Consider the following 93,686-nt stretch of genomic DNA (forward strand, 5'->3'; position numbering starts at 1 on the left):
TGGGCGCAGCGGCGGCGGCCACTGCCGCGCCGCAGGCGTGGGGCGAGTCGACGGCGGGCCATCAGGGCGCTGCGCCGGCTTATCAGCCAGAAGCCAGCTATCCGCCGCAGCAGGCCTATCAGCCTGAACCCGCCCCGTTCCAGCAGGCTGCTTATCAGCCGCCAGCGGGGCAACCCGCGCCGCAGGCGTATCAGCCAGAGCCGGCGCAGTATCAACAGCCGGTTTACGATCCGCATGCCGGACAACAGCCTGCGCCGCAGGGGTATCAACCCGAGCATGCGCCGCACCAGCAGCCGGTTTACGATCCATATGCCGGACAACAGCCTGCGCCGCAGGGGTATCAACCAGAGCCTGCACAGTATCAGCAGCCGGTTTACGATCCATATGCCGGGCAACAGCCTGCGCCGCAGGGATATCAACCCGAGCCTGCACAGTATCAGCAGCCGGTTTACGATCCATATGCCGGACAACAGCCTCCGCCGCAGGGGCATCAATCCGAGCCTGCACAGTATCAGCAGCCGGTTTACGATCCGCATGCCGGTCAGCCCGCGCCGCAGGGGTATCAACCCGAGCCTGCACAGTATCAGCAGCCGGTTTACGATCCGTATGCCGGCCAGACCGCGCCGCAGGGGTATCAACCCGAGACTGCGCCTTATCAGCAGCCGAGTTACGATCCGCATGCCGGCCAGCCCGCGCCGCAGGCGTATCAGCCTGAGCCCGCGCCGGTACCTGCCGCGCAGCCAGAGCCTGAGGCCGTGCAGGAAGAAGTGAAACGTCCGCCGCTCTATTACTTCGAGGAAGTGGAAGAGAAGCGGGCGCGCGAACGCGAGCTGCTGGCTTCCTGGTATCAGCCTATTCCGGAGCCGGAAAGCCCGATCGCCACCAAACCGCTGACGCCGCCAGCCGCCCCGGCCAAACCGCCCGTGGAGTCAACCGTGGTTTCTGCGGTGGCGGCCGGGGTGCATCAGGCAACGGCTGCCAGCGGCGGCTCAGCGGCCGCGACGACGGCGACCGCCGCGTCCGCAGCGACGGCGCCATTGTTCAGCCCGGCCTCCAGCGGACCGCGGGTACAGGTGAAAGAGGGCATTGGTCCAAAACTACCGCGGCCTAATCGCGTTCGCGTACCGACGCGTCGGGAACTGGCCTCCTACGGCATCAAGCTACCGTCGCAGCGGGAAGCAGAACAGCGCGCGCGGCAGGCAGAGCGAGACCCCCATTATGATGATGGGCTACTCTCGGATGAGGAAGCGGATGCTATGGAGCAGGATGAACTGGCTCGCCAGTTCGCCGCCACTCAACAGCAGCGCTATGGCCATCGCTGGGAAGACGATAACGCGACTGATGACGATGATGCCGACGCCGCGGCGGAAGCGGAGCTGGCGCGCCAGTTTGCCGCCACCCAGCAGCAGCGCTACGCCTCCGAGCAGCCGCCGGGCGCCAATCCGTTCTCGCCGGCGGATTACGAATTCTCGCCGATGAAAACCCTGGTCAATGAGGGGCCGAGCGAGCCGCTGTTTACGCCGACACCGGAAGTACAGCCGCAGCAGCCAGCCCAGCACTATCAACAACCGGCCGCCGCTCCGCAGCAGGGTTATCAACCTGCGCAGCACCAGCCGGTACACCATCAGCCAGTACCGCCGCAGCCTTACCAGCCTGCGCCGCAGTCCGTGCCGCAGCACCAGCCGGTTACCCCGCCGGGGCATCAGCCTGCCGCGCCTGCGCCGCAGGAGAGCCTGATCCACCCGCTGCTGATGCGCAATGGCGATAGTCGACCGCTGCAAAAGCCGACGACGCCGCTGCCGTCGCTGGATCTGCTTACGCCGCCGCCCAGTGAAGTCGAGCCGGTGGATACCTTTGCTCTCGAGCAGATGGCTCGACTGGTGGAAGCGCGACTCGCCGATTTCCGCATTAAAGCGGATGTGGTGAACTACTCGCCGGGGCCGGTGATCACCCGCTTCGAACTGAATCTGGCGCCTGGCGTCAAAGCGGCGCGAATCTCTAACCTGTCACGGGATCTGGCGCGTTCACTGTCCACGGTCGCCGTGCGCGTGGTGGAGGTGATCCCGGGTAAACCGTATGTCGGGCTTGAGCTGCCGAATAAAAAGCGCCAGACCGTCTACCTGCGTGAAGTGCTCGACAACAGCAAGTTCCGTGATAACCCGTCGCCGCTGACCGTGGTGCTGGGTAAAGACATCGCCGGCGATCCGGTGGTGGCCGATCTGGCGAAAATGCCGCACCTGCTGGTGGCCGGTACCACCGGTTCCGGTAAGTCGGTCGGCGTCAACGCCATGATCCTCAGCATGCTCTACAAGGCGCAGCCGGAAGATGTGCGTTTCATCATGATCGACCCGAAAATGCTGGAGCTGTCGGTCTACGAAGGTATTCCGCACCTGCTGACGGAAGTGGTTACCGACATGAAAGACGCCGCCAATGCGCTGCGCTGGAGCGTCAACGAGATGGAGCGTCGCTACAAGCTGATGTCGGCGCTGGGCGTGCGTAACCTGGCGGGCTATAACGAGAAGATTGCAGAAGCGGCGCGCATGGGTCGTCCGATCCCGGATCCGTACTGGAAGCCTGGCGACAGTATGGACGCCGTGCACCCGGTACTGGAAAAGCTGCCGTACATTGTGGTGCTGGTGGACGAATTCGCCGACCTGATGATGACCGTCGGTAAGAAGGTGGAAGAGCTGATCGCTCGCCTGGCGCAGAAAGCGCGTGCGGCGGGGATCCACCTGGTGCTGGCGACGCAGCGTCCGTCGGTGGATGTCATTACCGGTCTGATTAAGGCCAACATTCCGACGCGCATCGCTTTTACCGTGTCGAGCAAAATTGACTCGCGTACCATTCTGGATCAGGGCGGTGCGGAATCGCTGCTCGGGATGGGGGACATGCTCTACTCCGGGCCGAACTCCACCACGCCGGTGCGCGTCCATGGGGCGTTTGTTCGCGACCAGGAAGTCCACGCCGTGGTTCAGGACTGGAAAGCCCGCGGTCGTCCGCAGTACGTAGACGGCATTACCTCCGACAGCGAAAGCGAAGGCGGCGGCGGTGGCTTCGACGGTGGTGAAGAGCTGGATCCGCTGTTCGATCAGGCGGTCAGCTTTGTGACCGAGAAGCGTAAAGCGTCGATTTCCGGGGTGCAGCGCCAGTTCCGCATCGGCTATAACCGTGCCGCGCGTATTATCGAACAGATGGAAGCGCAGGGCATTGTCAGCGAGCAGGGCCATAACGGTAACCGCGAAGTACTGGCGCCGCCGCCCTTTGAATGAGTGCAAAGTTGGGTAAATAAGCGCAAAATCAGCCAATTCTTCTGTCCCGCCGCCGTCGGCGGTCATACATTAGGGGCAGAAGAGGCTCCCGCGTCGGGAGTGACGCACATTAAGGAAGAACAATGAAAAAACTCGCAATCACCTGTGCATTACTGTCTGGTATGGTCGTCAGCCAGGTCTGGGCAGATGCGGCCAGTGACTTAAAAAGCCGTCTTGATAAAGTGAGCAGCTTCCATGCCAGCTTCACGCAAAAAGTCACCGACGGCAGCGGCAACGCCGTGCAGGACGGACAGGGCGACCTGTGGGTAAAACGCCCGAATCTGTTTAACTGGCATATGACCCAGCCGGATGAGAGCGTCCTCGTTTCGGATGGTAAAACCCTGTGGTTCTATAACCCGTTCGTCGAGCAGGCCACGGCGACCTGGCTGAAAGACGCCACCAGCAACACGCCGTTTATGCTGATTGCCCGCAACCAGTCCAGCGACTGGCAGCAGTACAATATCAAACAAAACGGCGATGATTTTGTGCTGACGCCGAAAAGCGGCAGCGGCAACCTGAAGCAGTTCACGATCAACGTCGGTCGGGACGGCACCATCCATCAGTTCAGCGCCGTCGAGCAGGATGATCAGCGCAGCAGCTATCAGCTGAAATCGCAGCAGAACGGCGCCGTCGACGCATCTAAGTTCACCTTTACGCCGCCGAAAGGGGTGACGGTGGACGATCAACGTAAGTAGAGGCGAAAGTGAGCAATCTGTCGCTCGATTTTTCCGACAACGCGTTTCAACCTCTGGCCGCTCGCATGCGGCCAGAAAATTTAGCGCAGTATATTGGCCAGCAGCACCTGCTGGCGCCGGGCAAACCCCTGCCGCGGGCGATCGAAGCCGGGCACCTGCATTCGATGATCCTCTGGGGGCCGCCGGGCACCGGCAAGACTACCCTGGCGGAAGTGATCGCCCGCTATGCCAGCGCCGATGTCGAACGGATCTCGGCGGTGACCTCCGGGGTGAAAGAGATCCGCGAGGCCATTGAGCGCGCGCGGCAGAATCGCAACGCCGGCCGACGAACGATTCTGTTTGTTGACGAAGTGCATCGCTTCAATAAAAGCCAGCAGGATGCCTTTCTGCCGCATATTGAAGATGGCACCATCACCTTTATTGGCGCGACCACCGAAAATCCCTCCTTTGAGCTTAACTCGGCGCTACTCTCCCGCGCCCGCGTCTACTTACTGAAATCGCTCACCACCGACGATATCGAGCAGGTGCTTGACCAGGCGATGCACGATAAAACCCGCGGCTACGGCGGCCAGGATATCGTTTTGCCGGATGAGACCCGCAGGGCCATCGCCGAACTGGTGAACGGCGATGCGCGGCGGGCGCTGAATACCCTGGAAATGATGGCCGATATGGCCGAGAGCGATGATGCGGGCAAGCGGGTGCTGAAGGCGGAACTGCTGACCGAGATCGCCGGCGAGCGCAGCGCGCGCTTTGATAATAAAGGCGACCGTTTCTACGATTTGATTTCCGCCCTGCATAAGTCAGTGCGCGGGAGCGCGCCGGACGCGGCGCTCTACTGGTACGCGCGGATCATCACCGCCGGGGGCGATCCGCTGTACGTTGCCCGCCGTTGTCTGGCGATTGCCTCGGAAGACGTCGGCAACGCCGACCCGCGGGCGATGCAGGTGGCCATTTCGGCGTGGGACTGCTTTACTCGCGTCGGGCCGGCGGAAGGCGAACGGGCGATTGCCCAGGCCATTGTCTATCTGGCCTGCGCGCCGAAGAGCAATGCGGTCTACACCGCCTTTAAAGCGGCGCTGGCCGACGCGCGAGACCGTCCGGACTATGACGTTCCGGTGCATCTGCGCAATGCCCCGACGAAGCTGATGAAAGAGATGGGCTACGGGCAGGAGTATCGTTACGCTCATGACGAACCTAACGCCTACGCCGCCGGTGAGCAGTACTTCCCGCAGGAAATGGCGCAAACGCGCTATTATCGCCCGACAAACCGGGGGCTTGAGGGCAAAATTGGCGAAAAGCTCGCCTGGCTCGCTGAACAGGATCAAAATAGCCCGATAAAACGCTACCGCTAATTGAGGCGTTGCGGTAAGGTTATTACACTATTTCCGTGGTCGTAGTCTGCGGCCACTATTCTTTTTTTAATTCGATAAGCACAGGATAAGCATGCTCGATCCCAATCTGCTGCGTACCGAGCCAGACGCAGTCGCAGAAAAACTGGCACGCCGGGGCTTTAAGCTGGATGTAGATAAACTTCGCGCGCTTGAAGAGCGTCGTAAAGTTCTGCAGGTGCAAACGGAAAACCTGCAGGCGGAGCGCAACTCCCGATCGAAATCCATTGGCCAGGCGAAAGCGCGCGGGGAAGACATCGAGCCATTACGCCTGGAAGTGAACAAACTCGGCGAACAGCTGGATGCCGCAAAATCCGAGCTGGAAGCGCTGCTGGCGGAAATCCGCGATATCGCGCTGGCGATCCCGAATATTCCTCACGATGACGTGCCGGTTGGCCGTGACGAAAACGACAACGTTGAAGTCAGCCGCTGGGGCACGCCGCGCCAGTTCGATTTCGACGTGCGCGATCACGTGACGCTGGGTGAAATGCACGGGGGGCTGGATTTTGCCGCCGCCGTTAAGCTCACCGGTTCGCGCTTCGTGGTGATGAAAGGCCAGCTGGCCCGTCTGCACCGCGCCCTGGCGCAGTTCATGCTGGATCTGCACACTGAACAGCATGGCTATAGCGAAAACTATGTCCCGTACCTGGTTAACCAGGACACCCTGTATGGCACCGGTCAGCTGCCGAAATTTGCCGGCGACCTGTTCCATACCCGTCCGCTGGAAGAAGAAGCTGACAGCAGCAACTACGCGCTGATCCCGACGGCGGAAGTGCCGCTGACCAACCTGGTGCGTGATGAAATTATCGATGAAGACGATCTGCCGATAAAAATGACCGCCCATACGCCGTGCTTCCGTTCCGAAGCAGGTTCTTATGGTCGCGACACCCGCGGTCTGATCCGTATGCACCAGTTCGATAAAGTTGAAATGGTGCAGATTGTCCGTCCGGAAGACTCGATGGCGGCGCTGGAAGAAATGACTGGCCACGCCGAGAAAGTGCTGCAGCTGCTGGGCCTGCCTTACCGTAAGGTCGCGCTGTGCACCGGCGATATGGGCTTCAGCGCCTGCAAAACCTATGACCTCGAAGTGTGGGTCCCGGCGCAGAACACCTACCGTGAGATCTCTTCCTGCTCCAACGTCTGGGATTTCCAGGCGCGTCGTATGCAGGCTCGCTGCCGCAGCAAGTCCGACAAGAAGACCCGTCTCGTTCATACCCTGAATGGTTCTGGCCTGGCGGTCGGTCGTACCCTGGTGGCGCTGATGGAAAACTATCAGCAGGCTGATGGCCGTATCGAGATCCCGGAAATCCTGCGCCCGTATATGCGCGGCCTCGAATATATCGGTTAATTTTTACCTTCTCCCTTAAAAGCGCCTGCGGGCGCTTTTTTTACATCCTTATTGATACCGGGCAATAATCCCATCCGCGAATGCAGTGATACTCCCTTTGGATTAAACCAGCATAAAAAACCAATAATATTTCAAAGCCTTATATATATGACTATATAGCGCTTGTCAGTTTATTGTGAGCAACCAAAGCGAGTATCCATGAAAATTAAAGCCCCCGATGCTTTACTGGCTGCTGAGGTAAGCCGCCGTGGTCTGATGAAAACCACGGCAATAGGCGGCCTGGCGCTGGCCAGCAACGCACTAACGTTACCCTTTTCCCGTATGGCCCACGCCGCCGACACGCCTGCCCCGGCCAGTGAGAAGGTGGTCTGGAGCGCCTGCACCGTCAACTGCGGTAGCCGCTGCCCGCTGCGCATGCACGTGGTGGATGGCGCGATTCAATACGTCGAAACCGATAATACCGGTGACGATAACTATGACGGCCTGCATCAGGTGCGCGCCTGCCTGCGCGGGCGGTCTATGCGCCGCCGGGTTTATAACCCCGATCGGCTGAAATATCCGATGAAGCGCGTAGGCAAACGCGGTGAGGGTAAATTCGAGCAAATCAGCTGGGAAGAGGCGTTCGATATCATCGCCAGCACGACGCAGCGCCTGATTAAAGACTACGGCAACGAGTCCATCTATCTGAACTACGGCACCGGCACGCTGGGAGGCACGCTGACCCGCTCCTGGCCGCCGGGGAAAACCCTGATTGCCCGTCTGATGAACTGCTGCGGTGGGTATCTCAATCATTACGGCGACTATTCATCCGCGCAGATTGCCGCAGGGTTGAATTACACCTACGGCGGCTGGGCGGATGGCAACAGCCCGTCGGATATTGAAAACAGCCAGTTAGTGGTGCTGTTCGGCAACAACCCAGGCGAAACGCGGATGAGCGGCGGCGGGGTGACCTACTATCTTGAGCAGGCGCGCCAGAAATCCAATGCCCGGATGATCATTATCGATCCGCGCTATACCGACACCGGCGCCGGACGCGAAGATGAATGGATCCCGATTCGCCCCGGTACCGATGCGGCGCTGGTATCGGGTCTGGCGTGGGTGATGATCACCGAGAATCTGGTCGATCAGCCGTTCCTCGATAAATACTGTGTGGGATACGACGAGAAAACTCTGCCTGCCGATGCCCCGGCCAATGGCCACTATAAAGCCTGGATACTTGGCCAGGGCGCCGACGGTATCGCGAAAACGCCGGAGTGGGCCTCGACCATAACCGGTATTCCGCGCGAACGCATTGTTAAACTGGCGCGCGAAATTGCCAGCGCCAAACCGGCCTATATCAGCCAGGGCTGGGGGCCGCAGCGTCACGCCAACGGCGAAATCGCCACCCGGGCTATCGCGATGCTCGCCATTCTGACCGGTAACGTCGGGATCAACGGCGGTAACAGCGGCGCGCGCGAGGGCTCCTACAGCCTGCCGTTTGAGCGCATGCCGACGCTGGAGAATCCGGTTCAGACCAGCATCTCAATGTTTATGTGGACCGATGCGATTGAGCGCGGCCCGGAAATGACCGCCCTGCGCGATGGGGTGCGTGGCAAAGATAAGCTCGATGTGCCGATCAAAATGATCTGGAACTATGCGGGCAACTGCCTGATCAACCAGCACTCAGAGATTAACCGCACCCACGAGATCCTGCAGGACGACAAGAAGTGCGAGATGATTGTGGTCATCGACTGCCATATGACCTCGTCAGCGAAATACGCCGATATTCTGCTGCCGGACTGCACCGCCTCTGAGCAGATGGATTTCGCGCTGGATGCTTCCTGCGGCAACATGTCCTACGTCATCTTTGCCGACCAGGCCATCAAGCCGCGTTTCGAATGCAAAACTATCTATGAGATGACCAGCGAGCTGGCGAAGCGCCTCGGCGTCGAGGAAAAATTTACCGAAGGCCGTACCCAGGAAGGCTGGATGCGCTATCTGTATGAGCAGTCGCGCACAGCGATTCCCGACCTGCCGGATTTCGACACCTTCCGTCAGCAGGGCATCTATAAGCAGCGCGATCCGCAAGGGCACCATGTGGCTTATAAAGCCTTCCGTGAGGATCCGCAGGCTAATCCGCTGACCACGCCTTCGGGCAAGATTGAAATCTATTCGCAGGCGCTGGCGAAAATCGCCGCCACCTGGGAGCTGCCGGAAGGCGATGTCATCGATCCGCTGCCGATCTACACCCCGGGCTTCGAAAACTACAACGATCCGCTGACGGCGAAATACCCGCTACAGCTGACCGGCTTCCACTATAAATCGCGCGTCCATTCAACCTACGGCAACGTCGATGTACTGAAGGCTGCCTGTCGGCAGGAGATGTGGATTAACCCGATCGATGCCCGCCAGCGCGGCATTGCCAACGGCGATCGCATTCGCATCTTCAACGACCGTGGGGAAGTGCATATCGAAGCGAAGGTGACCCCGCGCATGATGCCGGGCGTGGTCGCGCTGGGGGAAGGGGCCTGGTATAACCCGAACGCCTCGCGCGTGGATCAGGCGGGCAGCATTAACGTGCTGACCACCCAGCGCCCCTCGCCGCTGGCGAAGGGGAACCCGTCGCATACCAACCTCGTCCAGGTTGAGAAGCTGTAAGGAGTAACCGATGACAACTCAGTATGGATTTTTTATTGATTCCGCCCGTTGCACCGGTTGCAAGACCTGCGAACTGGCCTGTAAGGACTACAAAAATCTGACCCCGGAGGTCAGCTTCCGCCGCATTTATGAATATGCCGGCGGCGACTGGCAGGAGGATAACGGCGTCTGGAATCAGAACGTTTTCGCCTATTACCTCTCCATCGCCTGTAACCACTGCGAAGATCCGGCCTGCACCAAGGTCTGTCCGAGCGGAGCGATGCACAAGCGCGAAGACGGTTTTGTGGTGGTCAACGAAGAGGTGTGCATTGGCTGCCGTTACTGCCATATGGCCTGTCCTTACGGCGCGCCGCAATATAATGCCGACAAAGGTCATATGACCAAGTGTGACGGCTGCCACGAGCGCGTCGCCGACGGGAAAAAGCCGATCTGCGTCGAGTCCTGCCCGCTGCGGGCGCTGGATTTCGGGCCGATTGCCGAACTGCGCGCTAAGCACGGCCAGCTGGCGGCGGTGGCGCCGTTGCCTTCAGCGCACTTTACCCGGCCGAGCATCGTGATCAAACCTAACGCCAATGCCCGGCCGTGTGGCGATACCACCGGTTACCTGGCAAACCCGAAGGAGGTGTAAGATGGGAAACGGATGGCATGAATGGCCGCTGATGATCTTTACGGTCTTCGGCCAGTGCGTCGCGGGCGGCTTCATCGTCCTGGCGCTGGCGCTCATGACGGGCAAGCTCTCCCGTGAGCAGGAGCAGCGCGTGGTGGGTAGCATGTTCGGCCTGTGGGTATTGATGGGGATCGGGTTTATCGCCTCGACAATGCACCTCGGTTCGCCGCTACGGGCCTTTAACTCGCTCAATCGCGTAGGGGCCTCATCGCTGAGTAATGAGATAGCCAGCGGGGCGATCTTCTTCGCCGTCGGCGGGATTGGCTGGCTGCTGGCCGTGTGTAAAAAGCTGCCTGCCGGACTGCGTAGCCTGTGGCTGGTAGCGACCATGGCGCTTGGGGTGATCTTCGTCTGGATGATGGTGCGGGTCTATAACACCATCGACACGGTGCCGACCTGGTATACCGTCTGGACGCCGCTGAGCTTCTTCCTGACGCTGTTTATCGGCGGTCCGCTGCTGGGCTACCTGCTGCTGCGCGTCGCAGGCGTCGACGGTTGGGCGCTGCGCCTGCTGCCGGTGGTCACTTTACTGGCGCTGCTGGTGAGTATCGTGGTGGTCCTGATGCAGGGGAGTGAACTCGCCACTATCCGCAGCTCAATTCAGCAGGCCTCCGCCCTGGTGCCGGATTATGGGCTGCTTATGGCCTGGCGCGTGGTGCTGCTGGCGCTGGCCCTGGCCTGCTGGTGCGTGCCGCAGATCCGCGGCCGCAAGCCGGCGGTCTCGCTGCTCGGCCTGGCGTTTGTTCTGGTGCTGGCGGGAGAGATGATTGGCCGCGGCGTATTCTATGGTCTGCATATGACCGTCGGGATGGCTATCGCCAGTTAATCAGCGTCATCATGCCGGCGCAGGCGTGCCGGCATGATGAAAACGTGCTGTCGATAGATGAAATTTTTCGACTGAAATTAACAGCAAGATTTATTAATAAATTAAGAAAAACAACAGCGTATTATCTGTTGCCTCATCTTTATCCCTTCTGTGGATAAAAAACTTCTATCGTGCCCGGCAAAACCGCGTCAGGCCTGATTTCAGGTGGATTGACAATGTTTTTAGCGGTGGCATGATGCGCTCGCGATCTGAACATTCCTCACGGTTTTTACCCATGACCATCTACACCCGGCCAGTGCAAATGCTGCTCTGTGGCCTGCTTTTACTGACCCTGGCGATAGCGGTGCTGAATACGCTCGTCCCGCTCTGGCTCGCCCATGAAAATATGCCAACCTGGCAGGTCGGCATGGTGGGGTCATCCTATTTTACCGGCAACCTGGCCGGTACGTTGCTTGCCGGCTGGGTGATCAAGCGCCTGGGGTTTAACCGCAGCTATTATCTCGCGTCGTTAATATTCGCCGTCGGCTGCGTAGGGCTGGGGATCACCGTGGGCTTCTGGACGTGGCTGAGCTGGCGTTTTATCGCCGGCGTAGGCTGCGCGATGATTTGGGTGGTGGTGGAAAGCGCGCTGGTCTGCAGCGGCACTTCACGCAGCCGCGGTCGTCTGCTGGCGGCGTACATGATGGTCTATTACGTCGGTACCGTACTGGGCCAGCTGATGGTCAGTAAACTCCCCACCGATTTAATGAGCGTCCTGCCGTGGGTGACGGGTCTGGCGCTGGCGGCGATCCTGCCGCTGCTGTTTACCCGCATCATGGGGCAGGCCGAAGAGCCGCATGAAACGGTACGTATCTGGCCGATGCTGAAGCTGCGCCAGGCGCGCCACGGGGTCAATGGCTGCATTATCTCAGGAATTGTCCTCGGCTCGCTGTATGGTCTGATGCCGCTGTGGCTGAACCATCAGGGCGTCAGCGACGCCGGCATTGGCTTCTGGATGGCGGTGATGGTTAGCGCCGGGATCCTCGGCCAGTGGCCGGTAGGGCGCCTGGCAGACCGCTACGGTCGCCTGCTGGTGCTGCGGGTGCAGGTTTTTGTGGTGATTCTGGGATGTATGGCGATGCTCAGCCAGGCGGCGATGGCGCCGGCGCTGTTTGTGTTGGGCGCTTCGGGCTTTACCCTCTATCCGGTGGCGATGGCCTGGGCCTGTGAAAAAGTGGAGCACCATCAGCTGGTGGCAATGAACCAGGCGCTGTTGATGAGCTATACCATCGGCAGCCTGCTGGGCCCGACGCTGACGGCGATGCTGATGCAGAACTTCTCGGATAACCTGCTGTTTATTATGATCGCCAGCGTGGCGTTTATCTATCTGCTGACCCTGCTGCGCAAAGCCGGGCATCATCCAACGCCGGTGGCGCACGCCTGACGCTGTAGCGCGCAGCGCATGCTGCGCGTCATCCGTTTTAATAGCCTGTGCTTACTGCAGTAGAGCCGTCTTGCATAAGAATGCAACGGCTGGACGGTAACAGCTTCCCACGCCGTTGCAGGCCGGCATAAGCGCATCACCGGCCCGGTGGGATTAGTACATCACTTTGTGCCCATATTGCTCAAGGATGCCTTTGACTCGCTCCATGGTCTCTTTCTTCGGCGGATGGACGCCGTCCAGCTTGTACTCTTCGCCCATCGCTACCCATTTGTGTTTGCCCAGCTCATGGTAGGGCAGCAGCTCGATTTTTTCGACATTGCCCATATCGCGGGTAAATTCGCCCAGGCGGTGCGCGGAATCATCATCGTCTGACCAGCCCGGAACCACCACGTAGCGGATCCAGACATTGATATTCTTCTTCGCCAGATACTGGGCGAATTCCAGCGTACGATGGTTAGAGACGCCGACCAGGTTCTGGTGAATCTCATCGTTCATCTGCTTGAGATCCAGCATCACCAGGTCTGTTACCTCCAGCAGTTCGTCGATAACGGGATCGTAGCGACGAACAAAGCCATTGGTATCGAGACAGGTATGAATACCTTCCTTCTTACAGGCGCGGAACCAGTCGCGAACAAACTCCGCCTGCAGGATCGCTTCGCCGCCCGATGCGGTGACGCCGCCGCCGGAAGCATTCATAAAGTGACGATAGGTCACTACCTCTTTCATTAACTCTTCAACGGTGATTTCTTTGCCGCCGTGGGTATCCCAGGTGTCACGGTTATGGCAGTACAGGCAGCGCATCAGGCAGCCCTGGAAAAAGGTAATAAAGCGGATGCCCGGGCCATCAACGGTGCCACAGGATTCAAAGGAGTGAATGCGACCAATAACTGACATTGCGGTGTTTTCTCCAGATGTGGCCCATCCGGGGCCGTGTTGGTGCACAGCTCAGCGGCTGTGTCGAGTCTGTTTTGACAGATACCCAAAGTATAGATAACTGGCAAAGCAGGCTAGGGCGGGGATTGCTTGTTAAAAAGGCCCCACTGATGTGGGGCCTTTATTGTACGCTTTTTCAGTCAGACAGGGAATTACATGGTCTGAGTGAAGGTACGGGTAATAACGTCCTGCTGCTGTTCTTTGGTCAGGGAGTTAAAACGTACAGCGTAGCCAGATACGCGGATGGTCAGCTGCGGATATTTTTCCGGGTTTTCCATCGCGTCGAGCAGCATTTCGCGGTTCATCACGTTCACGTTCAGGTGCTGACCACCTTCGATGGACGCTTCGTGGTGGAAGTAACCATCCATCAGACCCGCCAGGTTGGTCTTACGAACTTCGTCATCTTTACCCAGCGCGTTCGGTACGATAGAGAAGGTGTAAGAGATACCATCTTTCGCGTAAGCAAACGGCAGTTTCGCTACGGAGGTCAGAGAGGCAACAGCACCTTTCTGGTCACGGCCGTGCATCGGGTTAGCACCTGGTCCGAACGGCGCGCCAGCGCGACGACCGTCTGGGGTGTTACCGGTTTTCTTACCATATACCACGTTAGAGGTGATGGTCAGAACAGACTGAGTCGGGATCGCGTTGCGGTAGGTGTGCAGTTTCTGAATTTTCTTCATGAAACGTTCAACCAGGTCAACGGCCATGTCATCGACGCGAGCATCGTTGTTACCAAACTGCGGGTATTCGCCTTCGATTTCGAAGTCGACAGCCAGACCGTCTTCGTCACGAATCGGTTTAACTTTCGCATATTTGATTGCAGACAGGGAGTCAGCAGCAACGGACAGACCCGCGATACCACACGCCATGGTGCGGATAACGTCACGGTCGTGCAGCGCCATCAGAGAGGCTTCGTAGCTGTACTTGTCGTGCATGTAGTGGATGATGTTCAGCGCAGTGACGTACTGTTTAGCCAGCCAGTCCATGAAGTGATCCATGCGTTCCATCACTTCGTCGAAGTTCAGAACGTCGCCTTTGATCGGTTCAGATTTCGGACCCACCTGCATTTTCAGTTTTTCATCCACGCCGCCGTTGATAGCGTACAGCATGGTTTTTGCGAGGTTGGCGCGAGCACCGAAGAACTGCATTTGCTTACCAACAACCATCGGGCTTACGCAGCATGCGATAGCGTAGTCGTCGTTGTTGAAGTCCGGACGCATCAGGTCATCGTTCTCATACTGCAGAGAAGAGGTATCGATGGACACTTTAGCAGCGAATTTCTTGAAGCTCAGCGGCAGTTTTTCAGACCACAGGATAGTGATGTTCGGCTCCGGAGACGGCCCCATGGTGTACAGGGTGTTCAGGAAGCGGAAGCTGTTTTTGGTCACCAGAGTACGGCCGTCAACGCCCATACCGCCGATGGATTCTGTTGCCCAAATCGGGTCACCGGAGAACAGTTCATCGTATTCCGGGGTACGCAGGAAGCGAACCATACGCAGTTTCATGACCAGGTGGTCAACCATTTCCTGCGCGTCTTGCTCGGTGATTTTACCCGCCTGCAGGTCACGTTCGATGTAGATATCCAGGAAGCTGGAGGTACGACCGAAGGACATTGCCGCGCCGTTCTGAGATTTAACGGCAGCCAGGTAACCGAAGTAGGTCCACTGGATAGCTTCCTGAGCGGTGGTCGCCGGACCGGAGATGTCGTAGCCATATTTAGCCGCCATCTCTTTGATCTGGCCCAGCGCGCGGTGCTGTTCAGCGATTTCTTCACGCAGACGGATGGTCGCTTCCAGATCTTCGCCGCTTTCCAGTTTCGCTTGCAGAGAGTTGAACTGGGCGAATTTGTCTTTCATCAGGAAGTCGATACCGTACAGCGCAACGCGACGGTAGTCACCGATGATACGACCACGGCCGTAAGCATCCGGCAGACCGGTCAGCACGCCGGATTTACGGCAGCGCAGGATGTCCGGAGTATAGACGTCGAAAACGCCTTGGTTGTGAGTTTTACGGTACTCAGTGAAGATTTTTTTCAGCATCGGGTCCAGCTCGCGATTGTACGCTTTGCAGGAACCTTCAACCATTTTAATACCACCGAACGGGATGATCGCACGTTTCAGCGGCGCTTCGGTCTGCAGACCAACGATTTTTTCCAGACCTTTCTCGATATAGCCTGCGTCGTGAGAGGTGATGGTGGAAGCCAGGGCAGTGTCAAAATCAACAGGCGCGTGAGTACGGTTTTCCTGTTTTACACCTTCCATTACGCTGTCCCACAGCTTGGTGGTCGCTTCAGTCGCGCCAGCCAGGAAGGATTCGTCGCCTTCATATGGGGTGTAGTTTTTCTGAATAAAGTCACGGACGTTGACTTCATTCTGCCAGTCACCTTTCGCAAAACCTTCCCAGGCTGTGGCTAACTTTTCATTAAGCTCGGACATGTAACACCTACCTTCTTAAGTGGATTTTTTATTTACTGCCTGAAACAACCCTTAGTGATGGTCGTTGCCACGCAGGTAAATGACCCAGTATGTCAACCCGACCAGCAGACCCCCGCCGATAATGTTCCCGATAGTTACCGGAATCAGGTTATCAGTGATGAAGTTCATAACGGTCAAGTGAGAGAAACTTTCCGGAGTCGAACCGATTGCGGTCCAGAATTCCGGGCTTGCAAAGTTGCGGATTACGATACCCATCGGGATCATAAACATGTTGGCGATGCTGTGCTCAAAGCCGCTGGCAACGAACATCGCTACCGGCAGGACCATGATCATCGCTTTATCCATCAGGCTACGACCGGAATAGCTCATCCATACGGCGAGACAAACCATCAGGTTAGCGAGGATACCCAGGCTCACGGCCTCCACAAAAGTATGGTGCATTTTGTGGTCAGCGGTCTGCAGGACATTGAGCCCCCAACCGCCGTTGGCAGTCATATATTCGCCTGATAACCACATCAGCAGCACAAACAGCAGTGCTCCCACCAGGTTACCAAAATAGACGTTGAGCCAGTTTTTTGCCAGTTGCCCCCAGGTAATTCGACCGCTGGCTTTCGCCACCACGATCAATACCGTAGAGGTAAAGAGGTCAGCGCCGCAGATAATGCACAGAATCAGACCCAGGGAAAAACAGACCCCACCGATAAGCTTGGCAATCCCATAAGGCATCGCGGCAGTGCCGGTGGTCGCGGTGATATAGAATACGAAAGCGATGGAGATGAAAACGCCAGCGGTGATCGCCAGATAAAAGGTCTTCATCGGATGCTTCGTTGCTTTATAGACACCTGCTTCTTCGGCGACTTTCGCCATCGCGGCAGGGAGCAAAAGATCAAAAGGGTTGTCAGCTTTCACACTAACTCTCTCTTTATATAAGTTGGCGGTGAGATACTAACAAAGCATTATAGAAGGGAAATTGATATAGATCATATCTCACCGGAACTATATGCCTTTTTAGTGTGTGGTTTTTGTGTTTTTGGTGGTTAAATGATTGAATATTATGAAGAAAATAAATTTTAAAATTTATAAGTTATGTTGAATTTTTTCGTTTTCACGCCATTTTTTGAGTTAATTAATATGGAGTATTTTATTTAAAATTAACGAATGGTAAATCTTATAAGCGCATTATTTACTATTAATTAACTTTGCAACTACAAACTATAGTGGCCGCCTCGTCAGGTGAAATCAACGGAGCCGCATTGGGCTCCGTTGCTGGTCACCACGATGGCGCGCTTAGGGCTTATTTTGCCCAGAACGCCGCCTTCGCTCGCTGCAGTTTTTCATAAGCCTTCAGTAGCGACTGATGGGCCGGGAAGGCCTGCAGATCGCTGTCGACAGCCTGAAGGCCATAGAACGGCGCTTCCCCGCTCAGCGCCGCGCTGGCGGCTTCGACCGCTTCGGCGCCGTACATACGGATAAAGGCGTTCAGGTATTGCAGCGGCTGACGCTCCTCTTCCTGGCTCAGCAGCAGCAGGGTCTGCAGGCAGCGATAGTAGTTAGCGCGTTCCGCGCTGAAGACCGAAGCGTTGAACTCCATGGTCCACTCGGTCCAGATCAGCGCCTGCTCCAGATCGCCGCCGGCCAGGGCCAGCATGGCTTTCAGCTCGCCGACGCGCAGGGTATACCAGCCGTTGTCTTTGCCGGTGGCGAGGCCCAGCAGTTCGCGAACGCGGGTGAAATCATCCAGGCCTTCATCGTCCATCTGCTCGATCAGCGCCAGGTAATCTTCTTTTTCCCACTCGCTGCCCGGCAGGGACAGAATGGTGTCGCGCAGATGAGCGCCCATGCTGTTGTTCGCCAGCCACAGATCTTCCGCCGGGTAAATATCCGACATCCCCGGGACGATGATACGGCAGGCGTAAACGCCCAGGTGCTCGTAGTCGGCGATATACACTTCTTTATCTTCGGCCTTGAAGATGGCCATCAGGGTGGCGAACTCTTCTTCTGTGGTGCCGGAGAAGCTCCAGTCAACGAACGGATAGTCGGCATCCTGCTTGAACATATCCCAGGAAATCAGGCCGCTGGAGTCGATAAAGTGGGTTTCGAGGTTAGCATGCTCGGCGACTTCTTCGTCGTCGAAGGTCGGCGGCGTGAAGACGTCGAGATCTTTCAGGCTGCGGCCCTGCAGCAGTTCGGTGACCGTACGCTCCAGCGCCACGCCGAAGTCCGGATGGGCGCCGAAAGAGGCGAAGCAGGTGCCGTTTGCCGGGTTAAACAGCACGACGCAGATAACCGGATACTTGCCGCCCAGCGAGCCATCATAGGCAAAGATCGGGAAACCTTCGGCTTCCAGTTTGGCGATCGACTCCACGACGCCTGGATAGCGCGCCATGACCTCCGCCGGGATCTCCGGCAGGCTGATGCTTTCGGCGATGATGCGGTTTTTGATATGGCGCTCAAAGACTTCAGACAGGCCCTGCACGCGAGCTTCATTGCGGGTGTTGCCGGCGGACATGCCGTTGGAGACATACAGGTTGCCGACGATATTCATAGGAATATAGACCGTTTCGCCGTCGGACTGGCGGGTAAAGGGCAGGCCGCACACGCCGCGCTCATCGTTACCGGATTGCAGATCCACCAGCATGCTGGCCGTCAGCTGATCGTCCGGATCGTAGAACGTGAGCAGGCGGGCATCCAGCAGACCTTCCGGGACGTCGTCGTTTTCGGTCAGCGGGAACCACTTTTCGTTCGGGTAGTGAACGAACGGGCCGTTAGCGATAGTGTCGCCTAACCAGAAGTCAGCGAAAAAATAGTTGGTGGACAGGCGCTCGAAATATTCGCCCAGCGCGGAGGCGAGGGCTGCCTTTTTGGTGGCGCCTTTACCATTGGTAAAGCACAGCGCGCATTCCTTATCGCGAATGTGAACGGACCACACGTGCGGCACCGGGTTCAGCCACGAGGCCTCTTCGATATCAAATCCGAGGTCGAGCAATTTTTGCTGGAAGCGAGCGATGGAATCTTCCAGGGCGGCATCTTTGCCGGGAATAAACGTTTGGGTCATGGCGATCACTTTTGTCGTACGGAAAGCGCGCAATGATACGGCTTTTATCTGACAGGTGCTATCTCCATCATCTGGCTATGCTTAGAGACATCTTTTAATGCTCAGGGAGATGATAATGAAAGCCTTTGACTGGCAGAGGATGGCGCTCGATAAAGTGCCGGTGGAATTTCTCGGCGAGGTGGCGTTGCGCAGCCTCTACACCTTCGTTCTGGTCTTTATTTTCCTCAAAATTACCGGACGGCGCGGCGTGCGGCAGATGTCGCTGTTTGAAGTGCTGATTATTCTGACCCTCGGCTCGGCGGCGGGGGACGTGGCGTTTTATGACGATGTCCCGCTGTTGCCGGTGCTGGTGGTCTTCGTCACGCTGGCGCTGCTTTATCGCGGCATCATGTGGCTGATGGGGCATAGTGAAAAGCTGGAGGATCTGCTGGAGGGCAAGCCTATCGTGGTGGTGGAGGAGGGGCAACTGGCATGGGAGAAACTGCATGCGGAAAATATGACCGAATTCGAATTTTTTATGGAGCTACGGGTCAACAGCGTCGAGCAGCTCGGCCAGGTGCGGCTGGCGATCCTTGAAACCAATGGCCAGATCAGCGTGTTTTATTATCCCGATGACGAAGTGAGGGCCGGGTTGTCGATTCTCCCGACGCACTGCACCACGCGCTATACCACTATTCCTCAGGAGGGGATCTACGCCTGCGTACGCTGCAGCATTGTGATGGCGATGCAGGCGGGAGAAAAGCGAATATGTTCCCGCTGCGCAAATGCAGAATGGTCGAAGGCCAGCCGGGCGAAACGACTCACCTGACAGCAAATATGTCGGTTTTATTACGTCAAGCCGATAGATTCTGTTGTGTGACGGCTGCCGCGTTTTGCCGTCGGCGAGTTTTAGCCATTGCGGACCGTGTCACTGAATGATAAAACCGATAGCCACAGGAATAACTTATGCCCGCGGCGGTTCGCGGGCAAAACAACATAGCAACGTGGTGAGGGGAAATGGCTCAGGTCTATAACTTCAGTTCGGGCCCGGCAATGCTGCCGGCGGAAGTACTCAAACTGGCTCAGCAGGAACTGTGCGACTGGCACGGTCTGGGTACGTCGGTCATGGAAATCAGTCACCGTGGTAAGGAGTTCATCCAGGTGGCAGAAGAGGCAGAACAGGACTTCCGTTCTCTGCTGAATATCCCTTCCAACTATAAAGTGTTGTTCTGTCATGGCGGCGGCCGCGGCCAGTTCGCCGGGATCCCGCTGAACATCCTCGGCGATAAAAACGTCGCTGACTATGTGGACGCTGGCTACTGGGCCGCCAGCGCGGTCAAAGAGGCGAAGAAATACTGCACGCCTAACGTCATCGACGCGAAAATCACCGTCGACGGCAAGCGCGCGGTCAAGCCAATGAGCGAGTGGCAGCTGACGCCGGGCGCGGCGTATCTGCACTACTGCCCGAACGAAACCATTGACGGTATCGCGATTGACGATACGCCGAACTTCGGCGACGACGTCATCGTGACCGCCGATTTCTCCTCCACCATTTTGTCCCGCGAAATTGACGTCAACCGCTTCGGCGTGATCTATGCCGGCGCGCAGAAAAATATCGGCCCGGCAGGGTTGACGCTGGTCATCGTGCGTGAAGATCTGCTGGGTAAAGCCAGCGTGGCCTGCCCGTCAATCCTCGACTACACCGTGTTAAGCGAGAATGACTCGATGTTTAACACGCCGCCGACGTTCGCCTGGTATCTGGCCGGTCTGGTGTTTAAGTGGCTGAAACAGCAGGGCGGCGTTGCCGCGATGGACAAGATCAACCAGCAGAAAGCCGAACTGCTGTATGGCGTGATCGATAACAGCGGCTTCTATCGTAACGATGTGGCGCAAGCCAACCGCTCCCGTATGAACGTGCCGTTCCAGCTGGCGGACAGCGCGCTGGATAAACTGTTCCTTGAAGAGTCGTTTGCCGCCGGGCTGCATGCGCTTAAGGGCCACCGGGTGGTGGGCGGCATGCGTGCCTCCATCTACAACGCGATGCCGTTGGACGGCGTGAAGGCGTTAACCGATTTTATGCTGGACTTCGAACGCCGCCACGGTTAATCGCCCGTTCCTTTCTTCCTCCCCGCGGCCTGTCTGCGGGGTTTTTATTCTGTTTGTTTGAGAGTGAAGTTTGATGGATTCCCTGACGTTACAACCCATCGCACGCGTAGAGGGCACCGTGAACCTGCCAGGTTCGAAAAGCGTCTCCAACCGCGCGCTGCTGCTGGCCGCCCTGGCCCGCGGCACGACGGTGCTGACCAACCTGCTGGACAGCGACGATGTGCGCCATATGCTGAATGCCCTGAGTGCGCTGGGGGTTCAATACACCCTGTCTGCTGACCGTACCCGCTGTGCAGTGACCGGCAACGGCGGCCCGCTGCATGCCGCAGCGGCGCTGGAGCTATTCCTCGGCAACGCCGGTACCGCGATGCGCCCGCTGGCGGCAGCCCTGTGCCTTGGCAGCAACGATATCGTGCTGACCGGCGAGCCGCGAATGAAAGAGCGCCCGATCGGCCATCTGGTGGATGCCCTGCGTCAGGGCGGCGCTCAGATCGACTATCTGGAGCAGGAAAATTATCCGCCGCTGCGCCTGCGCGGGGGGTTCCAGGGGGGCAATGTTGAAGTTGACGGCAGCGTCTCCAGCCAGTTCCTGACCGCGCTGCTGATGACCGCGCCGCTGGCGCCGCAGGATACTGTGATCGCCATTAAGGGCGATCTGGTGTCAAAACCCTATATCGACATTACGCTGCACCTGATGAAAACCTTCGGGGTTGAGGTGGACAACCAGTCTTATCAGCGCTTTGTGGTGCGCGGCAAGCAACAGTATCAGTCGCCGGGGGATTACCTGGTGGAAGGGGATGCTTCATCGGCCTCGTATTTCCTTGCCGCTGGCGCCATTAAGGGCGGCACGGTGAAAGTCACCGGTGTCGGCCGCGGCAGCGTACAGGGCGATATTCGTTTCGCCGACGTACTGGAAAAAATGGGCGCCACCGTCACCTGGGGCGACGATTTCATCGCCTGTACCCGTGGCGAGCTCAAGGCTATCGATATGGATATGAACCATATCCCGGACGCCGCGATGACCATCGCCACCGCCGCGCTGTTCGCGCAAGGGACCACCACGCTGCGCAATATCTACAACTGGCGGGTCAAGGAGACGGACCGTCTGTTCGCCATGGCGACCGAGTTGCGTAAAGTGGGCGCCGAGGTGGAAGAGGGTGAAGATTATATTCGCATCACCCCGCCGGCGACGCTGAAGTATGCTGAAATCGGCACCTATAACGACCACCGGATGGCGATGTGCTTCTCGCTGGTGGCGCTGTCTGATACACCGGTGACCATCCTTGATCCGAAGTGTACGGCGAAAACCTTCCCCGACTATTTTGAGCAACTGGCGCGGATCAGTACGCCGGCCTGAATGACGCGAATTTAAGGTAACAACGCCGACCCTCAGGTCGGCGTTTTTTTATCTCTGCTTGTCGGACAGGAAACTAAATGCTAGCCTTGCTTGCTTGTAATTATAGGATTTATAAGCATTTATTATGCTAATCAATGGATGATTGATATGAGAAATACAAAAGTAATGCTGGCTTTGGCCGTTTCCGCCACGTTGTTGGCAGGTTGTAAAAATATGCAGGGGATGGACACCAACGCCCTCGTCAATTCAGGAATGACGGCTTACAAAGCGGCGACGCTTTCTGACTCTGAAGTCAAAACGCTTTCCGACGATGCCTGTAAGCAAATGGATAGTGAAAATAAACTGGCTAGTGCATCAAGTAAGTACACCAAACGTCTGAACAAAATTGCCAAAGCGTTAGGAAATAATATCAACGGCACGCCGGTAACCTATAAGGTTTACATGACATCCGACGTCAACGCCTGGGCAATGGCCAACGGCTGCGTCCGCGTCTATAGCGGCCTGATGGACATGATGACCGATAATGAAGTTGAAGCGGTTCTGGGCCATGAGCTGGGTCACGTTGCGCTCGGACACTCGCGCAAAGCGATGCAAACCGCGTATGCGACTATTGCCGCACGCGATGCAATTTCAGCGACCAGCGAAGCGGCTGCAAGCTTGTCTAAATCTCAGTTGGGCGATATCGCTGAGGGAATGATCAACTCTGCGTTCTCCCGCTCGCAGGAGTCGGATGCTGATGATTTCTCTTACGATCTGCTGAAAAAACGCAACATCAGCACTCAGGGGCTGGTGGGCAGCTTCGACAAACTGGCCAGCCTTGACGCCGGCCACAGTAAATCTCTGTTCGATTCACACCCGCCTTCAGCTGAACGCGCGCAGCATATCCGCGACCGTATCGCTGCAGATAAAAAGTAAAACTGCCTCATCTTCCGGGCTGATGCTCAATCAGCCCGCTATAATTGCTCAATTCTTCCGCATGAGATTTCCAGTTATCTGTAATTTAAAAGCAAGACTCACTTTCCGCCGAAGAGATGCGTATAATGCGCGGCGTTTAGATATTTATGCGCCTTGCTGAAGGAGAAAAAGATGACGGCAACAGTTCCGGTAATCACCATTGATGGGCCTGGCGGTGCGGGTAAAGGTACGTTATGCAAGGCAATGGCGGAAGCGCTGGGCTGGCATCTGTTAGATTCAGGCGCGATCTACCGCGTTCTGGCGCTGGCGGCGCTGCATCATCATGTTGACGTGGAGTCCGAAGAGGCGCTGGTGCCCCTGGCTGCCCATCTCGACGTGCGCTTTATTTCTACTGACGGCAACCTCGAAGTGGTGCTGGAAGGGGAAGATGTTAGCGGCGAAATTCGCACCCAGGAGGTCGCGAACGCCGCCTCGAAAGTGGCGGCTTTCCCTCGCGTTCGCGAAGCGCTGCTGCGCCGCCAGCGCGCCTTTCGTGAACTGCCGGGGCTGATTGCCGACGGGCGCGATATGGGCACGGTGGTTTTCCCGGACGCGCCGGTGAAAATTTTCCTCGATGCCTCGGCCGATGAGCGGGCGCATCGCCGCATGCGGCAGTTGCAGGAAAAGGGCTTTGATGTTAACTTTGAACGTCTTTTGTCCGAGATAAAAGAGCGTGACGATCGCGATAGAAATCGCGCCGTGGCGCCGCTTGTCCCGGCTGCCGATGCATTAGTTCTCGATTCAACCGAACTAAACATTGAGCAAGTGATTGAAAAAGCGCTACAATATGCGCGCGAAAAATTGGCCGTTGCGTAAGCCTTAACCGGTCACGCGCCGAAGCCTCCGAATTATAGCAGTACCCCGCGGCAATGGATGGTCAGCGGGTATGTGAAACAACCCCATCCGGCACGGAGCCAGGTGGACGTTAATATTAACCTGAAGATTAAACATGACTGAATCTTTTGCTCAACTGTTTGAAGAATCCTTAAAAGAAATCGAAACCCGCCCGGGTTCCATCGTTCGTGGTGTTGTTGTTGCTATCGACAAAGACGTAGTACTGGTTGACGCCGGTCTGAAATCTGAGTCCGCCATCCCGGCTGAGCAGTTCAAAAACGCCCAGGGCGAGCTGGAAATCCAGGTTGGTGACGAAGTTGACGTTGCTCTGGATGCAGTAGAAGACGGCTTCGGTGAAACTCTGCTGTCCCGTGAGAAAGCTAAACGTCACGAAGCTTGGATCACGCTGGAAAAAGCTTACGAAGACGCTGAAACTGTTACCGGTGTTATCAACGGCAAAGTTAAAGGTGGCTTCACTGTTGAGCTGAACGGTATTCGTGCGTTCCTGCCGGGTTCCCTGGTAGACGTTCGTCCGGTGCGCGACACGCTGCACCTGGAAGGCAAAGAGCTTGAGTTCAAAGTCATCAAGCTGGACCAGAAGCGTAACAACGTTGTTGTTTCTCGTCGTGCCGTTATCGAATCCGAAAACAGCGCAGAGCGCGATCAGCTGCTGGAAAACCTGCAGGAAGGCATGGAAGTCAAAGGTATCGTTAAGAACCTCACTGACTACGGTGCATTCGTTGATCTGGGCGGCGTTGACGGCCTGCTGCACATCACCGATATGGCCTGGAAACGCGTTAAGCATCCGAGCGAAATCGTAAACGTTGGCGACGAAATCACTGTTAAAGTGCTGAAGTTCGACCGCGAGCGTACCCGTGTATCCCTGGGCCTGAAACAGCTGGGCGAAGATCCGTGGGTAGCTATCGCTAAACGTTATCCGGAAGGTACCAAACTGACCGGTCGCGTGACCAACCTGACCGACTACGGCTGCTTCGTTGAAATCGAAGAAGGCGTTGAAGGCCTGGTTCACGTTTCCGAAATGGATTGGACCAACAAAAACATCCACCCGTCCAAAGTTGTTAACGTTGGCGACGTAGTGGAAGTAATGGTTCTGGATATCGACGAAGAACGTCGTCGTATCTCCCTGGGTCTGAAGCAGTGCAAATCTAACCCATGGCAGCAGTTCGCGGAAACCCACAACAAGGGCGACCGTGTTGAAGGTAAAATCAAGTCTATCACTGACTTCGGTATCTTCATCGGCCTGGACGGCGGCATCGACGGCCTGGTTCACCTGTCTGACATCTCCTGGAACGTTGCAGGCGAAGAAGCAGTTCGTGAATACAAAAAAGGCGACGAAATCGCAGCAGTTGTTCTGCAGGTTGACGCAGAGCGTGAGCGTATCTCCCTGGGCGTTAAACAGCTGGCGGAAGATCCGTTCAACAACTACGTTGCTCTGAACAAGAAAGGCGCTATCGTTGTTGGTAAAGTGACTGCAGTTGACGCTAAAGGCGCAACCGTAGAACTGGCTGACGGCGTAGAAGGTTACCTGCGTGCTTCTGAAGCATCCCGTGACCGCGTTGAAGACGCAACTCTGGTTCTGAGCGTTGGCGACGAAGTTGAAGCGAAATTCACTGGCGTGGATCGTAAGAACCGCGTAGTGAGCCTGTCTGTACGTGCGAAAGACGAAGCGGAAGAAAAAGACGCTATCGCTACCGTGAACAAGCAGGAAGACGCGAACTTCTCCAACAACGCCATGGCTGAAGCGTTCAAAGCAGCGAAAGGCGAGTAATCTTTGTCATTCAGGTAATAACAACCTGAATAGTGACGAGTTTACTTGACAGATTGCAGGATTCGTCCTGTAATCAAGCACAAAGGGCGGCTACGGCCGCCCTTGTTTAAGCTGTTAGCTAATTTTTGCCTTGAAGGAAACCGGAGGAATAATGACCAAGTCAGAATTGATTGAAAGACTTGCCAGCCAGCAATCTCACATTCCGGCGAAAGCGGTGGAAGATGCTGTTAAAGAAATGCTGGAACATATGGCCTCAACGCTTGCTCAAGGTGAGCGCATTGAAATCCGCGGTTTCGGCAGCTTCTCTCTGCACTATCGAGCACCTCGCACCGGACGTAACCCGAAAACTGGTGATAAAGTCGAACTGGAAGGTAAGTACGTTCCGCACTTTAAGCCCGGGAAAGAATTACGTGACCGCGCCAATATTTATGAAGGGTGAGTTGCACGACGTGCAACCTGCCTGACGATAAAAGCACCTTTGGGTGCTTTTTTTGTACCTGCCATTTGCGTCCCGCCTCGCAAAACAAAAGTGCCTGACTGCAAGCGTGACGAATGTCTGGAACGCTGCACGCGCGCCTGAATACTTCCCCAGGACGCCAGCCTCGCTTTGCGTAACACTGCCCGCTCACAGGGAGGTGTTTATGCGTCTACCATGGCTTGCCGGATGCGCCATCATCGCAATACTGCCGCTACTCTGGCTACCCGCGTTGCCGGGGCCGGGCACTCTGGCGGTCGCCGGCGTACTGGCGATGTTGCTGACCCGTCTGCGCGGGACGGTCGTCGCCGTTGTGGCGATGACGCTTCTGCTGATGGTCTGGGGAGTTTTAAGCGCGTATCAGGCGCTGTGGCCAACGCAGCACCTCACCGGCGCCGTCCGTCAGGCGGAAGTGATCCTTCACGAGACGGATGGTCAGACCCTGCACCGCGGGCAGATTGTGCGCCTGGCGGGTCGCTTCCTGTTCCCTCCGGTTGGCGTGACTTTATACGGGGAACTTGCACCTGCGCCCGTCTGCGAGGGGCAGCGCTGGATGATGACGCTGCGCCTGCGGCCGGTGCATGGGCAGCTCAATGACGGGGGCTTCGACAGCCAGCGCTATGCGCTGGCTCAGCATCGGCCGCTGAGCGGGGGGATCGTCGCCGCTTCCGCGCGGGATACCCGCTGCAGTCTGCGCGCCCGCTACCTGGCGTCGCTGACCCGGCGATTGCAGACTTATCCCTGGCATCCGGTGATGCTGGGGCTGGGAATGGGGGAGCGGCTGGCGCTGCCGGCGGAGATAAAGGTCCTGTTGCAGAACACAGGCACCTCCCATCTGATGGCTATCTCCGGCTTGCATATTGCCCTCGCGGCTTCCCTGATCGTGCTCCTGCTGCGCGGATTACAGTCACTTTTACCGGGGCGCTGGATCGGCTGGCGGCTACCGCTGCTGGCCGGGCTGGCGGGCGCCGTCGGCTATGCATGGCTGACCGGTATGCAGCCGCCGGCCCTGCGCACTTGCGTAGGGCTTGCGGTCTGCTGTGCTTTACGTTTGTCGGGTCAACGCTGGACGGCGTGGCAGGTGTGGCTCTGCTGTCTGGGGGCGATACTGGTTGCCGATCCGTTAGCGGTGTTGTCGCAAAGCCTGTGGCTATCCGCCTTCGCCGTGGCGGGGCTGATCTTCTGGTACCAGTGGTTACCGCTGCCTGACAGCCGCTGGCGCTGGCCGTGGAAAGCCCTGTTCGCCCTCGCGCATTTGCAGGCTGGCGTGACGCTGCTGCTGATGCCGCTGCAACTGCTGCTCTTCCATGGCATAAGCCTGACGTCGATGGCCGCCAATTTGCTGGCGGTACCGTTAGTGACCCTGCTGGCGGTGCCGCTCATTCTCGCCGGAATGCTGCTGCATCTCACTGGACCGGAGATGGTAGCGTCGCTGATCTGGCTGGCAGCCGATCGCGTGCTGGCGGTATTGTTCTGGGGGTTACGACGTTTACCGGACGGCTGGCTGACGTTGGATGCCCGCTGGCTCTGGATCAGTAGCCTGCCGTGGCTGCTGGTGATGGGCTGGCGTTTTCAGAGCTGGCGACATTCGCCGGCGCTGTGTCTGAGCGTGCTGTTTTTGCTGACGCGGCCATTCAGCCGGCAACCGCCCGCGGACCAATGGCAGGTGACGATGCTGGATGTCGGGCAGGGGCTGGCGATGGTGATCGAGCGTTACGGCAAGGCGTTATTGTACGATACCGGGCCGGCATGGCCGCAGGGCGACAGCGGTCGACAGGTGATTATCCCGTGGCTGCGCTGGCACCATCTGCAGCTGCAGGGGATTATGCTGAGCCACGAGCATCTTGACCATCGCGGCGGCCTCGAATCGGTGCTGCAGGCATGGCCGCAGGCGTGGGTGCGCAGCCCGCCAGGCTGGTCGGGTCATCTGCCGTGCCATCGCGGCGAGCGCTGGCAGTGGCAGGGACTCACTTTCAAGGCGCTGTGGCCGCTGCCGGGCAGCACGGCAAAGGGAAACAATCACTCCTGCGTGGTGCGGATCGATGACGGTCGCTCCAGCATCCTGCTGACCGGCGATATAGAACGTCAGGCGGAGCAGGCGATGATCAGCCGCTACTGGCAGCATCTGGCGTCTACACTTATTCAGGTTCCCCATCACGGCAGCAACACCTCCTCCAGCGAACTGCTGATCCGGCGGGTGGATGGCGCGGCCGCGCTGGTTTCCGCTTCGCGCTACAATGCGTGGCGGATGCCCTCGCACAAGGTCGTTCAGCGTTATCGCCAGCGGGGGTATCGCTGGTTCGCCACGCCGCAGCAGGGGCAGATAACGGTGGTTTTTTCTGCAGAAGGGTGGCAAATCCATAGCTTACGGGATCAAGTTTTACCACGTTGGTATCATCAGTGGTTTGGCGCGCCCGCCGATAACGGGTAGAATATGCGGCTATTTCAACACAAGCTGGTTTATTGAATGCAGAACGATAAAGATCTCTCCACGTGGCAGACCTTCCGCCGACTTTGGCCGATTATTGCACCGTTTAAAGCCGGGCTAATCGTAGCGGCGGTGGCGTTAGTGCTTAACGCGGGCAGTGACACCTTCATGTTATCGCTTCTTAAACCGTTATTGGATGATGGTTTTGGTAAAACGGATCGCTCAGTGCTGCTATGGATGCCGCTGGTGGTTATCGGGCTGATGGTGCTGCGTGGGATCACCAGCTACATCTCGAGCTATTGTATCTCCTGGGTTTCCGGCAAAGTGGTGATGACCATGCGTCGTCGCCTGTTCGGCCACATGATGGGTATGCCGGTGGCATTCTTTGACAAGCAGTCTACCGGGACGCTGCTGTCACGTATCACCTATGATTCCGAGCAGGTCGCTTCCTCTTCTTCCAGCGCGCTGATCACCGTGGTCCGCGAAGGGGCATCGATTATCGGCCTGTTCGTGATGATGTTCTATTACAGCTGGCAGCTGTCGCTGATCCTGATCGTACTGGCGCCTATCGTGTCGGTAGCAATCCGCGTGGTCTCCAAGCGTTTTCGCAATATCAGTAAGAATATGCAGAACACGATGGGGCAGGTCACCACCAGCGCCGAGCAGATGCTGAAAGGGCACAAAGAGGTGCTGATGTTTGGCGGCCAGGAAGTGGAAACCAAACGTTTTGATAAGGTCAGCAATAAAATGCGCCTGCAGGGGATGAAGATGGTTTCCGCCTCGTCAATCTCCGACCCGATCATTCAGCTTATCGCCTCTCTGGCGCTGGCCTTTGTCCTGTACGCCGCCAGCTTCCCGAGCGTGATGGATACCCTGACCGCCGGGACCATTACCGTGGTCTTCTCCTCCATGATTGCGCTGATGCGTCCGCTGAAGTCGCTGACCAACGTCAATGCCCAGTTCCAGCGCGGGATGGCGGCATGCCAGACGCTGTTTGCGATCCTCGATTCCGAGCAGGAAAAAGACGAAGGTACGCGCGTCATTGAGCGGGCGAAAGGCAATCTCAAGTTCGAGAACGTCACCTTTACCTATCCGGGTCGCGAAGTGGCCGCGCTGCGCAATATCAATCTCGATATCCCGGAAGGGAAAACCGTGGCGCTGGTGGGACGCTCCGGGTCGGGTAAATCGACCATCGCCAGCCTGATCACACGCTTCTACGATGTCGACGACGGGCAGATCCTGCTGGATGGCCACGACCTGCGCGAGTACAAGCTGAGCTCGCTGCGCGACCAGGTCGCGCTGGTTTCACAGAACGTGCACCTGTTCAATGATACCGTTGCTAATAACATCGCCTATGCCCGTACCGAAGAGTACAGCCGCGAGCAAATTGAAGAGGCTGCGCGGATGGCCTACGCCATGGACTTCATCAACAAGATGGACAATGGCCTGGATACCATCATCGGCGAAAATGGCGTGATGCTGTCCGGCGGCCAGCGCCAGCGTATTGCTATCGCCCGTGCGCTACTGCGTAACAGCCCGATCCTGATCCTCGATGAAGCCACCTCGGCGCTGGATACCGAGTCCGAGCGTGCGATTCAGGCGGCGCTGGATGAGCTGCAGAAAAACCGCACCTCGCTGGTTATCGCCCACCGTCTGTCAACCATTGAGCAGGCTGATGAGATCGTGGTGGTTGAAGACGGGCGGATTGTGGAGCGCGGAACGCACCACGACCTGCTGGAGCATAAAGGCGTATACGCCCAGCTGCATAAGATGCAATTCGGCGAATGATCGCGCGCATCTGGTCCGGTGAATCGCCGCTGTGGCGCCTGCTGCTGCCGCTCTCCTGGCTGTATGGCCTGGTGAGTGTGGTGATTCGCCTCAGTTATCAGCTGGGGTGGAAAAAAGCCTGGCGCGCGCCTGTGCCGGTGGTGGTGGTCGGTAATCTGACCGCCGGCGGCAATGGTAAAACGCCGGTGGTGATCTGGCTGGTGGAGCAGCTGCAACAGCGCGGCATTCGCGTTGGGGTGGTCTCCCGCGGCTACGGCGGTAAAGCCGAACGCTACCCGCTGGTGTTAACTGACCGGACCAGTACGGCGCAGGCAGGCGATGAACCGGTGCTCATCCATCAGCGCACCGGCGCGCCGGTGGCTGTCTCTCCACTGCGCAGCGACGCGGTGAAATCGCTGCTCAGCGCGCACGATCTGCAGATTATCGTGACCGACGATGGTTTGCAGCACTATAAGCTGGCGCGGGACCGGGAAATTGTCGTCATCGACGGCGTGCGCCGCTTTGGCAACGGCTGGTGGCTGCCTGCCGGGCCAATGCGCGAGCGGGCGTCGCGCTTGCAAAGCGTTGATGCGATTATCGTCAACGGCGGCGTGGCGCGTCCGGGAGAGATCCCGATGCAGCTGCGTCCCGGGATGGCGGTCAACCTGCTCACCGGCGAACGTCGCGATGTCTCTACCTTCACTAACGTGGTGGCAATGGCCGGCATCGGCCATCCGCCGCGCTTTTTCGCCACCCTCGAAAGCTGCGGCGTCCAACCGGTCAAAACCGTGGCTCTGGCGGACCATCAGGCGCTGAGCCAGGCCGATGTCGCCGCCCTGGTAACCGCCGGGCAGACGCTGCTGATGACCGAAAAAGACGCCGTGAAATGTCGCGATTTCGCCGCTGCGAACTGGTGGTATTTACCGGTCGACGCCATAATGGCCGATGAACGCGCACAGCGGTTGCTTGCGGACTTAGCGACGTTGGCGCAACGTTAACCGACGCGCCGGCTTTGCTCGCCGCTGTGCTGGAAATCCTGACGGAGAACCTGCATGTCGGTATTGCAACTATCGCTTAATGAGGCGCGCCACCTCCATCTAGCGGCGCAGGGGTTATTAAAAAAGCCCCGGCGTCGCGCTCGCCCAAATGACATCCTTTCTACCATCCAGCAGATGTCGCTGCTGCAAATCGATACCATCAACGTGGTGGCCCGCAGCCCCTACCTGGTGCTGTTCAGCCGTCTCGGCAGCTATCCGCAGCACTGGCTGGATGAGTCGCTGCGCAACGGCGAGCTGATGGAATACTGGGCGCATGAAGCCTGTTTTCTGCCGCGCAGCGATTTCGCCCTTGTGCGCCACCGGATGTTGAACCCCGACAAGATGGGCTGGAAATATCATCGCGCGTGGATGGAGGAGCATGCCGGCAGTATTGCAGAGCTGGTGGCGCATATCGGCCAAAACGGGCCGGTTCGCTCGGCGGATTTTGCCCACCCTCGCAAAGGCGCCAGCGGCTGGTGGGAGTGGAAACCGCATAAGCGCCACCTGGAAGGGCTGTTTACCGCCGGGGAAGTGATGGTGGTGGAGCGGCGCAACTTTCACCGCGTGTATGATTTAACCCGGCGGGTGATGCCGCACTGGGACGACGAGCGCGATGCGCTGTCCCGCGACGCCGCAGAGGCCATCATGCTGCGCAACAGCGCCCGCAGCCTCGGCATCTTTCGTCCCCAGTGGCTGGCGGATTACTATCGTTTACGTCAGCCGGCGCTACCGGGTCTGCTGGCGGCCTGGCAGGAAGAGGGTCTGGTGACCCAGGCCAACGTGGAAGCGCTTGGCGAGATGTGGCTACATCGCGATGCGCTGGCGCAGCTGGAGTCCGCGCCCGGCGGTAAACTTACCGCCAGCCATAGCGCCGTGCTCTCGCCCTTCGACCCGGTGGTCTGGGATCGGAAACGCGCTGAGCAGCTGTTCAACTTCAGCTATCGCCTGGAGTGCTATACCCCTGCGCCGAAGCGTCAGTATGGCTACTTCGTACTGCCTTTGCTGCACCGGGGAAAACTGGTCGGGCGGATGGACAGTAAAATACATCGCAAAAGCCGGGAACTGGAGATCTTCGCCCTGTGGCTGGAAGATGGGGTGAAGATCTCCCGTGGTCTGGAGCAGGGGCTGCGCCGGGCGATCAACGATTTCGCACGCTGGCAATCGGCAGAGCGGATCCTGTGCCGGCGCCTGCCGGAAGGGCTGTTTGTCGGCCAGACGCAGGGGTGGGAAATCGATGCCGATTGATCCCGGCGCCGACCTTCCTGTGTTATGCTGCTGAGAAATCTATCCGGTCCATCAGGAGGAAACATGGATCACCGTTTACTTGAAATCATCGCCTGCCCGGTCTGTAACGGTAAGCTGTATTACAGTCAGGATAAGCAAGAACTTATTTGCAAACTTGATAGTCTGGCGTTTCCGCTCCGCGACGGCATCCCTGTGCTGCTGGAGACAGAAGCGCGTCCGCTGGCGGTAGAAGAGAGTCACTCATGAGTTTCGTGGTCATTATTCCTGCGCGTTTCGCCTCCACGCGCCTGCCGGGAAAACCACTGCAGGACATTAACGGCAAGCCGATGATTGTCCATGTGCTGGAGCGCGCCCGCGAATCCGGCGCGGAACGCATTATTGTCGCCACCGATCACGAAGATGTCGCCCGGGCGGTTGAAGCCGCCGGCGGCGAGGTCTGCATGACCCGCGCCGACCATCAGTCCGGCACCGAACGGCTGGCGGAGGTGGTGGAGAAGTGCGCGTTCAGCGATGACACCATCATCGTCAATATCCAGGGCGATGAGCCGATGATCCCCCCGGCTATCGTCCGCCAGGTGGCGGAGAATCTGGCTGCCAGCACCAGCGGAATGGCGACGCTGGCGGTACCGATCCACGATGCGGAAGAGGCGTTTAATCCAAATGCGGTCAAAGTAGTGATGGATGCGCAGGGCTATGCGCTCTATTTCTCCCGCGCCACCATTCCCTGGGATCGCGATCGCTTTGCCCACTCCCGCGACGCCATTGGTGATTCTCTGCTGCGCCACATCGGCATCTATGGCTATCGCGCCGGCTTTATTCGCCGCTACGTCAGCTGGGCGCCAAGCCCGCTGGAGCAGATTGAAATGCTCGAGCAGCTGCGGGTGCTGTGGTATGGCGAGAAGATCCACGTCGCCGTGGCGGCCGAAGTGCCCGGCACCGGCGTCGATACCCCTGAAGATCTGGCGCGCGTCCGCGCTGAACTGCGCTAGTCCTCTGTCCCCTCCTTGCAGGAGGGGATATCCCCACCAGTTTTATGCTTTTTTTGCCCATTTTTGATCTTATCCGATGACAACCCAGGTGCGGGCGCTCATTATGAAATCAGTAGTGTTCATAGGGGTAATCGACAATGGAACAGTTGCGAACCGAACTCAGTCACCTGCTTGGCGAAAAGCTGAGCCGGGTGGAGTGTGTCAGTGAAAAAGCCGCTACGGCGCTGTGGTCCCTGTATGACGCGCAGGGAAATCCGATGCCGCTGCTGGCGCGAAGTTTCACCACGCCCGGGGTGGCGCGGCAGCTGGCCTGGAAGATCTCCACTCTGGCGCGCAGCGGTACGGTGCGCATGCCGGTGGTCTACGGCGTGATGACGCACGAAGAGCATCCCGGGCCGGACGTGCTGCTGCTTGAGCGCCTGCGCGGCGTCCCGGTGGAGGCGCCCACCCGCACCCCGGCGCGCTGGGAGCAGCTGCAGGAACAGATCGTCGAGGCGCTGCTGGCCTGGCATCGTCAGGACAGCGGCGGCTGCGTGGGGATGGTCGATAATACCCAGGACAATCTGTGGCCGAACTGGTACCGGCAGCGGGTGGCGATGTTGTGGAGCACCCTGAACCTGTATCAGGACACCGGCCTGACCATGCAGGATAAGCGGGTTTTGTTCCGCTCTCGCGAGTGTCTGCCGGAGCTGTTCCGCGACTTCAATGATAATGCCGTGCTGGTGCACGGCAATTTCACCCTGCGCAGCATGCTGAAAGATCCGCGCAGCGACCAGCTGCTGGCGATGGTCGGCCCGGGGATGATGCTGTGGGCGCCGCGGGAGTACGAACTGTTCCGTCTCGCGGAGGGGGGCCAGGCCGAGCAGCTGCTATGGCGCTACCTGCAGCAGGCGCCGGTTTCCGAGGCCTTTGTCTGGCGGCGCTGGCTGTATCTGCTGTGGGATGAGGTGGATAGTCTGGTCAATACCGGGCGCTTTGACCGCGCCCGTTTCGACCTCGCCGCAAAATCACTCCTGCCCTGGCTCGCCTGAGCTGCCTTTCAGCCATTGCCAAACGCGACCGAGCGTTTCATAGCCGACCCGGTCGCTGTGCATCAGCCACACCGGAGAAGGAATGACCCGCTCCCACGGATTGAGCGGTGACGTGATCGCCATCTGATTAGCCGGTGCGGGCAGCGGGTCCAGACCGGCATGGCGAAAGAAGATCATCGCCCGCGGAAGGTGTGACGCCGAGGTGACCAGCAGGAAGGGGGCGTCGCCGATGGCGCCCTTCACCGCCAGCGCTTCCTCTTCCGTATCTTTCGGCTTATCGAGCACGATGATATCGCTGCGCGGTACGCCGAGGCTCTCCGCCACTCTCGCCCCGGCCTCCGCCGTGCTGACGGGGTTGGTTTTTGCCGCCGCGCCGGTAAAGATCATTTTCGATCCCGGATTCTCCTGCCACAGGCGAATGCCCTCCGTCAGGCGCGGCAGGCTGTTGCTGATAAGGTTAGAGCTTGGCGCCCACTCCGGGTTCCAGGTATAGCCGCCGCCCAGCACCACCACGTAGCTCACCGGCTGCTCGCCGCGCCAGGTGGGATAGCGATCTTCTATCGGTTTAAGCAGGCTGTCTGCCACGGGCTGCAGGCTCAGCAGCGCCAGCAGCAGCCAGCCGAGGCTCACGCACAGCTTCCCGGTACGTTGAAAGCGGCTGAACCATAACAGGGCGATCCCGATACCGATCAGCAACAGCAGGGCAGGAAGCGGCAGCAGCAGACCGCCGACGATCTTTTTTAGCGTGAAAAGCATGCCAGATGGTTCCTTTTTTAACCATATAACCAAAGTTATGTTCGGATCTTATAACAGATCGCTTCATTCTCGGCGCGGGTATGACAAAATAGCGGTTTTGTGTTGGCTTGTGGAGTCGCCCGTGCAGGATCGCAATTTCGATGACATTGCTGAAAAGTTTTCGCGCAATATTTACGGCACCACAAAAGGCCAGCTGCGCCAGGCGATCCTCTGGCAGGATCTGGAGCCGCTGCTGGCGCAGCTGGGGCCGGGACCGCTGAGGGTACTGGATGCCGGCGGCGGCGAAGGGCAAACGGCCATTAAAGTGGCGCAACTGGGCCATCACGTGACGCTGTGCGATCTCTCTGCTGAAATGGTGGCCCGCGCCCGCCAGGCTGCTGTCGATAAAGGTGTGATCGACAACATGCATTTTGTACAATGCGCGGCTCAGGATATTGCGCAGCACTTGGAAAGCCCGGTCGATCTGGTACTGTTTCATGCGGTGCTGGAGTGGGTGGCGGAGCCCCAGGCGGTGCTGCGTACCCTGTGGTCGACGCTGCGTCCTTGCGGCGGCTTGTCGTTGATGTTCTACAATGCTAACGGCCTGCTGATGCACAATATGGTTGCCGGTAATTTCGATTACGTACAACTGGGCATGCCAAAAAAGAAAAAACGCACGCTGTCGCCGGATTATCCGCGTGAGCCGCAGCAGGTTTATCAGTGGCTGGAAGAGATTGGCTGGCAAATTGTCAGCAAAACCGGCGTGCGGGTGTTTCATGATTATCTGCGTGAAAAACGCCAACAGCATGACAGCTATGCGGCGCTGCTGGAGCTGGAGACGCGCTACTGTCGTCAGGAGCCGTACCTCAGCCTGGGCCGTTATATTCATGTCACCGCGCTTAAGAGCCAGGCTCATAGCCGCAGATGCAAGGATAAAGTATGAGTGAATTTTCCCAGACAGTCCCCGAACTGGTTGCCTGGGCCAGGAAAAACGATTTTTCTATCTCGCTGCCGGTCGACAGGCTCTCTTTCCTGCTGGCGATCGCCACCCTGAATGGCGAACGGCTGGAAGGAGAAATGAGCGAGGGAGAACTGGTGGATGCGTTCCGCCACGTGAGTGATGCGTTTGAGCAGACCAGCGAAACCATCAGCCAGCGCGCCAATAACGCCATCAACGATTTGGTGCGCCAGCGTCTGCTGAACCGCTTTACCAGCGAAATTACCGAAGGCAATGCAATCTATCGTCTGACGCCGTTGGGGATCGGGATCACCGATTATTATATCCGGCAGCGCGAATTTTCGACGCTGCGTCTCTCGATGCAGTTGTCGATCGTCGCCGGCGAGCTGAAGCGCGCGGCGGACGCGGCAGAAGAGGGCGGCGATGAGTTTCACTGGCATCGCAACGTTTTTGCCCCGCTGAAGTATTCGGTGGCGGAAATTTTCGACAGCATCGACCTGACGCAGCGCATCATGGATGAGCAGCAGCAGCTGGTGAAGGACGATATCGCGCAGCTGTTGAATAAAGACTGGCGCGCGGCGATTTCCAGCTGTGAACTGTTGCTGTCGGAAACTTCCGGCACCCTGCGTGAACTGCAGGATACGCTGGATGCGGCGGGGGATAAGCTGCAGGCGAATCTGCTGCGCATTCAGGATTCGACCATGGCGCGCGACGATCTCCATTTTGTCGACCGGCTGGTGTTCGATCTGCAAAGCAAGCTCGACCGCATCGTCAGCTGGGGCCAGCAGGCGATTGACCTGTGGATCGGCTATGACCGCCACGTGCACAAGTTTATCCGTACCGCTATCGATATGGATAAGAACCGCGTCTTCGCTCAGCGTCTGCGCCAGTCGGTACAGACCTATTTTGATGAGCCGTGGGCGCTGACTTACGCCAATGCCGACCGTCTGCTGGATATGCGCGACGAGGAGATGGCCCTGCGCGATGAAGAGGTCACCGGCGAGCTGCCTGCGGACCTTGAATTTGAAGAGTTTAATGAAATTCGCGAGCAGCTGGCGGCGCTGATCGAAGCGCAGCTGGCGGTCTATAAAGAGAAAGGAATACCGCTGGATCTCGGCCTGGTGGCGCGGGAGTTCCTGGCGCAATATCCGCGCGGGCGTCACTTTGACGTGGCGCGGATCGTCGTGGATCAGGCGGTACAGCTGGGCGTCGCCCAGGCAGATTTCACCGGACTGCCAGCCAAATGGCAGCCGATTAATGATTACGGAGCCAAGGTACAGGCGCATGTCATTGACAAATATTGAACAAGTGATGCCGGTTAAGCTGGCGCAGGCGTTGGCCAATCCGTTATTTCCGGCGCTGGACAGCGCCCTGCGCGCGGGCCGACATATCGGCCTCGACGAGCTGGATAATCACGCATTTTTGATGGATTTCCAGGATTATCTGGAAGAGTTTTATGCTCGCTATAACGTCGAGCTGATCCGCGCGCCGGAGGGCTTCTTCTACCTGCGCCCGCGTTCCACAACCCTGATTTCACGCTCGGTGCTGTCCGAACTGGATATGATGGTGGGCAAAATTCTTTGCTATCTCTATCTCAGCCCGGAGCGCCTGGCAAATGAAGGGATTTTCACCCAACAGGAGCTGTATGACGAGCTGCTGACCCTGGCGGATGAATCCAGGCTGCTGAAGCTGGTCAACAACCGTTCCACCGGTTCGGATCTGGACCGCCAGAAGCTGCAGGAAAAAATGCGCGCGTCGCTTAACCGCCTGCGCCGTCTGGGGATGGTGTGGTTTATGGGCCATGACAGCAGCAAGTTCCGTATTACCGAATCGGTATTCCGCTTTGGCGCCGATGTGCGCGCCGGCGACGACCCGCGAGAGGCGCAGCGCCGCCTGATCCGCGACGGGGAAGCGATGGCCCTGGAAAATCACCTGCAGCTCAATGATGAGAATGAAGAGAACCAGCCGGATAGCGGGGAGGAAGAGTAATGATTGAACGCGGTAAGTTTCGCTCGCTGACGCTGGTTAACTGGAACGGTTTCTTTGCCCGGACCTTTGATCTTGATGAACTGGTCACCACCCTCTCCGGGGGGAACGGCGCCGGTAAGTCGACGACCATGGCGGCCTTCGTCACGGCGCTGATCCCCGATTTAACCCTGCTGCACTTCCGTAACACCACCGAAGCGGGGGCCACCAGCGGCTCACGCGATAAAGGCCTGCACGGGAAGCTACGCGCCGGGGTCTGTTACTCCGTGCTCGACGTTATCAACTCGCGCCATCAGCGCGTGGTGGTCGGCGTGCGTCTGCAGCAGGTTGCCGGGCGCGATCGCAAAGTCGATATCAAGCCTTTCGCCATTCAGGGGCTGCCCACCGCTATCCTGCCGACCCAGCTGTTAACCGAAACGCTGAACGATCGCCAGGCGCGCGTGGTCAGTCTCAATGAGCTGAAAGACAAGCTCGAGGCGATGGAAGGGGTCCAGTTTAAGCAGTTCAACTCGATCACCGAGTATCACTCGCTGATGTTCGACCTGGGCGTGGTGGCGCGTCGTCTGCGTTCGGCCTCCGATCGAAGTAAATACTATCGCCTGATCGAGGCCTCGCTGTACGGCGGGATCTCCAGCACCATTACCCGCTCGCTGCGCGACTACCTGTTGCCGGAAAACAGCGGCGTGCGTAAGGCATTCCAGGATATGGAAGCGGCGCTGCGGGAAAACCGCATGACCCTCGAGGCGATCCGCGTCACCCAGTCCGATCGCGATCTGTTCAAACACCTGATCAGCGAAGCCACCAACTACGTGGCGGCGGACTATATGCGTCACGCCAACGAGCGGCGCATTCATCTTGATAAGGCGCTGGAGTATCGTCGCGATCTCTTTACCTCCCGTTCGCAGCTGGCGGCAGAGCAGTATAAGCACGTCGACATGGCGCGCGAGCTGCAGGAGCATAACGGCGCAGAAGGCGATCTGGAAGCGGATTACCAGGCCGCCAGCGACCACCTGAACCTGGTGCAGACCGCACTGCGTCAGCAGGAAAAAATCGAGCGCTACGAAGCGGATCTCGACGAGCTGCAGATCCGTCTGGAAGAGCAGAACGAAGTGGTGGCGGAAGCCATTGATCGCCAGGAAGAGAACGAAGCCCGCGCCGAGGCCGCCGAGCTGGAAGTGGATGAGCTGAAAAACCAGCTCGCCGACTATCAGCAGGCGCTCGACGTGCAGCAGACCCGCGCCATTCAGTATAACCAGGCGCTGCAGGCGCTGGAGCGCGCGAAGGCGCTGTGCCATCTGCCGGATCTGACGCCGGAGAGCGCCGACGAGTGGCTGGAAACCTTCCAGGCGAAAGAGCAGGAAGCGACGGAGAAAATGCTGTCGCTGGAACAGAAAATGAGCGTGGCGCAAACCGCGCACAGCCAGTTTGAACAGGCCTACCAGCTGGTGGCGGCGATTAACGGCCCGCTGGCGCGCAATGAAGCCTGGGACGTGGCGCGCGAATTGCTGCGCGACGGCGTGAACCAGCGTCACCAGGCCGAGCAGGCGCAGGGGCTGCGTAGCCGCCTCAACGAGCTGGAGCAGCGCCTGCGCGAGCAGCAGGACGCCGAGCGCCAGCTGGCTGAGTTCTGCAAACGCCAGGGCAAACGCTACGATATCGACGATCTGGAAACGCTGCATCAGGAGCTGGAAGCGCGCATCGCTTCGCTGGCCGACAGCGTTTCTAACGCGCAGGAACAGCGCATGACCCTGCGCCAGGAGCTGGAGCAGCTGCAGTCGCGCACTCAGACGCTGATGCGCCGGGCGCCGGTCTGGCTGGCGGCGCAGAACAGCCTTAACCAGCTGTGCGAGCAGAGCGGCGAGCAGTTTGAGTCCGGCCAGGAGGTTACCGAATACCTGCAGCAGCTGCTGGAGCGCGAGCGCGAAGCTATCGTTGAACGTGACGAGGTCGGCGCCCGCAAGCGCGCCATCGACGAAGAAATTGAGCGTCTCAGCCAGCCGGGCGGTTCGGAAGATCCGCGCCTCAACGCGCTGGCGGAACGGTTCGGCGGCGTTCTGCTGTCCGAGATCTACGATGATGTCAGCCTTGACGATGCGCCGTACTTCTCCGCGCTGTACGGTCCGTCGCGCCATGCCATCGTGGTGCCGGATCTGTCGCAGGTTGCCGAGCAGCTTGAAGGACTGGAAGATTGTCCGGAAGATCTCTATCTGGTCGAAGGCGATCCGCAGTCCTTTGACGATAGCGTATTCAGCGTGGATGAGCTGGAAAAAGCGGTGGTGGTGAAGATCGCCGACCGCCAGTGGCGTTATTCGCGCTTCCCGTCGCTGCCGCTGTTTGGCCGCGCCGCGCGTGAAAACCGCATTGAAACCCTGCATGCCGAGCGTGAATCGCTGTCCGAGCGTTTTGCGACCCTGTCGTTTGACGTGCAGAAAACTCAGCGTCTGCATCAGGCCTTTAGCCGCTTCATTGGCAGCCATCTGGCAGTGGCCTTTGAGGACGATCCGGAAGAAGAGATCCGCAAACTCAACAGCCGCCGCGGCGAGCTGGAGCGCGCGCTGAGCGCCCATGAAAGCGATAACCAACAGAACCGCGTGCAGTATGAGCAGGCGAAAGAGGGCGTGTCGGCGCTCAACCGCCTGCTGCCGCGCCTGAATCTGCTGGCGGATGATACGCTGGCCGACCGCGTGGACGAGATCCAGGAACGTCTGGACGAAGCGCAGGAGGCCGCGCGCTTTATTCAGCAGCACGGCAACCAGCTGGCGAAGCTGGAGCCGATTGTTTCGGTGCTGCAGAGCGATCCGGAGCAGTTTGAGCAGTTGAAAGAAGATTACGCCTATGCGCAGCAGACCCAGCGCGATGCGCGCCAGCAGGCTTTTGCCCTGGCGGAAGTCGTCCAGCGCCGGGCCCACTTCAGCTACTCCGATTCGGCGGAAATGCTCAGCGGCAACAGCGATCTCAACGAGAAACTGCGCCAGCGCCTGGAGCAGGCGGAAACCGAACGCAGCCGCGCGCGCGATGCTATGCGTGCCCATGCGGCGCAGCTTAGCCAGTACAATCAGGTGCTGGCCTCGCTGAAGAGCTCGTATGACACCAAGAAAGAGCTGCTCAACGATCTGTATAAAGAGCTGCAGGACATTGGCGTGCGCGCCGATGCCGGCGCGGAAGAGCGTGCCCGTGCGCGTCGCGATGAGCTGCACATGCAGCTGAGCAATAACCGCTCCCGTCGCAATCAGCTGGAGAAAGCGTTGACCTTCTGCGAAGCGGAAATGGACAACCTGACCCGCAAACTGCGCAAGCTGGAGCGCGATTACTGCGAAATGCGCGAGCAGGTGGTGACCGCCAAGGCGGGCTGGTGCGCGGTGATGCGCCTGGTGAAAGACAACGGCGTCGAGCGTCGTCTGCACCGCCGCGAGCTGGCCTATCTCTCCGCCGACGAGCTGCGCTCCATGTCGGATAAGGCGCTCGGTGCGCTGCGTCTGGCGGTCGCCGATAACGAACATCTGCGTGACGTGCTGCGTATCTCGGAAGATCCGAAGCGCCCGGAGCGCAAAATTCAGTTCTTCGTTGCCGTCTACCAGCATCTGCGCGAACGTATCCGCCAGGATATTATCCGCACCGATGATCCGGTGGAAGCGATCGAGCAGATGGAGATTGAGCTCAGCCGCCTGACCGAAGAGCTGACAAACCGCGAACAGAAGTTGGCCATCAGCTCCCGCAGCGTGGCCAACATTATTCGCAAAACCATTCAGCGCGAGCAGAACCGTATCCGAATGCTCAACCAGGGATTGCAGAGCGTCTCCTTCGGCCAGGTCAACAGCGTGCGTCTGAACGTCAACGTGCGCGAGACCCACTCGACGCTGCTTGATGTGCTCTCCGAGCAGCATGAACAGCATCAGGATCTGTTCAATAGCAACCGCCTGACCTTCTCGGAAGCGCTGGCCAAGCTCTATCAGCGCCTGAATCCGCAGATCGACATGGGACAGCGCACGCCGCAAACCATCGGCGAAGAGCTGCTCGACTACCGCAATTATCTGGAGATGGAAGTGGAAGTTAACCGCGGCTCCGACGGCTGGCTGCGCGCGGAGTCCGGCGCGCTGTCCACCGGGGAAGCGATCGGTACCGGGATGTCGATTCTGGTGATGGTCGTCCAGAGCTGGGAAGATGAATCCCGCCGCCTGCGCGGCAAGGATATCTCGCCTTGCCGTCTGCTGTTCCTCGATGAAGCGGCGCGTCTTGACGCCCGCTCCATCGCCACGCTGTTCGAGCTGTGCGAACGTCTGGAGATGCAGCTGATTATCGCGGCGCCGGAGAACATCAGTCCGGAGAAAGGCACCACCTATAAACTGGTGCGTAAGGTGTTCAATAATCACGAACACGTCCACGTGGTGGGGCTGCGCGGGTTTGCTGCGCCGCTGCCGGAAGCGCTGCCGGGAACAGCCGACGCCTCCTGAGGCTGCGGCTACATTCTGGCGGCTAAGCGGTGAAGAGGGCAACGTTACGTTGCCCTTTTTTTCTATCCAGCCCGGTATGCGAGGGTGGTATAATCTTTAAACTTCTTTACATTAGGTAAGGCAAAAGCCTTTTCGTCTTTATATACTGAAAAAAGAGCCCCAATTTTGTGGGCAGCAATGTGTGACAACAGGGGGCAAGGGATGTTGCTAAAGAAACGGTATGGTCGTCCATTGTCAGCGCTCAGCCTGAGCCTGGCACTGGCATTTGCTCCGCTGTTCAATGTCCAGGCCGAAGAGCCTGAAGTCGTACCCGGCGACAGTTCTGCGGCGCCCGCCGAGGTTTCCGCCGCGCTGGCGCAAAGCGATGGGCAATCGCCGGCGGTCGCGAAGCTGGCCGGTGAGCAGCCGCTGTCGATGGAGGTGGCGGCAAACAGCCGCGCCCAGATCGAGGCGCTGTTGCCGGCAGGGTACAAACCCGTCTTTATGAATCCGCTGGTGTCGCTGTACGCCGCCAGGGATATGAAACCGATGTGGGAAAACCGCGAGGCAGTGCAGGCGTTCCAGCAGCAACTGGCGGAGATCGCCATCGCCGGTTTTCAGCCGCAGTTTACCACCTGGGTCAGCCTACTGACCGATCCCGCCGTCAGCGGCATGGCGCGCGATGTGGTGCTGTCGGATGCCATGATGGGCTATCTGCACTTTATCAGCGGCATCCCCACCCAGGGGACCCGCTGGTTGTACAGTTCAACGCCGTACAAGATGGCGACCCCGCCGCTGTCGGTGATTAACCAGTGGCAGCTGGCGCTGGACAATGGCTCCCTGCCGGCGTTTATCGCCGGCCTGGCGCCGCATCATCCGCAGTATGAAGCCATGCATCAGTCGCTGCTGGCGCTGGTGGCTGATTCTCGCCCATGGCCGCAAATGACCGGCAGCGGCTCGCTGCGCCCCGGCGAATGGAGCAATGATATCGGCGCCCTGCGCGAGATCCTCCAGCGTACCGGAATGCTGGACGATACCGCCAATATCATTCTGCCCGGCGATGTGGTGAGCCCGTCGGCGAAGAAAAAGAGCAAACCTGCGGCGCGCGGCGTGTACGATCGCCAGCTGGTGGAGGGGGTTAAGCGCTTCCAGGCGATGCAGGGGCTGGGGGCGGATGGCGTCATCGGCCAGTCGACTCGCGACTGGCTCAACGTCTCTTCCGCGCAGCGCGCAGGGGTGCTGGCCCTGAACATTCAGCGTTTACGCTTACTGCCGGGCAAACTGTCCACCGGCATTATGGTCAATATTCCGGCGTTCTCGCTGGTCTATTATCAGGACGGCAGCCAGGTGCTGGCCTCGCGGGTAATTGTGGGGCGTCCGGATCGCAAAACGCCAATGATGAGCAGCGCGCTGAATAACGTGGTGGTCAATCCGCCATGGAACGTGCCGCCAACCCTGGCGCGCAAAGATATCCTGCCGAAGGTGCGTAACAATCCAGGCTATCTTGAGCAGCATGGCTACACCGTCATGCGCGGCTGGAACAGTAAAGAGACCATCGATCCTTATCGGGTCGACTGGTCGACCATCACCGAGAACAACTTACCGTTCCGTTTTCAGCAGGCGCCCGGAGCGCGTAACTCGCTCGGACGCTACAAGTTCAATATGCCGAGCTCAGATGCCATCTACCTGCACGATACGCCGAACCATAACCTGTTCCAGAAGGATGTTCGTGCGCTCAGCTCCGGCTGTGTGAGGGTGAATAAGGCTTCGGAGCTGGCCAATATGCTGCTGCAGGATGCGGGCTGGAATGACACGCGTATTTCCGATGCCCTGAAGCAAGGGGACACGCGCTATGTCAATATTCGGCAAAATATACCGGTGAATTTATATTACTTAACGGCGTTTGTGGACGCTGATGGACGTACACAATATCGAACAGATATTTACAATTACGATATCACCGCGCGATCCAGCGCACAAATTCTGACGAAAGCTGAGCAATTAATCAGGTAAATGAAGTAGTTCAATGGATTTTGTTGTCCTAGCACTGGGTAAAAAAGGGCGCTGCTCCTCTGCAGCGCCCGATTTTCCTGGGGTGAGGCTGCCTTGACGTTGGCAATAATGCCCGGTAAGGTGCCTTTCGTGCGCCAGAAGTGCATATACATATCATTCCGCTCAATGCGTGACGCAGTCAGCGCGAACGCTCTCTTTTGCCGGGCAGCATCACGGCTGTGGCGAGCGATGGCGTGCTGGGGTTCAGCATCGCGCAAAGCGGAAAAAGTATATAACGATTCATTGACTGTAGACCTGATTATCATGGACAAATTTGACGCTAATCGCCGCAGATTGCTGGCGTTGGGTGGTGCTGCGCTGGGTGCTGCCGCCATTCTCCCTGCGCCGGCATTTGCCACCCTCTCGACCCCCCGTCCGCGTATTTTGACGCTGAATAACCTGCATACTGGTGAATCACTCAAGGCGGAGTTTTTCGATGGCAGAGGCTATATTCAGGATGAATTAGCAAGACTTAACCATTTTTTCCGTGATTACCGCGCGAATAAAATTAAGTCCATCGATCCAAATCTGTTCGATCATCTTTATCGGTTGCAGGGACTACTAGGCACCAACAAACCTGTCCAGCTTATCTCTGGCTATCGTTCCCTCGATACCAATGATGAGCTTCGCGCACGAAGCCGTGGTGTAGCAAAACACAGCTATCACACCAAGGGGCAGGCAATGGATTTCCATATTGAAGGTATTTCGTTAAGCAATATTCGCAAAGCGGCGTTATCTATGCGCGCAGGTGGTGTAGGATATTACCCACGTAGTAACTTTGTGCATATTGATACCGGTCCCGTAAGGCACTGGTAACGAAAGGAGCGTCATGAACTATCGTATTATTCCGGTTACCGCGTTCGCGCAGAACTGTTCTCTTATCTGGTGCGAACAAACCCGGCTGGCGGCGCTGGTCGATCCTGGCGGCGATGCTGAACGTATCAAAGCGGTGGTGGCGGAGGCTGGCGTCACGCTGATGCAGATCCTGCTGACGCATGGTCATCTCGATCACGTCGGCGCCGCTGCGGAACTGGCGCAGCATTATGGCGTACCGGTTATTGGTCCGGAAAAAGAAGATGAGTTCTGGCTGGAAGGATTACCGGCGCAAAGCCGGATGTTCGGCCTGGAGGATTGCCAGCCGCTGCGTCCGGATCGCTGGCTCAATGAAGGCGATGTGGTTAATGTGGGGAATGTGGCGCTGCGGGTACTGCACTGCCCGGGCCATACGCCGGGTCACGTGGTCTTCTTTGATGACGCTTCCCGACTGCTCATTTCCGGAGATGTGATTTTCAAAGGCGGGGTGGGGCGCAGTGATTTTCCACGCGGCGACCATGGACAGCTGATCGCGGCCATTAAGGATAAGCTGTTGCCGCTGGGCGATGACGTGACCTTTATTCCCGGCCATGGTCCGCTGTCGACGCTGGGTGAGGAACGCCGCAACAACCCGTTCCTGCAGGATGAGATGCCGGTCTGGTAACCGACCTGACGCGAACGTAAAAAAGGCCGCATTCGCGGCCTTTTTCTTTATAGCGAATAATATCGCTTACAGCACGGCGACGATGGCTTCACACAGCGGCGCCATGTTGTCAGGCGTCATGCCGGCCACGTTGATACGGCCGGACGCGACCGCATAGATGGCGAACTCTTCACGCAGACGCAGCACTTGCTCTTTAGTCAGGCCGCTGAACGAGAACATACCGTTCTGCTTGCTGATAAAGCTGAAGTCGCGGCTCGCGCCTTTCTCCTGCAGGGTGTTGACGAACAGCAGGCGCATACGCTGGATGCGCTGGCGCATATCGGTCAGCTCCTGCTCCCAGATTGCCCGCAGCGCATCGTTGCTCAGGATGGTCGCGACCACGGACGCGCCGTGCGCTGGCGGGTTGGAGTAGTTAGCGCGGATCACCGACTTCATCTGGCTGAACGCGCGGTCTACGGTCTCCTGATCGGCGGCGACCAGGGTGCAGGCGCCGACGCGCTCGTTGTACAGGCCAAAGTTTTTCGAGTAGGAGCTGGCGACCAGCAGCTCTTTATGCAGAGCAGCAAAGGCGCGCAACCCTTCAGCATCTTCTTCCAGACCGCGGGCGAAGCCCTGGTAGGCGAAATCGAACAGCGGCAGCCAGCCTTTCTCGACCGACAGCTGCGCCAGCGTCTGCCACTGTTCGAGCGTCGGATCGATACCGGTCGGGTTGTGGCAGCAGCCGTGGAACAGTACCACGTCGCCCGCCTGGGCTTCGTTCAGGCTGGCCAGCAGACCATCAAAGTCCAGCGCGTGGTTAGCCGCATCGTAGTAGGCATATTCACGTACTTCCAGCCCGGCGGAGGTAAACACACTCTTATGGTTTGGCCAGCTTGGATTGCTTACCCACACGCGTTTCACGTCGGTGTTTTTGGCGAGGAAGTCTGCGGCGACGCGCAGCGCACCGGTACCGCCCGGGGTCTGCGCGGTGCGGGCGCGTTTATCGGCGATAATCGCATTGCCTTTACCGAACAGCAGCTCCTGGGTGCAGCGACCAAATTCAGGAATACCATCGATGCCCAGATAGTTTTTAGTCGTTTCATTTTCCAGCAGATACTGCTCTGCTTTTTTGACGCTGGTCAGAACGGGTGTTTTACCGGTTTCATCCTTGTAAACACCAATTCCGAGGTTAATCTTTTCAGGGCGGTCATCGGCACGAAACAGATCGGCCAGACCTAAAATCGGGTCGGCTGGGGCGGCGGTAATGTTCTCAAACATGACGAGGTTCCATTGTGATTACTGAAGGGAAATCCGCTATCAGGTTAACGGGAGAACAACGAATTGCCAACCGTTTGCGATAAAAAGCGCGAAGGTTTTCGAAAGATACGATCTTTGCCTCAGGAATAGAGAAAAGCAGGACCGAAGTCCTGCTCTGAAGGCATATCACGAAGGGGTGTACTGCAGATTAGAACTGGTAAACGATACCCACGGCCGCCTGGTCGTCGGTCGCTACGCCAGCTTCACGCGTATAAGCGTTGTCGTCCAGTTGGTTGAACTTGTACGCCGCATAAACGTTCATGTTCTTGTTGAAGTAGTACCAGGTACCCACTTCGACGTATTTAACCAGATCCGCATCGCCGCCGGAGAAGCCGCCGCGCGCCTGCAGGTCTTTGCCTTTGGTCTGTACGTAGCCGATGGACGGACGCAGGCCGAAGTCGAACTGATACTGTACAACGGCTTCGAAGTTCTGGGTTTTGCCAGCGAAGTAGTTACCCTGGTTTTCCGGGGTCATGTTGTAAGTCTGGGAGTACATGACGGCCGCGTAGACATTGTTGGCGTCATATTTTGCAGAGGTTGCCCAGGCTTCGGCTTTGTCGCCATTGCCGTCAGCTTTCTGGTCTACGCTGCGGTTGGAGCCGGAGTAGCCAGCAGACAGCGCGATACCGTTGTCGAACGCGTAGGTCGCCGCGGTGCTGAAGCCGTCGCCATTCTGCTTGTGAATCGAACGGTCGTGGTCGTTTTTACCCTGGTACTGCAGCGCGAAGCTCAGGCCGTCAACCAGACCGAAGAAGTCAGAGTTACGGTAGGTTGCCACGCCGTTGGTACGGCCGGTCATGTAGTTGTCGGTGTAGTTCCAACCGTCGCCACCCCATTCAACCAGCATATCGGTTGCTGCTTCGACGTCGTAGATCGCGCCGTAGTTACGGCCGTAGTCGAATGAACCATACTCGCCCGCTTTCAGACCTGCGAACGCCAGACGGGTTTTCGTCGGCTGGGAACCTTCAACATTGGAGGCGTCCATGTTGTATTCCCACTGACCGTAGCCGGTCAGCTGATCGTTGATCTGGGTTTCGCCTTTCAGGCCGATACGGGCGTAGGTGGTATCGTCGCTGCTGGTGTCGCCATTGGTGGTCCAGACGTGCTCGCCGACCATTTTTCCGTAGAAGTCCAGTTTGTTGCCGTTTTTGTTATAGATTTCTGCAGCGTTAGCTGCACCGGCTACCAGCAGGGCAGGGATCACCACTGCCAGAATATTGCGCTTCATCATTATTTATTACCCTCATTAATATTTTTTATATGAACACGTGCCACTGCCGTCAATAAGTTCTGTCAATAAAAACTTACAGAACCATTGATGAGAGTTTGGTGTCTGAAGGCATCTTTCCATCCGCGACAACGTTTCGCTAGCCGGAAAATGCTACTAATATCTCATATGAGTAACAAAACGAAAAAACATGTAACTAAATGTGTATTTCTGGGAACTTTGTGAACTTAATCAAAATTCCGTTCCACATGGTGAGGTAAATCGCCTTTCCATATCTATCTATATGAATTATTTATGATTAATTTGGATAAGCGTAAATTTGCTCATTTTGTGTGTTGAATTCGCCTTCTTTTTATTCAGCCTTTGTCTTGGCAAGACGTGCGGCGCGTGGTTAAAAAATGAGCAAATTTATCAGGGGTTTTGCTCTGTTATGAACATAAAGTGCGATCTGCATCACCCAGATGCACCGAAACAGTGCGTAACATAAATGTGAATCCGAGGCCTTGATGTTTAAGTTTGTTGAATTTTGATAACAGTAATTGACATAAAAAAAGGCCAGCTTGCGCTGGCCTTTCAGGTTTATGTCAGAAAAATTTAGAATGTCGCGTTGCGCGGGGTCCGCGGGAACGGGATGACATCGCGGACGTTCTGCACGCCGGTCACGTAGGCGATCAGACGCTCGAAGCCCAGGCCAAAGCCGGAGTGTGGAACGGTGCCGTAGCGGCGCAGGTCGCGATACCACCAGTAGTCTTCTTTATTCAGACCCATCTCGGCCATACGCGCGTCGAGCACGTCGAGGCGCTCTTCACGTTGGGAACCGCCGATGATCTCGCCAATACCCGGCGCCAGGACGTCCATTGCCGCGACGGTTTTACCGTCTTCGTTAAGGCGCATGTAAAAGGCTTTAATATCTTTCGGATAGTTTTTCACTACCACCGGCGCTTTGAAGTGTTCTTCAGCCAGGTAACGTTCGTGCTCGGAGGAGAGATCCACGCCCCAGTAGACCGGGTTCTCGAACTGCTTGCCGCAGTTTTCCAGAATAGTGACGGCGTCGGTATAATCCACCTGCGCAAAATCAGCGGTGATAAAGCGCTGCAGACGGTCGATAGCGTCTTTATCAACGCGCTCGGCGAAGAACTGCATGTCGTCCGCGCGCTCTTCCAGTACCGCTTTAAAGACGTACTTGAGCATCGCTTCCGCCAGGCCGGCAACATCGTTCAGGTTAGCGAAGGCCACTTCCGGCTCCAGCATCCAGAACTCCGCCAGGTGGCGGCTGGTGTTGGAGTTTTCCGCACGGAAGGTCGGGCCGAAGGTGTAAATCTTCGACAGCGCGCAGGCATAGGTCTCGCCGTTCAGCTGGCCGGAAACGGTCAGGAACGACTCTTTACCGAAGAAGTCTTTGTCGAAATCGACTTTGCCCTGATCGTTACGCGGCAGGTTTTCCAGATCCAGCGTCGACACGCGGAACATTTCGCCGGCGCCTTCGGTATCGGAGGCGGTGATCAGCGGGGTGGAGACCCAGAAGAAGCCCTGCTCATCAAAGAAGCGATGCAGCGCCTGCGCCAGGGTGTGACGCACGCGGGCAACCGCGCCGATCAGGTTGGTGCGCGGACGCAGGTGGGCCACTTCACGCAGATACTCGATGCTGTGACGCTTGGCCGCCATCGGGTAGGTGTCCGGGTCTTCCACCCAGCCGGTCACTTCCACGTTGGTCGCCTGGATCTCAAAGCTTTGACCCTGGCCCTGGGAAGCCACGACTTTACCGGTGACAATCACCGAGCAACCGGTGGTCAGACGCAGCACTTCCTGATTGTAATTGGGCAGAGAATTATTAATAACGGCCTGTACAGGATCAAAGCAGGAACCGTCATAGACGGCGAGGAATGAAAAGCCAGCTTTTGAATCTCGGCGGGTACGCACCCATCCGCGGACCGTGACTTCGCTGTCAACGGCAACGCGGCCCTGGAGTACGTCGGCTACAGGCACAACGCTCATAATAATCTCTCTATATAGTCCAATAAAAAAGTCTCTTCCCCCTACAGCGGGGGGATATCTATGTTACCTGTCATCTTCCATCAGACAAGTAGATTTCGCACAGGGAAGGGTGGATTTCGGAAATAAATACACCTCCGGGGCGTTCTTTGGCTCCCCATTTCGACTTTTACACGACTTACTCGATAATGACCGTCATTTCCTGCTTCGCATTTTGCATCGACACGATGGTCCGGAAAGACTTGATATTTCCCGAGGCAAAAAAGAGTTCACGGGTTAGCGCTTCGTATTCCGCCATATCACGGACGTTGATTACGAGCAGAAAATCGAAGTCGCCAGTGACATAGTAGACCTGCTGCACTTGCGGACAGGTTACGAAACGCTGTTTATCCTCCTCAAGCAGATCGAGACGTTCATTCTCAATGGTCACCTGCACCATAATGGTGATGGGTCTTCCCACTTTACTGGCGTCCACTAAGCTAACACTGCCTTTAATCACCCCTGCATCCTCAAGTGCAGCGATACGCCGATTGACTGCCGAAGGAGACAGGCTGATCCGATCGGCGATCTCCCGTTGCGACAAGCGATTATTACGCTGCAAGAGCGTAAGAATTTTTTTATCCCATGCGTCAAGTTTCATCATATATCTCGTCCTGCAAGCCTGTGATCAATCTCACTCATGCAACGTTGTTGCGTGAGAATGATAAAACAGAGTGAAAATTGCGGCGCGATGGGCAACTTTGCGCCAATTAACCGCCGGGCGCAGTGTACCATCACAGGCAGTGGGAAAGCGGCATATCGCGACAAAAAGCCTCTCACACTCCGACTTAACCAATTTAAAGCGACCGTCCTGTCTCAGGCCGCACGGATCCGTGCACCCGTCGTTTAGGCGGTATGGTCGCAAATAACGTTATCGTCCCAGGACGATATGAAAATAGAGGTGCCTGAATAGTGGACACAATTAAATTTCAACTCAACGCCCGGCGGCAGCCCTATGGCCAGGGAGCAGACTTGAGTCTGCTCAATGAAAGCGTGGGGAACGAAGTGCTGGCATTCCATCAAAAATTTCCTGATTACCGGGTCACGCCGCTGCGTAAGCTGGAATTTTTAAGCCAGCGGCTGGGGCTGGGATCGATCCATATAAAAGATGAAGCCCAGCGATTCGGTTTGAATGCGTTTAAAGGATTAGGCGGATCTTATGCGATGGGGAAATATCTCGCCGCTCTGCTTGAGCGAGATATTACTACGTTGAGCTTTGCCGAGCTTAATTCACCAGCGATTAAGGCGCGTATCAAGGACATCGTATTTGTGACTGCTACCGACGGTAACCATGGACGTGGCGTGGCGTGGGCGGCTGAGCAGCTTGGGCTGCGTGCGGTGGTGTATATGCCAAAGGGCTCCTCACCGGTACGCGCGCAGAATATTCGCCGGCATGGCGCCGAATGCACGATTACTGAACTGAACTACGACGACACAGTTCGGCTGGCGGCCAAAACCGCGCGCGAGCAGGGATGGGTATTACTCCAGGATACCGCCTGGCAGGGCTACGAGCAGATCCCCACATGGATCATGCAAGGCTATATGACCCTCGCTGTTGAAATCTGGCAGCAATTGGTAGAAAGCGGGGCGCCGATGCCGACGCATCTGTTTTTACAAGCCGGTGTCGGGTCGTTTGCCGGCAGCATCATGGGATATTTCATCGAAAAGATGCAGCAGCAGGCTCCCACCATCATCATCGTTGAGCCGCACAAGGCGAACTGCCTGTATCGCTCGGCAACCATTAATGACGGGCTGCCGCACAGCGTAGGCGGGGATATGTCAACCCTGATGGCCGGGCTTGCCTGTGGTGAACCTAATATCACCAGCTGGCCAATGCTCCGCGACCATGCCACCTGTTTTATTTCCGCCGACGATTGTCTGGCCGCCAATGGCATGCGCCTGCTGGCCGCTCCGCGACCAGGTACTGACGAACCTTTTGTCTCCGGGGAATCCGGCGCTATCGGCACTGGCGTGCTTTACGCGCTGATGACTCAGCCGGAGTATCGCGAGCTTGCCGAATCTCTGCGCCTGAATGCCGATGCACAGGTTCTGTTAATCAGCACGGAAGGAGATACATCACCCGATGTCTATGAAGACATCGTCTGGTTTGGACGTAATGGTTGAGCGCTATCGACAATAACAAGGGGGCCATCTTACCTACCCTACGAGCCCTCGGTGTGACAAGCGTTCTGACTCATAACGAAAACATACGCGCTTTCGCGTCATGCACAGAGAGAACCTGACCGATGAATACTGAAAATATAATTATCAATAAAGGATGTTCCGATCCCGCAAAGTGGCATAGCGAAGATACCGTTTGGGTCCTTGGCCTTTTCGGTACCGCAATTGGCGCCGGGGTGCTGTTTCTGCCGATTAATGCCGGAATTGGCGGCATCTGGCCGCTGCTGATTGTTTTTGTCCTCGCTTTTCCTATTACTTATCTGGCTCACCGCGGTCTGGCGAGATTCATTTACTCTTCCAATACGCCGGAAAGCAGTATTACCGATGTTATTGGCGAGCATTTTGGCGCGCTGGCGGGAAAAGTGTTTACCGTCATCTATTTCTGCGCCGTCTATACCATTCTGATTATGTATGCGGTGGCAATCACCAACACCGCGCAGAGCTTTATCACCCACCAGTTGGCAATGGCCGAGCCGCCCCGGTCGCTGGTGGCCATCGTTCTGATCCTCGGGCTGATGTTTATCGTCCGTTTTGGACAGCGTTTGATAATGCGGGTGATGAGCACCCTGGTTTATCCCTTCATTATCTCGCTTATTTTTATGGCACTTTTTCTGATTCCGCACTGGAACGGCGCAATTTTGCAAACCGCAAGCTTCAGCGCCACAGGCGATGGGCAGGGGATCATGTTATCCCTCTGGATGACCTTCCCGGTACTGGTGATGTCGTTTAACCACTATCCCATCATTTCGCCGATGGTGGTGCGCCAGAAGCAGCGTTACGGTCTGGCGTTCGCTGAGGGGAAATGCGCGCAGATCCAGCGCTACGGTATCCTGCTCATGACGGTGGTGGTGCTGTTTTTTGTTCTCAGCTGCGTGTTAAGCCTATCGCCGCAGCAACTGGCGGAAGCCAAAGCCCAGAATCTGTCGATTTTGTCCTATCTGGCCAATCAGTACGATACACCGATTATTGCCTGGCTATCGCCGATTATCGCCTTTGTCGCTATTACTAAATCATTTCTTGGCCACTACATCGGCGCCTATGAATCGCTGCGCGACCTGATTCTGGAGGCCGCCGCCGCACGCGGGAAAAAACCTGGCATTCGCCTCGTCGACGCGGTCATCCTGGTGTTTATGGTGTTTACCTGCTGGTTCGCCGCGTACAAGAACCCCAGTATCCTCGGTATTATCGAATGCATCAGCGGTCCCACCGGGGCGGCAATTCTTCTGCTGTTGCCTATGTACGCCATTCATAAATTACCGGTGCTTGCCCCCTGGCGCGGTAAAGCGAGCAACGTTTTCGTCACCCTGATCGGGCTTATCACCGTCTCTGCCATTTTTTACGGCATGTTCCAATAACCACCATCACTAGCGAGATGTTTTATGAGTCATTTTCTGCAGATTAACGGCCAACGGCTTATCGATTCCCTGTATGCGCTTGGCGAATATGGTGCGCTGGAAGGCGGCGGCGTATGCCGCCTGGCAGCGACGGCCGAAGATAAAGCCGGCAGGGACTTTGTTGTAGCCCGCATGAAGGCCCTGGGCCTGAGTGTGTCTATTGATGCTATCGGTAATGTCACCGGTGTTTATCACGGCGAGGAGACGTTGCCGATGGTGATGATGGGGTCACATATCGATACCGTCGCTACCGGTGGGTTATACGATGGCAACTACGGCGTTATGGCCGGCCTTGAGGTGATTGCCACCCTCCAGGATGCCGGGATCTGCCCCCGACGACCGTTGGCGGTAACCTTCTTTACTAACGAGGAGGGGGTGCGATTTCAGCCCGATATGATGGGCAGCGTGGTGTTTGCCGGCGAGTATCCGTTGGCGCAGGCGCTCGCGGCAAAAGATCTCGACGGTATCACGCTCGATGAAGCGCTGCGTAACATTGGTTATAAGGGCGAACGTCAGCCGGGTGATATGGCGGTAGATAGCTACGTTGAGCTGCATATCGAACAGGGACCGATTCTTGATAAAGAGCAAATTGATATTGGTGTTGTTACCGGCGTACAGGGTATTTCGTGGCAGGAATTTACCCTGAGAGGCGTATCGAATCATGCGGGTACTACCCCAATGTCCATGAGACGCGATGCCGGGCTGGCGGCTGCGAAAATCGCTGTTTTTGCCCGTGAGCTGGCGCTAAGCCTTGGTGGTGATCAGGTAGCTACCGTTGGGCATTTCAGCGTGAAGCCTAATCTGATCAACGTCATTCCCAACCATGTCGTTATGTCAGTGGATCTTCGCAATACCGATAATGCGATCTTATGTCTGGCGGAGCAGCAACTGGCAGAATTTGTCGCAAAAACGTCGCAGGAAGAGGGCGTGGAGATAACCAGCCGCTCACTGGTGCGCTTTGAACCGGTCATTTTTGCCGAGGAGATCGTCAATGCGGTGGAAGCCGAGGCGGAGCGTCAGGCGCTCAGTTACCGACGTTTGCCAAGCGGCGCTGGACACGATGCACAATTTATGGCCTCGGTATGTCCCGCCGGGATGATTTTTGTCCCCTGCGTTGATGGCATCAGTCACAACGTCAAAGAACACAGTGCGGCCAAAGACCTGATTGCTGGCGCCAATGTGCTGCTGCAGGTGGTTTTACAGCGCGCCCAGCGTATGGACTAATGTTTACAGGAGCAGAGAATGAATCAGCAACAGTTAAAGCAGCAGCTTATCGCCTGGCGTCACTATTTGCATGCCCATCCGGAAAGCGCCTTCGAAGAGCAGAATACTTCACGGTTTATTGCCGAAAAGCTCGAGGCCATGGGCATTGAGGTACACCGCGATATTGGCAAAACCGGGGTAGTGGGGAGATTGAAATGCGGCGACGGCAAGGGCGTTATCGCTATTCGTGCCGATATTGATGCCATTCAATTGACCGAACAGGGAGACCGGTCTTACCGCTCCATGACCGCCGATCGGATGCACGGCTGCGGGCATGATGGTCATACCTGCATTGCATTGGGCGCGGCGCAGTTGCTATTGCAGCGGCAGAATTTTAACGGCACGGTCATCTTTGTTTTTCAGCCTGCTGAGGAGCCTGGCTATGGCGCCAGAGCGATGATGGACGATGGCGTTATTGAACGCTTTGGCATTGAGGAAATCTACGGTCTGCATAATATGCCGGGTATGAAAGCCGGGGCTATCGCCACGCGAGTCGGTGGCATTATGGCCAGTGAAGATAACTTTATTATTCGTATTCAAGGGCAGGGAGCGCATGCGGCGCGGCCGCATATGGCGAAAGATCCGCTGGTAATTGCGGCGGAAATCATCCTGGCTTTGCAGACAATTGTTTCGCGAAATGTTGATCCGAACGTGCCAGCGGTCATTTCCTGTACTGAACTGCACACCGATGGCATCCGCAATGCGATTCCGACGCATGTTGAAATCAAAGGGGATACGCGCAGCTTTGTACCGGAGGTGCAGATGCTGCTCGAAGAACGAATGCGTACCATTAGCGAAGCAATTTGCGCGATGCACGGTGCTAGGTGCCAGTTCAGCTATACCCATGAATTTGCGCCAACGGTGAACTGGCAGAAATGCGTTGATGTGGCGGTCACCGCTGCGATTAACGTGGTAGGGGCTGAGAAGGTGGACGGCAACGTCGCACAGATGATGATTTCGGAGGATTTTGGCGCTTTTCTGCAAAAAATCCCCGGCTGTTTCATCTTTTTAGGCAACGGCGATGGTTCAGATGCTCAGGGCAATACACCGTTGCATAATGCCTGCTACGACTTTAATGATGAGATATTGCTAACTGGCGCGGAGTATTTTGCCGAGGTCGTCAGAACCCGTCTGCCGCAGGAGTGATATTGATTGGCCCGATAGCAGAATGCCGTCGGGCCATGTTTTTTAGCTTGCCTTTTTAATCGGCGGCAGGTCGAACGCCTCGCGCAGGGCACGGACGAAGGCCTTATCGTGGCAGATGGTTTTCCCCGGGCTGTCGGAGAGTTTCGCCACCGGCTTGCCGTTACATTCCACCAGCTTAATCACGATATTGAGCGGTTTAACCTGCGGCAGATCGCAGGTTAAACGGGTACCAATACCAAAGCTCAGCTTCACCCGCGAGGCGAAGTGGCGATACAGGTCGACGGCTTTCGCCAGGTCGAGATTATCGGAGAAGACCAGCACTTTGCTCAGCGGATCGATGCCCAGCTTCTGGTAATGGGCGATGGCTTTTTCACCCCATTCCACCGGGTCGCCGGAGTCGTGGCGCAAACCCTGATAGCGGGTGGCGAACTCCGGACCGAAATCGCGCAAGAACGCATCCATGGTGATGCAGTCGGTCAGCGCGATGCCCAGCTGGTCAGGATACTCTTCCAGCCAGGCGGCGAGGGCCGCCCGCTGGCTGCTGGCCAGGTTCGGGCTGATCTGCTGGTGGGCCTGGAACCACTCATGGGCCTGGGTGCCCATCGGGGTTAAGTTCAGACGGCGCGCCAGATCGTAGTTGCTGGTGCCGACAAACCAGGGCTCCTGCTGCAGGCGTTGCACAATGGCTTCCTGTACATCGCGTGAAAAACGACGGCGAGTGCCGAAATCCATCAGGCGGAAGGCGCTCATATCGAGGTCAGCGGTCATGGTGGCGAAGTCGCCTAGCTTATGCTCCAGCGCGTTTAGCGCTTGTTCAACGCCCATCTCGGGTGAACGGTAGCGATGGACCAGCTCGCTTATCACCGCCAGCAGGGGGACTTCCCACATGATGGCTTCCCGCCACGGGCCGGTGAGGCGAATGTTCAGCTTGCCGTTGTCATTGGCGACCGTGACCTGGCGCGGGTCATAGCGAAAATCGCGCAGCCAGTCGAGGTAATCCTGGCGAAAAAAGGGAAGGGTGGACAGCCAGCGATATTCATCATCCCGCAGCCTCAGGTCGCGCATGGACTCCACCTGCTCGCGGATCGCGTCGGCATAAATGCCGAGCAGGTCGTCTCCACGGCAGCGAAACTCCGCCGCCACATGTACATCGCCGTAGCGGTGGAAGACAGCCTGCTGCATGTGCAGCTTGTAGGCATCCGTATCAAGCAGCGAATGCAGTACAGGAGAAGTGAATTGTGTCATGGTGCGCAGTAGCATCCTCTCACTGGAGCGTTCCATCGAAACCAACGCGGAAAAAGGAGGCGGAGTATACCTTTATTACCCGGCTCTGTCCCGCGATGGCGAGCGATGGCGACGCTGACGGTCATTTGCGAGGCCTAGTTTAATATATTGAACATGGATCACACCACAAGCTTTGCGTCGGGTCGAGGGCAATTCGTGCCGCGAGTGTTAACAAAATGTAGCGATTTTCGTATTTCACGTTGAAAAGATGAAGATTCTGCATAGCGCGATTGACACAACAGGAATAGACTGGGACGACACTTTACCGAAGATGCTAAAGGTTTTTTATGACACAACAGCCCCAAGCCAAATACCGCCACGACTATCGTGCGCCGGAGTATCTGATTAGCGATATCGATTTGACCTTTGACCTGGATGCCGCAAAAACCGTTGTTACGGCCGAGAGCAAGGTCTCCCGCCATGCGGCTGCGTCTGATGTGCCATTGCGCCTGGACGGCGAAGATCTGACCCTGATTGCTCTGCAGGTGAACGGCCAGCCGTGGAGCGACTATAAAGAAGAAAACAATCAGCTGGTGATCGGCGGCCTGCCGGAGCATTTCACCCTGACCATCGTCAATGAGATCAGCCCGGCGGCGAACACCGCGCTGGAAGGCCTGTATCAGTCAGGCGAAGCGCTGTGCACCCAGTGTGAAGCGGAAGGTTTCCGCCATATCACCTGGTACCTGGACCGTCCGGATGTGCTGGCGCGCTTTACCACCAAAATTATCGCCGATAAAGCCAAATATCCGTTCCTGCTCTCCAACGGCAACCGGATGGCGGAAGGGGATCTGGAGAACGGTCGTCACTGGGTACAGTGGCAGGATCCCTTCCCGAAGCCGTGCTACCTGTTTGCGCTGGTGGCCGGTGATTTCGACGTCCTGCGCGACACTTTTACCACCCGCTCCGGGCGTGAAGTGGCGCTGGAATTGTACGTCGATCGCGGTAACCTCGACCGCGCGCCGTGGGCGATGACCTCGCTGAAAAACTCCATGAAATGGGATGAGGAGCGCTTTGGCCTCGAGTACGACCTCGACATCTATATGATTGTCGCCGTCGACTTCTTCAATATGGGAGCGATGGAAAACAAAGGGCTGAACGTCTTTAACTCCAAATATGTCCTGGCCCGCACCGACACCGCCACCGATAAAGACTACCTCGATATCGAGCGGGTGATTGGCCATGAGTATTTCCATAACTGGACCGGCAACCGCGTCACCTGTCGCGACTGGTTCCAGCTCAGCCTGAAAGAGGGGCTGACCGTGTTCCGCGATCAGGAGTTCAGTTCCGACCTCGGCTCGCGGGCGGTGAACCGCATTAACAACGTGCGCACCATGCGCGGGCTGCAGTTTGCCGAAGACGCCAGCCCGATGGCGCACCCGATCCGCCCGGATAGGGTTATCGAGATGAATAACTTCTATACCCTGACGGTCTATGAAAAGGGTGCCGAAGTGATCCGCATGCTGCACACGCTGCTGGGTGAAGAAAACTTCCAGAAAGGGATGCAGCTATATTTCGAACGTCATGACGGCAGCGCCGCCACCTGCGACGATTTCGTCCAGGCGATGGAAGATGCTTCTAACGTCGACCTGTCGCACTTCCGCCGCTGGTACAGCCAGTCCGGTACGCCGATTGTCACCGTCCACGACGACTATAACCCGGAAACCGAGCAGTATACGCTGACCATCAGCCAGCGCACGCCGCCGACCGCCGAGCAGGCTGAGAAACAGCCGCTGCATATTCCGTTTGCCATCGAGCTGTACGATAACGAAGGTAAGGTGATCCCCCTGCAGAAGGGCGGTCATCCGCTGCACCCGGTGCTTAATGTGACCCAGGCTGAGCAGACCTTCGTCTTTGATAATGTCTATTTCCAGCCGGTCCCGGCCCTGCTGTGCGAGTTTTCAGCACCGGTGAAACTGGAATACAAGTGGAGCGATCAGCAGCTGACCTTCCTGATGCGCCATGCGCGGAATGATTTCTCGCGCTGGGATGCGGCGCAGAGTCTGCTGGCGACCTACATCAAGCTGAACGTCAACCGTCATCAGCAGGGACAGCCGCTGTCGCTGCCGGTGCACGTGGCGGACGCCTTCCGCGCGATTCTGCTCGACGAGAAGATTGACCCGGCGCTGGCCGCCGAGATCTTAACCCTGCCGTCGGCCAACGAAATCGCCGAGATGTTCGCCATTATCGATCCTATCGCCATCGCCACCGTGCGCGAGGCGCTCACCCGCACCCTGGCGAACGAGCTGGCGGACGAATTCCTCGCGGTATATAACGCCAATAAGCTCGACAGCTACCGGGTGGAGCACGCCGATATCGGTAAGCGAGCCCTGCGCAATACCTGCCTGCGCTATCTGGCGTTCGCAGAGCCGACGCTGGGCGATAAGCTGGTGGCGGCGCAGTATCACCAGGCGGATAACATGACCGACGCGCTGGCCGCGCTGTCGGCGGCGGTTGCCGCTGAGCTGCCGTGCCGCGATGCGCTGATGCAGGAGTATGACGACAAATGGCATCAGGACGGCCTGGTGATGGACAAGTGGTTTATCCTGCAGTCCACCAGTCCGGCGGCCAATGTGGTCGAAACGGTACGCGGTCTGCTGAACCATCGTTCGTTCAGCATGAGCAACCCGAACCGCGTGCGGTCGCTCATCGGCGCTTTCGCCAGCAGCAACCCGGCGGCGTTCCATGCTGAAGACGGTAGCGGCTACCAGTTCCTGGTGGAGATGCTGACCGAGCTTAACCAGCGCAACCCGCAGGTCGCATCGCGACTGATTGAGCCGTTGATTCGTCTGAAGCGTTATGATGAGAAACGCCAGGCGCTGATGCGCGCCGCGCTGGAGCAGCTGAAGGGGCTGAAGGATCTCTCAGGCGATCTGTACGAGAAAATCAGTAAGGCGCTGGCGTAACGGTGGCAAAATCCCCGGTTGCGCTCTCGCTTACCGGGGCTACAGCGCTGTGCGATTTGGTAGCCCGGCCGAGCGAAGCGCGGGCCGGGGACGTTAGTTAGCCATGACTAAACAAACGCGGTGCGCTCTCGCTCTTGCCGCGTTTCATCACCCGATCCAGCACCTCCGCCTCCAGCTCGGCCAGCTTCGCCGAACCGGTGCGCCGCGGTCGCGGAATATCCACGTTCAAATCGAGACCGATCTTCTTCTCTTCAATCAACAGCACCCGGTCGGCCATCGCCACGGCTTCGCTGACGTCGTGGGTCACCAGCAGGACCGTAAAGCCATGCTCCTGCCACAGGGAGACGATCAGCTCCTGCATCTCCAGACGCGTGAGGGCGTCCAGCGCCCCCAGCGGCTCGTCCAGCAGCAGCAGGCGCGGGCGATGGATCAGTGCGCGGGCCAGCGCAACGCGCTGCTTCTGCCCGCCCGACAGCGCCGCCGGCCACTCCTGCGCGCGGCTCTCGAGTCCGACGCTGGCCAACGCCTGCAGGGCGGCGTCGCGCCAGGCGCCTTTTAACCCCAGCCCCACGTTATCAATCACCGTTTTCCACGGCAGCAGGCGCGCATCCTGAAACATCATCCGGGTGTCGTCCTGGATCGCCGCCAGCGGCGTCGCGCCTGCCAGCAGCTCGCCGGCATTCGGCTTTTCCAGGCCCGCCAGCAGGCGCAGCAGGGTGCTTTTGCCGCCGCCGCTGCGGCCCACCACCGCCACAAACTGGCCGCTGGGGATATGCAGATCCAGCTCGTTAAGAATGGTGTTGTCGCCATAGCGTTTAGTCACCCCGTTCAGCAGCAACGGGATACCTGGGTTCAGACGGGCAGTGTTCATGCGTTAGCCTCCTGAAGATGATACGCCGGGTTCCAGCGCAGCCAGAGCCGCTCCAGCAGCTGGGCGCTGACGTCGGCCAGTTTGCCAAGAATGGCGTAAAGAATGATGGCGACCACCACCACGTCGGTTTGCAGAAATTCACGCGCATTCATCGCCAGGTAGCCGATACCGGCGTTCGCCGAGATGGTTTCGGCGACAATAAGCGTCAGCCACATCAGACCGAGGGCAAAACGCACGCCGACCATAATCGAGGGCAGGGCGCCGGGTAAAATCACGTGACGGAAAAGAGCAAAGCCGGATAAACCATAGCTGCGCGCCATCTCCACCAGCCCACGGTCGATATTGCGGATCCCGTGCCAGGTATTGATATAGATCGGGAACAGGGTCCCCAGCGATACGAGGAAGATCTTGGCGGTCTCATCGATGCCGAACCACAAGATCACCAGTGGGATCAGCGCCAGGTGCGGCACATTGCGCAGCATCTGGATCGACGTGTCCAGCAGGCGCTCGCCCCAGCGTGACAGACCGCTGATCAGGCCGAGCACCAGTCCAATGGAGCCGCCGATGGCGAAGCCGACCAGCGCCCGCCACGAGCTAATGGCCAGATGCTGCCACAGCTCACCGCTGGCCGAGAGCGTCCAGAACGCTTTCAAAACGCCCTCCGGCGAGGGCAGCACCCGCGTCGACAGCCAGCCGACGGACGACGACAACTGCCAGACAATGACCGTTCCCACCGGCAGCAGCCAGGGGGCGAGGCGTAACAACAGGGGATGGGTTGATTTTGCCATCAGTGCCTCCTCAGCTCTGCGCCACTTTACGCGGGATAAACTCGTTGGCGACGGCTTCCCCCTGCAGACGCAGGTTGTGCGGCTGCGGAACAGACGGCACCGCGACGTCGAGCAGCGGGAACAGCAGCTCGCCGACCCGATACGCCTCTTCCAGATGCGGATAGCCGGAGAAGATAAAGCTATCGATACCCAGCGCGGCGTATTCATTGATCCGTTCGGCAACGGTAGCGGCATCGCCCACCAGCGCGGTCCCGGCGCCGCCGCGCGCTAAACCGACGCCAGCCCACAGGTTGGGGCTGATTTCCAGCTTATCGCGTCGACCATTGTGCAGCGCCGCCATCCGCTGCTGGCCGACGGAGTCGGTTCTGGCGAAGGCCGCCTGGGCGCGGGCGATAGTCTCATCATCCAGATGGGAGATAAGGCTGTCCGCCGCCTGCCAGGCTTCCTCATTGGTTTCCCGCACGATCACGTGCAGGCGGATGCCAAAACGCACCCGGCGACCGTGCCGGGCGGCTTTCTCCCGCACCTGAGCTATCTTCTCTGCCACCTGGGCCGGCGGTTCGCCCCAGGTAAGATAGAGATCGACCTGCTCAGCGGCCAGATCCTGCGCCACCTCAGACGATCCGCCGAAATAGAGCGGCGGACGCGGCTGCTGGAGCGGCGGGAACAGCAGTTTGGCGTCGCGAACGCGCTGATGCTTGCCGTTAAAGGTGACAGTCTCCCCCTCCATCAGCTTGCGCCAGATATGGGTAAATTCAGCCGAGGCCTCATAGCGCTCGGTGTGGTCGAGGAAGACACCGTCGCCTGCCAGCTCGGCGGGATCGCTGCCGGTGACCAGATTGAACAGCGCCCGGCCGTTCGACAGTCGGTCCAGGGTCGCCGCCTGGCGCGCGGCCACCGTCGGCGACACCACGCTTGGCCTCAGGGCGACTAGGAATTTCAGCCGCTGCGTTACCGGGATCATCGAGGCCGCAACCAGCCAGGCATCTTCACATGAGCGCCCGGTCGGGATCAGTACGCCGGTGAATCCCAGCCGATCCGCCGTCTGCGCGATTTGCTGCAGATAGCCGTAATCGACCGGACGGGCTCCCTCTTCGGTACCCAGATAACGACCATCACCATGGGTCGGTAAAAACCAGAACATATTCAGACTCATGATTTCGCTCCTTGTGCGGCGGCGGGCTGCCAGATGCGGGCCCGGATATCAACTTTTTTCGGCACCAGCTTGTTCTCATAGAACAGGTCGGCCGTCTGCTGCTGGCGAGCGGCGGTTTCAGCGCTCACCGGGGTCACCGAGGTGGGGGGACGATGGTCCAGGTAGCTGGCGATCACCGCTTCCGGTAATCCCATCGTTTTTGCCAGCAGCGTAATGCTTTGCGCACGCTGGCTATGGGTCAGGGCATCGGCCTGGGTAAAGGTATCGAGTACGCCCTCAATAAAGGCGCCATTGCGTTCAGCGTAAGGGCGGGAAGCGAGATAGAAGGATCCCGTCTGTTTCAGGTCGGTTCCGTCGGTCAGTACCCGGGCGCCGCCCTGCAGCAGCGCGGCGGAGTAATATGGATCCCAGATCGCCCAGGCGTCGACATTGCCCTGCTGGAAGGCGGCGCGCGCATCGGCGGGGGCGAGATAGACCGGCTGAATGTCGCTAAACTTCAAACCTGCGAGCTGCAGGGCGCGCAGCAGCAGATTGTGGGAGCTGGAGCCTTTCTGAAAAGCGACCTTTTTCCCTTTTAGCTCAGCCACGTTATGAATCGGGCTGCCCTGCGCCACCAGAATCACTTCCGCTTTGGGCTTTGGCGGTTCCGAACCGATATACACCAGATCGGCGCCGGCCGCCTGCGCAAAGATAGGCGGAATGTCGCCAGTGCTGCCAATATCGATGCTGCCGACGTTCAGCGCCTCCAGCATCTGCGGACCGGCCGGAAATTCAATCCACGAAATATGGGTTTGCGGGTAGCGCTGCTCCAGCAGCTGATGGCTTTTCGCCAGCACCATGCTGACGCTGCCTTTCTGATAGCCGATGCGCAGGGCGTCAGGCGCCGCCGGGGCGGCATGGCCCAGGGCGGAGAACAGCAGCAGCCCGCCGAGGGTCAGAGCGCGGAGAGGATTAAGCATGTTCCACCCCACGCAGAGACGTTAACGACGGGGCGCGGCTGCTGGGGCGATGCAGCGCCTGCCAGAAGGTCTCCAGGGCTTCATCGAGGCGCCGCTGCAGGTTCGGGGTAAACTGCGGCTTGTGCTGGTAATCGGTCACCTGGCTGTCGTCGGCGAAGACGCCATGGAGGATCTCCTGAGCCTTGAGGGCATTCAGCACCGGCTTCAGGGCGTAGTCCACCGCCAGCATGTGGGCGATGGTGCCGCCGGTGGCCAGCGGCAGCACGATTTTGCCCTCCAGCGCCCGCTCAGGAAGCAGGTCGAGCAGCGTTTTCAGGGCGCCGGAAAACGAGGCTTTATACACCGGCGTGGCGATGATCAGTCCGTCAGCCCCGGCCAGCTGCTCATTGAGCGTCTGCAGCGCCGGGTTGTCGAAGCGAGCGTACAGGAGGTCTTCCGGGGCAAAGTTCTGCAGATGCCAGTGGCAGACTTCGATATCGGCGGCGGTGAGCGTCTCTCTGGCGTATTCCAGCAGGGCGCTGGAACGGGAAGGGTAACGCGGGCTGCCCGCAAGCGTAATGACGCGCATCTCTCTCTCCTTATAACTAAATGTTTGCATTTATCTATAATTGATAACATTTGTAGTGAGTGTGACAGAGGGCCATTCTTTCCCTAAATGATTTATCCACCGTTAGATAGCCGAAAAGCGCATAACGGCGCGCGGGGAGGTAATCGTTTGCGCTGATGGGGGATTTTTTGTCGCAGGTCAATTCCCTTTCCGCAACAGATCGCACATAATACGCCCCCGGTTTGCACACCGGGAATCCAGGAGAGTTCATGTACTACCCCTTCGTTCGTAAAGCCCTTTTTCAGCTCGATCCTGAGCGCGCTCATGAAGTTACCTTTCAACAATTACGCCGTGTCACCGGGACGCCGCTGGAAATACTGGTTCGCCAGAAGGTGCCGGCCAGGCCTGTCACCTGCATGGGGCTGACCTTTAAAAACCCGCTGGGTCTGGCGGCCGGGCTGGATAAAAACGGGGAATGCATTGACGCGCTGGGCGCGATGGGTTTTGGATCCATTGAGATCGGCACCGTGACGCCGCGTCCGCAGCCGGGCAACGATAAGCCAAGGATCTTCCGTCTGGTGGATGCCGAGGGGTTGATCAACCGCATGGGCTTTAATAACCATGGCGTCGATAACCTGGTTGAGAACGTGAAAAAGGCGCATTTTGACGGCGTGCTGGGCATCAATATCGGCAAAAATAAAGACACGCCGGTTGAGCACGGGAAAGATGATTACCTGATTTGTATGGAAAAAGTCTATCCCTACGCCGGCTATATCGCCATTAATATCTCCTCGCCGAATACCCCGGGGCTGCGCACGCTGCAATACGGCGAAGCGCTCGATGATTTACTCTCCGGTATTAAAAATAAGCAGCTTGAGCTGCAGCAGAAGCATCAAAAATATGTTCCGGTCGCCGTGAAGATCGCGCCGGATCTTTTGCCTGAGGAATTGATCCAGGTTGCCGATAGCCTCGTGCGTCATAATATTGATGGCGTGATTGCCACCAATACCACCCTCGATCGTTCTCTGGTTCAGGGAATGAAACATTGCGATGAGACCGGCGGACTTAGCGGTCGTCCATTACAATTAAAAAGTACCGAAATTATCCGTATGCTCTCCGCTGAGCTCAATGGCCGCTTGCCTATCATTGGCGTGGGCGGTATTGATTCCGTGATTGCCGCGCGGGAAAAAATGGCCGCCGGAGCATCGCTGGTGCAGATCTATTCCGGATTTATTTTTAAAGGTCCGCCGCTGATTAAAGAAATTGTTACCCACATCTAATCTTTTCCTCCTCTGAATCCCACCCAGGGCTTTATTTCCGGCCCTGGTTGTTTTATATTCCCTCACTGTTGCTTATTTAAACATTTTAGACTTTTCTTAATTTTAGAAAATATTCTGCGGCAAGTCGCAACAACTTTGCAGAGGCGTATGAAAGGGGACAGGGGGAAAAATGCGGATTAAACCTGACGATAACTGGCGTTGGTATTACGATGAAGAGCACGACCGCATGATGCTCGATCTGGCCAATGGCATGTTATTTCGCTCGCGCTTCGCCCGGCGCATGCTGACCCCGGACGCTTTTGCCCCATCGGGATTCTGCGTCGATGACGCCGCGCTCTATTTCTCCTTTGAAGAAAAATGCCGCGATTTCGAGTTGTCGAAAGAGCAGCGGGCGGAATTAGTCCTCAACGCATTAACCGCGATCCGTTTTCTCAAACCGCAGATGCCGAAAAGCTGGCACTTCGTCGCCCATCCCCACCACTGGCAGCCGAGCGGCGGCGACGCGGCCTGCGTCTGGCTGAGCGATACCGGCGAGCAGGTCAATTTGCTGGTGGTGGAGCCGGGCGATAACGCCGCGCTTTGTCTGCTGGCCCAGCCGGGTCTCACGCTTGCCGGCCGCGTTATGCAGCTGGGCGATGTGATTAAAATCATGAACGACAGGCTGCAGCCGGCGCAAAGCGCGGTCAGCTACAGCCTGGGGCAGGCGGTTTAAGGCGCCAGGCGCAGGGCCGTTTTCGGCACGCAGCTGCAGGCGAGAATGGTGCCATCTCCGGCGACCGCATTTTTCTTTAACGGATTCACTTCCCCCTCTTCAAGACGGATGCGGCAGCTGCCGCAGATCCCCGCCCGACACGAGTAAGGTACGCGAATGCCCTGTTGCTCCAGTTGTTCCAGCAGCACCTGCTGGTTATTGCCGGTAAATTGTTGACCCTGCCATTCAATGGCAACCGTGGCCTGCTGCTGCGCCTCGGGAGCCGGGGTATCGTCGCTTTCGCCGGCGCCGTAGGCTTTCGCCGGGCCGCGGGCGAGGATTTCCACTTCATCCCCCACCCGGATCACGCCGCTGTTACGGGCTATCAGGTTCTGACCAAAGTCGACATCGCCATTATCCTGCGCGGTGCGGAAGCGCTTTAAGGTTTCCAGCGGCTCTCCGCTGGGATGTTTCTGCCCGCGCTCCGGACTGACGGTGGTAAAAATGCAGCGGCTGCACGGCTTGGCGACGTCAAATACCACCTCGCCGACGCGGATCACTTTCCAGCTGTCTTCATCCCAGGCCGCCGCGCCGGTGACCACGAGATTAGGGCGAAACTGTTCTATGCTTACGCTTGCTGGGCAGCGCTGCTGCAGGTCGCGCAGCGAGGCCTCGTTAGCCAGCAGGTAAGGGTAGCCGTCGGCGAAGGAGAGCGGTACCGCATCGTGGCGCTTCACCCGGCGGGTTAACTGTGGCCCCAGCCAGCGCAGCTGGACATCGCGATTGAAAAAGCCGCTGAGCCACTGATTAACGGCGGCGGGCGCGATAAGGGCGGTAAAATGGTTGCCCCAGACTTCTGTCGGCTCGGCCTGAGGGGCGAAATCGTTAAAACGCACCACGGCGCTGCTGCCGTCCGGTGCGGTCAGGTGAAGGCCATCATGCAGCGGCGCCGGAATAAATTTCACCATTTGCGGAAACTGACGGGCGGTAATGAAGGTGCCGTCGGTTTCGGTGATCATAAACAGGCGATCGAAGGCCAGGCCGCTGATATCGGCAAAGGCGTGGGTCAGGCCCATGCCGCGCATGGATTTAACGGGATGAATAAAAAGACGCGAGAGCGTTACCATACGCTGCCTCCGGGTTCCAAAAATAAGCCTATAACTTTATGACATAGGGCACATATTGGCTATAATGCGCACCAATTTTCTTTAAGTAAAAGTGACGATATGAATTCTCTGTTTGCCAGTACGGCTCGTGGGCTGGAAGAGCTGTTAAAAACTGAACTGGAAGGGCTTGGCGCGACGGACTGCCAGGTAGTCCAGGGCGGGGTCCATTTTCAGGGGGATACGCGCCTGCTGTATCAAAGCCTGATGTGGAGCCGGCTGGCTTCGCGCATCATGCTGCCGCTGGGCGAGTGTCGCGTATACAGCGATCTGGATCTGTACCTCGGCGTACAGGCCATTCCGTGGACGGAGATGTTCAACCCTGGCGCCACCTTCGCGGTGCATTTTAGCGGTCTCAATGAGGAGATCCGCAACAGCCAGTACGGTGCGCTGAAGGTCAAAGACGCCATTGTCGACAGCTTCACCCGTAAGAACCTGCCGCGCCCGAACGTCGATCGTGAGTCGCCCGATCTGCGGATCAACGTCTGGCTGAACAAAGAGACGGCGCACATCTCGCTGGATCTGAGCGGCGAAGGCCTGCACCTGCGCGGCTACCGCGATGGCACCGGTATGGCGCCGATCAAAGAAAACCTCGCGGCGGCGATCGTGATGCGTTCCGGCTGGGTGCCGGGCACCCCGCTGCTCGATCCGATGTGCGGCTCCGGTACCCTGCTGATTGAGGCGGCGATGCTGGCGACCGACCGCGCGCCGGGCCTGCACCGCGGCCACTGGGGCTTTGGCGGCTGGGCGCAGCACGACGACGCCATCTGGAAAGAAGTGAAAGCGGAAGCGCAAACGCGCGCCCGTCAGGGGCTGGCGGCATATGGGTCACGCTTCTATGGCTCCGATGTCGACGAACGCGTCATTGACCGCGCCCGTCGCAACGCCCGTCGGGCCGGCATCGGCGAGCTGATCGATTTTGAAGTCAAAGACGTCGCCCAGCTGAATAATCCGCTACCGAAAGGCCCGTACGGCACCGTGATCAGCAACCCGCCGTACGGCGAGCGTCTGGAAAGCGAGCCGGCGCTGATCGCCCTGCACAGCCTGCTGGGCCGGATCATGAAAAGTCAGTTTGGCGGCTGGAACCTGTCGGTATTCAGCGCCTCGCCGGAGCTGTTAAGCTGCCTGCAGCTGCGCGCCGACAAACAGTTTAAAGCCAAGAACGGCCCGCTGGACTGCGTACAGAAGAATTATCACCTGGCGGAGAGCGAAGGCGGCAAGCCGGCGATGCTGGCGGAAGATTTTGCTAACCGTCTGCGAAAGAACCTGAAGAAGTTTGAAAAATGGGCCCGTCAGGAAGGCATTGAATGCTATCGCCTGTACGATGCTGACCTGCCGGAATACAACGTGGCCATCGACCGCTACGCTGACTGGGTGGTGGTCCAGGAATATGCCCCGCCGAAAACCGTCGATGCGCACAAAGCGCGCCAGCGCCTGTTCGATATTATCGCCGCGACCATCGCCGTACTGGACATGGCGCCTAACAAGCTGGTGCTGAAGACCCGCGAGCGGCAGAAGGGGAAAAACCAGTACCAGAAGATGGCGGAGAAGGGCGACTTTATCGAGGTGCAGGAGTACAACGCGCGCCTGTGGGTCAACCTCACCGACTACCTGGATACCGGTCTGTTCCTCGACCACCGTATCGCCCGCCGTATGCTCGGCCAGATGAGCAAAGGCAAGGACTTCCTGAACCTGTTCTCCTATACCGGCAGCGCCAGCGTCCACGCCGGCCTCGGCGGCGCGCGCTCCACCACCACGGTCGATATGTCGCGCACCTATCTGGAGTGGGCGGAACGCAACCTGCGTCTCAATGGCCTGACCGGCCGCGCGCATCGCCTGATGCAGGCGGACGTGCTGGGCTGGCTGCGGGAGAGCACCGAGCAGTTCGATCTGATCTTTATCGATCCGCCGACCTTCTCCAACTCCAAACGAATGGAAGATGCTTTCGACGTCCAGCGCGATCACATTCGCCTGATGACCGATCTGAAACGTCTGCTGCGTAAAGGCGGCACCATTATGTTCTCGAATAACAAACGCGGTTTCCGTATGGATCATGACGGGCTGGCGGCGCTTGGCCTGAAGGCGCAAGAAATTTCGCAAAAAACGCTGTCGCAGGATTTTGCCCGCAACCGTCAGATCCACAACTGCTGGCTGATTACCGCAGCCTGAAAGGAATAAAGAATGTCACTGATTAGTATGCACGGCGCCTGGCTTTCCTTCAGCGATGCGCCGCTGCTGGATAATGCCGAGCTGCATATCGAAGATAACGAACGCGTCTGCCTCGTCGGACGCAACGGCGCCGGTAAATCGACCCTGATGAAGATCCTCAACCGCGAGCAGGGGCTGGATGACGGGCGCATTATTTATGAACAGGATCTGATTGTGGCGCGTCTGCAGCAGGATCCGCCGCGCAATGTCGCCGGTACGGTGTACGATTTTGTCGCGGAAGGCATCGCCGAGCAGGCGGCTTATCTGAAGGCCTATCATGACGTGTCGCATCAGGTCATGACCGATCCGAGCGACAAAAATTTAAATGAACTGGCGCGCCTGCAGGAGCAGCTCGATAACCTGGGGCTGTGGCAGCTGGACAGCCGCATTAACGAAGTGATTGAGCAGCTTGGTCTCGACGCCAACGCGCAGCTGGCATCCCTGTCCGGCGGCTGGCTGCGTAAAGCGGCGCTGGGCCGCGCGCTGGTCAGCGGGCCGCGCGTGCTGCTGCTCGATGAACCCACCAACCACCTGGATATCGAAACCATCGACTGGCTGGAAGGGTTCCTCAAAACCTTTAAAGGCACCATTATCTTTATTTCGCACGACCGCTCCTTTATCCGCAATATGGCGACGCGCATCGTCGACCTCGATCGCGGCAAGCTGGTGACCTACCCGGGCGATTACGATCAGTATCTGCTGGATAAAGAGGAAGCCCTGCGGGTTGAAGAGCTGCAGAATGCGGAATTCGACCGCAAGCTGGCCCAGGAAGAGGTATGGATCCGCCAGGGGATCAAAGCGCGCCGCACGCGTAACGAAGGCCGCGTTCGCGCCCTGAAGGCGATGCGTCGCGAGCGCGGGGAGCGCCGGGAAGTGATGGGCAGCGCCAGAATGCAGGTTGAAGAGGCTTCGCGCTCCGGCAAAATCGTGTTCGAAATGGAGAACGTCAACTACCAGGTTGATGGCAAAGTGCTGGTGAAAGATTTCTCCGCGCAGATCCAGCGCGGCGACAAGATTGCCCTGATTGGCCCCAACGGCTGCGGGAAAACCACGCTGCTGAAGCTGATGCTTGGCCAGCTGCAGGCCGACAGCGGGCGGATCCACGTCGGCACTAAACTGGAAGTCGCCTACTTCGACCAGCACCGCGCAGAGCTGGATCCGGATCGGACGGTGATGGATAACCTCGCGGAAGGTAAGCAAGAGGTGATGGTTAACGGTAAGCCGCGCCATGTGCTGGGCTACCTGCAGGACTTCCTGTTCCATCCCAAACGGGCGATGACCCCGGTGCGCGCGCTCTCCGGCGGGGAACGTAACCGCCTGCTGCTGGCGCGTCTGTTCCTGAAACCCAGCAACTTATTGATTCTCGATGAACCGACAAACGACCTGGATGTCGAAACGCTGGAGCTGCTGGAAGAGCTGATCGATGGCTATCAGGGCACCGTGATGCTGGTAAGCCACGATCGTCAGTTCGTGGATAACACCGTAACCGAATGCTGGATCTTCGAAGGCGGCGGTCGCATCGGCCAGTACATCGGCGGCTATCACGATGCCCGCGGCCAGCAGGCCCAGTCGTTGGCGCAGAAGCAGCCGGCAGCGAAAAAAACGATGGAAGTCGCTCAGCCAAAAGCAGAAACTGTCAAACGCGGTGGGAACAAACTAAGCTATAACCTGCAGCGCGAGCTGGAACAGCTGCCGCAGAAGCTGGAAGCTCTCGAGGCCGAACTGCAGACGCTGCAGGAACAGGTTGCCGATCCCGACTTCTTTGGACAACCGCACGATCGCACGCAGCAGGTGCTGGCAAAGCTGGCCGAAGCGGAACAGGCGCTGGAAGCAGCCTTTGAACGCTGGGAATATCTCGAAGGATTAAAGAACGGCGCCTGAGCCGAGGAGTTGTCATGTGCGATCATCATCATGCTGCGCGACATATTTTATGTCCCCAATGTGATTTGCTGGTGGCTTTGCCGCAGCTGGAGCATCGCCAGAAAGCCGCTTGCCCGCGCTGCGGTACAACGTTAACCACCACATGGGACGCGCCTCGCCAGCGTCCCACGGCTTACGCGTTGGTCGCGCTGTTTATGCTGCTGTTGGCCAACCTGTTTCCATTTATCTACATGAAAGTGGGCGGGATCAGCAGCGAAATAGAGCTGTTGGAAATTCCCAATGTGTTATTTACCGAGGATTACGCCAGCCTCGGCACCTTCTTTTTACTCTTTGTGCAACTGGTACCGGCCTTTTGCCTGGTCACCATTCTACTGTTGGTCAATCGGGTCAGGATGCCCGCTGGCCTGAAAGCGTTTCTGGCGCGAATTCTGTTTCACCTGAAGACGTGGGGAATGGCGGAGATCTTTCTTGCCGGCGTGCTGGTGAGCTTCGTTAAGCTGATGGCCTATGGCGATATCGGTATCGGTCTGAGCTTTGTTCCGTGGTGCATGTTTTGTCTGCTGCAGTTACGCACTTTCCAGTGCGTCGACCGCCGCTGGCTGTGGGATGATATTGCCCCCATGCCAGCCATTAGCCAACCGCTGAAGGTCGGAGTGGCCGGCATCCGCCAGGGGCTGCGCTCCTGCGCCTGCTGCACGGCGGTGTTACCGGTCGACCAGACGGTCTGCCCGCGCTGTCATAGTAAAGGAACGGCGCGGCGTAAAAACAGCCTGCAGTGGACGCTGGCCCTGCTGGTGACCTCATTTATCCTCTATCTCCCCGCCAATATTATGCCGATCATGATCACCGATCTGCTGGGCGATAAAATGCCGTCAACCATCATGGCTGGGGTAATTTTACTGTGGAGCGAGGGGTCTTATCCGGTGGCGCTGGTGATTTTTATTGCCAGTATTATGGTGCCGACGCTAAAGATGATCGCTATCGCCTGGCTGTGCTGGAATGCCAATAGCAACGGTGCGCGCGATTCGGAACGCATGCATCTGATCTATGAAGTGGTGGAATTTGTTGGCCGCTGGTCAATGATTGATGTTTTTGTCATCGCCGTACTCTCTGCGCTGGTGCGCATGGGAGGGTTGATGAATATCTATCCCGCCATCGGCGCGGTTATGTTTGCGCTGGTGGTGGTGATGACCATGTTTTCAGCCATGACGTTTGATCCCCGTTTACTGTGGGATCGTGAGCCAGATTCAAGCCATGAGGAAAGACAACAACATGGAAAATAAGAGCGGAGAAGCGAAAGTGCAGAAGGTGAAGAACTGGTCACCGGTGTGGATCTTCCCTATCGTCACTGCGCTGATCGGGGCGTGGATCCTGTTTTATCATTACAGCCATCAGGGACCTGAGGTCACGCTGATCACCACGAATGCGGAGGGGATTGAAGGGGGAAAAACCCGTATCAAGAGCCGTAGCGTGGACGTTGGGGTGGTGGAGAGCGCCACGCTGACCGACGATTTAACCCACGTGGAAATCAAAGCCCGCCTCAATTCCGGGATGCAGAAATTACTGCACAACGATTCCGTCTTCTGGGTGGTGAAACCGCAGGTAGGGCGCGAGGGGATCAGTGGCCTGGGAACATTATTGTCCGGGGCCTATATTGAACTGCAGCCGGGGTCGAAAGGTACGGTGCCGGAGCAGTATCCGCTGCTTGATTCTCCGCCGCTGGCCTCGCCGGACGCCAAGGGGATCCGTATTCTGCTGGAGAGCAGCAAGGCGGGCCAGCTGTCGCCAGGCGATCCGGTGCTGTTCCGCGGCTATCGCGTGGGGTCGGTGGAAACCAGCACCTTCGACACCCAGAAACGTCGTATCACTTATCAGTTGTTCATCAATGCGCCCAATGACCGCCTGGTGACCACCAATGTCCGCTTCTGGAAGGACAGTGGGATCGCTGTCGATTTGACCTCGGCGGGGATGCGCGTCGAGATGGGCTCGCTGTCGACGCTGTTTGGCGGCGGCGTGAGCTTCGATATTCCGGAAGGACTGGATCTCGGCGAGCCGGTGGCGAATAAAACGGAATACCATCTGTTTGACGATCAGAAGAGCATCCAGGATTCGGTCTTTACCGAACATATTGACTATGTGATGTTCTTCAAAGACTCAGTTCGCGGCCTGCAGCCCGGCGCGCCGGTGGAGTTCCGCGGCATCCGTCTGGGAACCGTCGGCAAAGTGCCATTCTTCATCCCCGGTCTGAAGCAGCGTTTGAACGACGACTATCGCATTCCGGTGGAAGTGCGGGTTGAACCGCAACGTCTGATTAACCAGCTGGGCGGCGATCCGAATATTCGCGCCCACATTGACGATCTGATCAACCGCGGACTGCGCGGCTCGCTGAAAACCGGCAATCTGGTGACCGGCGCGCTGTATATCGATCTCGACTTCTATCCGAAGGCGCCGCCGCGCGGGAAAATGCAGGAGTTTAACGGCTATCCGATTATCCCGACCATCAGCGGTGGTCTGGCGCAGATCCAGCAGCGTCTGATGGATGCGCTGGATAAGATTAATAACCTGCCGCTCAATCCGTTGCTGGAGCAGGCGACGAGCACCCTGGCGCAGAGCGAGAAGACCATGCAGCACGTGCAGACCACGCTGGATAGTCTGAATAAGATCACCTCCAGCCAGTCGATGCAGCAGTTGCCTGCCGATATGCAGACGACGCTGCGCGAGCTGAACCGCAGCATGCAGGGCTTCCAGCCGGGCTCCGCGGCCTACAATAAGATGGTGGCCGATATGCAGCGTCTGGATCAGGTGCTGCGCGAGCTGCAGCCGGTCCTGAAAACGCTCAATGATAAGAGCAATGCGCTGGTATTTGAGGCGAAGGATAAAAAAGACCCACAGCCGAAGGGAGCGAAATAATGAAAAAATGGTTACTCGCGGCAACCGTATGCGTGCTGACGGCATGCAGTAGCGGCGGCGAAAGCAAAACGTATTACCAGCTGCCGGTGGCGCAGGGCGGCGCACAGCGCGCCGCCAGCCAGGGGGCACGTCTGCTGTGGGTTGAGCAGGTCAGCATCCCGGATTATCTGGCGGGTAACGGGGTGGTCTACCAGACCACCGACGTACAGTATGTGATCGCCAATAATAATCTGTGGGCCAGCCCGCTGGACCAGCAGCTACGCACCACGCTGGTGGCGAACCTGAGCCAACAGCTGCCGGGCTGGGTAGTGTCATCCCAGCCGCTGGGTAGCGAACAGGATACGCTCAACGTCGCGGTCAACGGCTTTCACGGACGCTACGACGGGCGGGTTATCGTCAGCGGTGAGTGGCTGCTGAAGCATCAGGGGCAGCTGATCAAGCGCCCGTTTAACATCGTGCTTAAGCAGGATCAGGATGGATATGATGCGATGGTCAAGACCATGGCGCAGGCGTGGAGCCAGGAGGCGGCAGCCATTGCCAGCGAGCTTAACCGTCTGCCATAAGTAAAATTCATCACGCTGATCTGCCGCGCGGTTCATCTGAGCCGCGCGGCTTTTTTTTGTCAGGTCAGTTCGTTACCGGCCGGTGTGCCAGGTGAACAAAAAATGAACTCTTATATAGGTCACAAATATGACAATGGCGTGAATTTTGCGCATTGACGTCGCCTTCATTTCGCGGTATTCGTTACCCGTGGCTGCACAATTTGCGACCACTGTTTTCTTTTCCACCAGATCAAAGAATGAGGGAAACGAGGCATGAAGAGACAAAAACGAGATCGCCTGGAACGGGCACATCAACGCGGATATCAGGCGGGTATCGCAGGAAGATCGAAAGAAATGTGTCCATACCAGAGCTTGAATCAACGCTCATGGTGGCTGGGAGGCTGGCGAGAAGCCATGGAGGACAGGGTACTAACGGCCTGACACTGTCTCTTTAAAAAAGAAGCCTCCGCATAGCGGGGGCTTCGCCTTTTAATCGCTGCTGAACGTTATCAGAAAGCGGAAGTATCCTGGAACAGACCCACTTTCAGATCGCTTGCGGTGTAGATCAGACGATCGTCAACCAGCACTTCTCCATCCGCAAGGCCCATAATCAGACGACGGTTAACGATGCGCTTGAAGTGGATGCGGTAGGTCACTTTTTTCGCGGTCGGCAGAACCTGGCCCGTGAATTTCACTTCGCCAACGCCCAGCGCACGGCCTTTGCCTTCGCCGCCGAGCCAGCCGAGATAGAAACCTACCAACTGCCACATGGCATCCAGGCCCAGGCAGCCCGGCATCACCGGATCGCCGATAAAGTGGCAACCGAAGAACCACAGGTCCGGGTTGATGTCGAGTTCGGCCTCAACATAACCTTTGTCGTAGTTACCACCGGTTTCGGTCATTTTGATGACGCGGTCCATCATCAGCATGTTTGGCGCCGGCAACTGCGGGCCTTTCGCGCCGAACAGTTCACCACGACCAGAGGCAAGAAGATCTTCTTTTGTATAGGATTCGCGTTTATCTACCATGTTTTCAGTAAGCCTTATTTTAAGTTCGGGACGCAGGATAGCTAACACGTGTAAGCTGAACAAGTCCGATCAGTTAGAACTTGTCCCACCTAACCAGCGTAGCGGCCACGGAAAACGATGGCGAGTCTCCTGCTGGGTCGCCTGCGCTATCCGCTCCTGAATGGTTTGTCGCAGCGTCTGTCCTTCACCGTCCCACATCAGCTGGGTCAACATCGGCAGCGCTTCGGTAATATCGTCTATTGCCCAGATAGCAAACTGATTGTCGGCAACGGCCTGACGCAGCTCGTGGGTCAGACTAAGGTGGCGAACGTTGGCGGCAGGGATAATCACGCCCTGTTTTCCGGTGAGGCCGCGCTGCTGACAGATTGTGAAGAAACCTTCAATTTTTTCATTCAGTCCGCCGACCGGCTGCACACGACCAAACTGGTCGACGGAGCCGGTGATCGCGATGCTCTGATTAATCGGCACGTTGGCCAGCGCGCTGATTAAGGCGCAGAGTTCCGCCATGGAGGCGCTGTCGCCATCCACTTCACTGTAGGACTGTTCAAAGGTCAGCGAAGCGGAGAAGGGGAGTTGTTGCTCCAGCTCCAGCTCGGACATCAGAAAAGCCTGCATGATCATCATGCCTTTCGCATGGATGTTGCCGCCCAGCTCGGCTTTGCGTTCGACGTCGATAAACTCGCCGTCGCCAATGTGCACGACGCAGCTGATGCGCGAAGGTTCGCCGAAGGCGCGTGGATGACCGGGGAATTCAATGACCGAGAGGGCGTTGATCTGCCCGACGCATTCGCCTTCGGTTTCAATCAGGATCTGTTCCTGCAGGATTTCATCCTGCATACGCTCCGCCAGGTAGCCTTCACGCCACTCCCGGCGCGCCAGCATCGTCTGCATCGCTTCGCCGGTAATCTCTTCGCCTTCGCAGAAGGCGGCAGACTCACGCAGCTGGCGGGCTATCCATAGCGGGCTGAGCGGCAGGGTCTCCTGGTCGCCGGTGTAGCGCGTCCCTTCATCGATCAGCAGTGGCCAGGCATCGCTCGCCGGGCCCGGTAGCTCCAGCTGCTGCGCATTCTGCCATACCCACTGGCACCAGGCCTTCAGCGTATCGGCGTCCGCAAACTGCAGGGTGTCTTCATACTCGCTATAGATAGCCTGGGCAGAGAGCTCTGGCTCCATTTCCTGGAAATCGGCCAGCGATTCGCGTTCGCCCACCAGCATGACTTTCAGGCTCAGCGGCATGGAAGGGATGCTGACCGGCAGCGGCCGTGATTCATCAATGGAGAGCCAGTCAAAGCGCTGACGGGTCACCATATTTTTCAGGCGCATCCACAGCAGCGGTTGCGCCAGTAATGCGCGTAGTGAGAGCACCAGCACGCCGCCGTTGGCCTGATGGACCAGGCCTGGCTGGAGTGTGATTTCACCGTTAAACTGGCGTACGCAGCCAAACAGCTGTTCCGCCTCCAGCCAATCGGCCGCCACGACCGGAGCGGTACTGGCAAAATTATCTTCAGCGCGTTGCGCCGGCGCGAGCGTCACGTGAGCGCCGTTAACCTCATAGCGAACTCCGTGAAGCGGTGCGGCAGGCTCGTGCAGCGTGCGAGTTTCAGCCGCCAGCCATTGCAGATATTCCGGCTCCTCAGGGGCTTTCACCAACATGAAGGAGGAGACTGCCGGGGTGTATAGCAGCTGCTCAAGCGCATAGAACAACCGCGGCTGCAGATCGCCCGAGAGGGAGGGGGCCGGATGAGAGAGTTCAGCTTGAGCAAACAGCGCCTGGTAAGGTTCCAGATCAGGCGCAAGGTCGGTTCGGGTCAGTTTCGTAATGGTCAAAGTCGCTGTTTTTTAGTTAGATGTAAAGCGCGCAATTATACCTGATGCCGCGTCTGAGCACACGGAGGATTATGGCTACCCCGATGATTACCCGGCCATCCACATCACGAATAATGATTTATATTCAGCACATCAGGAAAAAACTGATATCCTGAAATGAGTTACACGGTCACATTGAGATCGCAATGAAATATCAACAACTGGAAAATCTTGAAAGCGGCTGGAAATGGAAATATCTGGTAAAGAAGCACCGGGAAGGTGAGCTGATTACCCGCTACATTGAGGCCAGCGCTGCGCAAGCTGCGGTAGATGACTTGCTGACGCTCGAGAATGAACCTGTGCTGGTGCATGCCTGGATTGAGCAGCATATGAATCCGGCGCTGATGAACCGCATGAAACAGACCATCCGTGCGCGACGGAAACGCCATTTTAACGCCGAGCATCAGCATACGCGTAAGAAGTCGATCGACCTTGAGTTTGTCGTCTGGCAGCGCCTTGCCGGTCTGGCGCAGAGGCGAGGGAAAACCTTGTCCGAAACCATCGTCCAGCTGATTGAGGATGCTGAGCATAAAGAGAAGTATGCCAGCAAAATGTCGAGCCTGAAGCACGATCTGCAGGTTCTGTTAGGTAAGGAGTAGCGGGCTGCCCGTTCAGTAGTGACTAAGGCGCAGGTCGCGCCACACAGGCTACCATCCGCCTCTTACGGCCTTCAGCTTTTAGCCGCTAAAGCGAGCGAGAAGACATAAAAAAACCCGCCGAAGCGGGTTTTTTCATCAGTTATAACTTAAGCCGCAGGCTGAGTTACAACTTCTTTGTAGCCTTTAACTTCGATCTCTACACGACGATCCGGAGCCAGGCAGTCGATCAGGGCAGCGCGAGCTTTCACGTTGTCACAGGTGTTGCCAGTAACCGGGTTGGATTCACCCATGCCGCGAGCGGAGATTTTGCCAGCCGGGATGCCTTTAGCAACCAGGTAGTCAACAACGGACTGAGCACGTTTCTCAGACAGCTGCTGGTTGTAAGCATCGGAACCGATGCGGTCGGTGTAGCCCAGAACAACAGCGGAACCGTCTTTCGGATCCATGTTGCTCAGCTGGGTGTACAGCTGATCCAGAGCCTGCTGACCTTCCGGTTTCAGGGTTGCTTTGTTGAAGTTGAACAGTACGTCAGACTTCAGGGTGAAGTGCTTGGTCGCCACTTCCGGAGCCGGAGCCGGAGCCGGAGCTACAACCGGTGCAGCATCTTCCTGACCGAAACGGTAGGAAACGCCCAGGCTCAGCATGCCGTTATCAGGACGGGTACCCACAGTGCCCGCGTCGCCGATGTTGTTAACCCACTGGTATTCCAGACGGGTAGCGATGTCACGAGTAACAGCCCACTCTACGCCGCCAGCAAATACTGGGGAAACGCCAGTGTCGTGTTCGCTACGGGAAACGCCGGTAGAAGCGTAGTTGCCTTTGGAGTCAGCGCGCCAAACCATGCCGCCCAGACGGGTGTAGATGTCCAGATCGTCAGTGATCGGGTAACCCAGTTTAGCGGTCAGCTGAACGCCCTGAGCTTTGAAAGCACCGTTGTCAACGCTGCCTTTATATGCCATACGGCCCAGCCAGTCGTAACCCATTTCGAAACCGAGGTACGGGTTAACCTGGTAACCACCGAACGCACCAGCACCGAGCTGATCGTTACGGGTCGGACCATTGTTGCCCTGGAAACCGTTACCGTAGAAACCGGTGTCGTGATACTGGGACCAACCCAGTTTACCACCTGCATACCAGGTGTTATCTTTCGGAGCGGCCTGCGCTACGGTAGCGAAGCCAGCCAGTGCCACTGCAATCGCGATAGCTGTCTTTTTCATTTTTTGCGCCTCATTATCATCCAAAATTCGCCATGAAGTTACAAAAGACCTCACGGTTAAATCCTTCACCGGGGGCGTGACTTGTTGTTAACTATGCTGATACATGCAGCGTAAGCCGATCACCCCTGGCGATGTAAAGTCTACAACTTAGTTCGAAACTTACAAGTGTGAACTCTGTCAGGCATATGAAAAAAAAGGGTTGTGTACACAATATTTAACAAATATGGTTGATTTTCGTACACGAAAAAAAGGCACAAATGCCCGTGTGGCAGGCATTCCGCGAAAAAGACCTTAAAAAACGCTGTGCCATTACTACCGGTAAAAAAAATTCCAGGAATAATCCTAATTTCACTCAATGATACAAATTTGAGTGAATTTTTAGCCCGCTGAGTTGTCTGCCGAGCGTGCCCTGATTTCGGACCGGGCGCATGATGAATCCCATCGCGCAGCCTTCCTGGGCTGCATGCACCAGACGCTCATGTTCGTCAGCGGTTAACTCCTCCGCCAGCCAGCAGATAACCACACTATAGTTACCGGTACGCAGGGCGCGGATCATCGAGTCTAAAGTGTGACTGGGGGAGAGCTGGCTAATTTGCATGACCTTAGACAGCGGCAGACCGGCGGACTGAACCCACTCGCGGCTAAGCTTTTGTTGCGGCGTAAGCCACAGCTGCCAGCGAGACTGTTGACCCAACTGCTGTAATAAAGGTAGCAACAACAACTGTGTCATCATGGGTTGATCTTCACGATAGACAATTTCACTGATCAGCCCATTGGCGGCCTGTTCGCCAGAACGATGAGCGTAGTGGGCTGCCGGAGCAGAGGCCTGTGCTGAACGGTTTGCATGAGCTGAAGTAAACATAGTCTATCCCGCCTGTAGTTACTGTATGCATATACAGTATATCCGCCAGGGGAAAAGATCAACCGCAATTTGTCATTTTGCTGGTGGAAATTTAATCGCTTTCAGCCATCCTGACGGTACAGGTTTGCGGCTACTCGCAACACCATCCTTAACACCGGCTAATCCTTTTTCTCCTGTCTGCCAGTTGCAGCAACAGCTGCAATTTTCTGAAAGCGTCTCGCAAAACCGCATTCTGGTGGAAAAGCAGGCAAAAATCATCTTGCTGCTGTCAGGGAAGTCCCTTATGTTTTCCCTTAGCGGATCCGTTAACAACTTAAGTTTAATTACATGATTCACAAAGGAATGATCATGAGAAAACTCGTATGTCCGCGGCTCCCGCAATTTCAGGCCTGCGTCTCTCCGCTGGGCCAACTTCACTCTCGCCCCCTGTTTGGCGGCTACAGCCTGGCTATCGAAGAGACCGTGTTTGCGATGGTGGCAGAGGGGAATATTTATCTAAAGGCCTGCGAGCAGAGCGCTGCCTATCGGGTAGAACACCATAATCCTTTATTGATGCTGCGCCGACACGGGCGCATCGTGCCGCTAAAGTATTATCAAATCGACGATGCCTTGTGGCGCGATGAGAAACAGCTTTTCCGCTTGTCGCTGATGTCGTGGCAGAGCGCCCAGCGTGAAAAATATCGCCGCCGGTCGTCGGGACGCCTGAAGGATTTACCCAATATCAGCTTTCATATGGAGTTGCAGCTGATTCACTCGGGCATTCCAGACGTGTTAGCACTACTGGAGGTGGGCGCCCGCCAGGCCTGGCTAAAGCTGCGCGAGAACAATGCTTCTCTATCGCACAACGTCTTGCTGGCGCTGGAGGGGGCTATCGTTGGCGTTCATGCCGCCGCGCTCCCGACGCCACGGCGTCAGGAGCTTCTGGAATGGGCGTCTACTCGCTAATGGACAACGGTTATTCCGTTTGAGCGTGTACCCGCTGCTGCAGGCGGCAGATTTCAGGCAACAGCGCCAGCAGCAGGCCAATCTGCTGTAACACCAGGGGCTCTTTACTGTCCGCGCGAGGCTCCAGATGGTGGATCCGGCTTTGCAGGCTGGTCAACGCCTTCTGCACCCGCTGTTCATCCGCTGGGGTATGATGCAGGGCATCATCCACATAGCAGACCGCATCATCGAGCAGGGCGAGGATGTCCGGCGTGGACAGTTTTTCCCGATGCGCGCCGAGAGCGGAAATGTAGCTGGTGAAGGTATGATTGAGACACAGCAGGCGAAAGGCGGTCTCGCGCTGGGCGGCATCCGCCCGTGGTTCCGTCGACAAGTTCGAGACGACGGAAGCCAGCTCAGCATCGCGGTTGTAGGCGTCACGGCGTGCGACACGGTAGGCCAGCCGGTTGTCGCGGCCCTGGTGGTACTGCTCCAGGATGGCATCCAGATAACGGCAGTTCGCGTTTAGCGCCCGGTCCAGCGCCCGCGGCAGGTTGCGGAATTTCCAGTCCGGCCAGATGAAGCTGACCGCCGCCCAGGCGATGGCGCAGCCGATCAGCGTATCAATGATGCGCGGCAGCGCGACTTCAAAACCTTCGCCAAGCAGGTTAAAGCACAGCAGCACCAGCAGCGTAATAAACATGGTGGCATGGGCGTACTGCACGTTACGAAAGGCGAAGAACAGCACGCCGGTGAGGACGATCAGCAGCAGCTGCCCTTCAACCGACGGTACCAGCAGGAGGACCGGCAGGCCGATCGCCACCCCGACCAGCGTGCCGATGATCCGCAACGCCAGACGATGGCGGGTGGCGTTATAGTTCGGCTGACAGACGAACAAACTGGTCAGCAGGATCCAGTAGCCGTGCTGAAGACCGGTAAACTGGATGAAGGCATAGCCGGCGCAGAGCACCAGCGACATACGCACCGCGTGGCGAAAGAGGGCTGACTCTGGCGACATATTGCGCTGCAGGCGCAGCCAGATATCGTTCAGTCCGCCGAGCCTGTCGTCGGCCAGCAGCGTCTCTGTATTACTCCCGGCGGGCGCGGTGGTTTGCACCGATTCAATCGTGGCCAGCTGAGCATCAATGGCGCGCAGGTTATTGAGTAAATAGCCAAGGGCGTTGAGCTGCTCATCGGATGCGCCGCTGGCGCGTACGCGCTCAAGTGCCGCATCGAGATGCATAAACGCCCGTTCGAAATGGGCATCATGCTGATAGGGTTCGCGCAGCAGAATCGCCCGCGAGAGTTTCTGGCAGGCCTGCGCCTGCATCGAAAGCATGCGCTGGAAACGGAACATCACATCGCTGTAGCGGAACTGGTCGCGCAGGGTCTGGTACTGAATATGCGATGAGCTGGCGCGTTCATGAATATCCTGGGCCACAAAGTAATACTGCAGCGTACGACGAGTACCACGCTGTCCCCGGTCGCCTCGTAGTCGGGTCAACAGTGATACCTTGGTTTGGTTAAGGGTCGCCACCAGTTGGCCGTTGGCGAGGGCCAGATCGTACAGCGGCGCCTGGCTCTCATCCTCAAGGTCTGGATCAAACAGCCGGGATTTGAGCTCCAGATAGCGGGCCAGTTGCTCATAGCTACGCGCCAGGTTGTCCTGCAGTGGACGAATTGGAAAAATCAGATGGCCGGACAACGTCAGCAGGTTGTACCACACGGCTCCTGCCAGCAGGAACAACGGCTGCAGATACCAGTGATCGTACAGCGTGACGCCGAGCATGGTGTAGATGGCGATAAGCAGGGCGCCGAAGGCAATGGTCGCATAGCGCTGTCCTAGGCCGCCAAGCAAAATAAAGCCGATGGTAGACACGGTCAGACCAAGGGCAAACAGCGGCGGCCACGGAAACAGCAGCTCCACGGAGGCGGAGGCGATAAAAAAGCAAACCAGAGTAATGGCGAGGTTGCGCAGACGGCCCGCCAGACGGTCATCAAGGTCGGTCAGCGCCGCGGCCACGACGCCGAGGGTGAGGGGGATGGTCAGTTTGACTTCGCCGATCCACCAGGGAAACAGCGTCGTGCCGCAGAGCGCAATAAAAATGCGTACGTTATAAAGCCAGGCGCTGTTCCAGGTGTAGCGGCGTAGCAGGGGGCTAATCATGTCCGTGTTCCGTTCGGTTACTGAAAGCGACGACGCGCATTGGCTTCGCGTGCGGCGCGCGCGGTTTCCACAGAGACGACCCGGCGACCCACCGGCCAGAGGGCGATGGCGGCGATTTTAAAATTAGCGATCCCCACCGGGATACCAATGATAGTCAGGCATTGGGCGATGCCGCTGAAAATATGCATCAGGCACAACCACCAGCCGAAAAAAATGAACCACAGAATGTTCAGGATGGTGCCGCCGGCGTTCAGCAGGCTGTTTTGGCGACCTGGCTCGAGCTCATCAACATGAATCGCCTCGTTACCATAGGGAAATAACGAAAGGCGAGTGATTTCCCAGCAGGAACGAGTCAGCGGCAGCGTGACGATCAGCATAATGCTGACCAGGGTGGCGAGCAGCCAGCCTAAAGTGGTGGCGAAACCGCCAAGGATAAAGTTCAAAATATTCAGAATGGTACGCATAAAGCCTCGGTTTTGCCCTGTGGATAATAAGACCTGACAATTGTAACGTTTTTTTGCGCTGGAGCACCTGGTCCGGGACGGTTAAACTGAAAAACAATCCACCCTGATTGAAAATCGACATTATATGGAACTTAAAGCGACAACATTGGGCAAACGCATGGCTCAGCATCCTTATGACAGGGTGCAGTTACTGAATGCCGGGGTAAAGGTTTCCGGCGATCGTCATGAGTATCTTATCCCTTTCAATCAGTTATTGTCAGTGCATTGTAAGCGCGGTCTGGTCTGGGGCGAACTGGAGTTTGTGCTGCCGGACGATAAAGTCGTGCGTTTGCACGGTACCGAATGGAGCGAAACGCAGCGCTTTTATCACCATTTACACACGCTCTGGCAGCAGTGGAGCACGGAAATGAGCGATATCGCCGCCGGGGTGCTGAAGCAGCAGCTGACAGCCATCGAACGCACCCGGGCAGAAGGTAAGTGGCTGACGCGTCAGCAGGTGGCGGATGTTCAGGATAATATCCGCCATGCGTTAACCGGGCTGCCGATGCCCACTAGCCGGCTTGACGCCTTTGATAACTGCCGGGAGCTGTGGCGGGAATGTCAGCGCTGGTTAGGGGATATTGAAGCGGCGCGTCAGGCCCATAACCAGGCCTTTACCGAGGCGATGCTGGAACAGTATCGCGGCTTTTTTGACGGAGTGGAATCCTCCCCGCTCAATCCGTCGCAGGCGCGAGCGGTGGTGAACGGCGAGCACTCCCTGCTGGTGCTGGCGGGAGCGGGCAGTGGTAAAACCTCGGTGCTGGTGGCTCGAGCGGGCTGGCTGCTGGCACGGGGAGAAGCGGCGGCAGAGCAAATTCTGCTGCTGGCATTTGGCCGCCAGGCGGCGCAGGAGATGGATGAGCGGATCCGCGAGCGTCTGGCATCAGACGATATTACCGCCCGCACCTTCCACTCGCTGGCGCTGCATATTATCCAGCAGGGCAGCAAAAAAGTGCCCACCATCAGTAAGCTGGAAAGCGATACTGCGGCCCGCCACGCATTGCTGCTGAAAAGCTGGCAAAAGCAGTGCCAGGAGAAAAAAGCGCAGGCGAAAGGCTGGCGCCTGTGGCTGGAAGAGGAGATGGGCTGGCAACTGCCGGAAGGGGACTTCTGGCAGGATAAAAAGGTGCAGCGGCGGATGGCCAGCCGGCTTGACCGCTGGGTCAGCCTGATGCGCATGCACGGCGGCTCCCAGGCAGAGATGATCGCCGGCGCGCCGGATGCGGTACGCGATCTGTTCAGTAAACGGGTGAAGCTGATGTCGCCCCTGCTGAAAGAGTGGAAGGCGGCGCTGAAGGCGGAGAATGCGGTCGATTTTTCCGGCCTGATCCATCAGGCGGTCAATATTCTCGATAAAGGCCGCTTCGTTAGCCCGTGGAAACACATTCTGGTGGATGAATTTCAGGATGTTTCGCCGCAGCGAGCCTCGCTGCTGGCCGCGTTACGCCGGCAAAATAGCCAAACCACGCTCTTTGCCGTTGGCGATGACTGGCAGGCGATTTACCGGTTCAGCGGGGCGCAGCTCTCCCTGACCACCGCGTTCAACCACTACTTTGGCGAAGGGGACTGCTGTGCGCTGGATACCACCTATCGCTTTAACGGGCGTATCGGCGAAATAGCCAATGGTTTTATCCAGCAGAATCCGCATCAGTTAAGCAAACCGCTGAACAGCCTGACCGCGGGAGATAAAAAGGCCGTCACTCTGTTAGCCGACGATAAGCTGGACGATCTTCTGGATAAATTGAGCGGTTACGTTAAGCCCGAGCAGCGAATCCTTCTGCTTGCCCGCTACCATCATCTGAAGCCCGAGGCGCTTGATAAAGCGGTGACGCGCTGGCCGCACCTCCAGCTTGATTTTATGACTATTCACGCCAGCAAAGGTCAGCAGGCCGACTATGTCATTGTGCTGGGACTGCAGGAGGGAGTGGATGCGTTTCCGGCTCCAGCGCGCGAGTCGATCATAGAGGAGGCGCTCCTGCCGCAACCGGAAGATTTTCCGGATGCGGAGGAACGTCGACTGCTGTACGTGGCCATAACCCGTGCCCGTCACCGGGTGTGGCTGTTATTTAACAAGGCGCAACCGTCGCCGTTTGTCGAGATCCTGCAGGCGCTGGATGTGCCTGTGGCCAGAAAGCCGTGATCGCGGTTCGATTATTTCAGGCGCTCGGCAAGATATCGCGGATAATCCGGGATCAGAATATCGAGCGGTTGAGCGAAGTGCGGCGACTGGATAATAAAGTCAGCGGTGGAGACGTTAGTGGCGACCGGAATGTTCCAGACTGTGGCCAGACGCAGCAAGGCTTTGACATCCGGGTCGTGGGGAACGGCGTTCAGCGGATCCCAGAAGAAGATCAGCACGTCGATTTTCCCTTCTGAAATGAGGGCACCCACCTGCTGGTCGCCGCCCATCGGGCCGCTCAGCATGGCATTGACCTCCAGCCCGGTAGCCCGGGAGACCAGGTTGCCGGTAGTGCCGGTGGCGTACAAAACATGTTGTGCCAGCAGCGCCTGATGGCGAGCAACCCATTTCATCAGCATATCTTTACAGTGATCGTGAGCCACCAGCGCGATATGTTTTTGCGCAGGCAGGGTACGTGTTGTCAGTTCCATATTTTCATTCCGCATTTTGACCTGCTGACAGATTACTGAATGTGGCTGTCGCTGCAAGCATCAGGGATGAAAATTTTGCTGAATCTGCGGGTTAGCCTGGATGGCCCCCTGCTGCGGATTAGCATACACTTAGGTGAAATAGCAGGAGGAAACCATGAAAGAGAACGATATTGCCGAAATCCTGACCTCGACACGGACGATTGCGCTGGTCGGCGCCAGCGACAAACCTGACCGTCCTAGCTACCGGGTCATGAAGTATCTGCTGGATCAGGGGTATTACGTTATCCCGGTTTCGCCGAAGGTGGCAGGCAAGACGCTGTTGGGGCAACAGGGCTATGGAACGCTTGCCGATGTTCCGGAAAAGGTCGACATGGTTGATGTCTTCCGTAATTCAGAAGCGGCATGGGGCGTGGCGCAGGAGGCGATTGCTATCGGCGCGAAAACGCTGTGGCTGCAGCTGGGGGTGATCAATGAACAGGCCGCGGTGCTGGCCCGAGAAGCCGGGTTAAACGTGGTGATGGATCGTTGTCCGGCAATTGAGCTACCGCGACTGGGGCTGGCTAAGTAAAAATAACCCGCATTAGCGGGTTTTTTTATCCTCTCTAATAAATAAAATTCGCATTATTTATGTTTTCTTAGCGAAACGTTTCGTTGTTCATTTGAAAATTTATAGAGTGGAAATAACCTTGTGGAACATAATGCCTTTATTAATCACAGATGGCCATGCTAATTATGTGGAATAATAAAAAACACTCAAACTCGAATTTTTTCATTTTTTTTAAGGCATGTTTTAATTAAGGTTATTAATACGGTAATTATTTTAATTATTAAAAAAAGGAGGTGATTTGAATATTGCAATTCCGTGACAAAGGTCTCATTTTTTGAGGTGGGCGATGAAAAAAAACGATAGAAAGATATGACGAAGCCAGGAAGTATAATTTTTTTTTGCCAAACGAGTTCTTAATGAAATGAAAACCTGGCATGAAAAATAAAAGAGTATAGAAGTGTGGTTTTCTGTTTTATTGTCTTATTTATCAATCAGTTGTTTTGTTTCAATGTATTTCAGTTTTGTTTCTTAACATCCTTGCGGCCCCGTGGTTTCTGGTATATCTAATAAGATGCATAAGTAAGAATTATCTCAAAACCTCTGACTGCGTCTTCATCCCAAGGGTGCGTCCTGATGAAAAATATAAATATCACAGCAAAAGACACAGGTGTGAAATACACCATCGATGGTAATCAAGTTAACTTGAACACGCAGTCAGTTGTCGTGTTGCATATTAAGCGAGAGGACATCAGTTCGTTCTCGAGGCAAGGTAATGATCTTGTTCTGAAGATAAACGATGGCAGTACGCTTACGCTGAAAAACTTTTTTGTTAATGATGCCAGTGGGCATCATAGCGATTTAGTTTTACAGGATGACGATAGTGGGGCTCTGTGGTGGCTTGAAGGGGCAGGAACCAGCGATGCCCATTATTCTCTCATCAGCGATATTTCAGGATTACTAGTTGCTGGCAGTTCTGGTGGTAGCATTGCTCCATGGGTAATGGCTGGGGCGGCACTGCTGGGGGTGGGCGCGATGATTGCGGGATCATCTGATAAAGATCACTCATCTCATTCTAACATTGATGATACAGACTCCGATGCTGATAGTGATTCGGATTCTGACTCAGACAGCGATACTGACCCTGGCGGCAGCGAAAGTGATGCCGATGCGGATTCTGACAGCGATGCGGATTCTGACAGCGATTCGGATTCTGACAGCGACTCTGATTCCGACAGTGACTCCGACAGCGATTCGGATTCTGACAGTGACTCCGACAGTGACTCCGACAGCGATTCGGATTCTGACAGTGACTCGGATTCTGACAGCGATTCGGATTCTGACAGTGACTCGGATTCTGACAGCGATTCTGACTCTGACAGTGACTCGGATTCCGACAGCGACTCTGACTCCGACAGCGACTCCGACTCAGATTCCGACAGTGATTCTGACTCGGATAGCGATTCTGACTCCGACAGCGACTCCGATTCTGACTCCGACTCTGACTCCGACAGCGATGCGGACTCGGACAGCGACTCCGATTCAGACAGTGACTCGGATACCGACAGCGACTCCGATTCAGACAGTGACTCTGACTCCGACAGCGACTCGGATTCTGACTCCGACTCCGATTCGGACAGCGATTCAGATTCCGACAGTGACTCGGATTCCGACAGCGATTCTGACTCTGACAGCGACTCGGACTCAGACAGTGACTCCGACTCCGACAGCGATGCGGATTCGGACAGCGACTCGGACTCTGACAGTGACTCTGATTCCGACAGCGACTCCGACTCTGACAGCGACTCGGATTCCGACAGTGACTCGGATTCTGACAGCGACTCCGACTCCGACTCTGACAGCGACTCGGACTCTGACAGTGACTCTGATTCCGACAGCGACTCCGACTCTGACAGTGACTCCGACTCTGACAGTGACTCGGATTCTGACAGTGATTCGGATTCTGACAGCGACTCGGACTCTGACAGCGATTCGGATTCTGACAGTGACTCCGATTCAGACAGTGACTCTGACTCCGACAGCGACTCTGATTCCGACAGTGACTCTGACTCCGACAGCGACTCTGATTCCGACAGTGACTCGGATTCCGACAGCGACTCTGACTCTGACAGTGACTCCGATTCTGACAGCGACTCGGATTCTGACTCCGACTCTGACTCCGACAGCGATTCGGATTCTGACAGCGACTCGGATTCTGACAGCGATTCTGACTCGGACAGCGACTCGGACTCGGACAGTGACTCCGACTCGGATAGCGATTCCGACTCTGACAGCGACTCGGATTCCGACTCTGACAGTGACTCGGACTCTGACAGCGATGCGGACTCCGACAGCGACTCCGACTCTGACAGTGACTCGGATTCTGACAGCGACTCGGATTCTGACAGCGATTCAGATTCCGACAGTGACTCGGACTCGGACAGCGACTCGGATTCTGACAGCGACTCCGATTCCGACAGTGATTCGGACTCCGACAGCGACTCCGATTCTGACAGCGATTCGGATTCCGACAGTGACTCGGATTCTGACAGCGACTCGGACTCGGACAGTGACTCCGACTCGGATAGCGATTCCGACTCTGACAGCGACTCGGATTCCGACAGCGACTCGGACTCTGACAGTGACTCGGATTCCGACAGCAACTCCGACTCCGACAGCGACTCTGATTCCGACAGCGACTCGGACTCTGACAGTGACTCGGATTCCGACAGCGACTCCGACTCCGACAGCGACTCTGATTCTGACAGTGATTCTGATTCAGACAGCGACTCGGACTCTGACTCCGACAGTGATTCTGACTCGGATAGCGATTCGGATTCCGACAGCGATGCGGACTCGGACAGCGACTCGGATTCCGACAGTGACTCTGACTCCGACAGCGACTCCGATTCTGACAGTGACTCCGACTCGGATAGCGATTCGGACTCGGACAGTGACTCGGATTCGGACAGCGACTCGGACTCTGACAGTGACTCCGATTCTGACTCCGACAGCGACTCGGACTCTGACAGCGACTCGGATTCGGATTCGGACTCCGACTCGGACTCTGACTCCGACTCGGATTCAGACAGTGACTCGGATTCTGACAGCGATGCGGACTCCGACAGCGATTCGGACTCTGACAGCGATTCGGACTCTGACAGCGATTCAGATTCCGACAGCGATTCGGACTCGGACAGTGATTCCGACTCTGATAGTGATTCGGATTCTGACAGTGACTCCGATTCGGACAGCGACTCGGATTCCGACAGCGATGCGGATTCTGACAGTGACTCGGATTCCGACAGCGATGCGGATTCTGACAGCGACTCAGATTCCGACAGTGACTCCGACTCTGACAGCGACTCCGACTCTGACAGTGACTCGGACTCTGACAGCGACTCCGACTCTGACAGTGACTCGGACTCTGACAGCGACTCCGATTCAGACAGTGACTCTGACTCCGACAGCGACTCGGACTCTGACAGCGATGCGGATTCTGACAGCGACTCGGACTCTGACAGCGATTCCGACTCTGACAGTGACTCGGATTCTGACAGCGACTCGGACTCTGACAGCGATTCCGACTCTGACAGTGACTCGGATTCTGACAGTGATTCTGACTCCGACAGCGACTCGGATTCCGACAGCGACTCCGACTCGGATAGCGATTCCGACTCCGACAGCGATTCGGATTCTGACAGTGACTCGGATTCCGACAGCGACTCCGACTCGGACAGCGACTCGGATTCCGACAGCGATGCGGATTCCGACAGTGACTCCGACTCTGACAGTGACTCTGATTCCGACAGTGACTCCGACTCGGATAGCGATTCCGACTCTGACAGCGACTCGGACTCCGACAGTGATGCGGACTCCGACAGTGATGCGGACTCCGACAGCGACTCCGACTCTGACAGTGACTCGGACTCGGACAGCGACTCGGACTCCGACAGTGACTCCGATTCAGACAGCGACTCGGACTCTGACAGCGATTCGGACTCTGACAGCGATTCGGACTCTGACAGCGACTCCGACTCTGACAGTGACTCGGACTCTGACAGCGACTCCGATTCAGACAGTGACTCTGACTCCGACAGCGACTCGGACTCTGACAGCGATGCGGATTCTGACAGCGACTCGGACTCTGACAGCGATTCCGACTCTGACAGTGACTCGGATTCTGACAGCGACTCGGACTCTGACAGCGATTCCGACTCTGACAGTGACTCGGATTCTGACAGTGATTCTGACTCCGACAGCGACTCGGATTCCGACAGCGACTCCGACTCGGATAGCGATTCCGACTCCGACAGCGATTCTGACTCCGACAGCGACTCCGATTCAGACAGTGACTCTGACTCCGACAGCGACTCGGACTCCGACAGCGATGCGGACTCGGATAGCGATTCCGACTCTGACAGCGATTCGGATTCCGACAGCGACTCCGATTCTGACTCTGACAGTGACTCGGATTCTGACAGTGACTCCGACTCTGACAGTGACTCTGATTCCGACAGCGATTCGGACTCTGACAGCGACTCGGACTCTGACAGCGATTCAGATTCCGACAGTGATTCGGACTCTGACAGCGACTCTGACTCTGACAGTGATTCGGACTCTGACAGCGACTCGGATTCCGACAGTGACTCCGACTCCGACAGCGACTCCGATTCAGACAGTGACTCCGACTCGGATAGCGATTCCGACTCTGACAGCGACTCTGACTCCGACAGCGACTCTGACTCTGACAGTGATTCGGACTCTGACAGCGACTCGGATTCCGACAGTGACTCCGACTCCGACAGCGACTCCGATTCAGACAGTGACTCCGACTCGGATAGCGATTCCGACTCCGACAGCGACTCGGACTCCGACAGCGACTCGGACTCCGACAGCGATGCGGACTCGGATAGCGATTCCGACTCTGACAGCGATTCGGATTCCGACAGCGACTCCGATTCTGACTCTGACAGTGACTCGGATTCTGACAGTGACTCCGACTCTGACAGTGACTCTGATTCCGACAGCGATTCGGACTCTGACAGCGACTCGGACTCTGACAGCGATTCAGATTCCGACAGTGATTCGGACTCTGACAGCGACTCTGACTCTGACAGTGATTCGGACTCTGACAGCGACTCGGATTCCGACAGTGACTCCGACTCCGACAGCGACTCCGATTCAGACAGTGACTCCGACTCGGATAGCGATTCCGACTCTGACAGCGACTCTGACTCCGACAGCGACTCTGACTCTGACAGTGATTCGGACTCTGACAGCGACTCGGATTCCGACAG

Annotated in this window: 71 protein-coding genes (1 of these 71 cut by a window edge); 48 read left to right on the forward strand and 23 right to left on the reverse strand. The window is 57.3% G+C overall.

The window, feature by feature from the left end:
* The 8 genes from ftsK to L2I46_RS13115 form a co-directional block, all read left to right on the forward strand.
* Positions 1–3,269 carry the 3' portion of a DNA translocase FtsK gene (gene ftsK / locus L2I46_RS13080; protein WP_236947921.1) on the forward strand. Its footprint begins 1,012 nt before the window's first position, so only the last 3,269 of its 4,281 coding nucleotides appear in the window; its start codon lies beyond the left edge, outside the window; its stop codon occupies positions 3,267–3,269.
* 122 nt (positions 3,270–3,391) lie between these two features.
* A complete protein-coding gene (lolA, locus tag L2I46_RS13085; protein WP_004201368.1) occupies positions 3,392–4,003 on the forward strand; it encodes an outer membrane lipoprotein chaperone LolA in 612 nt (203 codons plus the stop codon).
* Positions 4,004–4,011: 8 nt separating this feature from the next.
* Positions 4,012–5,355: a replication-associated recombination protein RarA gene (gene rarA, locus L2I46_RS13090; RefSeq protein ID WP_032455263.1), complete on the forward strand. Its 1,344-nt coding sequence runs from the start codon at positions 4,012–4,014 to the stop codon at positions 5,353–5,355.
* A gap of 91 nt (positions 5,356–5,446) precedes the next feature.
* Positions 5,447–6,739 (forward strand): serine--tRNA ligase, encoded by a 1,293-nt coding sequence (gene serS, locus L2I46_RS13095; RefSeq protein WP_004201371.1) that lies wholly within the window; start codon positions 5,447–5,449, stop codon positions 6,737–6,739.
* A 198-nt stretch (positions 6,740–6,937) separates the two neighbouring features.
* Positions 6,938–9,376 (forward strand): dimethylsulfoxide reductase subunit A, encoded by a 2,439-nt coding sequence (gene dmsA, locus L2I46_RS13100; RefSeq protein ID WP_112201726.1) that lies wholly within the window; start codon positions 6,938–6,940, stop codon positions 9,374–9,376.
* A 10-nt stretch (positions 9,377–9,386) separates the two neighbouring features.
* The gene (locus L2I46_RS13105) at positions 9,387–10,004 is read left to right on the forward strand and encodes a DMSO/selenate family reductase complex B subunit (RefSeq protein ID WP_048334592.1); all 618 of its coding nucleotides are present in this window, start codon (positions 9,387–9,389) and stop codon (positions 10,002–10,004) included.
* Between the two features lies 1 nt (position 10,005).
* Positions 10,006–10,869, forward strand: a complete 864-nt coding sequence (locus tag L2I46_RS13110; RefSeq protein ID WP_023289013.1) for a dimethyl sulfoxide reductase anchor subunit family protein — start codon at positions 10,006–10,008, stop codon at positions 10,867–10,869.
* 274 nt (positions 10,870–11,143) lie between these two features.
* Positions 11,144–12,292 (forward strand): MFS transporter, encoded by a 1,149-nt coding sequence (locus L2I46_RS13115; RefSeq protein WP_236947922.1) that lies wholly within the window; start codon positions 11,144–11,146, stop codon positions 12,290–12,292.
* A gap of 153 nt (positions 12,293–12,445) precedes the next feature.
* Here the strand turns inward: L2I46_RS13115 and pflA are convergent, their stop codons facing one another.
* The 4 genes from pflA to ycaO all read right to left on the reverse strand — a co-directional run bounded on the left by pflA (position 12,446) and on the right by ycaO (position 18,715).
* Positions 12,446–13,186, reverse strand: coding sequence for a pyruvate formate lyase 1-activating protein (gene pflA, locus L2I46_RS13120; protein WP_002898145.1), 741 nt, complete (start codon positions 13,184–13,186; stop codon positions 12,446–12,448).
* Between the two features lie 191 nt (positions 13,187–13,377).
* A complete protein-coding gene (gene pflB / locus L2I46_RS13125; protein ID WP_023289014.1) occupies positions 13,378–15,660 on the reverse strand; it encodes a formate C-acetyltransferase in 2,283 nt (760 codons plus the stop codon).
* A gap of 51 nt (positions 15,661–15,711) precedes the next feature.
* Positions 15,712–16,569 (reverse strand): formate transporter FocA, encoded by an 858-nt coding sequence (gene focA / locus L2I46_RS13130; protein WP_023289015.1) that lies wholly within the window; start codon positions 16,567–16,569, stop codon positions 15,712–15,714.
* A 385-nt stretch (positions 16,570–16,954) separates the two neighbouring features.
* A complete protein-coding gene (gene ycaO, locus L2I46_RS13135) occupies positions 16,955–18,715 on the reverse strand; it encodes a 30S ribosomal protein S12 methylthiotransferase accessory factor YcaO (protein ID WP_032455278.1) in 1,761 nt (586 codons plus the stop codon).
* Positions 18,716–18,830: 115 nt separating this feature from the next.
* On the opposite strand from ycaO, the gene L2I46_RS13140 reads away from it, so the two are divergent.
* The 14 genes from L2I46_RS13140 to L2I46_RS13205 all read left to right on the forward strand — a co-directional run bounded on the left by L2I46_RS13140 (position 18,831) and on the right by L2I46_RS13205 (position 34,706).
* Entirely contained in the window at positions 18,831–19,523 is a 693-nt protein-coding gene (locus tag L2I46_RS13140) for a DUF421 domain-containing protein (protein WP_023289017.1), read from the forward strand.
* 188 nt (positions 19,524–19,711) lie between these two features.
* Positions 19,712–20,800 (forward strand): 3-phosphoserine/phosphohydroxythreonine transaminase, encoded by a 1,089-nt coding sequence (serC, locus tag L2I46_RS13145; RefSeq protein WP_023289018.1) that lies wholly within the window; start codon positions 19,712–19,714, stop codon positions 20,798–20,800.
* Positions 20,801–20,873: 73 nt separating this feature from the next.
* Positions 20,874–22,157, forward strand: coding sequence for a 3-phosphoshikimate 1-carboxyvinyltransferase (gene aroA, locus L2I46_RS13150; RefSeq protein ID WP_236947923.1), 1,284 nt, complete (start codon positions 20,874–20,876; stop codon positions 22,155–22,157).
* A gap of 147 nt (positions 22,158–22,304) precedes the next feature.
* A complete protein-coding gene (locus tag L2I46_RS13155; RefSeq protein ID WP_044521916.1) occupies positions 22,305–23,072 on the forward strand; it encodes a M48 family metallopeptidase in 768 nt (255 codons plus the stop codon).
* A 171-nt stretch (positions 23,073–23,243) separates the two neighbouring features.
* Complete coding sequence (gene cmk / locus L2I46_RS13160; protein WP_023289021.1) at positions 23,244–23,927, forward strand: (d)CMP kinase; 684 nt, start codon at positions 23,244–23,246, stop codon at positions 23,925–23,927.
* Positions 23,928–24,060: 133 nt separating this feature from the next.
* The gene (rpsA, locus tag L2I46_RS13165) at positions 24,061–25,734 is read left to right on the forward strand and encodes a 30S ribosomal protein S1 (protein ID WP_002898162.1); all 1,674 of its coding nucleotides are present in this window, start codon (positions 24,061–24,063) and stop codon (positions 25,732–25,734) included.
* Between the two features lie 151 nt (positions 25,735–25,885).
* Positions 25,886–26,173, forward strand: a complete 288-nt coding sequence (gene ihfB, locus L2I46_RS13170; protein WP_002898165.1) for an integration host factor subunit beta — start codon at positions 25,886–25,888, stop codon at positions 26,171–26,173.
* 202 nt (positions 26,174–26,375) lie between these two features.
* On the forward strand, positions 26,376–28,640 hold the full coding sequence (locus L2I46_RS13175) for a ComEC family protein (protein ID WP_236947924.1): 2,265 nt from the start codon (positions 26,376–26,378) through the stop codon (positions 28,638–28,640).
* Between the two features lie 36 nt (positions 28,641–28,676).
* The gene (gene msbA / locus L2I46_RS13180; RefSeq protein ID WP_004201387.1) at positions 28,677–30,425 is read left to right on the forward strand and encodes a lipid A ABC transporter ATP-binding protein/permease MsbA; all 1,749 of its coding nucleotides are present in this window, start codon (positions 28,677–28,679) and stop codon (positions 30,423–30,425) included.
* Positions 30,422–31,402: a tetraacyldisaccharide 4'-kinase gene (gene lpxK, locus L2I46_RS13185; RefSeq protein WP_236947925.1), complete on the forward strand. Its 981-nt coding sequence runs from the start codon at positions 30,422–30,424 to the stop codon at positions 31,400–31,402. Before msbA ends, lpxK begins: the two co-directional genes overlap by 4 nt.
* A gap of 54 nt (positions 31,403–31,456) precedes the next feature.
* The gene (locus L2I46_RS13190; RefSeq protein ID WP_236947926.1) at positions 31,457–32,686 is read left to right on the forward strand and encodes a winged helix-turn-helix domain-containing protein; all 1,230 of its coding nucleotides are present in this window, start codon (positions 31,457–31,459) and stop codon (positions 32,684–32,686) included.
* A 63-nt stretch (positions 32,687–32,749) separates the two neighbouring features.
* Positions 32,750–32,932 (forward strand): protein YcaR, encoded by a 183-nt coding sequence (ycaR, locus tag L2I46_RS13195; protein ID WP_004201390.1) that lies wholly within the window; start codon positions 32,750–32,752, stop codon positions 32,930–32,932.
* Complete coding sequence (gene kdsB / locus L2I46_RS13200) at positions 32,929–33,675, forward strand: 3-deoxy-manno-octulosonate cytidylyltransferase (protein ID WP_023289025.1); 747 nt, start codon at positions 32,929–32,931, stop codon at positions 33,673–33,675. Before ycaR ends, kdsB begins: the two co-directional genes overlap by 4 nt.
* Before the next feature lie 137 nt (positions 33,676–33,812).
* Positions 33,813–34,706: a YcbJ family phosphotransferase gene (locus L2I46_RS13205; RefSeq protein ID WP_004201393.1), complete on the forward strand. Its 894-nt coding sequence runs from the start codon at positions 33,813–33,815 to the stop codon at positions 34,704–34,706.
* Here L2I46_RS13205 and elyC read toward each other — a convergent pair.
* Positions 34,683–35,462, reverse strand: a complete 780-nt coding sequence (elyC, locus tag L2I46_RS13210; RefSeq protein ID WP_032455272.1) for an envelope biogenesis factor ElyC — start codon at positions 35,460–35,462, stop codon at positions 34,683–34,685. The genes L2I46_RS13205 and elyC overlap by 24 nt on opposite strands.
* Before the next feature lie 121 nt (positions 35,463–35,583).
* On the opposite strand from elyC, the gene cmoM reads away from it, so the two are divergent.
* The 7 genes from cmoM to L2I46_RS13245 all read left to right on the forward strand — a co-directional run bounded on the left by cmoM (position 35,584) and on the right by L2I46_RS13245 (position 46,344).
* On the forward strand, positions 35,584–36,384 hold the full coding sequence (gene cmoM, locus L2I46_RS13215; RefSeq protein ID WP_236947927.1) for a tRNA uridine 5-oxyacetic acid(34) methyltransferase CmoM: 801 nt from the start codon (positions 35,584–35,586) through the stop codon (positions 36,382–36,384).
* Positions 36,381–37,703: a chromosome partition protein MukF gene (gene mukF / locus L2I46_RS13220; RefSeq protein WP_002898189.1), complete on the forward strand. Its 1,323-nt coding sequence runs from the start codon at positions 36,381–36,383 to the stop codon at positions 37,701–37,703. The genes cmoM and mukF overlap by 4 nt, the downstream gene beginning before the upstream one ends.
* Positions 37,684–38,388, forward strand: a complete 705-nt coding sequence (mukE, locus tag L2I46_RS13225; RefSeq protein ID WP_004150840.1) for a chromosome partition protein MukE — start codon at positions 37,684–37,686, stop codon at positions 38,386–38,388. The genes mukF and mukE overlap by 20 nt, the downstream gene beginning before the upstream one ends.
* On the forward strand, positions 38,388–42,836 hold the full coding sequence (gene mukB, locus L2I46_RS13230; protein WP_121936218.1) for a chromosome partition protein MukB: 4,449 nt from the start codon (positions 38,388–38,390) through the stop codon (positions 42,834–42,836). The genes mukE and mukB overlap by 1 nt, the downstream gene beginning before the upstream one ends.
* A 201-nt stretch (positions 42,837–43,037) precedes the next feature.
* Positions 43,038–44,828: a L,D-transpeptidase gene (ldtD, locus tag L2I46_RS13235; protein ID WP_236947928.1), complete on the forward strand. Its 1,791-nt coding sequence runs from the start codon at positions 43,038–43,040 to the stop codon at positions 44,826–44,828.
* Positions 44,829–45,131: 303 nt separating this feature from the next.
* Complete coding sequence (locus L2I46_RS13240; protein ID WP_004201403.1) at positions 45,132–45,683, forward strand: YcbK family protein; 552 nt, start codon at positions 45,132–45,134, stop codon at positions 45,681–45,683.
* Positions 45,684–45,696: 13 nt separating this feature from the next.
* Positions 45,697–46,344 carry an MBL fold metallo-hydrolase gene (locus L2I46_RS13245; protein ID WP_023289031.1) on the forward strand — a complete coding sequence of 216 codons (648 nt, stop codon included), beginning with the start codon at positions 45,697–45,699 and terminating at the stop codon, positions 46,342–46,344.
* A gap of 66 nt (positions 46,345–46,410) precedes the next feature.
* On the opposite strand, the gene aspC is transcribed toward L2I46_RS13245, so the two are convergent.
* From aspC to L2I46_RS13265, 4 genes are all read right to left on the reverse strand, one after another.
* Entirely contained in the window at positions 46,411–47,601 is a 1,191-nt protein-coding gene (gene aspC / locus L2I46_RS13250) for an aspartate transaminase (protein ID WP_023289032.1), read from the reverse strand.
* A gap of 187 nt (positions 47,602–47,788) precedes the next feature.
* Positions 47,789–48,871 (reverse strand): porin OmpK35, encoded by a 1,083-nt coding sequence (ompK35, locus tag L2I46_RS13255; protein WP_004201406.1) that lies wholly within the window; start codon positions 48,869–48,871, stop codon positions 47,789–47,791.
* Between the two features lie 591 nt (positions 48,872–49,462).
* Entirely contained in the window at positions 49,463–50,863 is a 1,401-nt protein-coding gene (gene asnS, locus L2I46_RS13260) for an asparagine--tRNA ligase (RefSeq protein ID WP_017899452.1), read from the reverse strand.
* A 175-nt stretch (positions 50,864–51,038) separates the two neighbouring features.
* On the reverse strand, positions 51,039–51,500 hold the full coding sequence (locus L2I46_RS13265) for an Lrp/AsnC family transcriptional regulator (RefSeq protein WP_002898209.1): 462 nt from the start codon (positions 51,498–51,500) through the stop codon (positions 51,039–51,041).
* A 311-nt stretch (positions 51,501–51,811) separates the two neighbouring features.
* Between L2I46_RS13265 and dpaL the strand changes: the two genes are divergently transcribed.
* The 4 genes from dpaL to L2I46_RS13285 all read left to right on the forward strand — a co-directional run bounded on the left by dpaL (position 51,812) and on the right by L2I46_RS13285 (position 56,883).
* Positions 51,812–53,023, forward strand: coding sequence for a diaminopropionate ammonia-lyase (gene dpaL, locus L2I46_RS13270; RefSeq protein ID WP_072096462.1), 1,212 nt, complete (start codon positions 51,812–51,814; stop codon positions 53,021–53,023).
* A gap of 122 nt (positions 53,024–53,145) precedes the next feature.
* The gene (locus L2I46_RS13275) at positions 53,146–54,435 is read left to right on the forward strand and encodes an amino acid permease (protein ID WP_236947929.1); all 1,290 of its coding nucleotides are present in this window, start codon (positions 53,146–53,148) and stop codon (positions 54,433–54,435) included.
* Between the two features lie 24 nt (positions 54,436–54,459).
* Entirely contained in the window at positions 54,460–55,698 is a 1,239-nt protein-coding gene (locus tag L2I46_RS13280; protein WP_236947930.1) for a Zn-dependent hydrolase, read from the forward strand.
* Positions 55,699–55,716: 18 nt separating this feature from the next.
* Positions 55,717–56,883 carry a M20 aminoacylase family protein gene (locus L2I46_RS13285; protein WP_102003827.1) on the forward strand — a complete coding sequence of 389 codons (1,167 nt, stop codon included), beginning with the start codon at positions 55,717–55,719 and terminating at the stop codon, positions 56,881–56,883.
* A 42-nt stretch (positions 56,884–56,925) separates the two neighbouring features.
* Here the strand turns inward: L2I46_RS13285 and pncB are convergent, their stop codons facing one another.
* A complete protein-coding gene (gene pncB / locus L2I46_RS13290) occupies positions 56,926–58,128 on the reverse strand; it encodes a nicotinate phosphoribosyltransferase (protein WP_032428717.1) in 1,203 nt (400 codons plus the stop codon).
* Between the two features lie 326 nt (positions 58,129–58,454).
* Here pncB and pepN point away from each other — a divergent pair, with 326 nt between their 5' ends.
* On the forward strand, positions 58,455–61,070 hold the full coding sequence (gene pepN / locus L2I46_RS13295) for an aminopeptidase N (RefSeq protein WP_107112287.1): 2,616 nt from the start codon (positions 58,455–58,457) through the stop codon (positions 61,068–61,070).
* A gap of 97 nt (positions 61,071–61,167) precedes the next feature.
* On the opposite strand, the gene ssuB is transcribed toward pepN, so the two are convergent.
* Genes ssuB through ssuE form a run of 5 tightly spaced genes read right to left on the reverse strand, consistent with a single transcriptional unit; the run spans position 61,168 to position 65,412 of the window.
* Positions 61,168–61,941, reverse strand: coding sequence for an aliphatic sulfonates ABC transporter ATP-binding protein (gene ssuB, locus L2I46_RS13300; RefSeq protein WP_023289039.1), 774 nt, complete (start codon positions 61,939–61,941; stop codon positions 61,168–61,170).
* Complete coding sequence (gene ssuC, locus L2I46_RS13305; protein ID WP_236947931.1) at positions 61,938–62,729, reverse strand: aliphatic sulfonate ABC transporter permease SsuC; 792 nt, start codon at positions 62,727–62,729, stop codon at positions 61,938–61,940. The genes ssuB and ssuC overlap by 4 nt, the downstream gene beginning before the upstream one ends.
* A gap of 10 nt (positions 62,730–62,739) precedes the next feature.
* Positions 62,740–63,885, reverse strand: coding sequence for an FMNH2-dependent alkanesulfonate monooxygenase (gene ssuD / locus L2I46_RS13310; protein ID WP_023289041.1), 1,146 nt, complete (start codon positions 63,883–63,885; stop codon positions 62,740–62,742).
* Positions 63,882–64,844, reverse strand: coding sequence for a sulfonate ABC transporter substrate-binding protein (locus L2I46_RS13315; protein WP_023289042.1), 963 nt, complete (start codon positions 64,842–64,844; stop codon positions 63,882–63,884). Before L2I46_RS13315 ends, ssuD begins: the two co-directional genes overlap by 4 nt.
* Positions 64,837–65,412, reverse strand: coding sequence for an NADPH-dependent FMN reductase (gene ssuE / locus L2I46_RS13320; protein ID WP_004201416.1), 576 nt, complete (start codon positions 65,410–65,412; stop codon positions 64,837–64,839). The genes L2I46_RS13315 and ssuE overlap by 8 nt, the downstream gene beginning before the upstream one ends.
* Before the next feature lie 248 nt (positions 65,413–65,660).
* Between ssuE and pyrD the strand changes: the two genes are divergently transcribed.
* Together pyrD and zapC are read left to right on the forward strand one after the other, a co-directional pair.
* Positions 65,661–66,671 carry a quinone-dependent dihydroorotate dehydrogenase gene (gene pyrD, locus L2I46_RS13325; protein ID WP_004201417.1) on the forward strand — a complete coding sequence of 337 codons (1,011 nt, stop codon included), beginning with the start codon at positions 65,661–65,663 and terminating at the stop codon, positions 66,669–66,671.
* A 169-nt stretch (positions 66,672–66,840) separates the two neighbouring features.
* The gene (gene zapC / locus L2I46_RS13330) at positions 66,841–67,383 is read left to right on the forward strand and encodes a cell division protein ZapC (protein WP_023289043.1); all 543 of its coding nucleotides are present in this window, start codon (positions 66,841–66,843) and stop codon (positions 67,381–67,383) included.
* Here the strand turns inward: zapC and L2I46_RS13335 are convergent.
* Positions 67,380–68,489: a YcbX family protein gene (locus L2I46_RS13335; protein ID WP_236947932.1), complete on the reverse strand. Its 1,110-nt coding sequence runs from the start codon at positions 68,487–68,489 to the stop codon at positions 67,380–67,382. The two genes, zapC and L2I46_RS13335, sit on opposite strands and share 4 nt — an antisense overlap.
* Positions 68,490–68,588: 99 nt before the next feature.
* Between L2I46_RS13335 and rlmKL the strand changes: the two genes are divergently transcribed.
* From rlmKL to rmf, 6 genes are all read left to right on the forward strand, one after another.
* Positions 68,589–70,694, forward strand: a complete 2,106-nt coding sequence (gene rlmKL / locus L2I46_RS13340) for a bifunctional 23S rRNA (guanine(2069)-N(7))-methyltransferase RlmK/23S rRNA (guanine(2445)-N(2))-methyltransferase RlmL (RefSeq protein ID WP_023289045.1) — start codon at positions 68,589–68,591, stop codon at positions 70,692–70,694.
* A 12-nt stretch (positions 70,695–70,706) separates the two neighbouring features.
* Positions 70,707–72,614 carry an ABC transporter ATP-binding protein gene (locus L2I46_RS13345; RefSeq protein WP_023289046.1) on the forward strand — a complete coding sequence of 636 codons (1,908 nt, stop codon included), beginning with the start codon at positions 70,707–70,709 and terminating at the stop codon, positions 72,612–72,614.
* Positions 72,615–72,628: 14 nt separating this feature from the next.
* On the forward strand, positions 72,629–73,897 hold the full coding sequence (gene pqiA, locus L2I46_RS13350) for a membrane integrity-associated transporter subunit PqiA (RefSeq protein WP_236947933.1): 1,269 nt from the start codon (positions 72,629–72,631) through the stop codon (positions 73,895–73,897).
* Positions 73,887–75,524 carry an intermembrane transport protein PqiB gene (gene pqiB, locus L2I46_RS13355; protein WP_032455284.1) on the forward strand — a complete coding sequence of 546 codons (1,638 nt, stop codon included), beginning with the start codon at positions 73,887–73,889 and terminating at the stop codon, positions 75,522–75,524. Before pqiA ends, pqiB begins: the two co-directional genes overlap by 11 nt.
* Entirely contained in the window at positions 75,524–76,087 is a 564-nt protein-coding gene (gene pqiC, locus L2I46_RS13360; RefSeq protein ID WP_236947934.1) for a membrane integrity-associated transporter subunit PqiC, read from the forward strand. The genes pqiB and pqiC overlap by 1 nt, the downstream gene beginning before the upstream one ends.
* A gap of 252 nt (positions 76,088–76,339) precedes the next feature.
* Positions 76,340–76,507, forward strand: a complete 168-nt coding sequence (gene rmf / locus L2I46_RS13365) for a ribosome modulation factor (protein ID WP_002898396.1) — start codon at positions 76,340–76,342, stop codon at positions 76,505–76,507.
* A 68-nt stretch (positions 76,508–76,575) separates the two neighbouring features.
* Here the strand turns inward: rmf and fabA are convergent, their stop codons facing one another.
* A complete protein-coding gene (fabA, locus tag L2I46_RS13370) occupies positions 76,576–77,094 on the reverse strand; it encodes a bifunctional 3-hydroxydecanoyl-ACP dehydratase/trans-2-decenoyl-ACP isomerase (RefSeq protein ID WP_004201428.1) in 519 nt (172 codons plus the stop codon).
* A 69-nt stretch (positions 77,095–77,163) separates the two neighbouring features.
* Positions 77,164–78,921 carry an AAA family ATPase gene (locus L2I46_RS13375; protein ID WP_105490779.1) on the reverse strand — a complete coding sequence of 586 codons (1,758 nt, stop codon included), beginning with the start codon at positions 78,919–78,921 and terminating at the stop codon, positions 77,164–77,166.
* Positions 78,922–79,106: 185 nt separating this feature from the next.
* Between L2I46_RS13375 and matP the strand changes: the two genes are divergently transcribed.
* Positions 79,107–79,559, forward strand: coding sequence for a macrodomain Ter protein MatP (matP, locus tag L2I46_RS13380; RefSeq protein ID WP_002898404.1), 453 nt, complete (start codon positions 79,107–79,109; stop codon positions 79,557–79,559).
* Positions 79,560–79,705: 146 nt separating this feature from the next.
* Here matP and ompA read toward each other — a convergent pair whose 3' ends face one another.
* Together ompA and sulA are read right to left on the reverse strand one after the other, a co-directional pair.
* Positions 79,706–80,776 (reverse strand): porin OmpA, encoded by a 1,071-nt coding sequence (ompA, locus tag L2I46_RS13385; protein ID WP_236947935.1) that lies wholly within the window; start codon positions 80,774–80,776, stop codon positions 79,706–79,708.
* Between the two features lie 352 nt (positions 80,777–81,128).
* Positions 81,129–81,638, reverse strand: a complete 510-nt coding sequence (sulA, locus tag L2I46_RS13390; RefSeq protein ID WP_023289052.1) for an SOS-induced cell division inhibitor SulA — start codon at positions 81,636–81,638, stop codon at positions 81,129–81,131.
* A 25-nt stretch (positions 81,639–81,663) separates the two neighbouring features.
* On the opposite strand from sulA, the gene L2I46_RS13395 reads away from it, so the two are divergent.
* The gene (locus tag L2I46_RS13395) at positions 81,664–81,969 is read left to right on the forward strand and encodes a hypothetical protein (protein WP_158238131.1); all 306 of its coding nucleotides are present in this window, start codon (positions 81,664–81,666) and stop codon (positions 81,967–81,969) included.
* A gap of 17 nt (positions 81,970–81,986) precedes the next feature.
* A complete protein-coding gene (locus L2I46_RS13400; protein ID WP_236947936.1) occupies positions 81,987–82,583 on the forward strand; it encodes a TfoX/Sxy family DNA transformation protein in 597 nt (198 codons plus the stop codon).
* A gap of 10 nt (positions 82,584–82,593) precedes the next feature.
* Here L2I46_RS13400 and yccS read toward each other — a convergent pair whose 3' ends face one another.
* Positions 82,594–84,729 (reverse strand): YccS family putative transporter, encoded by a 2,136-nt coding sequence (gene yccS / locus L2I46_RS13405; protein WP_023289054.1) that lies wholly within the window; start codon positions 84,727–84,729, stop codon positions 82,594–82,596.
* Positions 84,730–84,746: 17 nt separating this feature from the next.
* Positions 84,747–85,193, reverse strand: coding sequence for a YccF domain-containing protein (locus tag L2I46_RS13410; protein ID WP_004201437.1), 447 nt, complete (start codon positions 85,191–85,193; stop codon positions 84,747–84,749).
* Positions 85,194–85,317: 124 nt separating this feature from the next.
* On the opposite strand from L2I46_RS13410, the gene helD reads away from it, so the two are divergent.
* The gene (gene helD, locus L2I46_RS13415; RefSeq protein WP_236947937.1) at positions 85,318–87,372 is read left to right on the forward strand and encodes a DNA helicase IV; all 2,055 of its coding nucleotides are present in this window, start codon (positions 85,318–85,320) and stop codon (positions 87,370–87,372) included.
* A gap of 11 nt (positions 87,373–87,383) precedes the next feature.
* Here helD and mgsA read toward each other — a convergent pair whose 3' ends face one another.
* Complete coding sequence (gene mgsA / locus L2I46_RS13420) at positions 87,384–87,842, reverse strand: methylglyoxal synthase (protein WP_004201439.1); 459 nt, start codon at positions 87,840–87,842, stop codon at positions 87,384–87,386.
* A gap of 154 nt (positions 87,843–87,996) precedes the next feature.
* On the opposite strand from mgsA, the gene L2I46_RS13425 reads away from it, so the two are divergent.
* On the forward strand, positions 87,997–88,410 hold the full coding sequence (locus L2I46_RS13425; protein WP_117132600.1) for a CoA-binding protein: 414 nt from the start codon (positions 87,997–87,999) through the stop codon (positions 88,408–88,410).
* Positions 88,411–89,022: 612 nt separating this feature from the next.
* A partial coding sequence (locus L2I46_RS13430) for a lp_1303a family serine-rich repeat glycoprotein adhesin (RefSeq protein WP_236947938.1) occupies positions 89,023–93,686 on the forward strand: 4,664 nt, incomplete at its 3' end.

The organism is Klebsiella sp. 2019SCSN059, from assembly GCF_021739525.1.
In the GTDB taxonomy this organism is placed as follows: domain Bacteria; phylum Pseudomonadota; class Gammaproteobacteria; order Enterobacterales; family Enterobacteriaceae; genus Klebsiella; species Klebsiella quasipneumoniae.

What these genes read in the sequence shown, in the direction of transcription:
- lolA (WP_004201368.1), top strand. Translation starts at nt 3,392, where the DNA reads ATGAAAAAACTCGCAATCACCTGTGCATTACTGTCTGGTATGGTCGTC.
- serS (WP_004201371.1), top strand. Translation starts at nt 5,447, where the DNA reads ATGCTCGATCCCAATCTGCTGCGTACCGAGCCAGACGCAGTCGCAGAA.
- dmsA (WP_112201726.1), top strand. Translation starts at nt 6,938, where the DNA reads ATGAAAATTAAAGCCCCCGATGCTTTACTGGCTGCTGAGGTAAGCCGC.
- L2I46_RS13105 (WP_048334592.1), top strand. Translation starts at nt 9,387, where the DNA reads ATGACAACTCAGTATGGATTTTTTATTGATTCCGCCCGTTGCACCGGT.
- L2I46_RS13110 (WP_023289013.1), top strand. Translation starts at nt 10,006, where the DNA reads ATGGGAAACGGATGGCATGAATGGCCGCTGATGATCTTTACGGTCTTC.
- L2I46_RS13115 (WP_236947922.1), top strand. Translation starts at nt 11,144, where the DNA reads ATGACCATCTACACCCGGCCAGTGCAAATGCTGCTCTGTGGCCTGCTT.
- pflA (WP_002898145.1), bottom strand. Translation starts at nt 13,186, where the DNA reads ATGTCAGTTATTGGTCGCATTCACTCCTTTGAATCCTGTGGCACCGTT.
- pflB (WP_023289014.1), bottom strand. Translation starts at nt 15,660, where the DNA reads ATGTCCGAGCTTAATGAAAAGTTAGCCACAGCCTGGGAAGGTTTTGCG.
- ycaO (WP_032455278.1), bottom strand. Translation starts at nt 18,715, where the DNA reads ATGACCCAAACGTTTATTCCCGGCAAAGATGCCGCCCTGGAAGATTCC.
- L2I46_RS13140 (WP_023289017.1), top strand. Translation starts at nt 18,831, where the DNA reads ATGAAAGCCTTTGACTGGCAGAGGATGGCGCTCGATAAAGTGCCGGTG.
- serC (WP_023289018.1), top strand. Translation starts at nt 19,712, where the DNA reads ATGGCTCAGGTCTATAACTTCAGTTCGGGCCCGGCAATGCTGCCGGCG.
- aroA (WP_236947923.1), top strand. Translation starts at nt 20,874, where the DNA reads ATGGATTCCCTGACGTTACAACCCATCGCACGCGTAGAGGGCACCGTG.
- L2I46_RS13155 (WP_044521916.1), top strand. Translation starts at nt 22,305, where the DNA reads ATGAGAAATACAAAAGTAATGCTGGCTTTGGCCGTTTCCGCCACGTTG.
- cmk (WP_023289021.1), top strand. Translation starts at nt 23,244, where the DNA reads ATGACGGCAACAGTTCCGGTAATCACCATTGATGGGCCTGGCGGTGCG.
- rpsA (WP_002898162.1), top strand. Translation starts at nt 24,061, where the DNA reads ATGACTGAATCTTTTGCTCAACTGTTTGAAGAATCCTTAAAAGAAATC.
- ihfB (WP_002898165.1), top strand. Translation starts at nt 25,886, where the DNA reads ATGACCAAGTCAGAATTGATTGAAAGACTTGCCAGCCAGCAATCTCAC.
- L2I46_RS13175 (WP_236947924.1), top strand. Translation starts at nt 26,376, where the DNA reads ATGCGTCTACCATGGCTTGCCGGATGCGCCATCATCGCAATACTGCCG.
- msbA (WP_004201387.1), top strand. Translation starts at nt 28,677, where the DNA reads ATGCAGAACGATAAAGATCTCTCCACGTGGCAGACCTTCCGCCGACTT.
- lpxK (WP_236947925.1), top strand. Translation starts at nt 30,422, where the DNA reads ATGATCGCGCGCATCTGGTCCGGTGAATCGCCGCTGTGGCGCCTGCTG.
- L2I46_RS13190 (WP_236947926.1), top strand. Translation starts at nt 31,457, where the DNA reads ATGTCGGTATTGCAACTATCGCTTAATGAGGCGCGCCACCTCCATCTA.
- ycaR (WP_004201390.1), top strand. Translation starts at nt 32,750, where the DNA reads ATGGATCACCGTTTACTTGAAATCATCGCCTGCCCGGTCTGTAACGGT.
- kdsB (WP_023289025.1), top strand. Translation starts at nt 32,929, where the DNA reads ATGAGTTTCGTGGTCATTATTCCTGCGCGTTTCGCCTCCACGCGCCTG.
- L2I46_RS13205 (WP_004201393.1), top strand. Translation starts at nt 33,813, where the DNA reads ATGGAACAGTTGCGAACCGAACTCAGTCACCTGCTTGGCGAAAAGCTG.
- elyC (WP_032455272.1), bottom strand. Translation starts at nt 35,462, where the DNA reads ATGCTTTTCACGCTAAAAAAGATCGTCGGCGGTCTGCTGCTGCCGCTT.
- mukF (WP_002898189.1), top strand. Translation starts at nt 36,381, where the DNA reads ATGAGTGAATTTTCCCAGACAGTCCCCGAACTGGTTGCCTGGGCCAGG.
- mukE (WP_004150840.1), top strand. Translation starts at nt 37,684, where the DNA reads ATGTCATTGACAAATATTGAACAAGTGATGCCGGTTAAGCTGGCGCAG.
- mukB (WP_121936218.1), top strand. Translation starts at nt 38,388, where the DNA reads ATGATTGAACGCGGTAAGTTTCGCTCGCTGACGCTGGTTAACTGGAAC.
- ldtD (WP_236947928.1), top strand. Translation starts at nt 43,038, where the DNA reads ATGTTGCTAAAGAAACGGTATGGTCGTCCATTGTCAGCGCTCAGCCTG.
- L2I46_RS13240 (WP_004201403.1), top strand. Translation starts at nt 45,132, where the DNA reads ATGGACAAATTTGACGCTAATCGCCGCAGATTGCTGGCGTTGGGTGGT.
- L2I46_RS13245 (WP_023289031.1), top strand. Translation starts at nt 45,697, where the DNA reads ATGAACTATCGTATTATTCCGGTTACCGCGTTCGCGCAGAACTGTTCT.
- aspC (WP_023289032.1), bottom strand. Translation starts at nt 47,601, where the DNA reads ATGTTTGAGAACATTACCGCCGCCCCAGCCGACCCGATTTTAGGTCTG.
- ompK35 (WP_004201406.1), bottom strand. Translation starts at nt 48,871, where the DNA reads ATGATGAAGCGCAATATTCTGGCAGTGGTGATCCCTGCCCTGCTGGTA.
- asnS (WP_017899452.1), bottom strand. Translation starts at nt 50,863, where the DNA reads ATGAGCGTTGTGCCTGTAGCCGACGTACTCCAGGGCCGCGTTGCCGTT.
- L2I46_RS13265 (WP_002898209.1), bottom strand. Translation starts at nt 51,500, where the DNA reads ATGAAACTTGACGCATGGGATAAAAAAATTCTTACGCTCTTGCAGCGT.
- L2I46_RS13275 (WP_236947929.1), top strand. Translation starts at nt 53,146, where the DNA reads ATGAATACTGAAAATATAATTATCAATAAAGGATGTTCCGATCCCGCA.
- L2I46_RS13280 (WP_236947930.1), top strand. Translation starts at nt 54,460, where the DNA reads ATGAGTCATTTTCTGCAGATTAACGGCCAACGGCTTATCGATTCCCTG.
- L2I46_RS13285 (WP_102003827.1), top strand. Translation starts at nt 55,717, where the DNA reads ATGAATCAGCAACAGTTAAAGCAGCAGCTTATCGCCTGGCGTCACTAT.
- pncB (WP_032428717.1), bottom strand. Translation starts at nt 58,128, where the DNA reads ATGACACAATTCACTTCTCCTGTACTGCATTCGCTGCTTGATACGGAT.
- pepN (WP_107112287.1), top strand. Translation starts at nt 58,455, where the DNA reads ATGACACAACAGCCCCAAGCCAAATACCGCCACGACTATCGTGCGCCG.
- ssuB (WP_023289039.1), bottom strand. Translation starts at nt 61,941, where the DNA reads ATGAACACTGCCCGTCTGAACCCAGGTATCCCGTTGCTGCTGAACGGG.
- ssuC (WP_236947931.1), bottom strand. Translation starts at nt 62,729, where the DNA reads ATGGCAAAATCAACCCATCCCCTGTTGTTACGCCTCGCCCCCTGGCTG.
- ssuD (WP_023289041.1), bottom strand. Translation starts at nt 63,885, where the DNA reads ATGAGTCTGAATATGTTCTGGTTTTTACCGACCCATGGTGATGGTCGT.
- L2I46_RS13315 (WP_023289042.1), bottom strand. Translation starts at nt 64,844, where the DNA reads ATGCTTAATCCTCTCCGCGCTCTGACCCTCGGCGGGCTGCTGCTGTTC.
- ssuE (WP_004201416.1), bottom strand. Translation starts at nt 65,412, where the DNA reads ATGCGCGTCATTACGCTTGCGGGCAGCCCGCGTTACCCTTCCCGTTCC.
- pyrD (WP_004201417.1), top strand. Translation starts at nt 65,661, where the DNA reads ATGTACTACCCCTTCGTTCGTAAAGCCCTTTTTCAGCTCGATCCTGAG.
- zapC (WP_023289043.1), top strand. Translation starts at nt 66,841, where the DNA reads ATGCGGATTAAACCTGACGATAACTGGCGTTGGTATTACGATGAAGAG.
- L2I46_RS13335 (WP_236947932.1), bottom strand. Translation starts at nt 68,489, where the DNA reads ATGGTAACGCTCTCGCGTCTTTTTATTCATCCCGTTAAATCCATGCGC.
- rlmKL (WP_023289045.1), top strand. Translation starts at nt 68,589, where the DNA reads ATGAATTCTCTGTTTGCCAGTACGGCTCGTGGGCTGGAAGAGCTGTTA.
- L2I46_RS13345 (WP_023289046.1), top strand. Translation starts at nt 70,707, where the DNA reads ATGTCACTGATTAGTATGCACGGCGCCTGGCTTTCCTTCAGCGATGCG.
- pqiA (WP_236947933.1), top strand. Translation starts at nt 72,629, where the DNA reads ATGTGCGATCATCATCATGCTGCGCGACATATTTTATGTCCCCAATGT.
- pqiB (WP_032455284.1), top strand. Translation starts at nt 73,887, where the DNA reads ATGGAAAATAAGAGCGGAGAAGCGAAAGTGCAGAAGGTGAAGAACTGG.
- pqiC (WP_236947934.1), top strand. Translation starts at nt 75,524, where the DNA reads ATGAAAAAATGGTTACTCGCGGCAACCGTATGCGTGCTGACGGCATGC.
- rmf (WP_002898396.1), top strand. Translation starts at nt 76,340, where the DNA reads ATGAAGAGACAAAAACGAGATCGCCTGGAACGGGCACATCAACGCGGA.
- fabA (WP_004201428.1), bottom strand. Translation starts at nt 77,094, where the DNA reads ATGGTAGATAAACGCGAATCCTATACAAAAGAAGATCTTCTTGCCTCT.
- matP (WP_002898404.1), top strand. Translation starts at nt 79,107, where the DNA reads ATGAAATATCAACAACTGGAAAATCTTGAAAGCGGCTGGAAATGGAAA.
- ompA (WP_236947935.1), bottom strand. Translation starts at nt 80,776, where the DNA reads ATGAAAAAGACAGCTATCGCGATTGCAGTGGCACTGGCTGGCTTCGCT.
- sulA (WP_023289052.1), bottom strand. Translation starts at nt 81,638, where the DNA reads ATGTTTACTTCAGCTCATGCAAACCGTTCAGCACAGGCCTCTGCTCCG.
- L2I46_RS13395 (WP_158238131.1), top strand. Translation starts at nt 81,664, where the DNA reads ATGCATATACAGTATATCCGCCAGGGGAAAAGATCAACCGCAATTTGT.
- L2I46_RS13400 (WP_236947936.1), top strand. Translation starts at nt 81,987, where the DNA reads ATGAGAAAACTCGTATGTCCGCGGCTCCCGCAATTTCAGGCCTGCGTC.
- yccS (WP_023289054.1), bottom strand. Translation starts at nt 84,729, where the DNA reads ATGATTAGCCCCCTGCTACGCCGCTACACCTGGAACAGCGCCTGGCTT.
- L2I46_RS13410 (WP_004201437.1), bottom strand. Translation starts at nt 85,193, where the DNA reads ATGCGTACCATTCTGAATATTTTGAACTTTATCCTTGGCGGTTTCGCC.
- helD (WP_236947937.1), top strand. Translation starts at nt 85,318, where the DNA reads ATGGAACTTAAAGCGACAACATTGGGCAAACGCATGGCTCAGCATCCT.
- mgsA (WP_004201439.1), bottom strand. Translation starts at nt 87,842, where the DNA reads ATGGAACTGACAACACGTACCCTGCCTGCGCAAAAACATATCGCGCTG.
- L2I46_RS13425 (WP_117132600.1), top strand. Translation starts at nt 87,997, where the DNA reads ATGAAAGAGAACGATATTGCCGAAATCCTGACCTCGACACGGACGATT.